Genomic DNA, 101,103 nt, shown 5'->3' on the forward strand with positions numbered 1-101,103 from the left:
AGTTGAACTTCACATGGTCAATCAGTTGGGTGTAACTCCGCACCAGCTGCATCAGGCCTGACAAACCGCCTACTGCCGCAAGCTGGTAAGCGGTTTGTTTCCATTTGGAGGCATGTAACGGATAATAAAGGTTCGCCAGCATAGAGATCACAGGATAAAACAAATAGTTGAACGTAAAATTGGACCGGGTGGCAACCGGGAATTCCCGGACCGGATGCGTCATGAAGTCCAGCTCCACCAGAAGCAGGCCGGCAGGCCAGGTAATCACCTGTGCAGACAGAAACAGGATGCAGGCTTCCTTCACTCTGTTCCGGGGAACCAGAAGGATGAAGATGGCGAAGCTGATCAGCCAGGCGGCAGTAAGAACTCCTCTTTCCAGCGTCATCTGCTGGTTATCCCCCCTCCTGCAGGCATGCCATGCTTTCTTAGTGTGCATTATTTGGTACAGGTTATAACCGGAAATTTGTAATTTTTTAGGTTTACATCGGCTTCGGGATGTTGCCCGTCAGGGCATACTGCTTCGGCGTTGTGCCATACGTGCGCTTGAACATCCGGATAAAGTGGCTGGTGTCCATGCCGAGCATCTCCGCGACCCCGTCCACTGTAATGCCGGGATAGTCCTTAAATAGCTGCAAGGAGCGGCTCATGCGCAGCTGCAGCATGTATTGCTGGGGCGTCATGCCGTATGCCGCGACGAACAGGCGGTGGAAATGCTGAACCGAATATCCGGCCGCCTTGGCTGCGCCCGACACCAGCAGCCGCTCGGTGGAATGGTCATGTATCCATTGCACGGCTGCCTGCAAGGCGGAATGGGGCGTATCCGACGGCGGGGGCTTTGGGGACGGCTTTCCGGCCGAATATTGCCCCTCCATCCAGGCCAGCAGCAGATCGTACAACCGCCTTGAAGCGTCGTAAGCATGTCCTCCGCCCTGCCGGATCGTGTGCCAGATCCCTTCCAGCTTCAGCCATAGCTCTTCGAAGTTGGCCATGCGGATGGCCACCGGTTCCGGTTTGCACGGCAGCGGCATCGTCCCGCCGGCCGACATTTCACCGATGCCCAGCTGCGTGAGCAATCCGTCGGACACGCTGCCGCCAAAAGCGATAAACCCCACATCCCAGGTATTCTCCGACGTCTGCGGACGATAAGCATGCCGCATATGCGCGGGCATCAGCAGCGCCATACCCGCCGACAGCCCGTACTCGCGACCGTCGGCGATGCGGAAGCTCCCCTGGCCTCTGCGGGTCAGAAACAACTGATGTGCAGGGTAGCCGGCACTCAGCCTGTCGATCCCCGTCTGCTCATGGCTGCCAACGCAGCGGACGTACAAGGGCAGGCGCTGCTCCAAATTAGCGTTGTCGACGAACAAGAATGGCATCATCGGTTGGACACTCCTTTTTATGTTCAGATCGGACGATTTATTGATCGTTCTGTTCAGTGCTTATATGCGCGGGGTGCACTATGATCAAGGCAGAAGTTGAACTTACTAATTATGAGGTGGTTTTTCTATGAGAAATCTGGCAGCGCCGATAAGCCCGAAGCTTCCCGTGCTCATGCACGGAGCCGATTATAATCCCGACCAATGGCTGCATGATCCCGCCATCCTTGCGGAAGACATCCGGCTTATGAAGCTGGCCGGCTGCAACGTGATGGCCATCGGCATTTTTTCGTGGGCGGCACTGGAGCCCTCCGAAGGCCAATTCCAGTTCGAGTGGCTGGATCAGGTGCTGGAGAGCTTCCGCCAAAACGGCATTTACGCCTGGTTAGCAACGCCCAGCGGTGCCCGTCCCGCCTGGCTGGCCGGACGTTATCCGGAGGTGCTTCGCGTCGGCCCCAACCGGGTACGCAATTTGTACGCGGGCAGGCATAACCACTGCTTCACCTCCCCTGTTTACCGGGAGAAAACCGCCATCATCAACCGCAAGCTGGCGGAGCGATACGGGTCACATCCCGCAGTGGTCGGCTGGCATATCTCCAACGAATACGGGGGCGAGTGCCATTGCGAGCTATGCCAGGAGGCGTTCCGAAGCTGGCTGAAGCGCCAGTACGGCACGCTGGACGCATTGAATCTGGCCTGGTGGAGCACGTTCTGGGCCCACACGTATACGGATTGGCAGCAGATCGAATCCCCTGCTCCCCACGGGGAACGAAATCTTCACGGCATGAATCTGGACTGGCGGCGCTTCGTAACAGAACAGACGGTTGCCTTCTGCAAGCATGAAATCGACGCCGTGAAATGGGCCAATCCCGGGCTGCCGGTAACGACCAACATGTATACCCTTGAGACTCTGGACTACCGCAAGTTTGCCCCCATATTGGATGTCATCTCGTGGGATGCCTATCCGGATTGGCATATCGCGCAGGACAACGTCAAGGTAGCTTCGACCTTCGCCTTCCTCCACGATATGTTCCGCTCCATGCTGCACAAGCCGTTCGTCTTAATGGAGAGCACGCCCAGCATGACCAACTGGCAGGCGGTATGCAAGCTGAAGAAGCCCGGTATGCACCGGTTGTCTTCTCTGCAGGCTGTTGCTCACGGCGCCGATTCGGTGCAATATTTCCAGTGGCGGAAAAGTAGAGGCTCCACCGAAAAATTCCACGGCGCGGTTGTCGACCATGCCGGTCATGAACATACCCGCGTATTCCGCGACGTCGCGGAGCTGGGCGGCACCTTGGCCAGCCTCTCGGAGGTGACGGGATCGGCAACCCATGCGGAGACAGCGATTCTGTTCGACTGGGAGAACCGTTGGGCAGTGAAGGACGCCAAGGGCCCACGCAATGCCGGACTGCATTACGAGGAGACGGTGCAGGACCATCACCGCGCCTTCTGGCAGCAGGGCATTCCCGTAGACGTAATCGGCAGCGAGGATAACTTCGCCCCTTACAAGCTGATCGTGGCGCCGATGCTCTACCTGTGCCGGGAAGAAACCGGACGTAAGCTGGAAGCATTTGTGGAGCGCGGCGGAACGCTGGTTGTGACGTATTGGTCGGGCATCGTGGACGAGCATGACCTGTGCCATCTGGGCGGTTTCCCCGGCCCGCTGCGCAAGACGCTTGGCATCTGGGCGGAGGAGATCGATGCCCTGCATGATTATGACCTCAACGGCGTATTCCTGTTAGACGGCAACCCGCTGGGATTGTCCGGCCGTTATGAATCGCGCCAGCTCTGCGAGCTGATTCATCTGGAGGGAGCGCAAGCATTAGGCCAATACACAGACGATTTCTATGCAGAGCGGCCCGCCCTTACGGTGAATAGCCTGGGACAAGGCAAGGCGTATTATATCGCCACCCGGCTTGGAGACGATTTTCTCCTTCCGTTTTACCGGGCGGTAGCAGCACAAGCGGGTGTCGCACGGGTGCTGGATTCGGAGCTGCCGGCGGGAGTGACGGCGCAGCTGCGGACGGACGGCAGCTCGGACTTTATCTTCCTGATGAACTTCAGTGACAAGGCCGCAGAGGTAGTTCTGGACGGACGGTCCTACATCGATCTCGAAACCAACGAAACCCTGGAGACGGTCATCCCCTTGCCTGTTGACGGCATCCGCGTGTTGAAGCGGGACGCGGCTCCCCTTCGGTCATAGCTGCAAAAAACCCCGGGTAAGCGAGCAAGTCGCGAGCCTGGGGCTTTTTTGTTTGTTTCATGAAAGGGAATGGACGAGTACATCGCCGACACCGCGACGTCCTCCGTATTCGATCTCTCGTTCCTCCGGCTTCGGCAGCAGACCTTCCGTCACCGGATTACCCGTATGGTCCAAGTAGCCGGCAACCTGCAGTCCACGGTGATCCAGGCAAATCTCATCCGTCCAGCCGTCCCCCGAGATACGAAGGGCAGTGGCGTCCAGGCGGTCCAGCTCCACGCCTTCCGAGACGGCACCCATCCGCGCCAGCTCCAGCAGCGGCGCTTTGGAGCCGTACGGCAGCACAACCGTTTCCATCACTGCTCTTCCTGTGGCCTTCAGCGTACGTTTGACCACCGGCTTGTGATGGTATTGCCCGTGGAGGAAATATAGACCGGACTCCAGCGAAAGCTGGGACGCGTCCAGCTCCGGGTAAGCCAGCAGCACGCTGCCGCCATCCTCCCGATCCGTCCGGACATGTCCGTGGCCGTAGTCGATGGTTGCCGTTCCCGGTGACAGATGGAAATATTGCTCATAGACATGCTGATCCTGCGCCTCGAGAAGATCCACGATCAGCCAATACCGGTGTTTGACGTACAGCACCTTGCGGGAATGGATCACGGGATCGTCATACCGCGTATAGCCGTAATGGCTGGCAAGCCAATAATCGTAACCCTCCGTGCTCCGGAAATCCCAGATGCGGCAAGGGGCCGTCTGCGGCGTGTTCCAATGGGCGCTGCGGACATGCTGATCCCCGCCGTCGACAACGACCGTATTATGGGCCCGCGTGGAAAGGACGTATTTGCGCTCCTTGTTCCACTCGAACAAGCCAATACCGGAGTCGACGAGCAGCTCCCGGCCGCCGGCTGACGCAATAACGCTCAGCGTGTCGGCATGGGCATGCCCGGCGACACCGACTCCGGCACGCGCCGCCATGTACAGTGCCTCGCTGCTCCAATTCTGGCGGGATATGAGATAACCGCCGACAGGAAACCGCGCCGCCGTCGCTTGCGGCGCCCGGGCCTCCAGCTTCCCGTAGCGCTCGGGGGCATCGGGACCCACTCTCCACAGCAGCGAAAAAGGCAGCTCCTTGCAGCCCAGATACTTGAAATCCGGCCGGTTAAAAATATATGCGCCCAGACTCATAACTGCACGGAGATCCTGCGGCGACAGGACGTCCGTATCGCCGAAGCGCGGGAGCTGCCCCTCCGGCGTCATCAGATGCATCAGCACCTCGAACATCTTCTCCAGGGTCCGGCTATATTCCACGGCCGGGATATCCAGCTTCTTCAGGAGCGCCACCAGCTCGTACAAGTCCCGCATGACGACTTGGTGGTAATTGGGGCTCGCTTCGAATTGCACACCGTCCTCATATACGTTCTGCCGGATATAACCGGGGAGCTCCTTCATGCCGTACGCCAGCCAATCCCGGGAAGCTTTCAATTCAGGCAGCAGAAGTGAAAGGGTAATTAAACCCCGAAGCTGCATACAAACGTGGTTTCCGTGGGTTGCGTGGTAATTGCGGGTATACACGCCATGTTGATGGAATGACTTGATCAGCATCATCTTGACCTCCGGCTCGAAGGCAGACGAAGCGAACAGCGCCATAAACGGCTCGGGCAGGACAAAAAGCCGGACACCCACGGACAGCGGATCCCATGTGCAATGCTCAACACGGAAGGTGCCATCCTTCGGCATGGGATTATCCAGTATGAAGTCCTTCATCATGTCATTGAAGCAGCGGGGATAGGCTTCGTTGCCGGTCAGCGCATATGCCCGGACCAGATGCTTCAAATAGCTGAAGCGGGTCAGATGCAGCTGGTATTGGGAGCTATCGAACAACCACCCGTTCCAGTCGTATGTCCCTTCCGGGAACGTGATCCGTCTCCCCTTGAAGAGGGGGAAGTCGCTTTTGGTCAGCAGCTCCGCCTCTTCGAGGGCAAGCACAGCCTCCGGGTCATCCATGAACCGCTTGCGGGAGTAGTCCGCCAATTGTGGCATATCGGATACCTCGAAATAATACCGTTTTGTCACTCCGGATGCGATCAGCGCCAGGTAGGCATCCCTGGCCCCGTTGACGTCGCCGGCTTCTAATCTCCCGCGGACGCCTTCCAAACCCGGACGGTCCAGATCCAGTTCATCCCGCAGGAATGCCTCATCTGAGGGAAGGGGCATCGTATACTGCGGATTATGCCGCAGTTCCTTGTATCCCATGGTTACCTCCCGTATATCTATTCTTTGATGGAGCCCAGCATCGCCCCGTGGGCAAAATGCTTTTGCAGGAACGGATACATCACCACGATGGGCAGCATGGCCAGCAGAATCGCCGCGTTCTGCACGTTGGGACCCAAATTGGCCGCAACGGAGGCATCCAGTGCAGCGTCACTGGAAATTTTCGAGGAGCCGATGGCCACCATTTGGCGCAGGAGCGGCTGGATGGGCCACCGGTTGGTATCGTTAATATAGATAACTGCTGAGAAAAACTCATTCCAGTATTGCACCAGGAAAAACAGGGTGAAGGTGGCGATAATCGGCTTGGACAGCGGCAGGACAACGGAGAACAGAATCCGGAATTCCCCTGCCCCGTCAATCCGGGCCGCTTCATCCAGGCTCTCCGGCAGACTCTGGAAGAAGGAGCGGATGACCATAATATTGAAGGCGCTGGAGGCCGCCGGCAGTACAATCGCCCAGTAGGTATTGATGAGGCCCAAATTTTTGACCACCAGATAGCTGGGGATCAGGCCCCCTTGGAAAATCATCGTGAAGAAAATGAACAGCAGAACTACTCTGCGCCCGGGCATCCCTCTTTTAGACAAGGCATACGCCAGCGACAGGGATACTACCAGATTCACGCAGGTACCTAAGGCCGTGATCAGCACCGAATTTTTCAGGGAACCCAGGAATTCTCTTGCATTCAGCAGATAGGTGTAGGCCGCCAGCGTCCAATTTTTGGGCCAGATGAAGAAGTTTCCTGCCATGGAATCCGTCGGCAAGCTGAAGCTGACGGCGATAATATACAGAAACGGCAGGACGACAGTCAGGCAGATCAGCGTGATGATACATCCAATCATGAAGTCAAACCAGGTTACGCGTGCTTGCATCGTGTTTTCCCCCCGTTCTAGAAAATGCCGTCTTCGCCGAGAAGCCGGGCCGCATAGTTGGCGGACACCACCAGAATCAGGCTGACGATGGATTTGAACATACCCACAGTAACGGCAAAGCTGTAGTTAAACTGCTCCAGCCCTACATGATACACATACAGGTCAAAGACATTGGATACATCGATATTCAGACTGTTGGTCATTAGGAATATCTGCATAAAGTTGGAGTCCAAGGAGGAGCCCAGACGGAGCAGCAGCAGAATGACGATGGTGCTTTTGATGCCGGGCAGCGTGATATGCCAGATGTTCTGGAACCGGTTGGCCCCATCCACCTTGGCTGCTTCATACAGCTCCGGGTTAATGCCGGCCAGGGCGGCCAGGAAGATAATCGTCCCCCAGCCCGCGTCCTTCCAGATGGCCTGGAAGATAATCAGCGGACGGAACCAGTCGTTGCCGGTCAGGAAGGCTGCGCTGCTGCCGAACCATAGGTCCAGGTAGTGGTTAATCACGCCGGAGGGACCAAAGAAGGAGATGGTCATGCCGTATATAACAACCCACGACAGGAAGTGGGGCAAATAGACGATGGTTTGGGAAATGCGCTTGAAGGCGGAAAACCGGATTTCATTGAGCATAATGGAGAGCAGGATGGTGAAAGGAAAATAGATGGTCAAGCTCAGTACGCTGATCAGCAAGGTATTCTTCAACAGTAAAAAAAAGTCCGGTGTGCTGAAAAACTGGCGGAAATTCTCCAACCCGATCCACGGGCTTTGCCATAATCCCTGAAAGGGGCTGTATTCCTTAAAGGCCAGAATCAAACCCCACATGGGTGCGTAATGAAACACAATAAAATAAAGGATGCCCGGCAGCGCCAGCACATAGAATGGCCAATATTGCTTCAGCCATCGAAAGCGGATTGTTTTTTGTCTGTTTAGGATTAGTGCTCTCTCCATATCCAGGGCCTCCTATCGGTCCCAGCGGCACAGGGCTTGGAGCTCCCTGTGCCGGTTCCCGGTATGTTCTGTAAGAATATGTTTAGGGGGATACTTTACTTATGGTCCTCGTTGTACTGATCCAGCAGCTCCTTGGTGATCTGTACGCCCAAGCCGTTGGTCCAATCATCAATGGTCTTCTGGACCTCCGTCCATTGGGTTTCGCCAAGTACATATTTGGTCATGGCCGCACCCATTTTTTTGTAGCTGTCCGGATTTTTGGCCGCCGTCGGCGAGCTGTAGCTCAGGAACGGATTGACCACACCGGCTTTGCTGATCACATCAAGCGTCGCCTTTTGTTTTTTGAGAATATCCTCATTTTTGGAGGTGGCGTACACATACGGGTCTACCTTGTTTTGAAGCACAAAGGCGCTGGGTTTATCCAAATCCGAACGTTTCTTCTGCTCCTCGTTCATAACGGCGATGCCATTCTTGAATTCGCTGGAATGGACGCCGATGATGCCGGTTTTGGAGAACACATAGTTTTCCTCGGAGGCGCTAAAGTTCAGGAAGTCCACAATCTTCTGCACCTTGTCCTTCGGAACGGAGCTGGGAATGGTCCAGAGGCCATAATAGCCGCTGATCACGGCTGCGCCGCTTTTTCCGGTAGGACCTGCAAGTAAATCCACCACAGCGATATCGGCATTGGGATCAGCCTGCCTCATCTTGGCCAAATTGTCCTCGGTGTAGTCGCTGACATTGCCTACGAAGGCGCCTGCCACACCGGCTTGGAACTTATTGCGCATTTGCGCCTGGCCCTTGAGCACGGGAGCATCCTTATCGATTAGCCCCTTGCTCCAGGCGTCCTTCAGCCAATCCATGTAGTTCTTGTACTCCGGAGTCTGGAAGTCTCTAATGGCTTTGCCGTTTTCCAGCTTCCAGTTTTGCGGAACCTCGTAGGCAAAGGACATGGGCATGGTACCGCCGAAGGGGTTCGGACCACCAATCAAATCTGTTGCGTACAGGGTGAGCGGTACAGTTCTGCCTCCCCCTGCCGGGTCATTCTTCTTGAATACCTCCAGCGCCTTGGTGAATTCCTCCATCGTCTTCGGAACGGCCAAGCCGTATTTATCCAGCCAATCCTTGCGGATAATAACATTGGCCTCACCGCCGCCGTACAGGCCCCGCGGCCGCGGAATGCCGTAAATTTTACCTTGGACCTTCACATTGTTCCACACATTCTGGTCCAGCTTGTTGATGTTGTCGGCATTTTTCAGATAGGGGGTCAGATCATGGAACGCTCCCATTTTCACCAAGCTGGTGAATTTATCATCCTTGCCGCCGGCCATGAGCATTAGATCATAGGAGTCCCCCGAGGAGATGGCCACCGACAGCTTATCCATGTAGGCTTCCGAAGGCACAAAGGTAATGTCCAGCTTCACATTGCCCCGTTTCTCCATATCCTCCTTGGCTTTGTTGTTGTCGGTTACAGGCGGATCGCCGAAGAGAATGGTCATTGCCTTGATGCTGGTAGGTGCTGCGCTGGCTGCAGGCGATTGCCCGGATGCTCCCGGCTGCTGCGTGGCGGCATTGTCCGCCGCATTGTCCTTGCCGCAGCCTGCCAGCACTGTGCCCATGGAAAGCGTCGCTGCCAGAACAGGCAGCCATATTTGCTTTGCTTTCATTTTCATCCCCCGTTTCGATGTAGTCACCTTTTGATGCGATTACGCCTTACACTTTGGATTATAGAGGATCAGTAGAAGCGTTTACATGTCTGGATCAAGGGAAAGTGTCACCTTTTTTCAGATTTTTCGAAAAACGGATGTTGTCCATGTAAGCGTTGTACTATAATATAGCCATATCCCTCCGGAGGCAATGAAACGGCCGGAAGACAAGGAGACAGCAGGTGAAATCCAACTTTTTCAGCTTTCTCAAGAAAAGCTTCTATATACGCATGATCCTGATTATGCTGGGTGTTTCGGTCATTCCGTTAGTCCTGCTGTCCTGGATTTCCATCCGCGTGTCCACCGGCACCGTAGAAAATCAGGTGAACCGCTTGAACGAGCAGCTGGTCAACCAGGTGGTGGACCGGGTGGAGCTGACCATGTCCCGTTTCCGGGAGCTCAGTGACCAATATTCCCGCATCGGCTCCATTCAGACTGCGCTGGTGCCGCCGGAGGCTCTGTACTTCGAAGAGGTGACCCGCAAGAAGGAGCTGATTGCGCTCTTAAGCACGGCCTCGGCCGTAATCGGCAACGTGCAGGGGCTTCAGGTGTATTCCGCCGTTACAGGAGAAGTCCTGTCCTCCTATGAGGTGCCTGCCCGGCTGCAGGATTCCCCGTACCGCCCTCTGATCCAGCGTTTTCTTGATGTGAAGGGGTCAAGCCTGTTTCTGGACAAGGAGGCATTGGCCCAGGAGGAATCCCTGACCCTGCTGCGGAACGCGGTTTATTATATCAGCCGGATTCCCTCCGACCGTTTCGAGGAGATGACCGGCGCCCTCCTGATCTCCATGAACACCAACCAGTTCCAGCAGCAAATTGAGAATATCCAGCTGGGCGGCAAAGGCTCGGTTTCGCTGGTAACCCGGAATGGTCTCACCGTGGCTACCACCAGCCGGCTTCCCGCCGCGGAGGATCAGGAACGTCTGGCACAGATTCTCGCCCATTGGCATGAGCAGAAGATGCCCAACCAGTTTCAGATGGATTCCTCCATTATCTCCGTGAAGCAAACCTCTACCTATGACGGCTGGATCGTGATTTCGGAGATTCCTTCCCGGGAGCTGACCCAAAGCACGGACATTATCCGCAAAACCGTCGGTTATTTCCTGCTGTTCCTGATCGGCTTGGGTGTCATCGCCATCATCGCCTTCGGCTATCAGCTGTACCGCCCTCTCCAGGCGGTGAAGAAGCAGGTGGACGCCATCAAAAAAGGCCGCTTCGATGCCCGGGTCACCCATTTTGCCAACAACGAAATCGGCGAACTGGGGCGGATGCTCAACTCCATGGCGGTGCGCATCGAGGACCTGCTGGGGGATCTGCAGGAGTCGGAGGAGCTGAAGCGCCGTTTGGAAATCCGGGCGTTGCAGTCCCAGATCAATCCCCACTTTATGTACAACACGCTGAACACCATCCGGATGTTCGCCATGCTGAAGGATTATGAGAAGATCAATACCCTGATGGGACGGCTGGTTTCCCTTCTGCGGTATTCCATGGAAAACTACGAGCAAACCGTCCGGTTTAAGCAGGAGTTTGCCTATCTGGAGGATTATGCGGAGCTGCTGAATATGCGCTACAAATGCCGGATTGTCCTGCACGCGGAGGTGGAGGAGCCGCTTGAGGGACTTCTGATCCCCAAGCTCAGCCTGCAGCCGCTGATTGAAAATGCGGTGTTCCACGGCATTCTGCCGAAGAAGGTGGAGGACGGACATATCTGGGTGCGGCTGTATTCTCTTCCTGCCCCCGACCATCTGGTGGTGCTGGAGGTGCAGGACAACGGCGTGGGGCTGGAGGAGCGGGAGCTGGAGTTTCTGCGGATGCATCTGCTGCGGGAGGAGTCCAATGAGAATATCGGCCTGAAGAATGTATGGATGCGCCTGCGGCTCATGTTCGGCAAAACCGCTGAGGTCCAGTTGGACAGCCGCCCCGGCGAAGGCATGACCATCCGGTTTTTGTTCCCCGCCGATACGGTGCAGGTGAGAGAGGAGGAGGATTCCGGTGAGCAAATATAAGGTGATTCTGGTGGAGGATGAGATTCCTGCCCGGATGGTGTTCCGGCAGATGATTGAAGCCCGCGCTGATCTGTTCGAATTGGCCGGAGAGGCGGAGGATGGGCTGGATGGACTGGCACTGGCGGAGGCCCACCGTCCCCATCTCATCGTGACGGATATTACCATGCCGCGGATGACCGGCCTGGAGATGCTCCATGAGCTGGAGCGCAAGGGTATGGCTGTCCCCCAAACAGTGATTCTCACCTGCCACCAGGATTTTCACTATGCCCAGCAGGCGATTCAGCTGAAGGCGGCCTCTTATCTGATTAAGGACGATTGCCTCTCCGACCCGGAGCTCTTGGTCCGCACCATGGAGGGGCTGGCCGAGAAGGTGGATCTGCATGACCAGAACCGGGAGAAGCAGCGGCAGCTGGAGCAGAAGGTCCGCTCCAACGAGGTAGAGATTGAGCAAAATTTGTTCCTGGACATGCTGCGCAATCCGGCTGCTGAGGGACGGTGGCTGGAGAGTCTTGAGGCGGCAGGCATTCCGGCGGAAGGGGTGCCCTTCCGGTTTCTGCTGCTGGAGCTGGACCGCGGCTCCCTGCGGTTCTCCATGGACCAGCTGGAGGAGCTGAAGCTGTGGCAGTTCGCCGGAGTCAATGTGCTGAAGGAGCTTTTGGAGGGGATGGGTCCGAACAAGGTGGTCGCGCTGGACAAGGGGCGGTTTATCGCTTTATATGTGTCCGAGCGGGACGGTAGGCTGATGCCGGAGAAGGTGGCGGACAGCTTCAATTCCTTTCTCAAAATGAACTGCATCGTACTCCAAGGCTTATTCGAGCCGGGTTTGGCCAAGCAGCTGCCGCTGGTGAAGAAGATGGCAGGTGCCTCTTATCCATTCTTCTACCGCAGCGGCGAAACGGTGAAGGCCCGGGAGTGGGAGGAGGCCAACCGCTTCGCTCCCGTGGATGAGCAGCACGGCCGCTTCTGGATGCGGGTGGTGCGCCAGGCGCTGCTGGAGCCCCACGCGGGGGAGGCCGCTCTCGAGGGTGAGCGGGACTCCTTCCTGCGGCAGGCGGCGGAGCACCGCTGGGACCCGGAGCAGATCAAGTCCTTGTATCTGCGGGCGTTCCTGGACATCAGCCACTTCAAGCCGGAGGCCGGGGCCGGGGTTGATCTGGGGGCGGAGCTGCGCAGCCGTCTGGCCCACTGCCAGACGTTCCTGGCGGTGCACAACGCCACCTTCCTGCAATTTCACAAGCTGCAGCAGCTGCACAGCGATACGAAGAAGATCGACGCCTCCATCGCCCGGATTGTGCAGCGGATGCATGAGGATGTGGGGTATCCCTTCCGCCAGGAGGAGCTGGCGGCGTCCATCAACTACAGCATCCCTTACTTCAGCAGCATGTTCAAAAAAACCACCGGCGAAAGCTTCATCCAATACCTGACCCGCCTGCGCATCGAAAAGGCCAAGCTGCTGCTCCTGACCACGGACCAGAAAACCTTCGAAATCGCCGACGCGGTGGGCATGGAAAATTACCGTTCCTTCAACCGCTTGTTCAAGCGGGAGACGGGCATGACCCCGTCCGATTTCCGCAAGCGGATGGAGTAGAGAGCGGGCTCTAACGGAACTCTGTGATACCCGCTCGCCTCCGCCGCTGCTCTATCGGAACTCTGTGAGCCTATCATTGTTTCACCGCAACTATAACGGACATCCGCCAGGCTCTTGCACCTCCACCGCAACTCTAACGGAACTCAGCGACCGTTAGCGCCCAATTTCGCCACGTTTGGATCTGTAACGGAACTCAGAAGCCCTTAGCTACTCAAAACCATGCCTCCTCTCCCACTTTCCCCTGCTAAGAGTCGCTGAGTTCCGTTAGCGCGGCAAACAAACCAATTTTGCCTTTTAAGCGTCGCTGAGTTCCATTACAGCTCTTGCCTATCGCTCCCCTCAGATTCCCGTTGCCGCATTAGGCGCCGCGGGTTATAATGACGGTATAACTGGTTGTGAAGCACACACCGCTTGGGTCCCTGTTGGGATCTGGCGGTGTTTTTGCGTTCACAGGCACTAATGGAGGTGTAGCAAACATGACGGTTTTTGAGCAGCAGTATACCGTTTGGCTGGAGGGACAAATGGCGGCGGAGAAGAATCCGCGCAGGCGTGAGCTGCTGGAGAAGGGGTTGGGGCATGGGACTGTGGAGTTTTTGCGGACCATCTGGCATCCCACGGTGAAAAACTTCGACTTCCTCTACCCGGAATGGGAGGTCCGGGATTTTCACAACGGGTACCGGTACGTGGACTTGGCTTATATGCCCGGAGGTATGAAGGGCGGCATCGAAATTCAGGGCTATGGTCCCCATGCCCGCGATCTGGATGTGCGCCGGTTCAAGGATTTGTGCTGGCGGCATTGCCTGCTGGCTCTGGATGGCTGGACGTTCCTGCCCATTGCATTCCCCTCTATCCAGGAAGAGCCGGAACGCTGCCGGCAGCTGGTACTGGCGTTCATCGGGCGGTTTATCTCACCGGATACGCCCGCCCAGTTGGCGGCACTGGAGGTGGAAACCCTGCGCTATGCCAGGCGTGTGATGCGTCCCTTCCCTGCACGGGAGCTGGCGTCCCATCTGCAGGTTACAGAGCGGTACGCCCGGCAGCTGCTGCAGCAATTGATGGCCAAGGGGCTGGTGGAGATAACCAACCACCAGCAGCGATACCGGCTGTACGGGTTAACGGAACTCAGCGACCCTTACAGCCGGAATCTGAGTGTTTTAAAAAAATAACGGAACTGAGACGCCGTTAGCGGTCGAAAATGAGACCAAAGCGGTCCTCATCTCCAGCTAACGGCTTCAAAGTTCCGCTACAATGCCATAAACGCCAAATTTGTCCGCTAACGGTCGCTGAGTTCCGTTAGCGCGCCGGGGGGCTACGGAAGGACCGCGGGGCCCGGTTAAGTTCCGTTAGCCGCATCTGGAGGTTTGTGGGAGGACCGCGGAGCCTGACAGGGCTCCATCAGCGCTCCGCGACGACCGCGAAGAACCCGTTTGAGTTCCGTTAGCCGCGTCGGGAGGTCTGCGGAAGAACCGCGGGGCCCTGCCGTGTTCCGTTAGCACGTCGGGAGGTCTGCGGAAGAACCGCGGGCCCCGGCTGTGTTCCTTCCCCCGCCCGCCTCCAGGGTTGCCTGACTAACCCTCACTCCTTATACTTGCCCGGTGTCACACCCTCGTACTTCTTAAAGCTGCGGATCAGCGCATTGCTGTTTAAGTACCCCACCCGGACAGCCGCGTCGGAAATGCTGAGCTTGTCGTCCCGCAGCAGCACCTTGGCTTGTTCCAGCCGCACCTTGTTGATATAATCCGGCAGGGTTTCCCCGGTTTGCTCCTTGAAGAGCTTGGACATATAGCTGGGCGTAATCCCCAGATGCTCCGCAACCATCGCCACATTCAGATTAACATCCCCATAATGGCTGTTCACAAACTCCGTAATGCTCCGGCTCAATTCATAAGAGCGGTTGCCCGTCTTGTATTGTATGCGTTTACAAACAACGGACAGAGTTTGGGTAATCTCCTCCTGCAGCTCTGCCACCGTTTCACAGCCGAACAGCCTCTCCACCGGCTCCTCCGCCGACATTTCCTTGACTGTCTTCACGACGGTGCTGGCCAGGTCAAACATAAAATACCGGGTCATCTCCGCAGTGGGGGTGCCGTCCATAAAGTTGGAGCGGATAATGTCGTCCAGCAATTGCTTCCCTTTTTCAAACTCGCCGGATTTGATGCAGTTGACTAGCTTTTGCTCCTTTTCGAGGGGGTAAAAATACTCCCGCACATTATGCTTTAAGCTTTGGAAGCTGATAATCGTGCCGGCGCCGGCAATCATTTTGTATTCCAGCGCTTCTGCGGCCTCCTGGTAAGCCTCCTGCATCCCATGGATACCCGTATGGGCATCGCTCACCGAAACGGTAAGAACCATGCCGTAATATTTTTCAAAAAAACGCTGCAGCTCATCTGTGATGTTAATCAGTTCCTGCACAGGCTCCGCCGCCTCAGGATCCTGCAGGTTCACGATGAATACGATCTTCTCGTCCATCTCCGTCACAAAATTCTTATACCTCTGCCCCAGCAGTTCCTCGAATACATTGGTAATGACAAAGCTGGGGAGCTTCGACTTGGCTTCCACATCATCGCCGGTCCCCAAGGAAAGCAGCTTGCCCTTATCCTCAATCGCCAACAGCATCACCACAAAACCATCGGAGGTAAACTCCATGTCCATGGCCGAAAACGCATTATGGCGGACCGAGATATTGCCGAACTTCCCTTTGAGAAGCTTATGGAGAAAATCCGCCTTCACCACACTGCTTTGCTGCTTCAGCTTCAGGTTGATCTTTTCCTTCTCCCGGAGCGTCTCCTGGATCGCCTCATAAATAAACTGGTATTCATTGCCGGAACGTTCATCCGGATGCCTGCTTTTGCCATTCTGGATGATGCGGATGAGATTGCGGACCGGATTATAGTTGCGCCAGGCAAGCAATACCGATAAGGCTCCCCCCAGAATCAGGCAAAGGATGATGCTGGCGATCATTAATTTTTCCGTAAACTCGCTTTTTTCCATTACAATTTCCCGTCGCACAATGGACACATACTTCAGCTTCGATACATCGGATTTGGTGTAGGAGATGATGTAAGAATCCCCGCCCTGCCCTTTCACCAGCATATTCTCATCTTCGCCCAGCTCCTCCACCCGGAGAATATCCGTTATGGGAAAGGACGCCGTGGACGCAAGAATGCTGTTATCCGTATCCAGAATAAAAGTACTTCCGTATTGCGCCGATTGGATGTTTTGAATCATCTCCGTAAACCGTTCCTTGTTAAACTGGATTACAATTGTAGCCTCGGATTTCTCCGAATTGGAAAGCGGAATGGAACGCATATACGCCAGCGCACCGGAGCCCTCTTCCGAGGCGGGTTGGCCTCCTATGGAGATGTATCTGCCGCTGTACACCTTCTGGTGCACGTCGATCCATTCCTCAAAACTGATATCCGGATTGGCGAGAATCGGGTACATATAATGACTTCGCGAAGCGGCCGTAGAGGAAATCACCCCATCCAAGCTCCGCAGATACACATAAAAATCGTGGATGTAGCCGTTGGTGATGTTCATCCGTTTGAAGTCCTTGACGATCTGGGACACCTCGTACTGCTTGTTATTCCAGTTGGTTTCCTGGGACGTGGCCAGCAGCTGGATATCGGGGTTGAAGGCAATATCAAAGCTCAAGCGCTCGGCATCCTTCAAGATGTTGTCCATATTCAGCTGGACCTGCTTCAGCATGGCAAGATTCGCCCGGTTGGTTTCCTGCTCAATGGTCCCCACCGTAACAAAATAAACGACCCCCGTGAAAATAATCGGGATAAGCAGAATCAAAATGTACGATAAAATCTGCGGAACGATGATGCTGTTTCTAGTCTTTAAGACTCCCTTTACATTCATGAAATCACCCTCGGTACGTTAGCTTCCCATATTATACTACACTTTTTATGGATAAAAAGAGGCGGGGAAGAACCGCTTTTTGCATTTTTGATGATGCTTTTGCCATATTTGATATTCGTCATTTGGAAATTTGAATACGGTTTCCGGCCGATGGAGATTGATTTAGGGTAACAGAAATCCTATACTGGCGCTAGGTCAGATCAAGAAGCATAAAACAAGCAAAAAAGGGGAGGAAAAAATGATTACAAGTAAAAAGACGTTTTCCAAGGTCACGGCATGTTCCATTATGATAGCGCTTTTATCTTCTGCGGCTTTAACAGGGTGCGGAACCGATGAGGCCGAACCCGCTCCTTCCGCTTCATCCAGCACCGCCATTAAGGTTCCTTTTGAAAAACCGGTTAAATTCCGTGTCTGGGACCCTCTGATGAGCACCGCCCTTCCTATTATGCAGAACTACGCCGAATCCGAGTTCAATAAAGAGCTGCAGAAACGGCTGAATGTGACCATTGAATATATCCATCCTACCGAAGGTTCGGCGAAGGAGCAATTTAATCTGATGCTGACCTCCGGGGACATTCCGGACTTTATTGTGGGTACCTTCGGAGATTATCCGGGAGGCAGACAGAAGGCCTTCGATGACGGCATTCTGTTGGACATCAAGAATGAAATCCCCAAGTATGCGCCGGACCTGGCCAAAATTTATCAGACCTATCCCGATCTGCTGATGGATGTGGAAACCGAGGAAGGCCGGCAGTTCGGTGTCCCGTTCCTCAAGGGTGACCAGAGCATCTACACCTTCTTTGGCGGCTTTATGCGCAAGGATTGGTTGAATGATCTTGGCCTGCAGGTGCCCGAAACCATCGATGAGATGTATACCGTTCTGAAAGCCTTCAAGGAAAAGAAGGGTGCAACTGCACCATTGACGGGAAGCGTCAGCAATATCAAAAACAACTACTTCACCGGGGCATGGGGCATCAATCAGGATCACTTCATCGAGAATGGCAAGGTGGTATACGGGGCCATTGACCCGAGGTTTAAGGAATATACCAAAACCATGGTGAAATGGTATAGGGACGGCATTCTGGATCCCGAAATAGCAACGAATAACGCCAAAACCATCGACGCCAAATTTACCGGCAACCAATCCGGCGCAACCCTGGGCAACACCGGCTCGGGCCTGGGAAAATATTTGCCGCTGATGGCCAAGAAGGATCCGAAGTTCGACCTTGTGGCTGCCCCGTATATGGTGCAAAAGAAGGGTGACTTCAATCCGTTTATGCCCAAGGACGGACCTGTTGTAAACAATGGCGCCTGGAATATTACCAGCTCCTGCAAGAATGTTCCCGCAGCCTTGGCATTCCTGAATTACGGCTACACCAAGGAAGGCTCCATGCTCTATAACTTCGGCATTGAGGGCGTAAGCTACAAGATGGAGAACGGTTATCCGAAATATACGGATCTGGTGACCAACAACCCCAACGGGCAGCCGATTGCAACCATGGGACAAATGTATACCCGTGCCTTTAAGGACGGCCCCTTCGTACAGGACAAGAGATATTTTGAGCAGTACATGGCCCTGCCGCAGCAGCAGGAATCGTTGAAGGTCTGGACCAAATATGCGGAGCAGGCCACCAAGGCCAACAAGACGTTCAGAGGAAACCTGACGCCGGAGGAGGTCTCCCAGATCACCTCCAAGCAGAATGAAATCAATACCTATAAGGATGAAATGTTCCTTAAGTGGCTGATGGGCAAAGAGGATGTGGATGCTACCTGGGACAAATACGTTGAACAGATCAAGAAGCTGGGCATCGAGGATATCAACAAAATCAGACAGAATGCCTATGACCGCTTCATCAAAAAATTCCCGCAGGCATTAAACCCGCAATCCTTCAATATCAGCGACATCTACAAATAGTACGGCTGGGATGGGGGAAGAAATTCCCCCATTTCACCATACCAAGGAGGTTCCCGCCTTGCCGGAGATCACAACGCAGCCACAGCATGCGGTATACAAAAAGCCTGGTTTGTTGAAGACCATCATCAAGGATTACAAGAAAAATAAATGGTTGATCTTAATGGCTCTGCCCGTTGTAGCCTGGTATATTCTGTTCCACTATGTGCCCATGTACGGGGTTATTATCGGCTTTAAGCAATTCAGCCCTGTTAAGGGCATCTGGGGCAGCCCATGGGTAGGACTCCAGCACTTCCACGATTTCTTCAACAGCATCTCTGCATGGAGAGTGATCCGCAATACTTTATTGATCAATTTCTACCAGCTGATCTTCGGATTCCCGGCGCCGATTATTCTGGCGTTATTGCTGAATGAAATTAAGAACAAGGCCTTCAAAAAGACGATCCAAACCGTAACCTACCTGCCCCACTTCGTGTCCACCGTGGTCATCTGCGGGATGATTATCGACTTTTTTGCCAAAAGCGGGTTGATTAATGACATTATTGCCTTCTTCGGCGGCTCCCGCACCATGTTCCTGGTGGAATCGGGATGGTTCCGCACCATCTATGTAGGCACCGGCATCTGGCAGGGAATCGGCTGGGGATCGATTATCTATCTGGCTGCCCTCACGGCTATCGACACAGAGCTGTATGAGGCGGTCACCATCGACGGGGCCGGGAGATGGAAGCAATTTGTCCATATTACCCTGCCGGGGATTGCCCCTACCATCGTGATCCTGCTGATCATGAACATCGGACGTATGATGAGTGAGGGTTATGAAAAGATCATCCTGCTCTATAACCCCAGCACCTATGAAACAGCGGATATTATATCGTCCTATGTATACCGGCGCGGGCTGGTTGAAGCCAACTACAGCTTCAGTGCGGCGGTGGGGCTGTTCAACTCCATCGTGAATCTGATCCTGATCGTGACAGCAAACTACACTAGCCGCAAGGTGAATGAAACCAGCCTGTGGTAAGGAGCGGAAGTTATGGTAATCAAGAAGACATTCGGCGATTATGTGTTTGATACATTCAACGTGCTTTTATTGGCTGGGCTGGCACTGATCACCGCCTATCCCTTTGTGTATGTGGTATTTGCTTCCTTAAGCAGCGCAGACCATCTTACCGCACACAGCGGCTTGCTGCTTAGGCCCTTGGATTTCAGCCTGGATGCGTATAAGGCCGTGCTGAAAAACCCGATTATTTATACAGGTTATAAGAATACCCTGTTTATTGTCGTCGTGGGTACGGCTTATAACATAGTCATGACAGCCATGGGCGCCTTCGTTCTTTCCCGAAAGGATTTCTTCTGGAGAAAACCGATTACCATCATGATTGTATTCACCATGTTTTTCGGCGGCGGCCTGATTCCCAGCTTCCTGCTGGTGAAGGATCTGGGGTTAATGAATTCCTTATGGGCGCTGATTGTTCCCGGAGCCATCGGAACCTGGAATCTGATCATTATGCGGACGTCGTTTCAAGCGATTCCCGACAGTCTGATTGAATCTGCCCACCTGGATGGCGCGCATGACTTTATCATTCTGTTCAAAATCATTATCCCGCTGGCCTTGCCGACCATTGCCGTAATGGTGCTGTATTATGGGGTTGGCCACTGGAACTCCTGGTTCAGCGCCATGATTTATTTGCGGAAGCGGGAATTATGGCCCTTGCAGCTGGCTCTGCGGGAAATCCTGATTTCCAACAGCACCGACGAAATGATGACCGGCACCGCTGCCCAGGACCGGGCATCCATTGGGGAAACCATCAAATACGCCACGATTATGGTAGCGACTCTCCCCATCCTGGCGGCGTATCCGTTCCTGCAGAAATATTTTGTGAAGGGCGTTATGGTTGGAGCACTCAAAGGTTAGTGGGATAAGAAAAAACCCTTTTCGCGAAAGCTGCGGGAAGGGCTTTTTGCTGCCGGGCACTAGGGGCTGTCTTCGAAGACAGGCCCTACATACCGGTATATTTGGTCGGGGAGATCCCCTCTATTTTCTTGAAGTATCTGCTGAAATAAAACATGTCGCCAAAACCGACCAACCCTGCCGTATCGGTTACGGAATACCCCATCTCCAGAAACTCCTTCGCCCGGGCGATCCGGTATTTGATAATAAACTCGAAGGGGGTTTCCCCTGTGGTTTCCTTGAAGATATGGCCCAGATGGGAAGGGCTGATATCGATACTATTGGCCAGCTCATCCAGCGTCAGCTTCCGGGTATAGTTGGCGGCAATATAGTTGATGACCTTCTCCACCTTATGAATGGCGCTGTAATTGACGGTGTCCTTTTCCAGGTAATTCGAAATCAGCAGGATGATCTCCATAAAATCGGCGCGGCACCGGAAGATCCGGTTCTCATGCCCCGAGGACCAATGCCGCATAAATTCCTCGAATAATTCCTTCAAACGGCGGAACAGATACCGGTCCTGAATGTGGGTATGAGACGGGAACGGAAGAGCAGCATCCAGTTGGACCCAGCTGCCATTCTCCATAATCGGACAGGCATATTGAAAATCAACTGTATAGCATTTCACAAGGGCATCCGGATTGGTGTCCCCCCTTCTTATGTCGCCGGGTTTGAAATATACGATATCTCCGCTGACGGCTGTAAACTCCGCATCATTACACAAGAGATTGGCTTCGCCATCCATGACCAGCATCAGATTGTGGTGGGGAAAAACGCCATGGGGAATCTTCCAGGAAGGAGTCGCGTAGCGTTTGATAGCCAGGATAAAATGGGGAACCATGGCGTTTAGAACCTCAGTTGTCCTCAAGGCATTACACCACCAAATAATCGGGATATATTACAAATCGAATCATATCATTCATCCATTAAAAACTCAACGTATGCTAACATAAATCGTAGAATACTTCATAAAGGAGCTGCCATAATGAAGCCCTATTTTGATGAGCAGGAAAGTATTTACACGAAGCTTTACGACCGTACGGATGACGTTCTCGAGACCATAGCCAATGCTTATATCGGGAGGAATCCTGCGCTGCCGTTTGAGTTCCGTGGATTTTCCCGGGAAGGCTTTATGAAGAAGAATAACGGCAGATATGACATGAATTTGGAGGAAAAGCTGCCGGAGGCCAAGCCGGGCCAGTATGCGTATGCTTTTGGCCTGCTGTGGAGCAACCATGACGGGTGGACGGACTTTGGACTGAGCTGTTATGGTCCTGCTTCGGTTTATTTGAACCGGGAGTTTCTGTACAGAGCCGATATCGGCGAAGAAGTGAATCCCAAGATGGTGAAGGGTATCCGGGCCAAGCTGCAAAAGGGCTGGAATGCGGTCTGCATCAAATTTGTGAAGGCGCCTACAGGCTTCGGCGGGGTTTTCGGCACTCTGAACACCAAGTGGAATCCCATGGAGTTTATGTCCCCCTTCCAGGAACGAAAAGGCCAGGCCGGCTGGGTCTACTCGGACGCCATGGATGCGGACAACTTCAGTGAAACGGAGCTTCCGGACTATACAGGCCTGGAAACGTTGTCAGGCATGGGCTGGTACCCGGAGCTTTCCTGGGATGCGGAGCAATCGGCGCAGAATCCGTGTACCCGGATTTTCGGCCGGACTCCCGGCAAGGTGGCTTATCTGTGGTCGGAGCTCCGGCATTCCGGCGCCGGCACACAGGTCTGCAGACTGGAGGGCCATTCTGCAGGAAACCTGAGATTGTGGCTGGATGGTCAGGTGGTATTTGCTGGAGCTTTGAAAACAGGGGACAAAGTAGAATTCAAGCTGAACCCGGGGAAACATGTGCTGTTAGTGGAGCTGTCTGCCTCCGGCAATGGCTGGGAGTACAGCCTTGACTTTACCGTGGATGGGAAAAATGCAGCACTGTCCATTCCCAGGGGTGTGAAGGGAAGCAGTGGACCTTGGCTGTATCTGGGGCCTCTGGATCAACCGTTGGAGGAGTCTGCCGACAGCATCTGCTCCCTGTACCGTCTGTTCGAGCAGGAAGGCAGCTCATTCTTCTGGCGGCTGGACCTGCCCAACACTTGGGTGCGGCCTTATCTGGACAATGGGCTGTTCGCCAAGTGGAATTATCCTCTGGGGGTTACGCTGTACGGGCTGATGCAAACGGGCAGACTGTTGGAAAAACGGGGAATTCTCGATTATGCCATCAGCCATATTACGGAATGCACCCGGATTTACCGGTATGCCAAGTGGGATGCGGAGCAGTACGGCTACCCCTCCGTCGACAATCAGCTGGTCGAAATGGATATGCTGGACGACTGCGGCTCCTTCGGCTCCGCCGTTCTGGAAGCGTACCGGGACTCGCAGGACCCCCATACTCCTTATGTAGTGGAGCAGATCGCCAACCATATGGAGCATAATCAGGAACGGCGTGAAGACGGGGCTTTCTTCCGCCTCAGCAGCAATCCTGTCCGTGGACATACCATGTGGGCGGACGATCTGTATATGAGCACCCCGTTTTTGGTCCGTTATTATAAGCTGACGGGAAATACAAGCTATCTGGATGACGCAGCAAGACAATTTATCCAATTTAAGAAATATCTGTTTATTCCTGAATACAAGATTATGTCCCATGTGTACGACTTTCAGCATAACAAACCGACCAATGTTCCCTGGGGCCGGGGCAATGGCTGGGTGTTCTTCTCCTTGTCGGAGCTGCTGGAGGTGATGCCGGAAACCCACGCGGAGCGGGCGAATCTGCTGGCCTTCTACAATGAGCTGGCCGAAGGGTATATGGCCCTGCAGGGAGAAACCGGGCTGTGGCATCAGGTGTTGACCCATCCCGATTCCTATGCCGAAACCTCCTGCACCAGTATGTTTGTATACGGCTTGTCCCGGGGGGTACGGCTGGGCTGGGTCCGGGAGGACCTGGAGCAAAAGGCGGTAACGGCGGTGAACCGGGGCTGGTTGGCCCTAACCCAATACGGCATCGACCGTTTCGGAAACGTGCATGGCGTGTGCCGCGGCTCCTCCTATTCCTTCACACCGGACTATTACAAGCATGAGCTGAACGCGGTAACCAACGATACCCACGGGATCGGGATTGTGCTGCTGGCGGGTATTGAAACCGGCAAGCTGTCGGAGTGGCTAAAGCAGCGCAGTTAGTTAATTGAAATTCCATATTTAACATTGAACAATGTAATAAACACACCGTTTGTCTCCCTTTTGGAGTCAGGCGGTGTGTTTATGTGTGCTGCAGCCTCGGAGCGAATTCGGCGCGCGGGCTAACGGAACTCAGACACGCTTAGAGCCGGGATTTACGCGTTTGCAGAACGTAACGGAACTGAGAAACCGTTAGCCGCGGAATAATAGGCAGTTGCCGCCTTTTTTCCCGGCTAAGTGCGTCTCAGTTCCGTTACAGAATCAAATGTTCCGATTCGCCCTCTAAGGGTCGCTCAGTTCCGTTACCGCCTCCGGTACCCTTTCATGCGCATGTAAAGGTCGCACAAAAAACCCGCATGACGGCCTCCTTACCGAAGGCGCCACGCGGGCTTACAAAACGTTGGCTCTTATTATCTTACCCCACTTCCACCTCGCCGCCGGCACCGGCGGTGGTGAACTGGCTGTTGTACAAGTCGGCATAGAAGCCTCCCGCGGCCAAGAGCTCCTGGTGGGTTCCCTTCTCGATGACCTTACCGTGGTTCATCACCAGAATCAAGTCCGCATCCCGGATGGTAGACAGCCGGTGGGCGATGACGAAGCTGGTCCGGCCCTGCATCAGGCGGGTCATCGCCTTCTGGATGTATACCTCGGTGCGCGTATCCACGCTGCTTGTGGCTTCATCCAGGATCAGAATCGACGGATCGGCGAGAATGGCCCGGGCAATGGTTAACAGCTGCCGCTGCCCCTGCGAAATATTGGAGGCATCCTCATTTAATATGGTATTGTACCCTTCCGGCAATGTCCGGACGAAGCGGTCCGCGTGAGCCGCCTTGGCCGCCGCGATAATCTCTTCCTCCGTAGCATTCTTACGTCCGTATGCAATATTGTCGCGGATGGTGCCGTTAAACAGCCACGTATCCTGAAGCACCATGCCGAACAGACTGCGCAGGCTGCCCCGCTTCCAGTCGCGGATATTGCGGCCGTCGATGGTAATGCTGCCGTCGCCTACCTCATAGAAGCGCATCAGCAGGTTAACCAGCGTGGTTTTGCCGGCGCCGGTAGGACCGACAATGGCCACCGTCTGGCCGGGTTTAACCTCTATATTCATATCCTCAATCAACGGCGCATCGGCCTTGTAGCCGAAGTTCACATGCTCGAAGCGCACCGTGCCCTGCACGGAATCCGTAGCGGTAATGGCTTTGGCCTCATCCGGCTCCTCTTCCTTCTCATCGAGAATTTCGAAGACCCGCTCCGCGGAAGCGATCGTGGCCTGCAGCACGTTGGCAATGTTGGCTGTTTGTACAATGGGCTGGGTAAACTGCCGCATGTAGGAGATAAACGCCTGCACATCACCGATGTTCATCCGCTCACGGGCCACGAACAGACCGCCCACTACGCAGATCAGCACATAACCCACATTGTTGACGAAGTTCAGCACCGGCATAATAATACCGGAGACAAAGTTGGCCTTGTAGCCGGCATCATACAGCTTTTCATTGATCTCTTCGAACTTCTGGGCCGAGGACTCCTCGCGGCCGAAGGCCTTGACGATTTTATGCCCCGTATACATTTCCTCAATGTGACCGTTCAGCTCACCCAAGGACCGGGCCTGGGCAATAAAATGGCCCTGAGACCGTTTGGCGATAACTTGGGTAATGACGGCGCTGAGGGGCAGCGTCACCAATGCAATCAGGGTCATCACCGGACTGATGGTCAGCATCATGACCAGAATCCCGATGATGGTAACCACAGAGGTAATCAGCTGGGTCAAGCTTTGCTGGAGCGTCGTGCTGATGGTATCGATATCGTTGGTCACACGGCTCAGAATTTCGCCGTGCTTCCGGGCATCGTAATAGCTCAGCGGCAGCCGGGTAAGCTTATCCTTTACCTTCTGGCGGAGATCATACATGGCCTTCTGGGCCACATCCGCCATAATGAATTGGGTAATATACGTGAAAAAGGCGCTTAGCACATACAGACCGATCAATATCAAGCAAATCCGGGCGATATAATCGAAATCAATGGCCGCACCGGGCACCTTGGCCACAAACTTGGCCATGACACCCTCGAACAGCTTAGTGGTGGCTTTCCCCATAATCTTCGGGCTGACAATGGAGAATACCGTGGACAGAATGGCCACCAGGAAAATCGCCAGCAGCTTGCCCCGGTACGGGGACATATACTGAACCAAACGCTTGAAGGTACCCTTGGCGTCCTTGGCCTTCTCTACCGGACGGCCGAAGCCGCCGGGGCCGCCTGGACCGCCTCCCGGACCGTGGCCGCGTTTTGGCTGGTTCTTATCACGTTCACTCATGCAATCTCCTCCTCGGAAAGCTGGGACGCCACTATTTCGCGGTAAACGCCGCAGGTGGTAAGCAGTTCCTTATGCGTACCCATACCTGCTATACGTCCGTCCTCCAGCACAATAATCCGGTCCGCATCCACTACGGTGCTGACCCGTTGGGCCACGATCAGGACAGTGGCTTCCCCGGTTTCATTCCGCAGCGCGGCCCGCAGACGGGCGTCCGTCTTATAATCCAAGGCGGAGAAGCTGTCGTCGAAGATATAGATTTCCGGCTTCCGGACAAGAGCGCGGGCAATGGACAGACGCTGCTTCTGGCCGCCTGACAGATTGCTACCCCCTTGGGAAATCGGAGAATCGAAGCCCTGCTCCATCTCCTGGATGAAATCCAGGGCTTGAGCGGTGGCCGCGGCATTGCGGATTTCCTCGTCGGTGGCATCCTCCTTGCCGAAGCGGATATTGTCCGCAGCTGTGCCGGTGAACAGCACTGCCTTCTGGGGGACAAAGCCGATTTTCTGCCGCAGGGTTTCCTGGGTCATCTCCCGGACATCCACCCCGTCCACCAGCACCCGCCCGTTCTCCACATCGTAGAAACGCGGGATCAGCTGAATGAGGGTGGATTTTCCTGAGCCGGTGCCCCCGATAATCGCCGTTACCTCGCCGGGCTCCGCTTTGAAGGAGATGCCGGAGAGTACAGCCTGCTCGGCTCCCGGATAACGGAAGGACACATCCGTAAACTCCACATAGCCTTTTTGGCCCTTGGCGGTTTTGGGGGAGGCAGGATCGTCGAACTCCGGCTCCATGGCCAGCACTTCATTAATACGCACGGCAGATGCCTGTGCCCGCGGGATCATAACGAACATGAAGGAAGCCATAAGGAAGGAGAACATAATTTGGAACACGTATTGGACGAAGGCCATCATGTCGCCTACCAGCATTTCGCCGATATCAATCCGCTTAGCAGCGAACCAGGTAACGGCAATCACGGTAAACTGCATGATCAGCATCATCGCCGGCATAAAAAACGCCATCAGCTTGTTGACCCGGATGCCGGTATCCGTCAGCTCCCAGTTGGCGCTGGTGAAGCGTTCGGTTTCATGCTCGTCGCGGTTAAAGGCGCGGACTACCCGAATGCCTACAAGGAACTCCCGCAGCACCAGATTCAGCTTGTCGATGCGCTTCTGCATAATTTTGAAATAAGGCATACCCTTGGAAGCGATAAACCAGATGGTCAAGCCCATCACCGGCAGCGAAATGGCCAGGATCCAAGTCAGAACATGGTCCCGGTTGTAGGCCATAATCAGACCGCCGATCCCCATGATAGGAGCGGAAATCATCATCCGCAGCATCATGATCAGCACCTGCTGCATCTGCTGAACGTCGTTGGTGGTGCGTGTAATCAACGATGCGGTTCCGACGGAGTCGAATTCCCGCAGGGTGAATTTACCCACGTGATGGAACACCTTGCCCCGCAGGTCCCGGCCATAGCCGATGGCGATCCGCGAGGAGAGATACATGGCGATCACGGAGCAGATGGTGCCCCCGAAGGCAATCAGGAGCATCCAGCCGCCGGTGGACCAGATATAGCCGGTATCTTTTTGAACAATGCCCTTGTCCACAATGTCCGACATCAGTGTCGGCAGATACAAATCGGACAGGGACTGGAGGAACAGAAGCGCTACAGTGGCTACAAGCAGCCAGCTGTACGGCTTCAAATAACGGAACAGCTTCAGCACAGTCTCATCATCTCCAATTATCCTGTAATCACATCTATCTATGCATAATCATGCAGCTTACTCACAATCGAATGGTTTGCCGCCAACCTCTTCTCCGCCATCCTTCAGCAGACGGTCGCGTACAAGGGTTAATCCCTCCCTCATTTTCTCCTTGTCCTCCGGTGTCAATGCACCGAAATACTCCTGCTCCATATTGGCAAAGGCTTTCCTTACCTGAAGGCAAAGCTCCTTTCCCTCTTCGGTCAGAAAGACCCGCGACACCCGCAGGTCCATCGGATCGGGACGGCGGGTGATATAGCCGCTGGCTTCCATCCGTTTCAGCATAACCGTCAGTGTTGCCGGCTGGATGTGCAAATGGTCGGCAAGCTCCCGCTGCTTCAGTCCGCCCTTATGGGCCAGCACGAACAAAACCGGAGGTTGGCCAGGATACAGCCCAAGGGGCTCCAAGGTGGAGTGAACCCGTTGGAAATGAAGCCGGATCACTTGGTTGAACAACTGATACAAGGAATTTGTCTCTATATGAAACAAGCTTCCATCCCACCTCCCTGGCAATGGCATTATGCCTAAAATACGCTCTTCTCATCCGTACTGCAACATTAGTTAGCCGTCAAACAATTAGCTACCTAACTATATTACACGATTTTAAAGTGAAAATAAACGGAACAAATTCTTATAAATTTATGATCCTTTTTTCATAAAGAGAAGAATCCGTCTCCAGCAGGAGCGGCGTCCATTCCCCCGTGGAATAAAGCATCAGCCGGTGCATGGCCCGGGTACAAGCCGTATAAAAAAGCTTGCGCTGGGCCTCCTGCCCGTATACGTCTGCCGAAGCATCATATAGAAGAACGGCGTCGAACTCCACCCCCTTGGCCAGATAAGCGGGGATAACCAGGATACCCTTGCCGAACTCGGCAGATGTTTTCGTCACCAGCTTCATATCAGTAAGACCCTGTTCCGTTAACAGCTTGTAAGCCTCCACACTTTCGGCTGCAGTTTTCGTAATCACGGCTGCAGATGCATAACCCTGGTCAAGCAGGTCCATCACATCCCGGCGGATCACTGCTGCCAGCTGCTCCTTGCTCTCCACTCGGATTAATACCGGCTTTTCCCCGCTTCTATGGAAGGTTTCGATTTCCTTGCCTCCGGGCAAAAGCGACTTGGTGAACTCGGCAATCTCCCGGGTGGAGCGGTAGCTCTTTGCCAGACGGAACAGCCTGGTGTCGGCTTCACCAAAGAGCTTAATAAGTGGCGAGCTTGTGCCGCGCAGCTCAGATGCTTGCGTGAAGATCGCCTGGCTGGAGTCACCCAGCACCGTCATCCTCGCTCTGGGAAACAGCTTCGCAAGAAACTCATACTGGAACACCGAATAGTCCTGGCCTTCATCCACGAACACATGCCGGACCTCCGTATTGATCCCGACTCCCTCCACCAGCTCCTTCACATACAGATACGGTGTGGCATCCTCATAAAACAGCCGCTGCGAGTCGAGCTGCTCCCGGGTCAACACGCAGATTTCCTCCCAACAGGCAGGCAATTCAGCTGCTCCCGTCATGCCGGTGAACGTCTCTCGCCCCTGGAATAACTGGGCATAAAGTGCGCGGGTATTGATGAACGAAATCCGCTTGACACTTTTGCGCAGCGGCTTGAAATTCTCTTTCACCACCACCTGCCGGAGAATATCCTCCTCCCGCTCGGCGAAGTCGAAATCATCCTCCTTGCCCCAGGTGATGTTCTGCTGCTTCTCATGGACAGCCTCATACCGTTCGGCAAACTCGAATACTCCCTGAGCCCGGTGCAGCTTCCCGAAGGCTCCGGCATACTCCTCCTTGTCCAGATAGTTTATTTCCTCCCCTACCCAGGCCTCTCCCCGTTCATCCCGCTCCAGTTCGGTTAACCGGCGCAGCAGCCATTCCTGAAGCAGCTCCACCCTGTTGGGCAAGCGGACTACTGGATCATAGCTGTAAAACTGCACCCGCATCTCCTCCTCCGTAATCAGCTCACGGCCGCGGAAGCAGATGCTGTTGAATTGCATACCCTGCCGGTTCAGCCACTGCCCGTAGTGATGGAGCGCCTGCAGGAATTCCGCCGAGGCTTTGTAAGCCATACCTGCTATCCGGGCCTCGTAGCCTGCCGTATCCGACCTCGTCAAGACATATTCGATCTGGTCAAAGGGGTCCTCCAAGGACCATTCCGCCCGTAAAGCCTGCTCCAGATATTCCTGGAAAGTCGCCTGCTGCATGTTTTCCTCGCCCAGCTCGGGCAGAACCGCCGATACATAGCTGTTGAAAACGGGATTCGGGGAAAACAGGACGATCTGGTCGGCCTTCAGCCGCTCCCGGTGTTTGTAGAGCAGATACGCCACCCGCTGCAGGGCGGCTGAGGTTTTGCCGCTGCCGGCTACACCGTCCACCAGCACCATGCGGCTGGTATCGTCGCGGATGATGGCATTTTGCTCCTTCTGGATGGTTGCCACAATGCTCCTCATCTGGGAATCTGCCCCTTTGCCCAACACTTGCTGCAGGAGCTCATCGCCGATGGTCAAGCTGGTATCGAACACATTCTCCAGTTGTCCGCCCGCAATCTGGTACTGCCGCTTCAGCTGGATGGTTCCGGTAATCTCCCCGCCGGGTGCATGGAAGGAGGCTTTGCCGAGGGGATAATCGTAATACATCCCGGCAATAGGCGTGCGCCAGTCATAGACCAGGAAGGTCATCCCGTCCTCGTCGGCAAAGGAAGAAACCCCGATGTAGATCCGTTCGGCGGAGCTTTCGCTATCCTCGCGGAAATCGATCCGGCCGAAATACGGGGAAGCCAAAAGCCGGTTCATGTTTTTCCATTGACGCAAACGGACCCGGTAGCTGCGCTCACGTTCGGACAATAGCGCTTCCTGCTGGCGGATGCTGTGGAACGTTTCTTCGAAGTCCTCGTCCGAAGCCGTGTTCACCGTCACTTCCTCCCAGAACCGCTTGCGGATCTCCGTAGCCTGCCCCCCCAGCCTTTCCACTTCGGGCTCCAATTGGCGGATGCCCTCCTGCAGCATCCCCTTCACCTGCTCCAGATACGCTTGCTCCTGTTTCCAATCCTCCGGTTTCATCATCAATGCGGCACGCTCCCTTCAGAAGGTAGAGATCAAAACCCTTGACAATCCGAAATCAACTTGATACAATAAGAGTATAAAAACAATGCATAATTGGCCTTACTATGCAAAAATACAAAAATGACAGATCGTTATTGATTATAGCACTGTGTATTTTGTGATGCAACCTCTTTTTTTGTTCATGTTACCCGGCGGGCGGTTGCCGGGTTTTTTGATGTCTCCCCGAGGTTCCTCCCGGATGCCGACGGGGCTTTTGGCTACTTGGGCGGGCCGGCACGGGTGGCTGGAGTCCCGTCTACGCACCTTTCGCCTCGTTCCTCTGATGGATACCTGCCGGTTTCCGGTCTGCGGTATCCGGCTTCCAGTCTCCTGCCTCCGGTCTCCGGCTCCGTTTCCTGTCACCTACACCCCTTCCCTTTTTTCACAACCTCTCTTTATGCCGCACCTTCCTCTCGCCATCCTTACGGACTCAGGATTCATTATTTGGCTCAAAATAGGACCTTTTGCTGTCTTGCGGACTGAGCGGCCCTTATTTGATGCTAAACCCTCAGTTTTGGCCCCGAAAATGGGAAATAACGAATCGTGAGCCCGCAAGAAGTAAAAACGGCTGTCCAATCGCAAAATAGCGGATTCTCAGTCCGTAAAAAACCCCGAGCCGCGCAGAAACCCAAGGTCCGACAGCACGTAATGACAGGCAGCTGCAGACTCCTGACCATTAACACCCCCGAGACATGCGGATGTTAGCTAACCTTCGCCATCGTTTTGTGGGCGGTTCGCCCTCTACACTATGTATGCGGTTTGTCACTTTCATTTATTTGAAGGGTATAAACAATTATAGGATAATAAAGGATAGCTGCTTATTACACGACTGAAAGTTGCAGATTCCTTAAAGAGGTTTTATAATTAGACTTATTCTAATTAATAAATGCCAGGGGGTCTGTGCCGTGAAACCAAAGGGTCTCTTAACGCCACAGCGGAAAGCCATTCTGGATGTCATATGCGACTCATCAGACCATCCTACCGCGGCGGAGATTATGGACCGTCTGCGGGAGAGAGGCTGCCAATTCGCTTACGGAACGGTATACAATACACTGAAATATTTGACTGAAACCGGCCAGATCCAGGAACTGCGTGTAGGGGAAGCCTGCCGCTACGATGCCCGGACGGAGCACCATCACCACATCCAATGTACAGTTTGCGGAAAGGTGGACGAGGTGTTCGCTCCCATTCCCAAGGAATGGGCCGAGGAGGTAGCCAGGGAAACCGGATATCTTCTGGATCAGGACCAGTTATTGCTGAAAGGAGTGTGCGCCTCATGCAGGGCACAAACAAGCTGACAGCGGAGGAAAAGGACGAAATCAGACGGTTTCTCCCGCCGGGCGTGGACCCGGAGGAGGCCTATTGCAGCGTAACCAACCGGATTGTGATTGTCAGCCCGGTACCGGGGACGCTTCATGAGCTGGTACGGGAGCTGGCGGCGGCCTGTTACGATGTGATGGTATTCCACCATGCCGACTATTCCCTGCTTGTCCAGCTGAAGCCGGATCTTCTGATCCTGGATTTCACCCGGCAGGACCATGCTCCGGCCCTTGAAGGAATTACTAACCTGGAGCTGTACGGCACCAGATTGCTGCAGTTGGTTCCCCCTGTTTCCGGGGCATCACTCAGACTGGTTTCGGCTGCTTCCTTGGCATGGCCCTCTTCGTTAGGTGGAGCCTTGTCCGCAATCAAAGCCCAAATGGCGCAGGCGCCGAAAGTTTCTAAGACAGCCCTGCCCCTTCAACAGGAGGGGGTCCTTCTATTAAAGGATCTGCTGCTGGACTTAAACCGGTATATCGTACAGCGCGGCACACACCGGGTAGAGCTGACCCGGACGGAATTTGATCTGCTCCGGGTGATTCTGGAGGGCTGCGGCAAGGTGCTGTCCCGCCAGGAGCTGTTGGACCGGGTATGGGGAGAGGGATATTTTGGCGGAAGCAATATTGTGGATGTTCATGTCCGTTCCCTGCGTCAGAAGCTGGGCGATGATCCCAAGAATCCCTCCTATGTTGGTACCGTCCGCGGCATCGGCTACCGGGCTGTGGAAGAAATCCTTTAGTTTACGTCATCATTTGTTCACTTTTTCTTCATCAAACCTTCATGCAGATTCTGGATAGGCTTGTTAAAATGTATCCATAAGTTATATTTAGTCTAATTATTAATTAGAAATAAATGTTACCTAATGGATTCTACAAGGAGGCTTGAACCCTATGTATGACGTAATTATTATCGGCGGCGGTCCTGCCGGAGCAACAGCGGCCATCTATACCGCCCGCGCCAATCTTTCCACCCTGGTGCTGGATAAGGCTCCCGGAGCAGGCGCCCTGGCGCTGACCCACAAAATTGCCAACTATCCCGGTGTAACGGGCGAAATAAGCGGCAAGGAGCTTTTGGATACCATACGGGATCAGGCCAAAAGCTTCGGTGCCACCTTCGAAACCACCTCCATTACTGCCGTAGACCTGGAGGGTGAAACCAAAACCGTCTTTACAGCCGAGGGCATGTACCAGTCCAAGGCCGTTATTGTAGCCACCGGCTCCAAAGGCCGCAACCGGATGCTTCCCGGCGAGGAAAAGCTTCTGGGACGCGGTGTGAGCACATGCGCTACCTGTGACGGAGCCTTTTTCCGGGGCAAGGAGGTAGCGGTAATCGGGGATTCCGAGGAAGCGGTGGAGGAAGCGATGGCTTTGACCAAATTTGCCTCCAAAATCCACTTCATCGTGCCACGGCCGGACCTTCAGGGTGTGGACGGGTTCCCGGAGCTGGAGAATACCGTGTATATGCCCAAAACCCGCCCCATGGAAATCCTCGGCGACAGCAAGGTCAGCGGCGTAAAGCTCAAAACCGCCTCCGGGGAAGAGCAGCTGCTTGAGGTGGACGGCGTGTTCGTCTTCCTGTCCGGCAGCAAACCCGGCACCGACTTCCTGTTAGGCCAGGTGCCTCTGGATGAAGGGGGCTTCATGGAGCTGGACGCCTCGATGCAATCTCCTGTTCCCGGCGTATTCGGAGCCGGCGAGGTTCGCCGCACTCCCGTGAAGCAAGCCGTAGTGGCCGCCGCCGACGGCGCCATTGCCGCCATGGCCGTTGATAAGTTCATCAACCGCCGTGCCAGTCTGATTCCCCAATACAAATAACCCTATAAGGAGAGATTTCATATGTCCGCAAAAGCCGTTGTTTATTCCAGCACCCACTGCACCTTCTGCAAGCAGCTCAAGGCCTACCTGAATGAGCAAAATGTGGAGTTCGAAGAACGCAATATCGATGAAAGCGAAGTTTACGCCAAGGAGCTGCAGGATCTGGGCATGAGCTCCGTGCCCGTAACCGTGATCGGAGAAACCACCATTCTGGGCCTCAACCCGACCCGGATCAAAAAAGCCCTTGCCGCTTTGGCCTAAACAGTCCCTATTTATAATAGAAAAACCAACATTCGAGGAGGAAATCATTCATGAGTCAAGTTGTCGAAACCGCCGTTGTCAAAGTGGGCAAACCCGCCCCTTCCTTTAACCTGTTGTCCACCAAAAACCTGGAAACCCTGGAGGAGCGCGTAGCTCTGGAGGATTATAAAGGCAAATGGCTGGTTGTGTTCTTCTGGCCCTTCGACTTCACCTTCGTATGCCCGACTGAAATTATCTCGCTCAGCGACGCTTACGAGCAATTCCTGGATCTGGACTGCGACATCGTCGGCATCTCCACCGACAGCGTCCACACCCACCGCGCCTGGATCAATACTCCCCGGGATGCCAAGGGCATCGGCGACATCAAGTATCCGCTGGCTGCGGACTTCACCAAGGTGACTGCCCGCGCTTACGGCGTATTGGATGAGGAGCTGGGCGCCGCCAACCGCGGTCTGTTCATCATCGATCCGGAGGGCATCCTGCGTTACCAAGTGGTCACTGACCTGAACGTGGGCCGCAGCGTGGACGAAACCCTGCGTGTGCTCCAGGCTCTGCAAGCCGGCGGACTGTGCCCGGCCAACTGGAAGCCCGGCGACAAAACCCTGGCTTAATTATTGCCGGAAGGCATTACCTCTTCCCTGTCTGAGAACGCACATTCGGGATATGCCCCTCTTCCACCCGTCCGTGTAAAGCTTGGGCATATCCCTTCTTCCACCCGTCCGAGAAAACTCGGGCGGGTGTTTGGTTTGCGGGTAAAGAATAGAGGTATCTCCCCGCTGTTGCCGGGAGATAGTGGTAATAGGATCAAACCTTGAAGGAGGAGAATGCTATGCAGGACCGAAAGAGAAACCGTCCGCTCCCATGGGCGCTGGCCATCTGTTTCTTGCTGACTGTGCTGGCCGCAGGCTGCAGCAGGGATAAGGCTGCCCCCTCCCCTGCCGCACCGCCTCCTATGGCTGCCGCCTCCGTGTCCGCCGTAACGCCTGCTCCCTCGGCTTCGTCTGTTATACGGGCCACTGCATCACCAGTCAAACCGGGGAATCCGGCTGCCGCCACCGGCAGCTCAACAAGCACCTCCCTTCAGGACAGGCTGAAGAATATGACCCCCGAGGAGAAGCTGGGACAGCTCTTGATCGCCGGACTGGACGGGACGGAAGCCGGGGGGGAGGCCCGTCGTTTAGTTACGGAAACCCATGTGGGCGGCTTCATTCTGTATAAACCCAACATGACGGATGCCGGGCAAACTGTCACCCTGTTGAACCTGCTGAAGGAATTCAACCGTCCCTCCGGTATTCCGCTGCTGCTCAGCGTAGACCAGGAGGGCGGCAAGGTAAGCCGGCTGCCCGTCGATATTGAGCTGCCTGCCAACCGGGACCTTGCCGCCGGAGGCACACCGGAGCGGGCTAGGGCGTTGGGCAAGGCCGTGGGGCAGGAGCTTAAGGCCTTCGGCTTTAATCTGGACTATGCGCCGGTGCTGGATATCAACAGCAATCCCGCCAATCCCGTGATCGGCCCCCGTTCCTACGGCTCTGATGCCAAAACCGTTAAGCTCTACGGGTTAGCGGCCATGCAGGGCCTGCGGGAGAGCGGCGTGATCCCCGTGGTCAAGCATTTCCCTGGGCATGGGGACACCTCCACCGATTCCCACCTGGAGCTGCCTGTGGTGAACAAATCCCTGGCGGAGCTGGAGAAGCTGGAGCTTCAGCCCTTCCGGGCCGCCACAGAAGCCGGAGCGGAAGCCGTCATGGCGGCGCATATTCTGCTGCCCCGGCTGGACCCGGATTATCCGGCTACCCTATCACCGGCCATTATCACCGGGCTGCTCCGGGAGAAAATCGGCTACAGCGGCGTTGTTATCACCGATGATATGACCATGGGCGCCATTGCCAAGCATTACCCGCTGAAGGACGCTGCCGTCCGGGCTGTCTTGGCGGGCTGCGACCTGGTGCTGGTCGCCCATGGCTACAGCCAGGTGCAGGAGGCGGCGCAGGGATTGAAGGAGGCGTTGGCCGACGGCAGGCTGACCTGGGCTCGGGTAGACGAAAGCGTCGCGCGGGTGCTGGCCCTGAAGGCCTCGCGGCAGCTGGCGGACACGCCTGTTGCGGCGTCCCCGGACATCGGGGCGCTGAGGGCGGCGGTGAAGCAGGCGCTGGCCGTGCCATAAGCCTGCGTACCTGCCGCGCTGGCGTACCTTTGTGCCGCTGCGGGCTCTCGCCGTGCTCCACCTTGCCGTTCCGCTCCGTGCCGCGCCCTACCGAGTCGCCCGTCTAAGGAATATGAGAAGGCTTATTTTAGCAAAAGTAGCCGGATGCAATTTGTAACGAATATGAGCCACCTTATTTCCTGCTCAGGAGCGGATTTCAGCTGATTGTGACCGAATAAGCTTCCTCAGATTCGTTAAAACGGGAAATGAAGCCAAATTGGCAAAATAACGCCGCTGAGATTCGTTAGGCTCGTGGCCCGTGTTGGCAAAACACGGCCCAGGAAGCTGCCGCAAGTGCTGAGCATGGCGGGGCTTTTGCAGGGAGTCCCTGCCTTGGATGCGCGATCCAACAAAAAAACCGCCGGAGCCATGGTGGTCCGGCGGTTTGCTTTTGTTTTAGGGGGGATGCATAGTTATTGCAGCAAAAACGGGTCAGCCTGCACCTCAAAGCCATGCTGCTCCAGCAGATAACCAAGGTAGCGATTTTCCTTCTTGAAGTTCCAGTCCGCCGTAAACAGCACCTTGCTGGCAAAGGTGTATCTGGCGATCAGCGCACCGGATACGTACAGCTCAAAGCTCTCCGGATGATGACTCAAGGCGTATTCCCCCTGAATATAATCCGTGTCCGGCTCCCGCTTCTCCAATGCGGTGAGCAGAATGCTCCTGATCTCGTTCTTCAAAGGAATCACACCCTCCGGGATAATCCGGTCCAAGCCTGTCTTCAGACCCGCTTGACAACCGGTTATCAGAATTGTTCGACAACAGAGGGGCAATCCCTTCATCATTTCATGTCTATTCCTTGACGGAAGCGGCTTGGGCAGCCAGCTCTTCCCCCAGCCAGGCGCCTTGGGCCACCAGCTTGTGCTGGAGCTCACCCACGTTCACCTGACGGGAGCTGACACCTCCGGCCTGTACCGCCAGCGCGGCGGCGGTTCCTGATGCTTCGCCCATGGCGAAGCAGTTGGGCATCACCCGCAGCGAGCCCTGAACCACCCGGTCCGAGGAAGCGGCCCGGCCCGGCACCCATAGATTGTCCAGCCCCTTGGGCAGCAGGCAGCGGTAAGGCACACCATGGGATTCTCCGGGGTTCAGGCGGTGAATCTGGGTTTTCCCCTTGCTGTTGGCCATATGAACATCAATAAAGTATGAATTGCGGGCGATATCATCCGGGAAGCTGCGCAGCTGCATAAAGTCCTCGGTGACCAGCACGTAATCCCCTTCAATCCGGCGGGTTTCCCGGATACCCAGCTGCTCACCGGTAGCCACCACATGGACCTGCTCGAAGCCCGGCACATACTTGCGCAGGAAGTTCACCTGCACCTGCACCAGCTTGCGGCCCTCCATCGCCCCGCGGGTGAGATCTTCTGGTTTGGTGCCGTCGATTCCGAACACATGCCCGAAGTTAACGCTGACCAGATCGTCAGCCAACCAGGCAAATCCGGATACCTTCTTCCGGCCCTCGGGAAGATCGCCGTTGTCCATGGCTTTCTGAACAGCCTGAGGAATTTGGCCGCCGTCCCCGCTTTCCTCGAGATATTGCATAAAGCGCTTCTGGTCCGCACGGGCCAGCACATAGCACATGGTGCCCGGCTGGAGCTCGCCATCTTCCCCGCCCTTCTGGAAGGGTGCACCCGCACGTGCCGCAAGGTCGCCGTCTCCGGTGGCGTCGATGAAATATCTGCTTTTTACCACAGAAAGTCCGGCTTTGTTGGCCAAAATGACTCCCTCCAGCCGGCTGCCATCCTCCGCCATCAGCACATCCGCCACGAAGGTGTGGAACAGCACCTGGACCCCTGCTTCCGTCACCGCAGCATCATAAACCAGCTTCAGCACCTCGGCGTCAATGGGCACCCAGTCCAGCTCTTCCCCGTAACGCTCCCGGAACACCGCCGGGCTGGCTGCCTTCATGCTCTCCAGAAGCTCCAGCCCGATCCCCCGGATAACCGGCTTTTCCTTATCTGTGTACGGGCAAAATGCCGGAACCAGCGCCAATGTCCCCATACCGCCGAGAAATCCGCGCTGCTCCAACAGCAGCACCCTTGCACCGTTCCGAGCCGCCGCCAATGCCGCCGCCACCCCGGCGGGGCCGCCTCCTACTACCAACACATCCGTTTCTGCCGCAACCGGCAGCACTTTTGCCGCCACCCGATATCCTTCGCTCATCCTCCGAACCTCCTGTAGGAATGTTTTGAAGCGTATTGGGTACGCCTCTAATTACTTTCAGTGTATAATAAAGATAAGCTTCCGTTTAGTTATCATTTGGTTTACATAAAGGAGAATTATGCCATGTCCCGCAAAAAAATAACGATGGACGATCTGGCCCGCGAGCTGGGGGTGAGCCGCCTGACCGTGTCCAAAGCGCTGCGCGGCTTACCGGGTATGTCTCTGGAGACCCGCCGGGAGATTCTCCGTCTGGCCGAGGAGAAGGGCTATATGACCCGGGAGCAAAAGGAGAGCTCTCTGTTTGAGCATACCTCTCTGCAGGCGCTCCAGCCGAGGCGGTTCTATATGGTGCTCCAGGAGAGCGCCACCACCCCTTCCCAAATTCATCTGGAGCTGCTGAAGGGGCTGAACCAGCGTTTTCACGGCTCCCATTCCTCCGTGGCGCCGCTGTTCGCCCCTTCTGTTGCTTCCCATTCCGATGTGGCGTGGCAGGAATGGTCGGAGGGCTGCGGACTGGCGTATGCAGATGGAGTTTTCATCCCGCCCATGACTCCCCCGGAGCTGGAAAAACGTCTCTTGGACCTGCCCCTTCCGCGGATTCTGCTGAACTTCCCGCCTACGGGAGCGACGGTGGACAGTGTGGTCTGGGATGTGTATGAATCCGTCCGGCAAGCTGTCCAGCTTCTGGCGGACCATGGCCACCGCCGGATTCTGTATATCGGCGATACCCATTCCTCCCGGGGCTACAGGCTCCGGTGGTCGGCCTTCGCCGAGGCCATGGCTGAGGTGGGGCTGGAGGCCGACAGGGCCCGGCATCTGACCTTGTCCCTGGCAGAAGGAGCCGCTTGGCAAAAAGAGTTTCTGCGGTTAATGGCTGCAGAGAAACCGACCGCCTTGCTCAATGCTGTAGAGGGGCATCTGCCGTGGATCTATTATTTATGCAGCCAGTCCGGCCTCTCCATTCCGGCAGACTGCTCTCTGGTCAGTCTGGATGTGACGGCGGAGCCGCCTGCTCCGGGCCTCTGCTACTTCTACCTGCCCGTGCGGGAAACCGGGGCCCGCGCCGCCGACCGGATGATCTGGCGGATCGCCAATCCGGGGGAGCCGCTGGAGCATCTGCGCCTGCAGGGTCGGCTGGTTCCGGGGGACAGCCTGCGTGAGGCACCGACGGAATAACTGCAACTGAAATGCTTCCTCCTTTTTATCTATGGAAAAATATTCTTGATTCCTACAATGTGGAAGGATACTATAAAAATTGTATGAACACTTAGGAGTGATAGAGGAGGAACAAGCATGGCCGAAATCAAATGGCGGATGACGGAAGGCCCTTTAGAGGTTTCCATCATTGAATCCGTGGAGGAACGTTTCGGAGTCATTTTTCCCGAAGACTACAAAGCATGTGTGAAGCTCCATAACGGCGGTTACCCCCATCCGGATTCCTTTGGCGGAGAAGACGGAGATTCTATGGTGTTCAACAACCTGATCAGCTTTACCAGCTCTTATTTAAACATGGGGATGTTTGTGAGCGAGTTCAAGGAAAACCGGGTTCTTCCTTTTGCAAAAGACCCCTTCGGCAATCATATTTGCTTTGATTACCGCTATACGGATCAAAACCCAACCGTTGTATTTTGGGATCACGAGGAAGGGGAGGACTTTTTTGAACCTGTCTGCGAATCCTTCACCACTCTATTAGAGCAACTGGCGGCCAATGAGGATACTGGTGATTTTGATGGTGGTACTGAAGATAATTCGGATGAATCATTGGAGGCGTCAGATGCGGGAGAAGCCAGTGAGTTAGAAAGCCCACTGGATCCTGCTGTCCCGAAGCACAACGCTGACTTCTGCAGCAAAGCCTCCAGTATGCCGTTAGAACCATGGTCAAAAGGGGCTGTCACGGATGATAGCTTTGAAGTGACGTTTGATCCCACTAGCGAGGAAGAAATCCAAGTTTTTGAAACCCGTCACGGTTTTACCCTTCCGGAGGAATATAAGGCCTTTTTGCTGGTCCACAACGGTGGTAAAAGGGGCCTGCGGCGATTTGAAACCAAGGACAAAAAAATCGAAACCTCCGTAATAATGTTTCTGCCGCTTTTAAATGGGAGCGATTGGAAAAACCTGGAGGATTCTTACCGAAAATTCATCACCGGACGCATTGTCCCGGATCACTTTCTGCCGATCGGCACAGACCCTCGGAACAGTCTGATCTGTATCGTTGTTCATGGTCCGGAGCGGGGACAGATTTTCTTTTGTGACCTGGAGTATCTGGAGGAGGATCACAGGCTGCTTCCCTCGTGTATTATGCCTGTGTCCAATAGCTTTAATGAATTTTATAACAGCTTGTTCACAAGCGAGTGATCTGCTCACGCTAATTCTTTATATAGAAAAAAAAGGACAGCCAACGGGTGTCCTTTTCTATGCAGGCGCATCCGGACTAACCCGGGCGCCAAGCCTTCTCCAGCTACAGCTGAACTCCAACCGGCGCCGCATACACCACAAACTCTTCCTCGCCGTCCACCTGAAGCAGGCGGTCCGCCACCTCCTGCTCAAACGCAGCTATGGCGCAGGTTCCGCAGCCGATGGCATGAGCGGACAGGTACAGATTCTGCATCACATGGCCCACATCCATCAGCATCACCCGGTGGGATGCGATGGAGTATCTCCATTCACTGCGGTACGCCACCGCTGTATAAAAGAAGGTGACTGCTCCTTTGGCCGCCCAGCCTTGCCCGCACAGACTCACCGACACCTCATCCTCCAGATTGTCCACCGCCCCAACAAACTCCAAGGCATGCTCCATGGGCAGATAATGATAGATGCCCTTCTCCAAACCCTCCACCTGAAACACAGCCAGATAAGTTTCGAAGGGATGCCGGGCTCCTGCCGAAGGCACAGGACGCAGCGCCGCATAACCGCTGCCGCGGATGCCTGTCACCCCTTGAGTGGACCACAACAGAAATGCCAGCTGCTCCAGGGTGATAGGCTCCTGCTTGTACACTCTGACGCTTTTGCGGGCATGGAGCAAAGCCAGGTAGTCCGCTTCTTTCACCACTCCGGCAAAGTCCTTGGTCAGCGGAATAACCGTTGCTCCTTTAGCGGGATGGGATAAGGGCGGTTGGGGCAGCTTTTTGCTTTGATCGGATTCATACTGGTCCTTCCCGAAGATGCTCTTCATAAACCTGCGGTTGTCCTGAATCTGGCGGCGCACTTCATCCTCTGACAGCATGTTTCTTCCCTCCATATGGTTCTAATTCGTTGTGAAATATATCCAATTGTACCCCAATCCCGCATTGACGGATAGACCCGTTCCTTGCTACAATAATTATAATTAATCCAATGAATTTAGTATGATTTAAAATGGAGGCGAATCCTCATGAAGGAAATCCCCATCGAATATGTCAAAGCCAACCAATCTGGTATTGTTCTGTCGGTTATTGCTTTTCTCGTGTCGGGCCAGCCGTGGATCATTGCCGCCCTGTGGCTGATTCAAGTGATCGGGCTCTTCATCGGCGGGCGCTGGAATCTGTTCGCCGCTTTGGGCCGGCTATTCCTCACCCCTAAAGGCAAGGAAACCCAAGCCGCCGAGCTGCTGCGGTTCAATAACTCCCTGGCTGTGGCTTTCCTCAGCCTTTCCCTGGTGAGCCTGCTGCTGGGCTGGACCACGGCGGGTTATGTATTCGCTGCGATGCTGCTGGGTGCGGCAGGGGCTGCTCTGTTGGGCTATTGTGTGGGATGCACCCTCTACTTCTGGGTGAAGCAAATCAGAGCCGGGCGTTAGGCCGGATCTCCACTTCCGAAGAGTCTGCTGTAAAACCGTGCAGGCTCTTTTTGTTTTTGGGTAAGCATTCTCGGTTCAATCCTCTCTGAGGCTCGCTCTTTACTCCCCCTGCCCCGTCCCCGCATTCACTTACCTTTTCGCCCCGGATGTGGCACAATAAGAGAACAGATTACAGCTGGAAATTTTATGCGAAATGAGGAATGACGGTGCTGCCTCAGGAATGGGATTGGGTCAAAAGCAGGGACCCGGTTTGGGAGACACCTGCGCAGGAATGTTACTACTATGTATGGAGATGGAAGGAGCTGGGCCTCCGCCGATTTGTGGATTTGGGCTGTGGTTTGGGACGCCATGCGCTGCAGTTTGCCCAGGAGGGGTATGAGGTTACGGCCTTTGACCTGTCCCAATCCGGGCTGGATGCGCTGGCCGCAACCGCAGCCGACCGGGAGCTGACCATGGAGCTGGTGAGAGGGGATGTACAGGCGCTGCCTTTTGCCGACAATACCTTCGACTGCCTTCTCTCCTACCATTGTATCTATCACACGGATCTGAAGGGGCTGGAGCAGGCCGTCCGGGAAATTGCCAGAGTCACCCGCCCAGGCGGTGAGGTGTTCCTGACTCTGAATTCCACACTAAGCCCCAACTATACCAAGGCCGGGCCGGAATACCGGCGGCTGGATGTCCGGACGCTTCAATATGTGAAGGACGGGGAGGTAGGGACGCCCCACTGCTACGTGAACGCCCATGAGGCGGCCGAGCTGTTCTCCGGCTTCGAGATGCTGCAATTCCGGCATGTGGAGGACTATTCCTTCCTGGGCAAAAAAGGCTGCCACTTCCATATCCACGCCCGGGTTTTGTAGCGGGCGTTAGCCGATTGTTCAAGGCTGGTGCAGACAGCATCACCCCTATGATTATTAAAGAGCGGTGCAGACAGACACCGGCCCTATACATGCAAAAGACGGGAGAGATTTCCCATGGACAATACAGGTAAATTTACTGGCAAAGCCGAGGTGTACGCCAAGGCCAGGCCGGGTTATCCGCAAGCTATGCTGGACCGCATCGCACAAGCTGCGGGAATTGGGACAGGGGCGGAGGTGGCCGATATCGGGGCGGGCACGGGGATTTTCTCCAAGCCGCTGCTCAGCTGCGGCTGCCGGGTTTACGGCGTGGAGCCTAACGCCGATATGCGGGGGGTGGCGGAGCGGAGCCTTGCTGCGGAGGACCGTTTTTTCCCGGTGGCGGGTACGGCGGAGGACACCACCCTCCCGGGAGGGAGCGTGGACGCGGTGACGGTAGCCCAGGCCTTCCACTGGTTTGATGCGCAAGCCTTCGGCCGGGAATGCCGGCGGATTCTGCGGTCCGGGGGCCAGGTGGTGCTGGTATGGAACTCCCGGATCCATGACCGTGATTCAGTCCGGGAGAACGAAGCCATTATGCGGGAGTTTTGTCCCGCATTTACCGGCTTCAGCGGCGGGATCGCGTACCTGGATGACAGGATCGGGAGCTTCTTCCACGGGGACTTTTCGGTGGAAACCTTCCCTAATGATCTGGCCTTCGACAAAGCCGGCTTTATCGCGCGCAACCTGTCCGGCTCCTATTCCCTGCAAGCCGGTGATCCCCGGTATGCGGAGTATGTGGCGGCGCTGGAGGAGCTGTTCGACCGGTACGCTCTGGACGGCATCTACATGCAGCCTAATGAAACAGTGGCTTATTGGGGCCGGCCGTAGGTCGCGGGGGCTGCTGCGGAGGGGCTGCTGTGGGGGGCTGCTGTGGGGGCTGCTACGGGGGGCTGCTGTGGGAGCTGGCCGAGAGAGCGCAACTGTAGAGGCGAAACCATAAGCGGCAGGCTTTGGTGATCGACCATTGGCAGCCTACCATTGGTAACCGACCATTGGTGACACGCTAACGGAACTCAGCGACTCTTACAGGCAAAAATTGATGTTTTGCCAGCGCTAACGGAACTCAGACGCTCTTAGCCAGCTATAAAGCACCCAACACACAACAAATCCATCGCTAACGGTTGCTGAGTTCCGTTAAACTTTGGAAACACGCAAAATTATCTTCTAAGCGTCCGATAGTTCCGTTACGTTCCCTAACCATCAGCCACGGGAAATCCCCCCTGCATGAAACAAATAAACCGCCATGGCTTAATGCCTGGCGGTTTTTGGTAGTGCTGGTTTGTTTGTGCGGCGGATCTGGACTCCATTGGCCATGGAGTACCGGCTATCCGGTTATGTGGACTCAGGAGCCGTTATTTGCACAAAATAGGCACCTTTGCCGATTTCGCGGACACACGGTACGTTAATGCCTCTGCAAACTAACCAAAACGGTTGTTTTCGGACATTTAACGGATCGTGTGTCCGTTCAAATTGAAAAACACCAATTTTGTCCTAAATAGCGCTTCCTGAGTCCGTTTGGGACAACCGCAGCAAAAAAACCGGCCAGGTTGCCCTGTGCCGGTTTTCCGCCCCATGAGGGTTGTATGCTGTTGGGGTGCTGCTTGAACTGCACTTCTACTGATCTAGGCTTTATCTGCGGGACATGGTCACGCCGAGCTTGTTCTTGTACTTCTCGGTTGCTTCCTTGATAACATCCTTGCCGCCCTTGGAGAGCCATTCGTCCACTGCCTTCGGCCAATCGCTGATAGGCTCCTTGCCGTATACCATTTTCACCATATGGGTCAAAAGAACAGGCGGTGCGGTATCGGAGTTGGGAGCCACGTCCGGATTCTTCACCAGCGCGTCCAGACGGGGATCGAACTGGATGCCGTCGCGGCCTTCTTTTGCCAGAATCGTGTCGTATACCTTGATCAGGTTCTTGCCTTCCTCTGTCAGGCTGAGGGAACCCTTGTTGTAGGTGGTATCCTGCACCAGCCACAGGAAGGACTGGCGGTAGCGCTCTTCGTCAATGCCGTTGGCTTCGGTAGGAGAGGTGTAGGAAATCTTGCCGTTCTCTTCCTTGTAGGTTTCGCCCTTGATGCCGAAGGTGAAGAAGGTTTCCGCCTCTTCGCTGAGCATCCAGTCGAAGAACTTGATAATGTCGGCGGCGTTTTTGGTGCCGGTCTTCACGAAGTAAGCTCGGGTCACGGAGCCGTACAGGTAGGAGCCGCCCTTGCCGTCAGGACCAACGGGGGAAGGAATGATCTCCAGCTTGGCGCCGGGTACAGTGGATTTCAGCTGCTGCTCCCATTGGAGAAGCTCGTTGGCATTCATGGTCCACATGCCTGCTTTGCCGGCCAGAATAGCGTTTTTGTAGTTGGTGGCGTTGATGGTGGCGAATTCCTTGTTGATGAGGCCTTCATCGTACATGGTTTTGTAGGTTTGCAGTGCTTTCATCATATTCTCGTTGTCCATAAACTTGGGCTGAACCTGGCCGTTGACTTCCTCAAACATGGACAGGTACGGGTAAACGTCGTACGGGCCAAAGAAGGTATCCGCATACTTGAAATCCTGGCGGCCCATGTAGGGATTTTCCAGGCCCAGCTTCTTGAAGGCCCGCAGCACGTTCAAATACTCGTCCACGGTTTTCGGTACAGGCAGCCCGGTTTGGTCCAGCAGGTCCTTGCGGATCCAGGTGGCACGGCGGGACGGGTTGGACAGGTACTCGGGGATGGCATAAATTTTACCTTGGTAGGTTACGTTATCCCAGGCATCCTTGGGGATTTTCTTCAACAGGTTGGGGCCGTACTGCTTGAGCAGATCGTCCAGGGGCATAAATACACCCGCCGCGACGGAGCCGGCCATTTCCTTGCCGTTGACGCCGCCTGCGCCTTGGACTACGTCGGGAATATCATTGGTGGCGAACATCTGCACCATCTTCTGCTCATATTCCTTGTGGGGGACCAGAACGATGTCCAGATCGGAGTTGGTCATTTCCTCCAGCTTTTTCACCCATTTATCGTTGTTGATATCGGGCGATTTTTCCACGTAGTTAAATGCCAACGTCCGAAGCGAGATGGAGAATTTGGTTTTTTCGGGGGCTTTGGAAGCACCGGGGGAGCTGCTTGCCCCTTCTTTGCTATCGTTGCCGCAACCGGCTGCTACACCGGCGGCCAACGCGGCGGTGAGACATACGCCAAGCCATTTTTTCATTGCGAACCTCTCCCTTTTTATCCATATAGGCGGATGACTGAGTGGGTAAAGCGCTTTTGTAAACGCTTTATCTTTCATGGCTATATCTTATCGCCGGAGCGGGTTTGCCACAATGGAATGATTCCATGTGGGATTGTCATTTTTTTAGATTGGGGTTGGGTAGACTGTCGGGCCGCGGGCCTGTTACGGAACTCACAGACCCTTAGCGCCGAAAAATGCACCAGTCGGAGCGGTAACGGAACTGGCAGGCCCTTAGCGCCAAAAAACCGCTGATTAGTCCACCGTTATCCCCTGTAAGAGCGCCTGAGTTCCGTTAGAGTTTAAACTAACCCAATTTTCCTCTGTAAGCGTCGCTGAGTTCCGTTACCCCACAGCTGTTGCTACTAGCGGGCATAGGCTGGGCATAACCGCAGCAGCGATAACGGAGGCCGGCGAATCCACCGCCGTTTAATACGGCTTGGCAACCTCCACCCGGCGGCTCACGCCTTGGTACGTAAAGTATAAGTGGACCCCATGTCCCTGGTCATCCATAAAATACGACACATAATCCTGCATCCCCGCCTTCCGCGGCGTCAGCAGGGTCACCATCCGGTGGCTGGCCGCTTCCCGGGTGGACGCCGCCAGATGCCAGTGGGGCGGCTGCCCCTCCCACTCCGCCGGATCAACACCGCCAAACCCGCTCTCCTGGGACAGCACCAGGTCGCCGGAGGAGCTGTACACAAAACGCCCTTCCATTTGGGCCTTGACCCCATTCACCAGAAACGTCTGCCCCTTCAGCGTCATGGGATACAGCGTATGGAACAGCCAATCCACCTGGCCCGGCTGCGCCAGATCCACCGCATCCACAATCACCACGTAGGCGCTGTCCATCAGATAATATTCCCGTGTATACCGCCGAATATAGGGTACATGCTCCCGGTAGGCTTCCGTAGCATCCATAGAGGTGAAGCTGACGCCGTCCCGGTGCCATGCCTCCAGCACTGTTCCCGTAGCGGCCATATTCTTGGTTTTGTCCGTACCGGCATACTGCCCTTGGCCGTCGATGAGAATCACATTCTTGGAGCGGGTGGCCTTGCGCCATTGCATATGCATGGTGCTGTTGAACGCCACATAATACCCGCTTTCAATCGCCAGCGGTTCCCCGTAGGCATGGAGCAGAAACGCATTCTGGTCCCCGTGGCTGTGGCTGACGGAGCCGTAGCGGCTGCTTTTGGCCAGGAGCATGATATGCTCTGTCGGATCGTCCATCCGGTGGTGCATCGCCACCCAGCCCACGTCCTGGAACCACTTCACAGGCTCCGCCGCAAGCGGCGCTACCGCCTCCACCTGCGGGTAATCCCAGCGGTAGACCATTTCGTCGAAGCGGAAATCCCACCAGCCGTAATTGTAAAAGATCATTTGGCTGTCAGGGTTCAGCTCCCGCGTCTGCTCATAGTACCACTGGTACAGGCCATTGCCCGTCACCCCGGCGAACTGCCGGATATTGAAGCCCGTCTTCAGGTTCACCGGGTCCCCCAGGGAGGACTGGTCGCAGAAGCTGGCCCGCAGCGTGTCGGGACTGAGCGTATATAAGGGGAAATCCCCGGTTTTGCGGAAAAAAGGACGGTCATAGAAGTTGATGCCGGTGTACTTGCGGACCAGATTCAGTGCTTCGGTGACAAAGGCCATCTGAGTAGTCCAGTACATGGCCCCCTCCGCCCAGCCGCCGTCCTTGCCGCCCCAGGGGGTATACATCGCCGAAAAATATTCCAGTGCATAGTCAAGCCAATCCCGGGCTTCCTCTTCTTCACCAAGCATGGCCGTGCAGCAGGGGATCAGCACAGAGGACAAGGACCGGACCGCATGGCTGTCATAAGGCACATGGTGAATCCGCGAGCGTTCGATCACATGGAAGGCCACCTGGCGGGTGCGTTCAAGAAGCACCCGGCGCACAAACACACGCTCCTCCCCGGTCAGCTCCCCGTACAGCCAGTCATACCCCCAGGCCAAGGCCCCCGCCATACGGAACGCAGCTTCGTCGTTGTAATCCCGGTGGGTTGGGCCGTCTGGATTCCATGAAGCAGCATGGAGCAGCCACGCCTTGGCCTTCGCGATCAGCTCCGCATCCTCCAGAACCACCCCTGCCACAGCCAGATGCCGGATGGCATAAAGCATCTCCTGGCAGTCGATGTACATCTGCCGCCACAAGGAAGCCACCCGTTTGTTGCCAGGGTAAGGCTGCGGCTCGGCAATCAGCGGCCGCTCCGCCCAAGGCAGAACGGCTTCGGCCAGAAACCCGGCCCAGCCGGTGCTCTCGGGATCCCGCTTCACCGCATCGCGGAAGCGGGGCAGCTCCTCCGCCTGCAGCCACAGGCGGGGATGGGCAGCTGCGGCAGCCGTATACCGGCTGTCGCGGGCGGGCAAGGGTGTCTCCGGCACGCCGGGAGCCACCGTGAAGGCTCTGATCTTGCTCCACTCGGAGAAGCTGCCGTCCTCGGCAACCAAGGCGTACCGCCAGTAGTAGCCGCCCGGTGCCAGAACCTCGTCCGGTGTAAACAGGTTATAAGGGATACCCGCATACTCCCGTGTGGTTTCCGGGGCAAAGCCAGGGTCCGCCGATAATTGCAGCCGGTAGGCGCCCCCCTCCAAAACCGCAGGCATCCAGGTAAAGCGGGGCGGATTTTCGGCAATTTCCGTATGCTCCTCCGGGGCGTAAGCCACATCGAGCACACCGTTATGAGGTTGAAATAATGGTGTAGCCATAGGACATCCTCCATTAAGTCAAGGGCGGCACGCGGCCGCCCCGACACCATCTTTATGATAAAGCTTCAGACTTGCAGGTTAAGCACTAATCCAACCGTACCAACCCCTGCACCGGATCAATAGCGAAGCTTCGGCTGAAGCTGGAGGCCCCAGGGACTCCCGCCTCCACTTGCACAACCAGCCCTGCTCCGTCCCGTACCATTGTGGAGAGCCGAAGTGGCTCCCCTCCGGCCCGGTACACAGCCACAAACTCTGCAGCCGTTCCCTTCTGCCGCATCAGTAGTCCGCCAATGCTCTGGCTGGGGTCCTCGGCAATACCGGGTGTACGGATGTGGAACAGCTCCGCTTCCGGCGGTTGCAGCAGCGCAGCTTGAACCCTAAAGCTGCCGCCCGTTACACCCGCACCGTTCATGAGCCACGCCGCCGACTGGGCCGCAGACGAGGTGTTGCTCCGGCAGGCCAACAGCTCCACATGGGCATACCCGTCCTCCGTACCGGCCGCCCGGGGCTCAATCGCAGTCCAGCTCTCCTCCTGAGGCAAAACAAGATCGGCGGACGGATGCATCCACCAGTCTACCGCCTCCACACCCTCCGTCTCCACGCGAAACCAGTCCACCAGGACCTCCCCGTCCAAAAGAAGATGGCGTTCCAGCACAGCGCCCGGATACGCGCCTTCCGAACGGAGCCGGATGCAGGTTCCGCGCTCATCGTCCCGGAACAGGGTGCATGCAGACGTATGGGGGGCCTGTGAGCGGCCGCCAATGCTCACCGTGTTGTGGCTGGCGGTAGTCGCATACCAGCCGAGGCGCAGAGCGGAGCCGTAGGGCACGGTGCCCAGCTCCGGCGCCACTTCCCCCAGCCGGTGCGTGATGGACACATGCAGCTTGTCAAAATGCCCATGTGAGCCTCCATGCTCGCCGAAGTCCGTTTGAACGGACAAGGGGTTTCCTTTGTGCCGCAGGACGGCAAAGCCGGATTCCTCCAGCAGCAGGGACCGACGCTCTTGACCGGCAGAGGCTGCAAACAGCTCTGCCTCGGACACCTCTCCTGCCTCGTTTTGCCGCGCCATCTCCGGCACCGCTTCAACCTCGCTCTGCCGCTCTCTCCCCGGCACCGTAGCCTCCTGGCTCTTCAGCAGGTCTGCTTCTGTAACCAGGCCGTTGCCGTACAGCAACGCCTCCAGACCGCCCCGCTTTTCCGCCCCAAACATATAGCAGTAGCTGTGGGCCAATACCGGCAACAGATCCCGGTTCCCGTATACGGATAAACCGGCCTCGAACACTTCAACGATTTCCCGCGCAAAAGGAACGCGGTTATATGGGCCATCATGCAGCGCAGGCAGCTGCCCCGAATCACTTGCCAGCTCCGCCAGCACCTGCAGCATACCCTGGAGCGACTGGCCCGCCTCTCCCTTGGCGCCATACAGATCCACGCCGAAGCGCAAACACATCTCGGCGGCTATCAGATAAGCCCGCAGCACGAACACATGGTAATAGGTGCTGCCCTCGAATTCGAAACCGTCGGGCTTTACGCCGATGGACAAATGGTGATAAAAGCCGCCCGGCCCGTCCAGCAGGCTCTGGAGCTTGGACCGCTCCGCCCCTTTGGCGGCGTATACGCAGGCCAGGCTGGCATTGAGCCAGGCCGTATAATTGTTTTCCGCATTCTTCTTCTCATGGATGAGAATGTGGCGGTACTGCTCCATGCTGCTCTCCAGCATGGTGAAGAAGGTCTGCAGCGCCGCTTCATCCGCGGGATCAAATTCCACTCCGCAGTCCTTCAGCAGCAAATATGCCCGGATCAGGGTAGTGGACCAGATGGCCTCCGTCAAAGCTTGATGGAAGGCTCTGCCCTTCAGCATCCAGGGCTGGGCCTCGGGATGGACGGGATAATGCGGGAACTGGCGGGCATACCCGGCCAGGATTTCCCGGGCTGTCTCTGCGCACCATTCCTCACCGTCGGCCGCGTATACCGCTGCCGCCTGCAGGGCGTAACGGGCCATGATCTGGTGCCGGAACACCAGCCAAGCTCCCCTGTACGGCTCTCCCTCCAGCACACAGCCGTGGGGGCAGCGGAATTGGACGGCGTCCTCCTCCATGGGGTCAAACAGCAGCTCCGCATGATGCTCGGGGCACACATACTGGTGCCACCAGCCGCCGGGCTCCAGAGGCAGCCGGATCTCCCGGGGGAGCGGCTGTCCGCCCCCTTCCGGTTGTCCCTCCGTTCTGCCCCGCCACTGCGCCAGCTCCGCCTTCAGCTCATCGGCTGCTTGACGGGCCCAGCCCCATGCTGCGGTTTTGTCTCGGATGGTTTTCATCGCATGAACAACCCTCCGTTGATCTCAATGGTTTCCCCGGTCAGGTAATCCGCCAGCTCCGACGCCAGGAACAGGGTAACCCGTCCCACATCCTGCGGTGCGCCTTCCCGGCCCAGAGGAATCTTGGCAATGGTCGCCTGCCGTGCTGCATCTGCAGTAAAGGTGGCGTGGAAGGCGGTTTGGCCGATGAAGCCAGGGGAAATGGCGTTGACATTAATGCCGTGAGGGGCCAGCTCCTTGGCCAGACCCTTGGAATAGGACCATACGGCTGCTTTGCTGGCTGCATAGATGGATGCGCCGGGGCCGCCGCCGTCATGGGCTGCCAGGGATGCCACGTTGATGATTTTGCCGGCCTTCTTGGCGATCATACCCGCGGCCACGGCCTTGCAGGCAAACACGCAGGACTTGAAGTTGACGTCCATCACCTTGTTATAATGCTCTTCATCCATCTCTGCATTGGGCACCCGTTTGATCATACCCCCTGCGTTGTTCACCAGAATATCCACGGTTCCGCCAAAATGGGCCTCGATTTCCTTCACCATTTGGTCCAGCTCTGCAGGACTGGTGGCATCCGCCTTGAAGGCATGGGCCTCGCCGCCTGCCTGGCGGATGGCTTCAACAGCCTCAACCGGGTCACCGTACAAGTAGTTAATGGCCACCTTGGCGCCGGAAGCAGCCAGAGTTTCGGCAATTTGGCGTCCCAAACCTGCGTTGGAACCGGTTACGAGTGCGATTTTACCTGTCAGATCGATATGCATATGGATGAATCCTCCTAATAGTAGTTTGGTTGTTTTTTCTAACGGCGGTCACAGCCGCTATTCCCCCTCAAACGGGGGACTGCCATTTCTAACGGCGGCCAGAGCCGCTATTTCCGCTGCAGGAGCTCATTTTGGAGCGTTTTGTGCGAAATAAGAGCGCTCACTTCCGTTACAATTTCAAAAAGCCGGTTTTGAGCCAAATAGCGGCGCTCACTTCCGTTAGAGCTGGGGGAGCTTAGATGGCTTACACGGGGAAGCATCCCCTCAGCCCCTCCCCGCTCCCTACTTCCGCTCCGCCAGCTGGCTGTTGCGCCGCTCCGCGGGCATGGACAGGGTCATCCGTGTCCCTTCCCCTTGGCGGCTTTGCACGCTGAGCCCATACTCCTCGCCGAACACCATCTGGATCCGGCGGTGTACGTTCATGAGCCCGATGCCGCCCCGGTGGTACAGGGAGTCGTCCTCCACTCCGGCCAACTGGTTCAGCTTCAGCTTCTCCCGGAGCCGGTCCAGCCGCTCCGGGGTGATGCCCACGCCGTTGTCCTCTACCATCACCAGGAACCGGCCGTCCTCAATCCGGGCATCGATGCGAATGGCATGATGGGCCTCGATTCCCCCGGGGAAGGCATGCTGGAAGATATTCTCGATTAGGGGCTGCAGCGTAAGCCGCACCGTTTTCTCCAGCAATAGCCCCGGCGGGATTACCACATCGATTTCGAACTCCCGGTCGATGCGGTGCTTGAGAATGGTCATGTAGCTCAGGACATGGCGAAGCTCATTGGCGATGGTGATTTCCTCCAGATTGGTCTGGATGGAATAACGGAGCATAAAGGCCATAGCCTCCACCATTTCGGTAATTTCATCAGAATCCTGGATCACCGCGTAGCTCTTGATGGTTTCCAGCGTGTTATACAGAAAATGCGGGTTAATCTGCAGCTGCAAGGCCTGAAATTCCGCCTGCTGCCGCTCCAGCCGGGTTTCCTGAAGCTCCAGCGCCGCTTTTTGGGTGGTGAGCTCCGCTTCATACACCCGCTCAATCATCTGCGACAGCCGGCTGACCATAAGGTTATAGCTGCGCATCAGCCCGCCCAGCTCATCCTGGCGGTCGTCGATGTCCAGACGCTGCCAATTTCCTTTTTCCGTCTCCCGCATCCCTTCCTTCAACACCCGGATGGGCCGGGTAATGGATTGGCCGAAGCGGGTAGCCAAAAGCAGGGTTCCTGCCAGAGTCAGCACTCCAACAAGGATAGTGGTGGTGCGGATGGTGGCGATGGGCTCCCGGAGCTCACTGACCGGCATAGTCACAACCAGCTGCCAGTTGGAGTAGTCGGACTTCCGGGAGACGAACAGGTAATCCTTGCCCTCCACCCCCTCAATGTAGGAGGTATTGGGATGGGCCGCCACATTGGCCAAGAGCTCGGCCGGCAGCGTTTTGCCCGCAGCGGTGGGCTGGTACAAGGGTTTGCCGAATTCGTCCAGGATAAAGAAGAAGCCTCCCTGCCCCAAATCCAGCGGCTCCCAGATCCGGGCCAGCTCCTGGGCCTTGAACTCAATGGCCAATATCCCGTTGGGGCGGTACGAGGATACGCCGCGGATCTGCCGCACCATACTGATGATGCCGGCGTTGGGGACATTTTGCACATTGGTGTTGAGAATGGCGATTCTCCCGCTCTCCGGGGTCTGGGACGCCAGGGTCCGGTACCGCTCCTCCGCATTGAACTGGGTGCTGTACGCCTGATTGGCGTTGTCGTCGCTGACCGCCTTGCCGCTTTCATTAATGATGTACATCAAGCTGATCTGCGGGTACAGAATAAACAACGAGCGGAAAAGGTACTTCTGAATGTCATTGGTGTATTGGTAATAGGAATAGCTGTCCTCCGGGTCCATGTCCAGAAACTGCTTCACCTGGTAATAGGACAGGATGGAATCGCTGGCCTTTTCATAATTTTGCAGGTACAAATCCGTCTGGTAGGAGGCACTGCGAATCACCTGGGCAATGGTCCGTTCCGTGGACCGGTCCAAGGCGCTGGAGGCCTGGAAGTACGAGATGAAACCCACCATGGACAAGGACAGGACGATCACCGTCAGAAAAGAGACGAACAGCTTGGTGGAAAGGCTTTTGCGCAGCATTATTCAATCCCCAGCTGACTGCGGTATTCTGACGGGGACAGGCCGGTATATTTCTTGAAGGTTTTGGTGAAATGGGGATGATCCGCATAGCCCACCTCAAAGGAAATATCCGTAATCCTGTAATGGGACTGCCCCAGCAGCTTCTTGGCCCGCTCCATCCTGCGGCTGATCCGGTAGTGGACGAAGGTTTCCCCTGTCACCTGCTTGAACAGCTGGCTGAAATATGACGGATTCAGACCCAGCAGCTCGGCAACCTCCTCCAGAGAAATTTCCCGGGCCAGATTCTCCTCCATAAACGCCTTGGCTTCCTCCACCGGGTCCTTGGCCTTGCCCTTGCGCTTCACCCGCAGCTCCTGGAGAATGTCCCGCACCGCCTGGGCGAACCTGGCGAATAATTCCGCAGGGGAAGCCGTATCCGGCAGCCCAAGCACACTTTGGGCAGGGTTGACGGAGCTGGCGAGGAGCCGCCGGATCAACAGCGTATAACCCTCCTCCAGCAGCTCTTTGTGCTGGCTGCGGCTCATTTTGCGCCGGAGCACCTCCTGCTCCCATTCCTGGAGCACCGACTGCAGCTTCTCCTGCTCCAGGTTCCACACCGCATCATGCAGCCGCTCCACCCAGCCGTCCAGCTTGGCAACGGCTACGAAGCCGGCGGGCTCATTGGCCGCCTCCTCCAGCTTGGCAATGGTTTTCTGCAGCTCCGCCCGGCCTACCGGCTTCAGAAGGTACTCCTTCACCCCATAGGAAACGCATTGGCGGGCGTACTCGAAATCCCCGTAGCCGGAAACCACAACCACTTGAGTCTCACAGTCCATGCCGGAAAGCCGACGGCACAGCTCCAGACCGTCCATCCGGGGCATCCGGATATCGGTGAACAAATAATCGGGCTGATCCTCCATCATGAGAGCCAGCGCTTCCTCTCCGTCCGCGGCCAGGCGGATATCCGCCGTTGGCCCGATAATCTGCCGGACCATAACGGAAAGACCTTTTCGGATTACTGGCTCGTCATCCACAATGACGATTTTTCTCATGCTGGAAGCCCCCTTTTGCTGTGTCCGGTCTAGTCTGCTGAAACGCCTGTCCAAGAAGAAATTCCCAATAGCGGCGCGGCTTTCGGCCAAACAGACCGGCTCATGCTCCGAACGTGCACATGTGTTTTATTGTACCACAATCGGGCAATCAGGATTTTACGGAGCCTACCATCATCCCCTGTACAAAATGCCGCTGCAGGAAAGGATACACCATGATAATGGGAAGCGTGGCGATAATGATGACCGCCATTTTGATCCCCTCCGGAGAGGTGTGGGCCAGGGCGCTGAAGGCCGAGGAAGCGGGGTCGATGCTGATGTCATCGCTCTCAAACAGCTTCTTCAGCTTCACCTGCAGGGGCCATAAGGACGGCTTATTGATGTAATACAGGGCATTCATGTATGCATTCCAGTGTCCGACCGCGTAGAAAATTCCCAGGGAAGCCATAACCGGCTTGGACAAAGGCAGCACGATGCTGTAGATAATCCGCAGCTCGCCGCAGCCGTCGATCCGGGATGCATCGATAAGCTCGGACGGGATCTGCATGAAAAAGCTGCGCATCACGAAGAAGTTAAAGGCACTGATGGCGCCGGGAATCATCAACGCCCACAGGGTGTTCATCAGACCCACATTTTTGATCAGGATAAAGTTAGGAATCAGGGGTGCGGTGAATACCATGGTGAACAGCACCATCAGCACAATGTACTTGCGGCCCACAAATTCGGGGCGGGATACCGGATAGGCCAAGGAAGAAGTGGCCGCCAGGTTGATTAATGTGCCCATCAGAGTAATGTAGACCGACACGCCGAAGGCCCGCCAGATGGATTGATCGCTGAACACGTATTCATAGTTGATCATGGTGAATTCCTTGGGCCACAGGCCTACCCGGCCGTTAATAATGGCGTCGGAGGTGCTGAAGGACTGGGCGATAACGTTCAGGAACGGCAGGAACATCGCCATGGCAATCAGCGTCAGCAGCACCAGGTTGAAGATATTGAAGATATTTTGTCCGCGGGTATAACGCGCTCTCATTGTTCACACCTCCTAAGGGCTTTCCGCCAGGAAAGCCGGCATCGTAAGCATAGACTAATACAGGGATTCGCCGGTGGTTTTTTTGCTCAGGAAGTTCCCGATGAACACCAGCATCAGCCCCACCACGGACTTGAACAGCCCGACGGCAGTGGTATAGCTGTATTGCTGGGACAAGAGGCCTGCCTTGTAGATGTAGGTGTCGAGGATTTCACCGTTGCCTGTATTCAGCGCATTCAGGAATACCCATACCCGCTCAAAGCCCAAATCCAGGAACTTGCCGATATGCAGCAGGAACAGGATCATGATGGTGGGGATCAAGGATGGCAGCGTAATGGCCATGGTTTGCTTCCAGCGTCCCGCTCCGTCCACCTCGGCGGCTTCGTACAAATCGGGGTTGATGCCCGCCAGCGCCGCCAGATAAATAATGGTGCCGTAGCCCGAGTCCCGCCAGATGCCGGAGCCGATGAGCACGGTGCGGATGTAGGAATTTTCACCAAGGAAGTAGATCGGCTCGAAGCCCATCCATTCAAGCACATGGTTCACGATGCCTGTAGACGGAGACAGAATGCCCAAAGCGATACCGCTGATAATAACCCAGGACAGGAAGTGGGGCATGTAAACCACGGTTTGCAGCACCCGTTTGTACACCACCAGCCGGATTTCGTTCAAGAGCAGGGCCAGAATAATCGGCGCCGGGAAGGCAAATACCAGGTCGTACAATCCCAGCAGAATCGTATTGGTCAGGATCCGCAGGAAGTCCTGGTACTGGAACATTGTCTTGAAATGCTCCAGCCCGACCCATTCACTGCCGGTAAAACCCTTGAAGATGTTGTAGTTCTGAAACGCAATGACCGACCCGGCCAGCGGCACATATTTGAAGATGATGAAATAGATGATCCCGGGCAAGGCAATCAGGTACAAGGTTCTGTATTTCCACATGTATGTGAAAAGAGAATGTTTGGTCGCCGTCTTGTAGCTTACCCGATCCGCGGCTGTTACTTTAGCAGCCATATTCCGTTTCCTCCCTAGAGTTTTGCGTTAGGGCGTGTATGAAAACTCACCCTAGCAAAACCAGCATCGTAAGTGTAACCTACGTTTTTCGCAAATTCGCCGGGGCGTTATCGTCCAGCGGAATTTCGTTGAATTCGATGGTAATGTATTGCTCCTCCCGTTGGATAATCCGGGACAGCTCCTTGGTAAAAACGGTTACGATTTCCTCCTTTTGCTCGGGGGTGCGCCCTTCATACATCTTGATGGTAATATGAGGCATCCCATTCCCTCCTTCCCTTTAGTTAAGTCACTGAATCTGCCTTTATCGTACCGTGATTCCGCCAATCCCAAAATGGAGTCCCTGTGAGTCGGTTTGTGTTTTTTTTAGGTGCGGACAAGCTGAAGGCCGTCGTATTTCCAGAACCCGATAGAACGCTATAAAAAAACTGTCGTTTGTATTTACATAGACATTATGATAAATTGTTTATGTAAATATAGACGAAATGAGGTTTTGTTTATGGATAAATCCTTGTACGAGGCCTCGGTAGAGGAACTGAAGCTTGGCTACCGGCAGGAGGGACGGCAGAGGACTTGCCTGTGCTGCGGCTTTGAGACTGAAACCGGCGTAGTTTATCCCGGTGACGGCCGTTTTTATGATGCGGAGCGTTATATGGAGCTGCATATAGAAGAAAAGCACGGCGGTATGCTCTCTTATCTGCTGGCCCTGGACAAAAGCGCCACCGGCCTGACGGGCACCCATAAGCGGCTTTTGGAGCTGGCCGCCCAAGGAATGGGTGACGACCGGATTCAGAAGGAAATGGGCATCGGCAGTCCATCGACCATCCGCAACCACCGTTTTGCCTTACGGGAGAAGGAACGCCAGGCCCGGCTGTTTCTGGCTGTGATGGAGCTGTTGTCCGGCCAAGGGTCCAAAGCCTCAGGCACCCTGTCCGGCACAACCCCTGCCCCACATGGCTCGAAAGCAAAACGGACCAATCAGGATGAATTGGCCGCCTTTTTTCCTCTGGGTACAGACGGTCCCCTGGCCCGTTATCCCTCACGAAGCAAGCCGCTTCAGCTGGTGCTGGGTGTGATTGCCGAGCATTTCGCCTATGGGAAGCTCTATACCGAGCAAGAGGTTAATGATGTCCTGGAGCCCGTATATGCGGATTATGCCCTGCTGCGGCGGAGTCTGGTGGATTATGGATATATGGAGCGAAAAAAAGATGGAAGTGAGTATTGGCGCTTAGCGCGCAGAAAGGAAGATGACGCTGTGGATCGGCGGAAGGAATTGCAGGAGCAGGCGAAGGAGATCAAGATTGAAGCGGGGGTTTATGGCATCCGCAATCTCAAAAGCGGCAGAATTCTGGTGGAAAGCACCCCGAACCTTAAGAAACTTAACGGACTTAAGCTTTCTCTTGATTTGGGCAGCCATATGAACCGCCAGCTCCAGAAGGATTGGACGGCATTGGGGGAGGACTCCTTTGCTTTTGAGGTGCTGGAAAAACTAAAGAGACCGGAAACCGGCCCCTTCGACGAAAAACGCGAGCTGAAAAAACTGAAGGAAAAATGGCTGCGGGAGTTAATGCCCTTCGGCGAGCAGGGCTACAACTCGGATAAGGAGCGTCCGGAGGAGTAAGGAGCTGCGGGGAAACCGGTTCCTTTTCTTCCGTTATACATCCGCCTCATATACCAGCAGCTTCACTAATGAGCCGGAGCGGTTCTCCAGGCCATGGCTCCAGCCCGGTTTATTGAGAATCACATCTCCCGGCTTCACCTCACGCTCCTCCCCGTTCACGGTCATGAGGCCATGTCCTTCCACTATGACATATACCTCCTCATTGGTGTCCTTATGGGTATGATAGCCGATGGAGGTGCCCGGGGGCAGCTCCATGTAATAGAAGAACCGGAGCTTGCTGTCATAATCTTCTTCACTGAACAGCTTCACGGAACGGACCTCACCCTTGCCCTTGTGGCTGCTGGCGGTTTTGAGCGGGGCATCCAAATAATTGCGTACGATCATCGGGCAGTCTCCTTCCTTTACATGCGGTTTCTCGCGGGGAAATTCACCTCTTGATTATAATTCATTTCACATAGGTATTCTATTTATGAAGAGGTGATTGATATGTCCCCGCCACGGGAGCAAACGATCCGTTTATTCGCTGCGCTGCCCCTGCCCCTGCCATTAAAGGATATCCTAAAAACAGATATGGAGCAGCTGCAAAAACAATATCCTTTCCAAAAATGGGTCCATCCCCAGGACCTGCATCTGACGCTGGTATTCCTCGGTGACATGGCCTCCTCTGCCGTTGATGCGGTGGCGGAGCGTCTGCGGGAGGCTGCCGCAGGCCTTCATCCATTCCCTCTGCGGCTGGAGGAGGCCGGAGTATTCGGACCGCCACGCACACCCCGGGTGTTATGGGCGGGCCTTCAGGGCGAGGTCGCCAGGCTCAGGGAGCTGCAGGCCCGTGTGTCAGATTGCCAGACGTCCTTGGGGTATACACCGGAGGAGCGGGCTTATTCGCCCCACCTGACCCTGGCCCGCCAATATACAGGAAGCTCTCCCGTGTCCAAGGAGGCGTTGGCTGCTGTCTTCCCCAAGGGGGCTGCGGCGTATGCGTGGACGGCTGACCGGCTGGTACTGTACCGGAGCCATCTGGGGAAGCTGCCCATGTATGAGGAGCTTGTGTCTGTGCCCTTTTCCGGTTAGAGCGGCCCTCCGGAGGGCCGCGGCGCAGCTTTCACCTTTTACTGTGATAACGCATTGCCGGAAATAAACGACAAACAACCCAAAAACCGCCGCCCCTGTTTATAACAGGAGCAGCGGTTTTTTCATACCTGAGCTGTTGCTACGGCTTACGGGTTTACCTTTGCTTTGAACACTTGTTTGCCGTCCTTGTACTCCAGCACAACTGCGGACTTAACCGGGTCGTGGGTTTCATTCAGAGTCAGGGAGCCGGTAGCCAGCTTCAGATCCTTGGTTTTGGCCAGGGCATCGGTGATCTTCTGGGGCTCTACGGAGTTGGCGCGTTTGATGGCGTCAACCAGCATGTTTACAGCGTCATAGCCCAGGGCAGCCAGAGAGTCGGGAGTTTCGTTGTTGTTATCCTTCTTGAAGGCTTCAACGAATTTCTTGATCTCGGCAGAGCTGTCATCAGCTGCATAGTGGTTGGACAGATAGGTGTTGTTCAGAGCGTCCTTACCGGCAATCTCCAGCAGCTGCGGGGAATCCCAGCCGTCGCCGCCCATGATAGGAGCCTTGATACCCAGCTCACGGGCTTGCTTCACGATCTTGCCAACTTCTTCATAGTATCCGGGAACGTAGATGAATTCCGGGTTCTTTTCCTTGATACGGGTCAAGACGGCTTTGAAGTCAGTATCCTTTTGTTGGTAGGATTCTTCAGCTACAATAGTGCCGCCGTTTTTGGTGAAGGTTTCCTTAAAGAACTTTTGGAGACCCTTGGAATAGTCAGAGGAGGAGTCCAGATAGATGGCTGCATTCTTCACCTTCAGCTCCTTGGAGGCGAAGTCCGCTGCCACTTTACCTTGGAAGGGGTCAATGAAGCAAACACGGAATACATAATCATTCACCTTACCGGTACGCTCGTCCACGGTCACCTTAGGGTTGGTGGCGGAGGTGGTGATCAACGGTACTTTCTTCTCTTGTGCAACCGGCACGGCGCCCAAGGTGTTGGTGGAGGTTACGGGCCCGATCAGCGCCACAACCTTGTCGTTGGAGATCAGCTTCTGTGCTGCCCGTGTTGCTTCCTCGGACTTGGAGGCATTATCGGCTTGAACCAGCTCAAGCTGCTTGCCCAGCACGCCGCCGGCAGCATTGATTTCCTTCACCGCCAGCTTCAATCCCTTCATCGAAGAGTTGCCGAAGGAAGCTTGCCCGCCGGTCATCTCGAAGTTGGCTCCAATCTTGATGGTACCCCCTGCACCTGCATCCCCGCCGCTTGCGGTGGTCTCTTTTTTCTCCCCGCAGCCTGCCAGGGGGGCGACTGTCAGCACAAGTGCCGTAGCCGCAGCGATCCATGTTTTCTTCATGTTTGATTCCCTTCCTTCTCCTATTAATGATGGATTGTATATTCTGAACGTGTCTGGGGCACGTTTCATTCGTGAAGGGGGCTCCCCCAAAAGTAATCGGAATAAGCTACAGAGCTTTACTTCACTTTTGGGGGAATCGTTGCTTAGTGGCCGCCGAGATAGGCTGCCTTGATCTCCTCGGATTGCGACAGCTCTGCAGCATTGCCGGACAATACGATATTGCCGGTTTCGAGTACATAGGCACGATGGGCGATCTTCAAGGCCTGGTTGGCGTTTTGCTCTACAAGCAGAACCGTGGTGCCTTGTTTGTTGATTTCCTCGACGGTGCGGAAGATGTCTTGAACAAGGAGCGGTGCAAGCCCCATGGAGGGCTCATCCAGCAGCAGCAGCTTGGGACGGGACATCAGCGCCCGGCCGATAGCCAGCATTTGCTGCTCCCCGCCTGACAGGGTGCCGGACTGCTGCTTTTTGCGTTCAAGCAGCCGGGGGAAACGTTCGTACACACCTTCCATATCCTTCTTGATCTCCTGATGATCCTTGCGCAGGTAAGCACCCAGCTCCAGGTTTTCCTCCACGGTCATATTGGCGAATACCCGGCGGCCTTCAGGACAATGGATCAATCCCTGCATCACGATGGAGGTAGCCGACTGCCCGGCGATGGATTTGCCCAGGAACTTGATGTCTCCGGTTTTCGGCTTCAATAAGCCGGACAGGGTTTTCAGCAGGGTGGACTTGCCTGCTCCGTTAGCGCCAATCAGGGTGACGATTTCCCCCTCCAGCACCTCCAGACTAACTCCCTGAAGCGCATGGATGGCTCCGTAATACACATTGATGTCTTCAACCTTCAGCATGAAATTAAGCCTCCTGTCCCAAGTATGCCTCGATTACCTTCGGATTCGAGCGGATCATCTCCGGCGTGCCGTTGGCAATCAGCATACCCCGGTCCAGTACATAAATACGGTCACACACACCCATAACCAGACCCATGTCATGCTCGATCAGAAGGATGGTCAGATTGAATTCCTCCCGGATCCAGCGGATCAGATGCATCAGCTCTTCGGTTTCATTGGGGTTCATGCCGGCGGCCGGCTCATCCAGCAGGAGCAGCTTGGGCCGGGAGGCCAGGGCACGGGCAATTTCCAGGCGGCGCTGATTGCCGTAGCTTAGGTTTTTGGCCAGCTCATCCTTCATATGGTCCAGCTTAAAAATTTTGAGCAGATTCAATGCCTCGTTGGTGATTTCCTGCTCGCCCTTGAAAAACGCCGGAAGCCTCAGGAAGGTGGTCCACACGCTGTGCTTGGCATGCTGGTGGAAAGCAATCTTTACGTTCTCCTCTACGGTCATGTTTCCGAACAACCGGATATTTTGGAAGGTGCGTGCTGCACCTTTCCAGTTGATTCTATAAGGCTTCATACCACCGATGGACTCGCCGGAGAGCAGCACCTGTCCTTCGGAAGGCTCGTATACGCCGGTCAACAGATTGAACAGGGTTGTTTTGCCGGCACCGTTGGGGCCGATGAGTCCGATGAGCTCACCCTCATTCAGATACAGGGAAACATCGGTCAAGGCCTTCAGACCACCGAAGGTACGGCTGGCCTGTTTGACATTAAGAAGCGCTAGTGATGTCGCCGTCATGGACATTCGCTCCTTTCTTCCGGAACCATTTGGTTATGAATTTATAATTGAACTCCTTGTTGCCCATCATGCCGCCCGGACGGAAGATCATCATAATAATCAGCGCCAGGGAGTAAATGATCATACGCAATTCGGGATAATCCTGCAGCAGAGTGAAGATCATGGTAAGTGCAACAGCTCCGACAATGGCTCCCGTGGTGCTGCCTAGGCCGCCTAATACGACCATAACCAGAATTTCGAAGGATTTCAGGAAGTTAAAGCTGGTGGGATTAATAACATAGAACTTGTGGGCATAAAGCGCTCCGCCGACACCGGCGAAGAAGGACCCGATCACAAAGGCGATGACCTTGTAGATGGTGGTATTGATTCCCATGGATTCGGCAGCAATCTCATTCTCGCGAATGGCAATGCAGGCCCGGCCGTGGGTGGAGCGTACGAAGTTCTGGATGACGATTATCGTGATGACGGTGAAGAGGAATACCCATCCCCAGGTGGTTTTGGCGGGAATACCGCTGAGTCCTGATGCGCCGCCTACATATTCCGTATTCAGCAGGGCAATCCGGATGATTTCCCCAAGACCCAGGGTGGCAATAGCCAGATAGTCGCCCTTCAGACGAAGGGTAGGCAAGCCTATGAGCAAGCCGAACAGGGCTGCTACAGTTCCCCCGGCTACAATCGCCAGCGGAAATGCCCAGTCGAAATCCAATGTGAGAATGGCTGACGTATAGGCACCGATGGACATAAACCCGGCATGGCCCAGGGAGAATTGTCCGGTAAAACCGTTAATGAGGTTTAGCGATACGGTGAGGATGATATTGATACAAATGAGGATCAGGGTGGTTTCGGCCACATCATTCAATGTTCCGCCGGACACCAGCACCTGGAAGATAAAGAAGACGACGAGACAGCCAACCAGCATGGAGGCAAAGGGTTTTGCTGCTTTCAGCATGGCCGGCACCTACACTTTCTCCCGGATGTTCTTGCCGAACAGGCCGGAGGGTTTGAAGATCAGGATGAGGATCAGCACAGCGAAGGCAACGCCGTCGCGCCACATGGAGTAACCCACGGAGGAAACGCCGGTTTCTACGGTTCCCAGAAGCAAGCCGCCTACAAGAGCACCGGGAATACTGCCGATTCCGCCCAAAACGGCGGCAACGAAGGCCTTCAAGCCGGGAAGCATACCCATCAGCGGGTCAACGGAATTGTATGTCATGCCGAAGATAACGCCGGCTGCAGCTGCAAGTGCGGAGCCGATGGCAAAGGTGGAGGAGATGGTCCGGTCCACATTAATGCCCATCAAGCGGGCTGCTTCCATATCGAAGGATACGGCACGCATGGCCTTGCCTGTTTTGGTCTTTTGGACAATGTATTGCAGGACAACCATCAGCAGAACCGTAATCAGCAGAATCATAATTTGGTTGGAATCAATCTGCAGGCCCAGAATTTCAAATTGCTTCTTGGCGATGATCTCAGGGAAGCCCTTGGGCTGCGGACCGACAATAAAGATGCCGCCATTCTCCAGCAGGAACGAAACGCCCACTGCCGTAATCAGAATGGAAATCCGCGATGCATTCCGCAGCGGACGGTACGCGATCCGTTCGATGACCATGCCGAGAATCGCACTGAAGGCCATGGAGAATATCAAGGCAACAAGAAACACAACAACCGGGGGAAGATTGTATTGATCCAAACCCTTGGCAATATAGAGGCCTGCGAAGGCGCCTACCATAAACACGTCGCCGTGTGCGAAGTTGATCAGCTTAATAATGCCGTAAACCATGGTATAGCCCAAAGCGATGAGTGCGTAAATGCTTCCCACCGACAGACCATTGATGATCTGTTGAATGTAATATTCCATTAGTACACCTCTCGTATGTTAGGAATGTGTGAGTAATTATAACATCATATGTCGCGGGTTGTAAATAATAATTTAATCCCCCTTTTGTTCCGTCATTCAAAAACAAACGTCTCCCCAGCGAGGACAAAAATGATTTATTGCTTCATAGATTAACACAAAAGCGGGGACTTGTGATATAAGTTTACACACAAAATGTGTACAGTTTTTTAACAATGGTTATTAAGGTGGTCAATTCCTAAAAGGTTCCCTGCTTTCCGGTTTTTTCCCGGCTTAACGAAATAAAAAAAAGGCGGCCGGACTTGGTCCGCCGCCTGCATGTATGGTTGGATCTCATTATCTGCCCTTCATCTCCGGGTTATTGTTATGGATCGGAGGAAGCTGTCTTGTGCCGCTTGTCATTGGAGATTGGCATTTCCAGCACGTGGGGATGGACTCAAAGGAAAAGTTATTCCTCATCCAGCACGTACATTCCTCGTTCGAGCATACCCAAACAGCCGTTGCCTCGCAGGGAATCTCTTCCCTCCATTTATTCCGTGAATACATGAATATCCCTCCTGGCTTTCCGGATAATCTTTTTCGGACTAAATCGAGGTTAGCGGACTAGAGGCGCCGCCGCTTACGCTCACGGGTCAGTGTATCATACAGCACAAAAAAAATAAAAAGCCGCCCCCAACCATTAAGGCTAAGGAGCAGCTATGATCGTCAGATCTTACAGCTTAACAACGTTTTCGGCTTGCGGGCCGCGGTTGCCTTGAACTACGTTGAACTCAACGCGTTGGCCTTCGTCCAAAGTCTTGAAGCCTTCGCCAACGATAGCGCTGAAGTGAACGAATACATCGTTGCCGCCTTCAACTTCGATGAAACCGAAGCCCTTTTCTGCGTTGAACCATTTAACTGTACCTGTTTGCATGGTATTACCTCCAAAAAGTTTGTTCAATATGGCCTACTTATTCCTAAAAATAAAAAATCCGCATAATAGGAAAAGGTTTTGAGTTGAGATAGATAACCTTTGCCATTATGTGAATTCAGGTTTCCATATCGTTGAAATCATCATACCACATTGCGGACAGCATTACAAATTTTCGGGAGAATATTTTTTAGTTATAAAAAAATCCTCCGGAGGGCAGCCCCCCGAAGGATTTTCTCTTCCTAATTAAATAGGTCCGTCCGCAATCCTGCGGGAGATCCTGCCCTTACTTGTCTTTCTTGGCGTGAGAGCCGTCGCAGTTCCCAGAGCCGTTCTTCGTGTTGCCGCATGCACATTTACCCATCAGGAGCACCTCCGTCTTGTTTATAATTATTTTTTTATAATAGTAACACCAGAACTTACTTTTGTAAAGTCGTACATTTTAAGTAAGAATGATTCTCAATTGCAACTGCAAATATTAATGTACCATTAAGCTTGTCTTCAGGCCTCATTCAGCTTGCCCCGCCATAATAAACTCTGCGGGCGTATTCGCCGCCTGACGGCCAATTTATTTAAATAAAGAAGGGATGTTACGTAATTGAAAAACACATCAGGAATAAGCCGCATTTGGATGGTTTCCTCCTTTGTTCTGCTGGCAGCGCTTGTTATTTATATCATTATTTATCCCCCCGGAAAAACGGAGGATGAAACTGTAGCCAAGGTGAACGGAAGCCCCATCGTGAAATCACAGCTGTACAGCGCCTTGGTGAAGGCTGGCGGTCCACAGACACTTGAAACCATGATCAGCGAGGAATTGGTGAAGCAGGAAAGTGATAAGGCCAATATTCAAGTTACCGATGCCGATCTGGAAAAGGAAATGGATCAGATTAAGAAGTCTTTTGGTTCAGACGAGGAGTTCGCACAAGCTCTTGCTACCTATAATATGACCCTGGACTCCCTGAAGAAGGACATGCATGTCCAGGTACAGCTGCGCAAGCTGCTGGAGCCTCAGGTGAAGATTACGGATGAGGAGATCAAAACCTACTACGACAGCAATCTGGATTCCCTGAAAACCCCCGAACAGGTCCGTGCTTCTCACATCCTGGTAGCTACCAAGGAAGAAGCCGATGCTGTGTTGGCCAGCCTGCAGGGCGGAGCCGACTTCGCCGCTCTCGCCAAGGAAAAATCCACCGATACTGCTTCCAAGGAAGCCGGAGGGGACCTGGACTTTTTCCCCAAGGGACTGATGGAGGAGCCTTTTGAAACGGCAGCCTTCGCCCTTAAGACCGGAGAGCTGAGCAGCGTGGTGGAAACCAGCCACGGGTTCCATGTGATTAAGGCCACCGACCACAAGGATGCGGCAACACCTACACTGGATGAAAAGAAAGAGGAGATCCGCCAAACTCTTTCGGAGCAGCAAATTTCTACCCTGTCCCAAAGCTGGCTTCAGGAAAAACGTGCCGCGGCCAGTGTGGAAACCTTCTTGGAATAGCCACTCATGCTGCACCCAAGACCGATGAAATGTCAGTGAAGGCCCTTAAACCGGCCTTGCCGATTTCGAGGCTTCCATAACAGATCTCTGACCTGCCTTCCCTGAATGCCCGGTTTATTATGCTTTTCTTCCGGGGTTTGTTACAATATAAAGGAACTTAATTGTAAACCTGACTGGGGAAAGGACGGAAATATTCATGTATGATGTAGCGATTATCGGAGCAGGACCCACCGGCGCAAGCGCCGCGCTGTTTGCAGCCAAGGCGGGCAAAAAAACATTGGTGATCGACGCCAACCAAAGCATTACCAAACGCGCATGGATCGAAAATCATTACGGCGTAAATGAAATTACCGGTCCGGATCTGGTGGAGAACGGCAAAAAGCAGGCCGCCAAATTCGGTGCGGAGATCATTACCGCCAAGGCTGTGAAGATTACGGCTGACGGCGAGACGCTGACTGTTGAAACGGATTCCGAGTCCTATCAAGCGGCCAAGGTAATTGTTGCCACCGGTCTGGCTACCGATCTGGCGGAAGCCTCCGGCATCGGCACCAAGCCGGGCACTGAGCCGCGGGTGAAAACCGTCGTGGCTACCGACGCCACCGGCCAAACCAATGTGCCGGGCGTGTACGCCGCAGGCGCTGCTGCAGGAACCAGCCTGCACACCATCGTTACCGCAGGAGACGGAGCGCGGGTAGCCATTGAGGTGCTGAGTGTCCTGAACGGCGAGCGTTATGTGGACCATGACGTGCTGAAGGCATAAAAGGCGATTAGCGAAAAGAAAGCCGGTTCCCCGGATGGCGGGGCCGGCTTTTTTGGTGTGCGCGGGGTGGCGGGGTGGCGGAATATCAAACGGCGGCGTGGCTAATGGCGGTGAGGAGCATGTCTATTCATTGCCGACAACATTGTAATGTACTTCTCAACTCCGTGTTATATAAAGTCCAAGCCATTTCTGAACAGACTCATCCTGCAAAAGTGCAGCTATTTTGCTGGAATTCCGCCTCCCCTTGTCCCCAAATGCAAAAGTGCAGCTATTTTCCGCCGCAAGGTACATCTTGCTCCCATCAGACGAAAATAACTGCACTTTTGCAGGATAGACCGTTAAAACCAAGGTTTGTTTACTAAATAAATGCACTTTTGCATTTCGGATAAGGGTGGGAGTAACGTGCCCACGTGCGCGGTCCTAGTGGAACACGGAGTATGAAAAGGCAATCAGCATCTGGAGGGGGAGCACTGTTCAACCCATCCATAGCAAGGACTAGCCTTCGCCGCGGGACAACGCTGTCCGCCCCAGCCGGTCCGCCTCCCGCAGCGCCGCCAGCACGTTGCCGGGCGTTATGGGGAACGGCATGTTCCCCATGGGATTCTGCGGCAAGCAGGCAGCTTGGGCGGCAGGCCATAACCGGCTGTCCTCCACTTCACCCAGCCCGATTTGCGCCAGGGTGACAGGCAGCCCCAGGCCGGTGGAAAATCCCAATACCTCCTCCACCTCATTGGCCGGCGCCTGCTCCAGCACCAGCTGCACCAGGGTGCAGAAGGCCACGATCTCCCCATGAAGATAAGAGCGTGTCTCCGGCAGAAGAGTCAGGCCGTTGTTCACCGCATGGGCAGCGGCAAGCCCGCCATTCTCAAAGCCAAGTCCGCTTAGCAGCAGCACCGCCTCCACCACCCGCTCCAGCGCCTCGCCGGCGCGGTCTGCGGCGCAAGCGGCCTTGGCCGCAGCGGCGTCCGCCAGCAGCACCTCGTAGCAGCGCCGGGCGATGGCTTCGCCTGCTTGGCTTACACCGGAGCCGCCCGCTGCCCGGCTGTTGGCTCTGGCCTCGAACCAGGTGGACAGGCCGTCTCCCATGCCCGCTACCAGGAAACGGACGGGCGCCCGGGCGATGATGCCCGTGTCCACCAGCACCACCTCCGGCGGCTTGGCCAAGGTGATGTACCGGGAAAGCTCACCCGTGTCCCGGTACACCACAGAAACCGCGCTGCACGGTGCATCCGTAGAGGCAATGGTGGGCACGATGATAACAGGCAGGTTCAGCTCATGGGCCACCGCCTTGGCCGTATCCAAAGCGCTGCCGCCGCCTAAGCCCACCACCGCCGTACAGGCCTCCTGGGCACATAGCTCGGCCAGCCAGCTGATTTCCCCTTCCGTGCATCGCCCGGAGAAGTCTCCATAGATAAGCGGAAACGGCTCCGCCCGCAAAGCCTCCTCCAGCATGTGGCTGACCCGCTGGCGGTCGTCCTTGCCGGCCACCAGAAATACCTTGCCTTCTCCAGCTACCCGGCGGACATATCCGCCCAGCTCCAGCAGCCGGTTGTCCCCTTGGGTATAGATCGACGGGGAAATAAAGCTGCGTTTCATCCTAAACACTCCTTTGCCATAAACCAGCCTGTCCGTCCCTTCCAGGAACGGCACTTACTCGGCCGGCCCCCGGTTAAGCAGATCAGTCTGCTGCGGAACCGTCGAACCGGATGCTTTTCAGCACCTGGCTGCCGTCCAATGTCTTTACTTCAAATAACGAACCCTCCAGCACCCCATAGGAAGCAGGGAAATTTTCCTTGGGCAGGGTAATGGAGCCCGGATTCAGCAGATAGAGGCCGCCGCGCTCCTCTGCAACAGGAACATGGGTATGGCCCTGGATGAACACATCACCCGGAGACAGCGCCGGCAGCTCGTCCATATTGTAATGATGGCCGTGTGTAACAAAAATCCGTCTGCCCTCGTGGAACAAAATCACATACTCCGCCAGAATGGGGAATTCCACCAGCATCTGGTCCACCTCGCTGTCGCAATTGCCGCGGACCGTCACGATTTTGTCCTTTACACTATTCAGCCGTGCCGCCACTTCCTTGGGATTATAATCCTCCGGCAGCGGATTGCGGGGGCCATGATACATCAGATCCCCCAGGCTGACCAGATAATCCGCCCCCTCCCGCTCAAACGCCGCAAGCGCCCGGTCCAGGCAGGAGATGGAGCCATGAATATCCGACAGAAAAAACAGCTTCATGCTTGTTCGCCTCGCTTTCTCAATCATACATATGGATAACTATACCAGATTTTCACACCAAAAATCAGCCGCCCTATCTAAAAATCAAATTGACACATCCCTAGCCCACAGCTATAATGATTGTATACAATTTAATTTTACATCAACTAGATACAAACAAGAAGGAGGACCCGCACCACCATGGAATCGCAGTCGTATATGGATTTGGATAAACAGCTTTGCTTCGCATTGTACGCTTGCTCCAAGGAAATCACCAAGATGTACCGCCCCCTTCTGGCGCCGCTGGGACTCACCTATACCCAGTACATCACCCTGTTGGCCATCTGGAAGGAAGGTCGGATGAAGGTCAAGGATTTGGGCGAGGTGCTTTACCTGGATTCGGGCACGCTGACCCCCCTTCTGAAGAAGCTGGAGGCCAGTGGGTTCGTGAAACGGACCCGGGACGCCCAGGACGAGCGCAATGTCTGGATCGAAGTCACAGAGGAAGGGCGCAAGCTTCGGGAGCAAGCTGCGCATATCCCGCAAACCGCCTTTTGCCGCAGCGGCATGACTCCGGAGGAGGCCATTTCCCTTCACCGTCAATTAAAGGAGCTGCTTGCCCGGCTGGACGGCTTCGTTCCATTTCAACTTCCGCATACCGAGCTTGAAACTTGAATAATCCACTATACCAAGGAGGCCATATCATGTCCGTTCATGATTTTTCCGTCAAAAATATCCGCGGCGAAGAGGTATCTCTCTCCCAATACGCCGGCAAGCTGCTGCTGATTGTCAATACGGCCAGCAAGTGCGGGCTCACTCCCCAATATGACGGCTTGCAAAAGCTCTACGAGCAGTACGGGCCGGAAAAGCTGATGATCCTGGGTTTCCCCTGCAACCAGTTCAACCATCAGGAGCCGGGCAGTGAGGATGAAATCGCCTCCTTCTGCAAGCTCAATCACGGCGTCACCTTCCCGCTGTTTGCCAAAATCGATGTGAACGGCTACAATGCCGATCCTCTCTACAAATATTTGACCAAGGAAGCTCCGGGACTGTTGGGCATCAAAGCGATCAAGTGGAACTTCACCAAGTTCCTCGTGGACGGAAACGGCAAGGTGCTGAAGCGTTTCGCCCCCACCGATGCCCCGGAGGAAATCGGCAAGTTTATCGAGAAGCTGCTGGCCTCCGGCGCACACGCCTAAACGCATACAAACAAGACCCTCCACCTGCCTTGCGGCGGGCGGGGGGTCTTTGTATGTTGGGATCAGCCCAGTGTGCCCGGGGCCCAATTGCCATTGCGGAACACAGCTTCAACGGTGCCGTCATAACGTTCGCCGTCAATATCCATATCCGCCGAACCCAGCATAAAGTCGGTGTGGACCAGACTCACGTTGGCGCCGCGGGCAATCAGCTCCTCCTTGGAATAGGTAGTGCCGTTCTCTATGTTGGTGGGATAGGCGCTGCCCAGAGCCAAGTGGCAGGAGGCATTCTCGTCGATGCCGGTGTTATAGAAAATCCGGCGCAGGTCCGAAATTGGGGAATGGTACGGCACCAAGGCCACCTCACCCAGATAGCGGGCATTTTCATCCGTATCCAAAAGCGCTGCCAAATGCTCCTCTCCCACCTCAGCCTGGAAGCCAACTACCTTGCCGTCCTTGAAGGTCAGGGAGAATCCGTCTACGAGACGGCCGTTCAGGTTCAAGGGCATGGTGCTCTTCACAGTGCCGTTTACGCCGGTGCGCTTCGGCATGGTGTATACCTCTTCGGTAGGCATGTTGGCCACAAAATAAACGCCGAAGCCGTTGTTTTTGCCGCCGCCCAGCCAACGGTGATTCTCAGCCAGCTCCACCACCAGATCGGTGCCCGGGGCTTTGAAGTGGAGGGACTTGTAGTTCTTGGCGTTCAATGCATTGCGCTTGGCCAGAAGCACATCCAGATGCTCCTTCCAGGCAGCTACCGGATCGGGCGTATCCACCCGGTTCATCTTGAAAAGGGTCTGCCACATGGCATCCACCCGCTCGTTCTCAGGCAGGTCGGCGAATACCTTGGAGGCCCACGCATGGGTAGGAGCCTTCACCAGACACCAGCTGAAGTCGCTGTTGCGGACATAACGCTGGAAGGTTTGCCGGGCCAAGGAAGCGGCCTTGTTGGCACGGGACACCTTTTTGCCGTCGATGCCGTTGTACAGATCCGGGTCTGGCACCTTGATGTTCAACAGAGCACCGCCGCCTTCTGCCAGCTGCTCCATCATCTTGGCCGTCCATTGGGGATAAAAATCGAAGCTTTCATCCGGCGCATGCTCGAAACGGGCACGGGTGACCTGCTCGTCATCCCATTGAACCTGCACATACTTGGCACCCGCCTGGTAAGCCCGGCGGACAATCTTGCGGGTCAGCTCCACTGTTTCCAACGGGGATTCGATAAACAGCACCTGCCCGGGTTGGATGTTCACCCCGATCCGGAGCACCAGCTCCGCATATTTTTCCAGCATGTGATCGAATTCCTGATGATTCATACCGCTCATAGCAAAAACCTCCTGTTGATTGTTTGTTAGAAATGCGTGTGTTTACGCGCCCGCTCCTGCCTGCGGTTCCGCATCACGGATAGAGATTCTTCTGGCGGAAATGGCCAAGGCTACCAGACATACACCTGCAGCCGTCCAGAAAACGGCATGCAGAGCGCCCAGCATCGCCTCCGCCTCCGGCCTGACGCCAGACAACTGATTCAACCGGGTGGAATACAAGGAAACGGACAGGGCAATACCCGTCACCATCCCCACGTTGCGCACCAGAGCGTTCAGCCCGCCCGCCGTCCCCAGCTTGGACTTGGGTACGGCCCCCATGATGCTGGAGTTGTTGGGGGACTGGAACAAACCGCCGCCGATGCCGAACAAGGCCAGGTGCAGAGCGACGGTCCAGGCGGATTCCTGTGTGCCCAGGGTGTTCAGCAGCATAAAGGCCAGTGCGTTAATGCCCAGCCCGGCCGTCGTCAGAAGCTTGTACCCGATGCGGTCGGAAAGCCAGCCGGAGAATGGGGCCACCACGGCCATAAACACCGGGTTCACCATCATGACGTAGCCGGTCTTCTCGGGGGAGAAGCCCAGCACCCCCTGCATGTAGAAGGGCATCATCACATTAATGAAGAAGAGGGCGATGAAGGAAAACAACGCTGCGATGTTGCCTACGGCAAAGGTGCGGTTCCGGTACAGGGTGAAGTCCAGCATCGGATAACGCGTCCGCCGCTCCCAATAATAGAAGAGAGCAAGAACTACCAGCGAAGCGAGGCCGCCTGCGATTACCGCTCCCGTCATCCAGCCCCATTCCTGGGCATTGGAGAGAATGTAGAGCAGCGCCGATATCCCCACCATAAACAGCACAGACCCGGTGTAATCGAAGGGCTCCTGGGGCTTCTTATCCCCGCTTCGGGGCAGGATCACCAATCCGGCGGCAAAGCCGATAATCCCGATGGGCACGTTGATCCAGAAGATCGACGGCCAGCCCAGATGGTCCACCAGAATTCCGCCGATGCCCGGCCCGGTCAGAGACCCCAGGGACACCATGGTGCCGACGATGCCAATGGCCTTGCCCCGGTCGCCGGCGGTGAAGGTCTCCGCCACAATGGCCTGGCTGTTGGTCATCAGACACGATGCCCCTAGCGCCTGGAGAATCCGGGAGAGGATCAGAGCCGTCAGTGTGCCCGACCAGGCGCACAGGGCTGAACCCAAGGCAAACAGCAAAAAGCCGCCGTTGTACACCCGGCTGCGTCCGAACAAATCGGAGAGTTTGCCCATAATCGGCAGCGTGGCGCAAATGGTCAGCAGGTATGCGGTCAGCACCCACTGGACGTCATGGAGGGGAACCGCAAGCTCATGTGAAATGGTGGGCAGAGCCACATTGGCTATGCTGCCGTCCAGCGTGGCCATAAAGGTACCCACTGAAACATTGGCCAGAACCGCCCACCGGCTGAAGCTGCGTCCTGCTCCGGAGGGAGACGCTGAAGGATTCATGCGGATGACACTCCTATCTCTCGTTGAAATTTGCTTTCCTCGCGCACATTCTATTGATTATACACCCGCACTTGGGCTCTTGTGAAATCCTTTATCCCCGGGTAGCCGCATAGGCATCCGCCCGCACCCTCCCTATCCGCCTGCATAGGCTGGAGTACAAGAAGCATACGAGCTTTTTGCATACGGGAGGTGGCGTACAGATGGATATTACACTGGTTTCGGTCCATTGGCTGTATCTGCTGTTTATTGTGCTCATTATCGGCTTCATGATCCGGCGTCTGGATACGACGGTGCTGTGCATCTCCGGGATTTTTCTGCTGGGGCTATTGGCCACCGGCGATCTTCCCCGATCCGTCAGCGGGGTCTTCGGCAGCTTCATCTATGCCATCAAAGAGCTGCTGGGCACCATTCTGATCATCTCCATCATCGTGGGACTCAGCCGGGTGCTGACCCGGTCCGGCATCAATGAAACCATGATCTCCCCCTTCGCCCGGCTGATCCGGAGTCCCGGATTGGCGTATTGGGTGACCGGTATCCTGATGATGGTGATCTCCTGGTTCTTCTGGCCGTCTCCCGCCGTGGCGCTGATCGGCGCGGTGCTGCTTCCAGTCGCTGTCCGGGCCGGGCTGCCTGCTCTGGGTGTAGCGATGGCGATGAACTTGTTCGGACACGGCATCGCCCTCTCCAGCGATTACATTATCCAAGGCGCACCCAAGCTGACTGCGGATGCTGCCGGTATCCCTGTAGGCGATGTGGTCGCTGCAAGTGTTCCGTTGGTGCTGGTGATGGGCGCCGTGACCACCGCCGTAAGCTTCTGGTATATGCGCCGGGATATGAAAAGCGGAGCCCTGACCATGAGCACCGGGCTGAAGGCGGACGTAGCCGCAGCAGGCTCTCCATCCGGCAGCGCTTCGGCTCCCCTCTCCCCCAGGATGCGGTTGTTCTTCGCCATCTTGGTGCCAGTTCTGTTTGCACTGGATGTGGTGCTGATGTTTACGATGAATCTGCAAGGCGGGGATGCCACCGCTCTGATAGGCGGCACTGCGCTTCTCCTGATGCTGTTCATTTCCATGGCTGTCCACCGCAAAAAAGGGCTGGAGGAAGCGACCACCTATATGACTGACGGCTTTTTATTCGGCTTCCGGATTTTCGGCCCCGTCATCCCCATCGCCGCCTTCTTCTACCTGGGGGACTCCGCCTTCTTCGAGCTGTTCGGCAAGGTGCTGCCGGAGGGCTCCCACGGCATCGTCAATGACCTGGGCAGCGCCCTGGCCTCCGCCGTGCCCCTGAATCCCGCCGTCGGCGCGGTGACGCTGACTGCTGTCGGCGCCATTACCGGGCTGGACGGCTCGGGTTTCTCCGGCATATCGCTGGCGGGCTCCATCGCCAATCTGTTCGCCGCCTCAATCGGCCACGGCATCGCCACGCTGACGGCCATGGGCCAGATCGCCGCCATCTGGGTAGGAGGCGGCACGCTGATCCCGTGGGCGCTGATTCCGGCAGCCGCCATCTGCGGCGTGGACCCCTTCGAGCTGGCCCGCCGGAACGTGAAGCCCGTGGTGATCGGGCTGGCTGTCACAACGGTTTTCGCCATGTTCCTTCTGTGACGGGTCCGGGATGGGCGAGACCCCTTTACAAAACCAACCTACTACCCGCTGTCTCGGTTGAACGGACCGTGGTTCCTTTACAAAAACCAACCTACTACCCCCCGTCCCGGGCTATCGGACCGTGGTTCCGTTATTTTGCCAAAAAACCCGTTTTTGGTGGTTTCGCGGACACACGGTACGTTATTTCTCTCTGCAGGCCTCCAAACCGGCTGATTCCCTGCAAATAGCGGCTCCTCAGTCCGCATAAGTGGAAAAACAACTCGTTTTCGCCAAATAGGGGCTCCTCAGTCCTTTACGCAAGGGGATGCAGTTGGGTGGGCGCTCCAGCGTCTGCTCCAGGCGGTACAGGCGGGTGCGGTCGGTGACAGAAGGTCGGTAAGCCGCTGCAGTCAGTCCTTCAACTAAACAAAGAGCCGCCAGCGGAAGGTTGGTGCTTCCGTTAGCGGCCTTTTGAGCAGGTGGGGCTGGCGGGATTAGTGGTGCTGATGGGGCTCGTGGAGCTGGTGGGGCTGGTGAGGTGAATAAAGCTAGTAGAACAGGTGTGGTAGTGAGGCTGGTGCAACTGGTTGGACTGGTGGGGCTAGGGGCTAGTGGAGCTGGTGGAGCTAGTGAGGCAACCGCTAGGGCTGCTGGGATTACTGGGGTTGCTGGGTTGCAGCATCCTGCCCCCGGGGCTGGAACAGCAGCTCTGCCGCTTCCCGCTCATACAGGCCCAGCCGCTTGGCCTCAGCCAGCAGACGGGAGGTGTTGCGCCGGCACAGCACTTCGATGTCCTGCAGCACCTCCGCCGCTCCCGAGCGGACGTGGCCGAAGATGGCGGCGTCATAAAACCGGATGGCCCCCAAATTGGCCACAAAGTCGTTGACCACATGGATGCCCCGTTCCTTCAGCACCGCATCCCCCTCGGGGGAAACCGGAATGTTGGCTCCCTCCACCACAAGCGCCGCCCTCACCTGATGGGCATTGCCTGCATGAATCACATCCTCCAGCGCCGCCGGAACCAGAATCTCGCAGTCGATGTCCAGCCATTCCCCATTGGGCCGCACCCGGTCCTCCGGGCGAAAGCTGGCCGAAGCGAGCTCCCCGTGCTTCATCCGGCCCTGCACCAAGGCGGGCACATCCAGTCCGGCGGGGTTTTCCACCAGCAGATTGGCATCCGCTATGCCGACCACCCGGTATCCCATCCGGTGAAGCAAAAACGCGCAGCTCGCCCCCACGCAGCCAAAACCCTGAACCACTACCCGGGCTCCTGCACCTCGCGCCTGGTCTTCAGGGACAGATCCGACAGGATGATCCTCAACGCCGGTTCCAGCGCCAGTGCCACCCCTGCTGTCCGTCTCCCCTTTGCGGTCACCGGCCTGCCGCAGAGCCCTCCAAGCCTCATCGGCACAATAGGCCGCGCCATAGCCGGTTACCGCATCGTTCAGCAGAAATGTTCCGTCCACCGTTTCCTCCAGCAGCCTCCGGTAGGCCTGCAGCCCTTCCATCACATGGGGATCGCGCTTCATCGCAGGCGTAATCAGCTCCACCTGAAGCTCCTCCATCACCGCCAGCACATCCGCAAAGGCTACGCCCAAATCCCCGCCCAACGACACACCCGCCTGCAAATAGGGTTTCATGGCTCTCAGGAAACGGCCCAGCACCGCTTTGGCGTCCGGAGCCTTATAATCATAGGCGATACCCGCCTTGCAGCCGCCGGTGGTGACGCTGCCCCCGGCTTCATATTTATAGGCCATGACCTTGGCCAGACGCTCCACCTCCCGGCGGGTAACGGCCGGATGCATGCGGGTGCCGCCGCTGGCATACCCCTGCACAAAACGGTGAACGACCACCCAACCGGCAGCATCGGTCAAATGGTCGTTCCACTCCAGCACCAGGTACGGCTTTTCATTTCCCATACGCTTCCCCTCCCACAAGTGTCTCAAGGAATGGTGCCTGCATGCCATGCAAGCCTGCCTGATGTTCCTTTTTATACACTATGCATAGGAGGGAGCGTGTGTCCCCCTGCCTACCTGCCGAACACCTCCGCCGGAAGAGTGACTCTTTCCCAATTTTCTCCGCCGTCCCGTGTCCTCAAAAGCGCGTGGCTCTCCCGGTTGGCTTCCGCCAGCAGCCAGCCCAGCCGCTCATCCGCAAAGCAGATCCGGCTGACGCCTACAATGTCCGCCATGGGCGCCGTCTCCCATTTTTTGCCGCCGTCTCCGGTCACCATCAGCCCGCCCTCAATAGGGCCTGCTCCGGGAGTCAGCGCCACAAAGCCTCTGTCCGCGGAGAGGAAATGCATATCTCTGGCATACGGCCGCCCGCCGCGGAATTGGCTGATCTTCCGCCAATTGCCGGGTAATTCGGCAGCGCTGCTGTAGTAGGAAGCCTCCAGGTTGGCGGGATTGAACAATAACACGGAGGCTGTATGCCCACCCGGCGCAGAAACGCCGATCACCGTCTGCCCCCGCTCCGCCTCCGGCAGCTCATCCAGCCGCCAGCCGCTGCCGCCATTGTCCGTGTAGGCCACAGCGGGTATCCGGCAGCCGTCATCCACCTCAGCGGGCTTCGCGCTCCCGGCACAGCCCGGCGCCACCACGTAGCCTGCCGCCCAACCCTGCAGTTGGCCGGTAAACACCGCCTTCTCCGGGACAAAACCCTCCAGCTTGCCATTGAAGGCCGCGGCTTCCCAAGAGGCGCCGCCGTCACGGGTGAGCAGAAGCTGATGAGCCGCAACCGCATATCCCCACCCTTTTGGACTGAGAGACAGAACCTCTGCCGTATACGGATTCCCCTCCTGTTGGGAAGTTTGCGTTTCCCACCGTGGAGTCCAATGAGCCCCGCCGTCCGTTGTTTCATAGATGCCCTTGGACGAACATCCGAGAATCCCCTTCTGCTCCTGGCAGTCCGAGTTCCCCACCACAAACCCGCGGTCCCGCTCCACAGCTGCAAGTGCGGTTATATACATGCCGTCCGTCCCCACCTTGGTCCAATCCGTACCCCCGGTGGAGGTCCGACCTACAAAGGGGCCCGACGTATTTTCCCCGGCTACCCAGCCGACCTTGTCGTTGACAAAATCCATCTGGTCAATCCGGAACCATAAATCCGTGTCATCCTCCTCCGGTGAAGCCCCCACTTCCGGAGTACCTGAACTTGCCTGCGCCACCGAAGGTGCGGAAGACGGCGGCAACGAACCTGCTTGAGGGGTCGCAGCATGAAGCTCCGGACTGCCGGAAGTCCCCGGCAACGCCTCCCCATTTGGACCACAGCCGGTTAACAAAACACCAGTAAGGGTGCAGAGCAGCGCCCAACGCAAAAAAGACCTTGCACGTTCCCTCGTATTCATTCACACCACTCCTTTTCACCGTACCCTTAAAGCCATACGGATCTGCTGGATATGAATTAGACGCGGAACCGCAAGGCCCGGTTTAATAGCACGGGGCATTATGCCCGGCTGAAGGTTTTTTGGATCGCTTCGGATACTCTTTCCTTTTGGATCGGCTTCACCACAAAATCGCTGGCGCCGCTGCGGATGGCATCCAGCACCATTTCCCGCTGGCCCATGGCCGAGCACATGACAACTTTAGCGGAAGCATCCATCGTCTTAATCTTCCGGAGAGCACTGACTCCATCCATCTCAGGCATGGTAATATCCATGGTGATCAAATCGGGTCTTACGAAATGGTACATATTGACCGCTTCCGCGCCGTTCTGCGCTTCCGCCACCACCTCATGGCCCAATTCCTCCATAATGGTCCGCATGACCATCCGCATAAATGCCGTATCGTCCACAACCATTATTTTTTTCTTCTCCATTAATTCCACTCCTTTGGCTGGTGGTTTTGTCGTCTGTTACAATCAATGATACTACGTGGCTATGAACAAATACTGAACATGTGATGAAAGGCCCAAACATTTTCCCATATGCGACAAAAAAGACAAAAAAAGCCGTTCAGATTACTCTGAAAGCGGCTTATTTTGCTATAGTTTGTCATGTCTGCAATTACCGTCCGTCAGCCAGCTTGTAACCGGCCGCATAACGCTCGTTCAGCCTGTAGTACCTGCTGACAATTTCCTTGTGCAGGGGATGGCGCACCGGAATGCCGGTCAGTTCCCCCAGAGCCGATTGGATGCCCTTCTGGCGGATCACCCTTTGTACCCGGACCGCATCTTCATCGCTGTTACTGTCAAAATGAAGCGCAGCTGCGATGGCATCGGCCAGATTGGAAACCGGCAGTCCCAGCCGTGAAGCCAGCATAGCCGGCCGCACCAGGCGGTTGTTGTAGGAGAGCTTGGACAAGGGCGAACGGGCCACCCGCTCGATCCGGTCCGTCAAACCCGGATTGGCAAAACGCTCCAGGGTTTTCTCGATATAGGCCACATGGGCTTTTTCATCGAGCCCGTATTTTTCCACCAGCATCCGCCCGGTTTCCTGCATCACCCTCCGTACCTTGATTTTGACCAATGGCTTTCTCATGGCCTCCTGGATGGTCAGGCAGCCGGCCAGGTATCCGAAGTAGGCGGCGACGCAATGGCCGGTGTTCACCGTGAACAGCTTCCGCTCCATGTAAGCCTCCAGCTCATCAGTAAGAATAATTCCCTGAATGGCCGGGAAGTCCTCCGCCGTGCCGCGTTTGTCCACCACCCACTCGAAGAAGGGCTCCACCTTAACGGCAAGCGGATCCTCCTGCTGCTGCACAGGCACAATCCGGTCCACGATGGAATCCGGAAAATAAACCAGCCTCTCCGCCTGTCCGTGCAGCGCGGGATCAAGCTGGGCGTATACCCATTTTTTGAGCTGGGAGCTGCCACGGATGGTATTCTCACAGGCAATGACGTGAAGCACGCGGGGATTCTCCCGCAGGCGCAGCTCGATTCCACGGGCTATTGAGCCTGCAATATGCTTCAATGAGCCGGCGCCTACCGCCGTTGTCACCAGATCCGCCTCCGCCACCTGGCGCGCCACCGCTTCCCCGTCAGAGATGCGCAACGCTGTCACGTTCCGGACCACGGACACATCCTCGCCTCCCAGACCGCCTGCCAGCATGACTGTATATTGCCCCCGTTTTTGAAGCAGGGCAATCTGCCGCTCATTCCGGGCCACAAAACAAACCTCATAGCCTGACCCGGAGAGCTGCATGCCGATGAACCCTCTGCCGATGTTCCCGGCGCCAAATTGCACTGCTTTCATGTTCTTCCACTCCTTTATTTTTTTGAATTTTCTGTCTTTTCATGCGGTAAAGGCTTCTAGAGCGTGTTGGCTAACACATCCCGGCCCCCGGACCGGAAATGCTCACAGCCCGGAGACAGGTCAGTTGTAAGCTCAGCTGCCCTGGGGGTTGGTTACCAAGTGGCGGAAGTCCAGGTCACAAAGAGAATCCAGCCTGTAATTGCAGGGCTCGAATTCCAGCAGGGAGGTAATCCGGTTGGGGATCACCACACTGTACATTCCTGCGGCAGCCGCCGCCCGTGCTCCGTTGGGAGAATCCTCAATGGCCACCGCCTCGTGGGGCGCCACTCCCAGACAGGCCAGCGTCTGCAGGTACAGCTCCGGATCGGGCTTTACCTTTTCCACATCATCCGCCGTCCGGATACACTCGAAATAGTCTGCGATACCCAGCCTGCTCAAATAACGGTCGATCCACTCCCGGGAGGAGCTGGAGGCCAGACCGATGCGCAGGCCCGCTTCCTTGGCCGCCTTCAGGTAATCCAGCACCCCGGGGCGCAGGAGCTCCTTCTCCATCAAAGCGGTATGCTGGGCGCGGACAGAGGTACGCAGAATGTCCAGATTCACCGGCAGCTTCAGCTCCGTCACAAGGTACTCGTAGGGATTAAAGGTATGGAGGCTGGTTCCGATACACCCAGAGTACAGCTCCACTGTCAAATCCACATTATGCTCCCGGTACGCGTCCCGGAAAGCCTCGTACCAAGCCGTCTCCGTATCAATAATTGTCCCGTCAAAATCAAAAATAATCGCTTTAAGCATGTGTTCCGTCTCCCTTCCGGATTGTGTTTTTTCTCTCTTGCTCCACGGCGGAAGCGGAGGAAACAGACGCACGGACACCAGCAGGGGTCATGGAATGGGCCGGAGTAGATATTGTAGGACAGCACAAAAAGAGCCCTGAAGAACAGGGCCCGACTCTACTTTGTCAAAAGCAAAGAAATGACCCATCTCCTGCTGACGAGGTTAGCTGACGGGCTCGGGTAGATGGTACCCTACATCTTAAGATGACTCGCCCCAATTGCGTGGTTCCCCCGCTTTCCGGCCGCAGCCGAAAACTAAGCGTATTTTTATAATAATCAGAACTATTGGAAATGTCAATTTATTTTCATGACTTATTTTCAAAAACAGGCGGCGGGGGTATATCCCCGAAACAAAAGGACAGCAAACAGTAAGGCCTGTCTGCTGTCCGGTTATATTCTTACTTCACGATGCTTTTGAGGACATCGTCAATGATCATGGAGTTGGCTACCGCCCCGCTGTAGAGCCAGCTTTTGGCCTTGTTGAACTGGAAAACCTGGTTGTTCTTAACAGCCGGAATGGTGCCCCACACCGGATCCTTCAGGGCCTCGGAGCCGGTGGCCGTATCGCTGTTCACGAGGAAGATATAGTCAGCATCCAAGGTCGCCAGCTTCTCCATGGAAATCGAATTCCAGTTGGCCTTGCCGGCAGCGGAAATTTCCTTCACGGCGGCAGGCACGGTAAAGCCCAGGTCCTTATAAAGCACGGTTCCGCTGGAACGGGCTTCGCTGACCACGAAGAATTTATTGCCTACCAGCCAGATGGCGGCGGCGGACTTGGCTCCGGAGGCTTTTTGCAGCTTGTCCTTGGCATCCTTGGCTTTTTGGTCATACGTATCCAAAGCCTTCTGAGCTTCCGCCTTCTTGTCCAGAACCTCGCCGACCTTAAGCAGCGCCTGGCGCCAGTCGCCGTTGATTTCGTCGCCCAGGACGAAGGTAGGCGCAATCTTGGAATATTGGCTGTACTTGTCCCCGGCTACGGTACTGGTATCCCCGATGATCAAGAGGTCCGGATTAAAGCCCGCTACCGCCTCAAACGGCAGATCGCTGGGAACAGGCGGGATTGCGGACAGATGGTCGTTCAGGTAATCCTGCTTCGAGCCCTTGGAGGTCCCCCATTGGGCGATGGGCATCACGCCGATGGCAACAAGATGATCCTCCAGATAGGAAGCGATGATGCGTTTGGGATTGGCGGGAATTTTCACGTCATGGCCCAGACCGTCCTTCAGGGTGCGCTCCGCGGGCGCTGTGGAGGCGGCGGAGGCTGGTGCGGAAGCGGCTGAAGATGCGGCCGGAGACGAGGAGGCACCGCCCGTGTCATTGCTGTTGCTGCCGCAAGCGGCCAGGGTCAAGGATAAGGCCGTCGCACCGGCCAGGATGGCAAACCATTTCTTCGTATAGCGATTATTCACAATATGCTCCCCCTATGATATCGAATGTGATGGTAAGTTGAGACGGATGGGGCTGGATTTTGACAAGATCAAACTAGGAGCCACACCAGGATGTAATGGTAGAAATAGGTTTTAGACCGATATTGATGATAACAATTATCATTATCAATGTCAAGAGGGATTGTTCCGGCTTTGAGTATTCAGTCTTTGAGTATTCCGGCTTTTGAGGGGGAAGCGGATCCAGGCAAATCCCTGTATCTAAAAGCCTACCCGGTGAGTTACGAGTATGCCAAATGCAAAAGTGCAGTTATTCTATGGACCCGCCGCTGAGATAGGGGGTCCGAAATGCAAAAGTGCATCTATTTCCCGCGATTACCACCCAACTGGAGGTTTCAGCGAAAAATAGATGCACTTTTGCAGGATAACATGTACAAATGGGGATTATAGTCAAAAATAACTGCACTTTTGCAGGATAGCACAAGTAGAATAGTCACGCGCGAGGTGGCTATGTGCAGGATAGCACACACGGAATAGTGACGTGCAAAATCGTATCATGCAGAACCTGAACACCACGATCTTGTGCTTCACGACCTTGCAAATTACGACCATGCAAGCTTCAATCGAGCACAACACGATCGTGATGTAATGGATTGTGACGTACAGGATTGCAACTGATTACATGCAGACTGGCCGGCTCGCCGTTGGAGCTATTCCGACGGTCGGATGTGGGAATCCGTCACAACGTTAACCCCTTGTTTCCTGCCATACGGCCTCTGCCTGCTGCAGCCGGAACAGCCGCCAGTATTCGCCCTGCATATGGAGCAGTTCTTCATGGGTGCCGCGTTCCACAATTTGTCCGTTCTTGAGCACAAGGATATGGTCCATCCGCTCCAGCCCCGTGAGCTTGTGGGTGATCCACAGCACGGACTTTCCCGGGAAGGCCACCTCCTCCGCCTGGCGCAGGAACGCTTCCTCCGTGACACTGTCCAGCCCCGCCGTGGGCTCATCGAACAGGAGCACCGGAGCGTTGCGGAGCAGCGCCCGGGCCAGCCCCAGCCGCTGGCGTTCGCCCCCGGACAGCCGGGAGCCCCATTCCCCGATTAGCGTGTCGTAGCCTTCCGGCAGGTTCATGATGGTGTCGTGGATCTGCGCCGCCTTGGCGGCTTGCTCTATCTCTTCGTCCGTTGCTTCCGGACTGGCCAGCAGGAGATTGTCCCGGACGGATTCGTTGAACAGCTGCACATGCTGGGACACCACGGCAAATCGGTCCCGCACCGCCTCCTCCGGCAGCGCAGCCAGCTCCTGCCCGGCCAACTGCACGCTCCCGGCCTCGTAGGGCCGGAGCTTCAATAGGACCTGGAGCAGCGAGCTTTTGCCGGCGCCGCTCTCTCCTACCACGGCCACCCGCCGTCCCATCGGGAGGCCGAAGCTGATGCCATCCAAGGCCGCCGGCTCGGATGGCCCGTACCGAAACGCCATCCGCTCCACGTGGATGGCGAAGCCTGCTTCCGGCAGCGGCTGCGCGGCTGCCGAAGCTGCACTGGCGGATGGCGCCTCCGGGCCGCCGGCATCCGCCAGCTTGAACAGCCGTTCGGCGGCCGCCATAATGCCGCCGAACTGCTGGAAGGTCTGCGGCAGCGGCGCCACTGCCTCGAAGCTGGCCAAGGCCACCATGGCTAGCACCGGCAGGGCAATGCCGCTGAGCGCCTGCGCGGCCACCAGCGGGATGGCCGCCAAGAGCATCAGCCACATGGCCGCCTGGGTGCAGGCCACCATCAAACCGGACGCCACGGCGGCTGTCCGGTTCTGACCCTTCTGCAGCGCCGACAACCGGCGCTGGTCCGCCTCCACCCGGGCGGCTGCCTCCTCCGCCCGGCCGTACACCAGGAGCTCCGGCAAGCCCATGATCAGGTCATTGGCATTGGCATAGAGCTCCCCGCGGCAGGCGGCGGTTTCTTGCCCTCTCCGCCGTCCAGCCAGATGAGACAGGGCGGGAACCGCCACGCCTCCCAGCACCAGCATCACGGCCAGGATCAGGCCGAAGCGGATATCCCACCAGGCTACGATCCCGATGCCGAGAAGCGCTGCCAGCACGGCTACCAGCGGAGGTGATAAAACCCGCAGATAAAAGTTCTGCAGCTCGTTCACATCGCTGACCACCGAACCCAGCACATCCCCGCTGCGCCGGTCCTCCAGAAGCACTGTGCCTCTGGGTTCAATGCGGGTATATATCCACGTGCGCAAATCCGCCAGCACCCGGAAGGTGACGTCATGGGAGGCCAGCCGCTCCAGATAACGGAAGACACCCCGGGAGAGTCCGAAGAAACGTACTCCCACAATGGGCACCCAAACCAGCAGCACCGTCTCCGGCCGCAAGGCGGCTTTGGCGATGAGATAGCCGGAGGCCCCCATCAGTCCGATATTGGCGCCGATGGTCAGGAAGCCAAGCAACACCGCCAGGAAAGACCGGCCCTTGTAACGGCCGACAAAAGCCAATGTTCTGCGGAAGGTGCTGTTCATGCCGTCTCACCTCCCTCCGCATTGGTTACCGTCAAACCAGCCGCATCAGCCTGCTGCTGGTTATCCGCTTCCCCTTTAGCCCCCGCCGCTTCCACGGATTTTGCTTTTGCTTCTACTTCTACTTTTGCTTCTACTTTCGCTTCTACTTTCGCTTCTGCTTTCGCTTCTGCCTCTGCTTTAGCTTCTGCTTCTGCTTCACCCCGCATCAATGCCGCTGCGGCTTCCAAACCTTCTCCGCCCTGCGCCCGCACCATCCGCGCATAGACGCTGCCGCTAACCGCCAGCAGCTCCTCCGGCCGGCCCGCCTCTACGATGCGGCCCTGCTCCAGCACCACCAGCCAGTCCGCATGGCGGACCGTATCCAGCCGGTGGGCGGCCATCAGAACGGTGCGTCCGCGCACCAGCTCCGTCCACGCCTCCTGCACCAGCGCCTCATTCTGCGCATCCAATTGCGCCGTCGGTTCATCCAACAGCAGCACCGGCGCATCCCGGAGCAGCGCCCGGGCAATAGACAGCCTCTGCATCTGGCCGCGGCTTAAGCGGACAGCCTCGCCGATAGGCGTGTCGTAACCCTGGGGCAGCCGGGCGATGAATTCATCCGCCCGAGCCAGCCTTGCCGCGGCCAGTACCTCGTCCCGTGAAGCGCCGGGACTACCCAGCCGGATATTGTCCAACACAGTGCCCTGAAACAGATGGGTCGTCTGGGCCACCACCGCCAGCTTGCTGCGCCACCAGAACATGGACAGCTCCGCCATATCGGTGCCGTTCACGCGGATGTTCCCCTCCGTAGGCCGCAGGAAACCCTGCAGCAGCTCCAAGAGGGTGCTTTTGCCCGCGCCGGTATGTCCGATCACAGCCACCCGCTGGCCCGGCTCCACCGTGAGGCTGATGCCGGACAAAGCCAAGGGAAGCTCGGCCGAAGCCGCCGTTCCCCCGTCTTCAGGCAGCTTGTCCGCCGTCCTCCCCACATTGGCACCGCCACCGGCTTCCTGCTCTTCCTGCTGCGCAGCTTGCTCTTCGTCAGCCGCCGCTTTCTCCACCCGGGGATAACGAAAACCCACCTCCGCCAGCTCGATCCGGTAGCCGCCTCCAGCCACTGCAGGCTCCGGCTTCTGCCCGTCGGGCCGCTCCGTCCAGCCCGGCGCCTCCGCGTCCAGCAGCTCGAAAATCCGCTCCGCGGCAATACGTCCGTTCATCCCCGTATGGAACTGGGTGCCTAACGCCCGCACCGGGCCGTAATATTCCGGCGCCAGCAGAAGCACAGCGTAGGCGTTGTAAAAATCAATACTGCCATCAATAAGCCGCAGCCCCAGGAACACGGCCACCACTGCGGTGCACAGGGTGGCAAACAGCTCCATCACAAAGGCGGACATAAAGGCCAGCCGCAGCGTGCCCATAGTGGCCTTACGGTGTTCCTCGCCGATGCGGGCAATAATCCGGATCTGCTCCCGGCTGCGGTTGAAGATCCGAAGTGTCGGCAGACCTCTTACCACATCGTGGAAGTGGCCGCTCAAATAACCCAGGAGCCGGTACTGCTTGGCCGTTTTGGCCTTGGTGGTCATCCCGATAATAATCATGAAGAAAATCAAAAGCGGCATGGTTACCGCTAGAATTAACGTAGAGGTCAGATCCATACGCAGCGTGGCACATAACACGGCAATCGGAATCAGCGTGGACAAGGCCACCTGGGGAATATACCGGGCCAGGAAGCTCTCCAGCTGCTCCACACCCTCATACAGCGTGGAGAGCAGCTCGCCGCTGCGCTCCTTTTTAATCGCCTGCGGTCCAAGCTCCGCCAGCTTGCGGACCATCCGCACCCGCAGGTCCTCCTTGATCCGCGCAGCCATGTCCGTAGACACCCACTCACTGGCAATATGAACCAGTACCCTTAGGCCAATCCATCCCAATAGAACAAAAAGAGCGGGGAGAAGCTCCTCCAGCCCTTCCCCGCCCAAAAATACCCGATCTGTAATTCTGGCGATCCACACGGCCTCCAGAATAATCAGAATGCCGCCGGCCAAGCCCAGGCATACGCTCGCTGCAAATAACACACGGGCGGCCGGCGCGCTTTTCATAAGACGCTTCATCATATTAGTAGTCCAGGTGATCCTTGATGCTGACCCGCTTGCGGAACGCCCAGTAGGTCCAGCCCTGGTAAGCCAGCACCAGCGGTATGGTGCACAGAGCGATAACAGTCATTACCTTCAGGGAATATTCATTGGAAGCGGCGTTATGGATGGTCAGGCTCCAGTCCGGGTTAAGCGAGCTGATCATCACCCGGGGATACAGACACATGAATACTGTTACAGTGGACAAAACAATGGTCAAGCCGGTCATGATGAAGGCCCAGCCTTCTTTTTTGGCCTTCAGGAAATAACGGACCGACACCAGACAGATGCCTGCCAGAATCGGAACGGCGCCAGGGTTGACCCCGGAGAACATATCCGTTTCGAAGTAGCTCAGAATAACGAAGACAAAAACGGAGATGGTGGCCAGCGCCCCTACCTTCAGGGCAAATTGGTGAGCCCGCTCACGCAGATGCTCGTCGGTTTTGAGAGCCAGGAACAGCGCGCCGTGAAGCAGGAACAGCAGAACCACGCTCACACCCGCCACAACGGAATAGATGCTGATCAGGTCCCAGAAGGAGCCGACATAGTTCATGTCCTTGTCGATGGGCACACCGCGCATCAGGTTGGCCAGGGCTACGCCCCACAGAAGCGGAGGCAGCAGGCTGCCGAAGAAGATGGTCCAGTCCCAGAGGCTTCTCCACTTGGGATTCTGGAGCTTGCTGCGGAACTCGAAGGATACGCCGCGTCCGATGAGAGCCAGCAGCATCAGGAACAAAGCCATATAAAATCCGCTGAACAGCGTCGCATACCAATGGGGGAATGCAGCGAACATGGCGCCGCCTGCCGTAATCAGCCAGACCTCATTGCCGTCCCAGACCGGGCCGATGGTGTTGATCAGCACCCGGCGCTCCACATCCTCCTTGCCCAGGAAAGGCACCAGCATACCCACGCCGAAGTCGAAGCCCTCCAGGAAGAAAAAGCCGACAAACAGCACTGTGATCAGAATAAACCATAGGGTTTCATACATGACGTTGCCGCCTCGCTTTCATCTTATAATTTGGTGGGATGGGCAATGTGGCCGTGCAAATCGCCTCCGGCCTCCACACCCTTCTTCACGAAGTGCACGAACAGATACACCAAAGCAGCTGCGATCAGCCCATACACCACAGTGAAGCCGATGAGCGAGGTTAATACCATGCCGGCGGATACCGTAGGCGACACGCCGTCCGTTGTCTTTTGCAGACCGAACACAACCCATGGCTGGCGGCCTACCTCGGTCATAATCCATCCGGTGGAATTGGCGATAAAGGGAAGCGCGATGGTCCAGACCATCAGCTTCAGGTAAAGCTTGTTATTCATCAACCGGTTCCGCACCATAGCCACTACACCGTACAAAGCGGCAAGGATCATCAGCGTGCCGGAGCCGACCATAAGCCGGAAGCTCCAGAAGGTGGTGCGGACAGGCGGTATATAATTTCCGGGGCCGTAGAGCGCCTGGTATTCCTCATTAATCTGGTTCATACCCTTGACGCTGCCATGCAGCTTGTTATAGGCAAGAATACTGAGTACACTAGGCACCTGCACCTCTGCCATGTTCTCTTTGCTGGCAGGATCAATAATGGCGAACAGTGTAAACGGCGCCGAATCTCCCGTTGTGTTCCACAGCGCCTCCGCAGCGGCCATTTTCATAGGCTGGGACACCATCAGATGCTGCGCCTGGCTGTGGCCGACTACAGCGGTCAGCACGCTGGATACCAGCGCTACCACAATACCCAATTGGAAGGTAGGCTTGAACATCTCTACCTCATGCTTGCGCACCAGCTTGTAGGCGCTGATGCCGGCCATGAAGAAGGAGCCTGTCGCCAGTGCACCAAAGACAACGTGGGGGAATTCCACCCACAGCTGGGGATTAGCCAGCAGGGCGAAGAAGTCGATCATTTCCGCCCGTCCGTTCTCGATGGCATACCCCACCGGCTCCTGCATAAAGGAGTTAGCGGTGAGAATCCACAATGCGGACAAGGTCGTGCCGATGGCCACCAGCCAGATTGCAGCCAAGTGAACCTTCTTGTTCAGACGGTCCCAACCGAAAATCCAGACGCCCAGGAAGGTGGATTCCAGGAAGAAGGAGACCAGTGCTTCCACAGCCAGCGGGCCGCCGAACACTGCTCCCACGTACCGGGAGTAATCGGACCAGTTCATACCGAACTGGAACTCCTGCATAATCCCTGTTACCACACCCACGGCGAAGTTCAGCAGGAACAGCTTGCCCCAGAACTGAGACATTTTCTTGTAGTTGTCATCCTTCTTCACTACATAAAGCGTGTTGAGGATGGCGATCAGAAACACTAAACCAATCGTAAGCGGAACAAACAAAAAGTGATAGACCGTGGTAATACCAAACTGCCATCGAGCCAGAATCACCGAATCCAAAGCTCCTCATCTCCCTTTCTAGAGTACAGCGCAGCCCAATATGGCCGCACCAAACAGCCGAATCTCGTGCCGGCCTGCAGGGTACTTTGTGAACTAAAATGATTATAAGATAGTTCTATCTTTTAAAATAGTACGGATCAATATAAAAATCCCTGTTCCATCTAGAATTCGATTTTTAGACACAATTTATACCTGGAACTTCGCTTGATTTTCTTCAAAATGTTCCCAAATTGATATGGAATAAAAAGAGGAGTTGGTTATAACCGATTTTCCACTTGTAGCCAAGTCCCCCAACAGAGTAAGGTTAGAGTGGAAAGCATTGACACTAAGAGCCGGAGGGAAAGAAGCCATGGAAAGCATCCCGACAATGACAGCCGGAACGGTCCGCATTGTGGAGTACAACCACTCCTACGCCGCTGCCGTAGCGGACATGTGGAACAGAAGCACGGAGAGCTGGGGCGGCGGCCACAGCAGACGGACACCCGAAAGCGTCATTCAGGATATGGACAGTACGATCAATCTTCACGTATTTTTGGCTATGGACGGGGAGGAAGTGGTGGGCTTCTGCAGCTTCTCCCACTACCAGTTGGACGAGGGGGCGCTTTATGTGCCCTTGCTCAATGTCCGGCCTGATTACCATAACCGGAAGGTGGGCAAAGCTCTGATTCTGCATGCCGTATCCAAAACGGTGGAGCTGGGCTGGCCCCGTCTGGACCTGTTCACCTGGGCCGGCAATACGAAAGCAGTACCGATGTACAAGAAGTGCGGGTTTTTCTGGGAAAAGAAGGACGACGGCGTTCATCTGATGAATTACATTCCCACCGTGCTGCAAACGGAGGCCCTGGAGCCCTATTTGAAGAACCTGGATTGGTACTCGGACAGCACCCGCCCCATCCAGATCCAGCCCGACGGGGAAACCCTCAGCGGGAAGTTCGATATTTTCCGGTATTCCTGGCAGAAGGACGGGCAGGAGCTCCAGGTGGATTTCGAAAAAACCGGGCGGGGGATCTGGGCTATCGATACACCCGACTATGAGATCCGCACGGAAATTGCCGGGCATGATCTGGTGTTTGGAAGAACCTACCCTGTTCGTTACCATATCCGCAGCAAAACCGGCGAGCCGGTGATTTGTGAGATTTCAGGCCAAGATTCCAGGAACATCCGGCTGGAGCTCAACCGTACGGTAACGGTTACCGACACGGAAATCGTCGAAGGCCAGTTCCGGGTTGATCCGGTGGAGGAGGAGCAAAGCAGCTGGAAAACCCATCCTGTTGTCCTCTCCCAGTGGACCATCAATGGACGTAAGGCTGAGCTGCGGGCGGGCATCGCACCGTTGTTTCCGGCCAAGTTGGTTATGGCGGGTCAGGAGCTGGAGCATTATGCCGGCACACGAGAAATCCTGTTCCTGAATATTGAGAACCAGCTAGCCGAAGAGACCGAATACCGGTTTTCCCTGCCCGAAGCGGAATTTATCCGGTTTGAGAATCCTTACATCACCGTCCAGGTTGCAGGCCTTGGCAAAGCCTCGGTAGCGGTGGCTTATGAGCTGTATACGTTTGGCGTTTATTCCGCCTCTCTGGCTGTAGAAGCCGCAAACTCTACATCCGGAGAAACCATCGCTTTCGAGCATGCCGTAAGTCTGGTTTTCCGCGGGCATACGGGGCGGTTTAAGGGCCAGGACCGGAAATACGCCTATGCGGCCTGCGGACCCAACATGCTGGCGCTCAACAAGGAAAACAATGAGCTTCGGGTTCGCCGCACACATATGGGCGGAGCCCTGTTCTGGGGTTATCCCAAGCTGGGCAAACCTTATTCTTCGGAATTCAGCAAAAAGAAGCCCGCGCAAATCCGCCTGGAACGAGACGGTGACTCCCAGCTGCTGGAGGCGGCTTATTCATCCGCCGACCACCCGGGTGCGGTGATCAAATCCGTGGCACGGGTATGGGAAACCGGCTTTATCGAGCATTATTATACGGTGGAGAATCATTCGGACATCCCATTGGCTGACGATCTGAAGCTGCTGGATTGCTTCCGTTATGAGCTGAAGGATGCTGTGCTGCCGTACGATGGGCTTTATCTTACCTTAAACGACGCCCCGGCCCAGCATCTGGACCAATGGGAGCCGCGGAGGGTCAGCGAAAATTGGATATACTCCCGCAATGAAAAAATCAGCTACGGTATATTTTGGGCCGAAGGCCAGCAGCTGGTAAAATCCGATTGGCTGTTTGGTCTGGAGCATCCTGTAGGCGGCATACCGGCCGGAGGCTCAGTCCGCACCGCATCTACCTGGGTGGCGATCGGAGTGTTCCCCGACTGGCAGGACTTCCGGGCTTACGTGCGACGGGCCCGTGAGGAAAATCCCCCCCATTTGACCGGTTATCTGGAGCTGAAGGCCAACGGAGGCAATCCTTTCATCCATGGAAGCTACCAAGTGGAGGCTGTGGATCATAAGCTGTCGCCCCTGTCCGGCACAATAACCTTGCAATCCGCAGACGGAATTGCTCTGGAGAGCCGCGAGATAGATGCGGAGGAAAATCTTCACGCTGTTACCCTGGAACGTTCCCAGCCTGCTGGCTTGGGCCAGGCAGACCGGCTGCGGCTGGTATACGAAGGCCAAGACGCCCGTATGGAGCGCTGCACTGCCGTGTTCCCCGTATCGCGGGACACTGTGACTGTCGATACCCTCGACGGGGAAGCGGGAGAGCTTCTGCGTTGCTCCAACGGCATCATAACACTGGACGTTTCACCTGGGTTCGGCGCCTCCGCCCATTCCCTTGTTTACCAGGGCAGAGAATGGCTGCACAGCTCTTACCCGGCTCCCGGTCCGCGCTCCTGGTGGAATCCGTGGCTGGGCGGTTTGGGCATCGAGGTGGAGGGTATGTCCCCCTTAAGCCTGCATCAGGAGACACGCAGCGCCGAGGCAGTACAACTGGAGGATACCAGCGGCAACAACTGGTCCGGCATCCGGCTCCGCCTCCAGGTGGAGCAGCATGAGCGGAACCGCGGCTTGACGGTAGACCAGTATTATCTGATGCTGCCGGGAGCCCCAGTGCTGGCCAAGGTTAACCGGGTCATCAACCGGACCGGGCTTGGCCATCCGAAGCTGCAGATTATGGACCGGAACTTCTTCCGGCCCGCCGCCGCTCATGACACCGGCTGGACCCAAAAGGAAGAGCGGATTCTTTTTAAGCTCGGTACCAGTGAAGATGAATGGAAGATGAATGGTTATTTGGCTCTTGGCTCCACGGAGCATGAGGATCTGCTTCAAGCAGCCTTCAACCCGGACAACACAAACGGGTTTGTCTATTTCAACAATCTTCTCTTCACTCAGGGAACGGCTCATAATCTGCTTCTTCCCGACGGGGAAGAAAAATGGACCAAGCCGGTTTTCTATATTCTTGGCCGGGAACGGTTTATTCCGGAGGAGCTTGCTGCGCTTACCCGGCTTCGTTTTAGCTTAAAGGAGGAGTAACACGCGATGCCTATTATCGACATCCACATCCACCTGTCGAATATTGAAAGCTTCCGGCAAACGGCTGAACAGCTTTCCTTCGTCGATTATTCGGCGGAGGGTTTGCAGCGGGAATTTGAACAGAATGACGTTGTTCTTGGGGTTGGCATGGGGGTAACAGAGCAGACAGCTGGTGCTTTTCCCGACAGTTCTTCTCCCAATCCCATGCTGCTGGACCTGGAGCCCGAGGTGCCCGCCTTCCTGATGGAATGCGTCGGCATCAACCCCTCCCGGTTAAGTGGCCCGGATGCCACGGCGGAGCTGGACCGGATCGAGGCCCGCCTGAAGCGGAAGGAAACCGCCGGCATCAAGCTTTATGCGGGTTACTACCACTATTACGTCTACGACCGGATATACGGGCCGGTATACGAGCTGGCTAAGCATTATGATCTTCCCGTCGTGATCCACACCGGGGACACCTACTCCATGAACGGTCTGCTCAAATATGCCCATCCCCTGACCGTGGATGAGCTGGCCCTGCAGCAGCGGGGGGTCACCTTTATGCTTTGCCACTTGGGGGACCCGTGGGTGATGGACGCCGCCGAGGTCATCGCTAAAAATCCTAATGTATACGCCGATTTATCCGGGTTGGTGGTCGGAGACAGGGAAAAGTTCGACCGTTTTATGAATGAGCAGCTGTTTATGGACCACTTCCGCAGGGCGCTGGTATATGCCGACCGGTATGACAAAATGCTCTTCGGCACCGATTGGCCCCTGGCCTCCGTGGAGCTGTACAGTGAATTTATCCGGCGGCTCGTCCCAGAGAAATTCCATGAGGATGTGTTCTACAACAACGCATTGCACACATTCCCAAGGATCCGCCAAAAACTGCTGGGCACATAACCGGATAAAAGAAAAGAAGGGCTGGGATGATCCCCGCCCTTCTTTCATTTTTATACAACCTTTTTAAACTGGCTGGTATACAGCCGGAAGTAAAATCCCTCTGCCGCCAGCAGCTCATCATGGGTTCCCCGTTCAATAATCCGCCCGCCGTCGATGACCAAGATCTGATCGGCGTCCCGGATGGTGGACAACCGGTGGGCAATGACAAAGCTGGTTCTTCCCTTCATCAAGGTGCGCATGGCGGACTGGATGTGCATCTCCGTCCGGGTATCGATGCTGCTGGTTGCCTCGTCCAGAATCAGAATGGCCGGGTCAGCCAGAATGGCCCGGGCAATGGTGAGAAGCTGGCGCTGCCCGTGGCTCAGGTTGCTGCCCTCAGCCGCCAGCACCGTATTATATCCGTTGGGCAGCTTGCGGATGAAGCTGTCGGCGTTGGCCAGCTTGGCCGCCGCGATGACTTCCTCGTCGGTGGCATCCAGCTTGCCGTAGCGGATATTCTCCCGGATGCTGTCGGAGAACAGCGCCGCATCCTGCAGCACAATCCCGAGCCCAGTGCGCAGGCTATTTTTGTCGATGGTAGAGAGCTCCGCTCCATCCACCGTAACCGATCCGCTTTCCAGCTCGTAGAAGCGGGTTAACAGATTAACAACCGTGGTTTTGCCGGCACCGGTTGGCCCTACCAGAGCAATCATATCTCCGGGGCGGGCATGGAGGCTAACCCCCTTCAACACAGGCACACCCTCCTTATAGCCAAAAGAGACATCCCGGAAGATCACCTCACCCTTAGGCGTCTGCCACAGCTTTCCTTCCGTCTCATCTTCATATTCGTCAGGGGTGTCCATTACCTCAAAAACCCGCTCCGCCCCTGCAATAGCCGCTTGTATCATATTGAACTGGTTAGCCAGATCATTAATGGGCCGGCTGAATTGGCGGGAGTAGTTCAGGAAGCTGACCACCGTGCCGATGCTAACCATGGAATTAAGAGCCATCCAGCCCCCGGCAGACGCGATCAAAGCAAATCCCAGGTTGTTAATCACGTTCATAACCGGGCCCATCATACCCGACAGAACCTGCGCCTTAATGGACGTATTGGTCAGTTCCTTGTTAATCGCGGCAAACCGTGCGATAGAGGTTTCCTCCCGGCAGAAGGTCGCCACCACCTTTTGACCCGAAACCGTTTCTTCAATAAAACCGTTCATTTCCCCCAGACTCTTCTGTTGTCCGCTGAAATACTTCCGGGTAAAGCTGGCGATTTTCCGGGTGACCAAAAGCGTAACCGGCACTGTTACCAGATTGAGCAGGGTCAGCCATACATTCAGGGAGAGCATAATCCCCAGCGCACCGGCGAGGGTCAGTACGCCTGTAATCAGTTGGGTGACGCTCTGGTTTAGCGTATTGGAGACATTGTCTATGTCATTGGTGGTCCGGCTCATCAGTTCTCCGTGGGTTTTGCTGTCAAAAAAACGGAGCGGCAGCTTCTGCAGCCTGCCGACCAGATCGTTCCTAAGCTCCCAAATCGCACGTTGGGAAACCCGGTTCATCATATACAGCTGGAGCCAGTTCATCACCGCCCCTGCCGCATACACAATAATAAGCACGATGCACAGCCGCAGCAGACCGTTTACGTCCCCCGGAAGAATGTACTTGTCAATGGCAGTACCGATGAGATAAGGACCAATCAGGCCAAGTCCGGCTCCGAAGGCAGTCAGCACAAACACCAGGATTAATCCGGTACGCTGTCTCCGCAGATAATCCCATAAACGGCGGATTGTGCCTTTGGCATCCTTGGGACGCACCTTGGGCAGCATTCCCCGCATAGCCGCCGGTCCGGGACCCCCGGGACCTCCCGGCCCTCCTGGCATACCCGGCACGGGAGCCGGGCCGCCGCGGCCGACCGTACGGTTAACGTTCGCTTCCGGCATATAGAACCTCCTCCTCTCCCAGTTGGGACCTGTAGATATCCCGGTAAACGGGGCTATGGGCCATCAGCTCCCGGTGATTGCCCGAAGCGGCAACCGTGCCGTCCTCCAACACCAAAATCCGGTCCGCTTCCATAACCGAGGAGATACGTTGGGCAATAATCAGGCTGGTGGTTTCCTTCATCCGCTCCCGCAGCGCCTTCTGAATGCGGGACTCCGTTCCCAGATCGACAGCACTTGTGCTGTCGTCAAAAATCAGCACCGCAGGCTTCATCAGCAGCGCCCGGGAAATAGATATCCGCTGCTTTTGCCCGCCGGACAAATTGACTCCCCGTTGACCCAGCACGGTCTCATAACCCTGAGGCAGCCCTGTGATAAATTCATGCGCCTGAGCGGCTTGAGCCGCCGCCTCTACCTCCTCCAAGGTGGCGTCCGGCATGCCGAAGGCAATGTTCTCCCGAATCGTCCCGGAGAACAGAACGGCTTCCTGAAGCACCATGCCGATGCTGCCTCTTAACCCCTCCAAGGGATAATCCCGGACATCGGTGCCGTCGATAAGAACCCGTCCCTCCCCAGCCTCATATAAGCGGGGAATCAGGCTGACCAGAGTGGATTTGCCGGACCCGGTTGCGCCAAGGATCGCCAACGTTTCCCCCGGCTGCACCGTAAAATTAATATCCCGGAGCACCCTTTCGCCCCCGTCATACGCAAAGCCGACTCCCTCGAACTCGATTCGCCCCTTGCGGATGCGCTCCGCCAATACACGGTCCGGGTTCTTAATTTCCGGCTCCGTTTCCAGAACCTCCACAATACGCTCCGATGAAGCCGTAGCCCGTGAAATATTAGCCAGCATCATCCCGACCATCAATAACGAGGAAAGCAGCTGTGTCACATAGTTGATGAACGCTGCCAAGTCCCCAATGGGCAATGTGTTATCCCAAAATAAATTGCCGCCCAGCCACAGCACGGTAACAATCGTGCCGTTCAGAAGCAGGAACATCACCGGTGACAGTGTAGCCATCATCACATTGGCCCGGAGCGCAACAGCCATATAGTCATCATTGGCCTCGGTAAACCGCTTGGTTTCGTAATCCGACCGCACAAAGGCCTTCACTACCCGGATGCCTGCCAGGTTTTCCTGAAGGACCGTATTCATCCGGTCCAGCCTTTTCTGGACCTTGGCAAACAAGGGGAAGCCTTTGCGGGTAATCACGGCCACTACAGTGAACAGCACCGGAACCACCACCACCAGAATCATGGCCAACTTCCAGCTAATCGTGAATGCCAGAATCAGGCTGCCCACCGCAAGAAAGGGAGAACGGACCATCATCCGCAGAAGCATCTGCACAAACAGCTGCACCTGCGAAACGTCATTGGTAAGCCTTGTAATCAGAGATGCAGTGTGCATCTTCTCCAGATTCCGGAAGGAAAAGCGCTGCACCTTGTTAAATACTGCCTCACGCAAGTCCGCCCCAAACCGCATAGCCGCGATGGTGGAAAAAATCCCGCAGCCTACGCCTCCAATCATTCCGATCAGGGAGGTTACCAGCATCATGAGCCCCGTTCTCCGGATTTCATCCAGACTTCCGGCCAGCACCCCCTGGTCCACAATCTGCGCCATCAATTTGGGCTGCAGAAGGTCCATGGATACCTCCAGCACCATGAGGAGCGGACCCAGCAGGGCTGCCTTCCAGTATGGCTTTATATATTTCACAAGCTTCCGCATTGTTGCTAGTTCACCCCGTTTATCCTTTGATTCATTCATCGAATTTAATTAGTCAGCTAATCCTTATGCCCCGACGTTCCGTCAATACCTCCGTTCCGTTCGGCATCCTTGAGATTCTCATACATCTGCAAAAGCAACCGGCGAAAAATCATCTTCTCCTCCGGTGTAAAGTTTTGAAATGAGGTTTTCTCCATCAGGTCGATCATATTCCGTACCTCCTGATGGGCAAGCCGGCCCCGCTCCGTCAGGTAAACACGGGATATCCGCTGATCCGCTTCATCCGCCCTGCGCTCCAAAAGCCCGGTTTTTTCCATCCGGGCAATCATCACATTCAGGGTGGCAGGAGTAATCCCCATCTGCTCCGCCAGCTCCTTCTGGCTCTGCCCGTCCCGCTCCGTAAGCGCCCGCAAAAGCGGAGGCTGCCCCGGATAAACCTCCCGCCCCGAGAGGTAGGATGACACCGTTTGATGATGCAGCTTGGATACCCTGCGGAACACCGTGTCCACATGCTCCACCTTGTAAATATCCACTCATAGCCCCTCCTTTGATCCGCCTGTAGATTTATTTAGTCGACTAATCGTTATTGTAAAACACATCCCCACCTTCGTCAATCCCACCAGCATTCCACTCTCCCTGCAGTTCTCAGCTCCCTCGCCTATAACGGGATTATATTAGCACGCTGATTTCCAACTTTGAAACTGACGTTTTCATCCTTACCATAGCAATCCAGCCCCGGATATATTGCTTTGCACTCCCTTTTCGGGTATTATCCCCTTCGCTCAGGACTCAGCCCACCAGCTGTTCTCTTAACCCGCAGTCAAAAATTCTGAATGTCACAAACTCCTTCAAACAAACTCTTTCAAACAAACTCTTCAAAACAACATCCTTCAAAACAAAGAAACCACCGTCCCCACCCGCTGGTCATCGAAACAATTGAACGTAAACACCTGTCCGGTTGAGAGAAGAAAAGGTGTGGGCAACATGGACTTAAATCAAATATATCTGGATAGTAGATGACATTAACGAGATGCACTGGGTCGGAGAGTTAAGCGAGCATGTCCAAATTGGGGAATATTAGTTTAAAATGATCTTAGGAAAGGCACAAGTGACTTCGGTTCCCAGTGATGAAAGGGAAGAATGGGCTTCCTAAATTTTTCTAGCACTTTGCTTTGGATATAGGAAGCTGGGAAACATCCACGAGTCAGCCCCCGGTTCAAAAGGAAGAGTTAGAAATTAGAGATAGAAGAAGATGCAGGACAAGCGCACATGCGGCTTATTTCCCGGAAAAGAGGCAGACCCTGCAACAATAAATTCATGCGGCAGCAAAACTCATCCAAATACCGTTGGCGGTATTTGGAGCCAATGCCGCAAAAGGTGCTATGCAGCCATTCTCCGGCAAGTCTTGTCAAAGGCAGTCCTTTTTTGCGTTTGCGCGAAACAAAACGGCTTACTTTCGTAAGCCCAGGCTGCTTCACTGACCCCATATATTGATTACAAAACTCCTCAACGATATCCCTAGAGAGCTGACCTCCCTCATAGTCTTCCGTCTGTACCGCCTGCATGTGCACACGGCATGCTTCGTCCTGCTCAGTTAATGAAACGCAGACGATTACGGATGGATTCGTGGGAGGGTCCGCGAGGGAAGACGTCGGATGGGAATAGGTTAAGGTTTCGCTATGAAGGCACATTCTTCCTGTTGGAGGAAGCAATTGCTTCCCTTCGGACAGGGCACCGCGGATGGCGTGCAGCATGCTCCAGGCGGTTTTGTATGTTACATGGATTAATCCTGCAAGGGCAGTAGCGCTCATCCCCTCCTTCGGATTGGCCAAATGATAGATGGCAGTGAACCACTTGATCAAGGAAGTCCGGGTACACTTCATAATTGTGCCGGCAGTCAGCGAGGTTTGATGCTTACAGCAGGTGCATTCATAGAGCGGCTGCTTACGGGTGTGAATGGTATACGCTTGCCCATGCCCACAATACGGGCACACAAAGCCATTGGGCCACTTCAGGTGGAATAGATATTCCTCACAGGCTTTTTTGGAGGACTGTAGCCGAAGGAATAGCCCCGCCTCTTCCTGCTCGGATATATTGAGGCTGGAGATTTGATCTTTCATTACATTACCTCTCATCCTATCTCCTCCGCTTCATCCACACCATAATTTTTTCAAAAACAAGAACGTATATTCCTATTATATCGAACGTTAGTTCTCATTTCAAGGGTTTTCCTTCCAATACACTGAAATTTTTCTCAACTTTTTGTCCTGACTGAAGGGGATAATACACGGAAAGGGACGTAAAAGGCATTATATAACCCCAGCGAAATAATGGTAAATCATGTTAATTAACTTGGGAGGATGAAGTCTAAACTTTAGGATTGGAGGGGAAATTGGGCGGAAAAGGTTAAGGGTTGGGTTGGGTTAGGTTGGGTTGGGTTGGGTTGGGTTGGGTTGGGTTGGGTTGGGTTGGGTTGGGTTGGGTTGGGTTGGGTTGGGTTGGGTTG

Annotated in this window: 78 protein-coding genes, 1 pseudogene and 1 riboswitch (1 of these 80 cut by a window edge); of the genes and pseudogenes, 28 read left to right on the forward strand and 51 right to left on the reverse strand. The window is 55.6% G+C overall.

The window, feature by feature from the left end; all coding sequences use genetic code 11:
- Both ACI1P1_RS11245 and ACI1P1_RS11250 read right to left on the reverse strand, forming a co-directional pair.
- A protein-coding gene (locus ACI1P1_RS11245; RefSeq protein WP_416216479.1) for a CBO0543 family protein crosses the window boundary here: on the reverse strand, positions 1-385 show its 5' portion. Its footprint begins 107 nt before the window's first position; the window shows 385 of its 492 coding nt (coding positions 1-385); its start codon is at positions 383-385; its stop codon lies off the left edge, out of view.
- Between the two features lie 94 nt (positions 386-479).
- Complete coding sequence (locus tag ACI1P1_RS11250) at positions 480-1,379, reverse strand: helix-turn-helix transcriptional regulator (RefSeq protein ID WP_416216480.1); 900 nt, start codon at positions 1,377-1,379, stop codon at positions 480-482.
- A 127-nt stretch (positions 1,380-1,506) separates the two neighbouring features.
- On the opposite strand from ACI1P1_RS11250, the gene ACI1P1_RS11255 reads away from it, so the two are divergent.
- Positions 1,507-3,579, forward strand: a complete 2,073-nt coding sequence (locus ACI1P1_RS11255) for a beta-galactosidase (RefSeq protein ID WP_416216481.1) — start codon at positions 1,507-1,509, stop codon at positions 3,577-3,579.
- A gap of 57 nt (positions 3,580-3,636) precedes the next feature.
- Here ACI1P1_RS11255 and ACI1P1_RS11260 read toward each other — a convergent pair whose 3' ends face one another.
- From ACI1P1_RS11260 to ACI1P1_RS11275, 4 genes are all read right to left on the reverse strand, one after another.
- Positions 3,637-5,829, reverse strand: a complete 2,193-nt coding sequence (locus tag ACI1P1_RS11260; protein WP_416216482.1) for an alginate lyase family protein — start codon at positions 5,827-5,829, stop codon at positions 3,637-3,639.
- 17 nt (positions 5,830-5,846) lie between these two features.
- Positions 5,847-6,716 (reverse strand): carbohydrate ABC transporter permease, encoded by an 870-nt coding sequence (locus tag ACI1P1_RS11265; protein ID WP_416216483.1) that lies wholly within the window; start codon positions 6,714-6,716, stop codon positions 5,847-5,849.
- Positions 6,717-6,733: 17 nt separating this feature from the next.
- Positions 6,734-7,666 carry an ABC transporter permease gene (locus ACI1P1_RS11270; RefSeq protein ID WP_416216484.1) on the reverse strand — a complete coding sequence of 311 codons (933 nt, stop codon included), beginning with the start codon at positions 7,664-7,666 and terminating at the stop codon, positions 6,734-6,736.
- Between the two features lie 95 nt (positions 7,667-7,761).
- A complete protein-coding gene (locus ACI1P1_RS11275; RefSeq protein WP_416216485.1) occupies positions 7,762-9,330 on the reverse strand; it encodes an extracellular solute-binding protein in 1,569 nt (522 codons plus the stop codon).
- 221 nt (positions 9,331-9,551) lie between these two features.
- Between ACI1P1_RS11275 and ACI1P1_RS11280 the strand changes: the two genes are divergently transcribed.
- The 3 genes from ACI1P1_RS11280 (at position 9,552) to ACI1P1_RS11290 (ending at position 14,129) form a co-directional block, all read left to right on the forward strand.
- Entirely contained in the window at positions 9,552-11,375 is a 1,824-nt protein-coding gene (locus ACI1P1_RS11280; protein WP_416216486.1) for a cache domain-containing sensor histidine kinase, read from the forward strand.
- Complete coding sequence (locus tag ACI1P1_RS11285; protein ID WP_416216487.1) at positions 11,362-12,963, forward strand: response regulator transcription factor; 1,602 nt, start codon at positions 11,362-11,364, stop codon at positions 12,961-12,963. Before ACI1P1_RS11280 ends, ACI1P1_RS11285 begins: the two co-directional genes overlap by 14 nt.
- Before the next feature lie 476 nt (positions 12,964-13,439).
- Positions 13,440-14,129 (forward strand): transcriptional regulator, encoded by a 690-nt coding sequence (locus tag ACI1P1_RS11290; RefSeq protein WP_416216488.1) that lies wholly within the window; start codon positions 13,440-13,442, stop codon positions 14,127-14,129.
- A gap of 409 nt (positions 14,130-14,538) precedes the next feature.
- Here the strand turns inward: ACI1P1_RS11290 and ACI1P1_RS11295 are convergent, their stop codons facing one another.
- Positions 14,539-16,830 (reverse strand): helix-turn-helix domain-containing protein, encoded by a 2,292-nt coding sequence (locus ACI1P1_RS11295; protein WP_416216489.1) that lies wholly within the window; start codon positions 16,828-16,830, stop codon positions 14,539-14,541.
- 238 nt (positions 16,831-17,068) lie between these two features.
- Between ACI1P1_RS11295 and ACI1P1_RS11300 the strand changes: the two genes are divergently transcribed.
- The 3 genes from ACI1P1_RS11300 to ACI1P1_RS11310 all read left to right on the forward strand — a co-directional run bounded on the left by ACI1P1_RS11300 (position 17,069) and on the right by ACI1P1_RS11310 (position 20,654).
- Positions 17,069-18,745 (forward strand): type 2 periplasmic-binding domain-containing protein, encoded by a 1,677-nt coding sequence (locus tag ACI1P1_RS11300; protein WP_416216490.1) that lies wholly within the window; start codon positions 17,069-17,071, stop codon positions 18,743-18,745.
- A 67-nt stretch (positions 18,746-18,812) separates the two neighbouring features.
- Positions 18,813-19,760 carry an ABC transporter permease gene (locus ACI1P1_RS11305; protein ID WP_416216563.1) on the forward strand — a complete coding sequence of 316 codons (948 nt, stop codon included), beginning with the start codon at positions 18,813-18,815 and terminating at the stop codon, positions 19,758-19,760.
- A gap of 12 nt (positions 19,761-19,772) precedes the next feature.
- A complete protein-coding gene (locus ACI1P1_RS11310; RefSeq protein WP_416216491.1) occupies positions 19,773-20,654 on the forward strand; it encodes a carbohydrate ABC transporter permease in 882 nt (293 codons plus the stop codon).
- Between the two features lie 85 nt (positions 20,655-20,739).
- Here ACI1P1_RS11310 and ACI1P1_RS11315 read toward each other — a convergent pair whose 3' ends face one another.
- Positions 20,740-21,558 carry a helix-turn-helix transcriptional regulator gene (locus ACI1P1_RS11315; RefSeq protein WP_416216492.1) on the reverse strand — a complete coding sequence of 273 codons (819 nt, stop codon included), beginning with the start codon at positions 21,556-21,558 and terminating at the stop codon, positions 20,740-20,742.
- A gap of 117 nt (positions 21,559-21,675) precedes the next feature.
- Between ACI1P1_RS11315 and ACI1P1_RS11320 the strand changes: the two genes are divergently transcribed.
- Positions 21,676-23,865, forward strand: a complete 2,190-nt coding sequence (locus ACI1P1_RS11320) for a glycoside hydrolase family 88/105 protein (RefSeq protein ID WP_416216493.1) — start codon at positions 21,676-21,678, stop codon at positions 23,863-23,865.
- 412 nt (positions 23,866-24,277) lie between these two features.
- Here the strand turns inward: ACI1P1_RS11320 and ACI1P1_RS11325 are convergent, their stop codons facing one another.
- The 4 genes from ACI1P1_RS11325 to helD form a co-directional block, all read right to left on the reverse strand.
- A complete protein-coding gene (locus ACI1P1_RS11325; RefSeq protein WP_416216494.1) occupies positions 24,278-26,176 on the reverse strand; it encodes an ABC transporter ATP-binding protein in 1,899 nt (632 codons plus the stop codon).
- Positions 26,173-27,900, reverse strand: coding sequence for an ABC transporter ATP-binding protein (locus tag ACI1P1_RS11330; protein WP_416216495.1), 1,728 nt, complete (start codon positions 27,898-27,900; stop codon positions 26,173-26,175). The genes ACI1P1_RS11325 and ACI1P1_RS11330 overlap by 4 nt, the downstream gene beginning before the upstream one ends.
- 57 nt (positions 27,901-27,957) lie before the next feature.
- A complete protein-coding gene (locus ACI1P1_RS11335) occupies positions 27,958-28,428 on the reverse strand; it encodes a MarR family winged helix-turn-helix transcriptional regulator (RefSeq protein ID WP_416216496.1) in 471 nt (156 codons plus the stop codon).
- A 142-nt stretch (positions 28,429-28,570) separates the two neighbouring features.
- Positions 28,571-30,997, reverse strand: a complete 2,427-nt coding sequence (helD, locus tag ACI1P1_RS11340; protein WP_416216497.1) for an RNA polymerase recycling motor HelD — start codon at positions 30,995-30,997, stop codon at positions 28,571-28,573.
- Between the two features lie 944 nt (positions 30,998-31,941).
- On the opposite strand from helD, the gene ACI1P1_RS11345 reads away from it, so the two are divergent.
- The 6 genes from ACI1P1_RS11345 to nagZ all read left to right on the forward strand — a co-directional run bounded on the left by ACI1P1_RS11345 (position 31,942) and on the right by nagZ (position 36,595).
- Entirely contained in the window at positions 31,942-32,334 is a 393-nt protein-coding gene (locus ACI1P1_RS11345; protein WP_416216498.1) for a Fur family transcriptional regulator, read from the forward strand.
- A complete protein-coding gene (locus ACI1P1_RS11350) occupies positions 32,313-33,095 on the forward strand; it encodes a winged helix-turn-helix domain-containing protein (RefSeq protein WP_416216499.1) in 783 nt (260 codons plus the stop codon). Before ACI1P1_RS11345 ends, ACI1P1_RS11350 begins: the two co-directional genes overlap by 22 nt.
- 151 nt (positions 33,096-33,246) lie before the next feature.
- Positions 33,247-34,170, forward strand: a complete 924-nt coding sequence (locus ACI1P1_RS11355; RefSeq protein WP_416216500.1) for an NAD(P)/FAD-dependent oxidoreductase — start codon at positions 33,247-33,249, stop codon at positions 34,168-34,170.
- A gap of 21 nt (positions 34,171-34,191) precedes the next feature.
- The gene (locus tag ACI1P1_RS11360) at positions 34,192-34,431 is read left to right on the forward strand and encodes a glutaredoxin family protein (RefSeq protein ID WP_416216501.1); all 240 of its coding nucleotides are present in this window, start codon (positions 34,192-34,194) and stop codon (positions 34,429-34,431) included.
- A 50-nt stretch (positions 34,432-34,481) separates the two neighbouring features.
- Positions 34,482-35,042, forward strand: coding sequence for a peroxiredoxin (locus ACI1P1_RS11365; protein ID WP_416216502.1), 561 nt, complete (start codon positions 34,482-34,484; stop codon positions 35,040-35,042).
- Positions 35,043-35,260: 218 nt separating this feature from the next.
- On the forward strand, positions 35,261-36,595 hold the full coding sequence (gene nagZ, locus ACI1P1_RS11370) for a beta-N-acetylhexosaminidase (protein ID WP_416216503.1): 1,335 nt from the start codon (positions 35,261-35,263) through the stop codon (positions 36,593-36,595).
- A gap of 452 nt (positions 36,596-37,047) precedes the next feature.
- Here nagZ and ACI1P1_RS11375 read toward each other — a convergent pair whose 3' ends face one another.
- On the reverse strand, positions 37,048-37,419 hold the full coding sequence (locus ACI1P1_RS11375) for a hypothetical protein (RefSeq protein ID WP_416216504.1): 372 nt from the start codon (positions 37,417-37,419) through the stop codon (positions 37,048-37,050).
- A 7-nt stretch (positions 37,420-37,426) separates the two neighbouring features.
- The gene (locus ACI1P1_RS11380; protein WP_416216505.1) at positions 37,427-38,797 is read right to left on the reverse strand and encodes an FAD-dependent oxidoreductase; all 1,371 of its coding nucleotides are present in this window, start codon (positions 38,795-38,797) and stop codon (positions 37,427-37,429) included.
- A gap of 123 nt (positions 38,798-38,920) precedes the next feature.
- On the opposite strand from ACI1P1_RS11380, the gene ACI1P1_RS11385 reads away from it, so the two are divergent.
- Together ACI1P1_RS11385 and ACI1P1_RS11390 are read left to right on the forward strand one after the other, a co-directional pair.
- Positions 38,921-39,973 (forward strand): LacI family DNA-binding transcriptional regulator, encoded by a 1,053-nt coding sequence (locus tag ACI1P1_RS11385; RefSeq protein ID WP_416216506.1) that lies wholly within the window; start codon positions 38,921-38,923, stop codon positions 39,971-39,973.
- 117 nt (positions 39,974-40,090) lie between these two features.
- On the forward strand, positions 40,091-41,152 hold the full coding sequence (locus tag ACI1P1_RS11390; RefSeq protein WP_416216507.1) for an SMI1/KNR4 family protein: 1,062 nt from the start codon (positions 40,091-40,093) through the stop codon (positions 41,150-41,152).
- A gap of 103 nt (positions 41,153-41,255) precedes the next feature.
- On the opposite strand, the gene ACI1P1_RS11395 is transcribed toward ACI1P1_RS11390, so the two are convergent.
- Complete coding sequence (locus ACI1P1_RS11395) at positions 41,256-42,020, reverse strand: SagB/ThcOx family dehydrogenase (protein ID WP_416216508.1); 765 nt, start codon at positions 42,018-42,020, stop codon at positions 41,256-41,258.
- A 147-nt stretch (positions 42,021-42,167) separates the two neighbouring features.
- Between ACI1P1_RS11395 and ACI1P1_RS11400 the strand changes: the two genes are divergently transcribed.
- The 3 genes from ACI1P1_RS11400 (at position 42,168) to ACI1P1_RS11410 (ending at position 44,296) form a co-directional block, all read left to right on the forward strand.
- A complete protein-coding gene (locus ACI1P1_RS11400; protein ID WP_416216509.1) occupies positions 42,168-42,572 on the forward strand; it encodes a DUF4395 domain-containing protein in 405 nt (134 codons plus the stop codon).
- Positions 42,573-42,772: 200 nt separating this feature from the next.
- On the forward strand, positions 42,773-43,429 hold the full coding sequence (locus tag ACI1P1_RS11405; protein ID WP_416216510.1) for a class I SAM-dependent methyltransferase: 657 nt from the start codon (positions 42,773-42,775) through the stop codon (positions 43,427-43,429).
- A 114-nt stretch (positions 43,430-43,543) separates the two neighbouring features.
- On the forward strand, positions 43,544-44,296 hold the full coding sequence (locus ACI1P1_RS11410) for a class I SAM-dependent methyltransferase (RefSeq protein WP_416216511.1): 753 nt from the start codon (positions 43,544-43,546) through the stop codon (positions 44,294-44,296).
- An 801-nt stretch (positions 44,297-45,097) separates the two neighbouring features.
- Here ACI1P1_RS11410 and ACI1P1_RS11415 read toward each other — a convergent pair.
- The 9 genes from ACI1P1_RS11415 to ACI1P1_RS11455 form a co-directional block, all read right to left on the reverse strand.
- Entirely contained in the window at positions 45,098-46,660 is a 1,563-nt protein-coding gene (locus tag ACI1P1_RS11415) for an extracellular solute-binding protein (RefSeq protein ID WP_416216512.1), read from the reverse strand.
- A 447-nt stretch (positions 46,661-47,107) separates the two neighbouring features.
- Complete coding sequence (locus tag ACI1P1_RS11420; RefSeq protein WP_416216513.1) at positions 47,108-49,402, reverse strand: DUF4962 domain-containing protein; 2,295 nt, start codon at positions 49,400-49,402, stop codon at positions 47,108-47,110.
- An 85-nt stretch (positions 49,403-49,487) separates the two neighbouring features.
- The gene (locus ACI1P1_RS11425; protein ID WP_416216514.1) at positions 49,488-51,719 is read right to left on the reverse strand and encodes a heparinase II/III domain-containing protein; all 2,232 of its coding nucleotides are present in this window, start codon (positions 51,717-51,719) and stop codon (positions 49,488-49,490) included.
- A complete protein-coding gene (locus tag ACI1P1_RS11430; protein WP_416216515.1) occupies positions 51,716-52,477 on the reverse strand; it encodes an SDR family NAD(P)-dependent oxidoreductase in 762 nt (253 codons plus the stop codon). Before ACI1P1_RS11430 ends, ACI1P1_RS11425 begins: the two co-directional genes overlap by 4 nt.
- A 282-nt stretch (positions 52,478-52,759) precedes the next feature.
- Positions 52,760-54,604 (reverse strand): cache domain-containing sensor histidine kinase, encoded by a 1,845-nt coding sequence (locus ACI1P1_RS11435; protein ID WP_416216516.1) that lies wholly within the window; start codon positions 54,602-54,604, stop codon positions 52,760-52,762.
- Positions 54,604-55,635, reverse strand: a complete 1,032-nt coding sequence (locus ACI1P1_RS11440; protein WP_416216517.1) for a response regulator transcription factor — start codon at positions 55,633-55,635, stop codon at positions 54,604-54,606. The genes ACI1P1_RS11435 and ACI1P1_RS11440 overlap by 1 nt, the downstream gene beginning before the upstream one ends.
- Before the next feature lie 148 nt (positions 55,636-55,783).
- Positions 55,784-56,665 carry a carbohydrate ABC transporter permease gene (locus ACI1P1_RS11445; protein ID WP_416216518.1) on the reverse strand — a complete coding sequence of 294 codons (882 nt, stop codon included), beginning with the start codon at positions 56,663-56,665 and terminating at the stop codon, positions 55,784-55,786.
- 54 nt (positions 56,666-56,719) lie between these two features.
- On the reverse strand, positions 56,720-57,676 hold the full coding sequence (locus ACI1P1_RS11450) for an ABC transporter permease (protein WP_416216519.1): 957 nt from the start codon (positions 57,674-57,676) through the stop codon (positions 56,720-56,722).
- 79 nt (positions 57,677-57,755) lie between these two features.
- Positions 57,756-57,935 carry a tautomerase family protein gene (locus ACI1P1_RS11455; protein ID WP_416216520.1) on the reverse strand — a complete coding sequence of 60 codons (180 nt, stop codon included), beginning with the start codon at positions 57,933-57,935 and terminating at the stop codon, positions 57,756-57,758.
- A gap of 237 nt (positions 57,936-58,172) precedes the next feature.
- Between ACI1P1_RS11455 and ACI1P1_RS11460 the strand changes: the two genes are divergently transcribed.
- On the forward strand, positions 58,173-59,294 hold the full coding sequence (locus tag ACI1P1_RS11460; protein WP_416216521.1) for a DUF2087 domain-containing protein: 1,122 nt from the start codon (positions 58,173-58,175) through the stop codon (positions 59,292-59,294).
- 33 nt (positions 59,295-59,327) lie between these two features.
- Here the strand turns inward: ACI1P1_RS11460 and ACI1P1_RS11465 are convergent, their stop codons facing one another.
- The gene (locus ACI1P1_RS11465) at positions 59,328-59,678 is read right to left on the reverse strand and encodes a cupin domain-containing protein (protein WP_416216522.1); all 351 of its coding nucleotides are present in this window, start codon (positions 59,676-59,678) and stop codon (positions 59,328-59,330) included.
- Positions 59,679-59,780: 102 nt separating this feature from the next.
- On the opposite strand from ACI1P1_RS11465, the gene thpR reads away from it, so the two are divergent.
- Positions 59,781-60,365 carry an RNA 2',3'-cyclic phosphodiesterase gene (gene thpR / locus ACI1P1_RS11470; RefSeq protein WP_416216523.1) on the forward strand — a complete coding sequence of 195 codons (585 nt, stop codon included), beginning with the start codon at positions 59,781-59,783 and terminating at the stop codon, positions 60,363-60,365.
- A gap of 146 nt (positions 60,366-60,511) precedes the next feature.
- On the opposite strand, the gene ACI1P1_RS11475 is transcribed toward thpR, so the two are convergent.
- The 7 genes from ACI1P1_RS11475 to ACI1P1_RS11505 all read right to left on the reverse strand — a co-directional run bounded on the left by ACI1P1_RS11475 (position 60,512) and on the right by ACI1P1_RS11505 (position 66,108).
- Positions 60,512-61,705 carry an ABC transporter substrate-binding protein gene (locus ACI1P1_RS11475; RefSeq protein ID WP_416216524.1) on the reverse strand — a complete coding sequence of 398 codons (1,194 nt, stop codon included), beginning with the start codon at positions 61,703-61,705 and terminating at the stop codon, positions 60,512-60,514.
- 143 nt (positions 61,706-61,848) lie between these two features.
- Positions 61,849-62,556: an ABC transporter ATP-binding protein gene (locus ACI1P1_RS11480; RefSeq protein ID WP_416216525.1), complete on the reverse strand. Its 708-nt coding sequence runs from the start codon at positions 62,554-62,556 to the stop codon at positions 61,849-61,851.
- A 4-nt stretch (positions 62,557-62,560) separates the two neighbouring features.
- A complete protein-coding gene (locus ACI1P1_RS11485; protein WP_416216526.1) occupies positions 62,561-63,340 on the reverse strand; it encodes an ABC transporter ATP-binding protein in 780 nt (259 codons plus the stop codon).
- Positions 63,312-64,289: a branched-chain amino acid ABC transporter permease gene (locus ACI1P1_RS11490; protein ID WP_416216527.1), complete on the reverse strand. Its 978-nt coding sequence runs from the start codon at positions 64,287-64,289 to the stop codon at positions 63,312-63,314. The genes ACI1P1_RS11485 and ACI1P1_RS11490 overlap by 29 nt, the downstream gene beginning before the upstream one ends.
- A 9-nt stretch (positions 64,290-64,298) precedes the next feature.
- On the reverse strand, positions 64,299-65,198 hold the full coding sequence (locus ACI1P1_RS11495; RefSeq protein ID WP_416216528.1) for a branched-chain amino acid ABC transporter permease: 900 nt from the start codon (positions 65,196-65,198) through the stop codon (positions 64,299-64,301).
- A 333-nt stretch (positions 65,199-65,531) separates the two neighbouring features.
- A complete protein-coding gene (locus ACI1P1_RS11500; protein WP_416216529.1) occupies positions 65,532-65,741 on the reverse strand; it encodes a cold-inducible protein YdjO-related protein in 210 nt (69 codons plus the stop codon).
- Positions 65,742-65,907: 166 nt separating this feature from the next.
- Positions 65,908-66,108 (reverse strand): cold-shock protein, encoded by a 201-nt coding sequence (locus ACI1P1_RS11505; RefSeq protein ID WP_112884929.1) that lies wholly within the window; start codon positions 66,106-66,108, stop codon positions 65,908-65,910.
- Positions 66,109-66,703: 595 nt separating this feature from the next.
- Between ACI1P1_RS11505 and ACI1P1_RS11510 the strand changes: the two genes are divergently transcribed.
- A complete protein-coding gene (locus ACI1P1_RS11510) occupies positions 66,704-67,597 on the forward strand; it encodes a peptidylprolyl isomerase (protein ID WP_416216530.1) in 894 nt (297 codons plus the stop codon).
- A gap of 196 nt (positions 67,598-67,793) precedes the next feature.
- Positions 67,794-68,357, forward strand: a complete 564-nt coding sequence (locus tag ACI1P1_RS11515; protein WP_416216531.1) for an NAD(P)/FAD-dependent oxidoreductase — start codon at positions 67,794-67,796, stop codon at positions 68,355-68,357.
- A 495-nt stretch (positions 68,358-68,852) separates the two neighbouring features.
- On the opposite strand, the gene ACI1P1_RS11520 is transcribed toward ACI1P1_RS11515, so the two are convergent.
- Together ACI1P1_RS11520 and yfcE are read right to left on the reverse strand one after the other, a co-directional pair.
- The gene (locus ACI1P1_RS11520) at positions 68,853-69,953 is read right to left on the reverse strand and encodes a glycerol dehydrogenase (protein WP_416216532.1); all 1,101 of its coding nucleotides are present in this window, start codon (positions 69,951-69,953) and stop codon (positions 68,853-68,855) included.
- Between the two features lie 82 nt (positions 69,954-70,035).
- Positions 70,036-70,599, reverse strand: coding sequence for a phosphodiesterase (gene yfcE / locus ACI1P1_RS11525; protein WP_416216533.1), 564 nt, complete (start codon positions 70,597-70,599; stop codon positions 70,036-70,038).
- Between the two features lie 180 nt (positions 70,600-70,779).
- Here yfcE and ACI1P1_RS11530 point away from each other — a divergent pair, with 180 nt between their 5' ends.
- Positions 70,780-71,253 carry a MarR family winged helix-turn-helix transcriptional regulator gene (locus ACI1P1_RS11530; RefSeq protein ID WP_416216534.1) on the forward strand — a complete coding sequence of 158 codons (474 nt, stop codon included), beginning with the start codon at positions 70,780-70,782 and terminating at the stop codon, positions 71,251-71,253.
- Positions 71,254-71,282: 29 nt separating this feature from the next.
- Positions 71,283-71,777: a glutathione peroxidase gene (locus tag ACI1P1_RS11535; RefSeq protein WP_416216535.1), complete on the forward strand. Its 495-nt coding sequence runs from the start codon at positions 71,283-71,285 to the stop codon at positions 71,775-71,777.
- Positions 71,778-71,839: 62 nt separating this feature from the next.
- Here the strand turns inward: ACI1P1_RS11535 and ACI1P1_RS11540 are convergent, their stop codons facing one another.
- On the reverse strand, positions 71,840-73,099 hold the full coding sequence (locus ACI1P1_RS11540; protein WP_416216536.1) for an aminopeptidase: 1,260 nt from the start codon (positions 73,097-73,099) through the stop codon (positions 71,840-71,842).
- A gap of 42 nt (positions 73,100-73,141) precedes the next feature.
- Positions 73,142-74,581 (reverse strand): MFS transporter, encoded by a 1,440-nt coding sequence (locus tag ACI1P1_RS11545; protein ID WP_416216537.1) that lies wholly within the window; start codon positions 74,579-74,581, stop codon positions 73,142-73,144.
- A gap of 200 nt (positions 74,582-74,781) precedes the next feature.
- Here ACI1P1_RS11545 and ACI1P1_RS11550 point away from each other — a divergent pair, with 200 nt between their 5' ends.
- Entirely contained in the window at positions 74,782-76,188 is a 1,407-nt protein-coding gene (locus ACI1P1_RS11550; protein ID WP_416216538.1) for a hypothetical protein, read from the forward strand.
- Between the two features lie 635 nt (positions 76,189-76,823).
- Here the strand turns inward: ACI1P1_RS11550 and ACI1P1_RS11555 are convergent.
- The 10 genes from ACI1P1_RS11555 to ACI1P1_RS11600 form a co-directional block, all read right to left on the reverse strand.
- Complete coding sequence (locus tag ACI1P1_RS11555; RefSeq protein WP_416216539.1) at positions 76,824-78,086, reverse strand: Glu/Leu/Phe/Val dehydrogenase dimerization domain-containing protein; 1,263 nt, start codon at positions 78,084-78,086, stop codon at positions 76,824-76,826.
- Between the two features lie 110 nt (positions 78,087-78,196).
- Complete coding sequence (locus tag ACI1P1_RS11560; RefSeq protein ID WP_416216540.1) at positions 78,197-79,516, reverse strand: WD40/YVTN/BNR-like repeat-containing protein; 1,320 nt, start codon at positions 79,514-79,516, stop codon at positions 78,197-78,199.
- A gap of 98 nt (positions 79,517-79,614) precedes the next feature.
- The gene (locus tag ACI1P1_RS11565; protein ID WP_416216541.1) at positions 79,615-79,986 is read right to left on the reverse strand and encodes a response regulator; all 372 of its coding nucleotides are present in this window, start codon (positions 79,984-79,986) and stop codon (positions 79,615-79,617) included.
- 187 nt (positions 79,987-80,173) lie between these two features.
- Positions 80,174-81,361 carry a mannitol-1-phosphate 5-dehydrogenase gene (locus ACI1P1_RS11570; RefSeq protein ID WP_416216542.1) on the reverse strand — a complete coding sequence of 396 codons (1,188 nt, stop codon included), beginning with the start codon at positions 81,359-81,361 and terminating at the stop codon, positions 80,174-80,176.
- Positions 81,362-81,493: 132 nt separating this feature from the next.
- Positions 81,494-82,156 (reverse strand): HAD family hydrolase, encoded by a 663-nt coding sequence (locus ACI1P1_RS11575; RefSeq protein ID WP_416216543.1) that lies wholly within the window; start codon positions 82,154-82,156, stop codon positions 81,494-81,496.
- Between the two features lie 175 nt (positions 82,157-82,331).
- Positions 82,332-82,466, reverse strand: a riboswitch (cyclic di-AMP (ydaO/yuaA leader).
- A gap of 126 nt (positions 82,467-82,592) precedes the next feature.
- On the reverse strand, positions 82,593-83,603 hold the full coding sequence (locus ACI1P1_RS11580; RefSeq protein WP_416216544.1) for an ABC transporter substrate-binding protein: 1,011 nt from the start codon (positions 83,601-83,603) through the stop codon (positions 82,593-82,595).
- Between the two features lie 723 nt (positions 83,604-84,326).
- Complete coding sequence (cydC, locus tag ACI1P1_RS11585; protein ID WP_416216545.1) at positions 84,327-86,102, reverse strand: thiol reductant ABC exporter subunit CydC; 1,776 nt, start codon at positions 86,100-86,102, stop codon at positions 84,327-84,329.
- Positions 86,099-88,177: an ABC transporter ATP-binding protein/permease gene (locus ACI1P1_RS11590; RefSeq protein ID WP_416216546.1), complete on the reverse strand. Its 2,079-nt coding sequence runs from the start codon at positions 88,175-88,177 to the stop codon at positions 86,099-86,101. The genes cydC and ACI1P1_RS11590 overlap by 4 nt, the downstream gene beginning before the upstream one ends.
- Before the next feature lie 16 nt (positions 88,178-88,193).
- Entirely contained in the window at positions 88,194-89,198 is a 1,005-nt protein-coding gene (cydB, locus tag ACI1P1_RS11595) for a cytochrome d ubiquinol oxidase subunit II (RefSeq protein WP_416216547.1), read from the reverse strand.
- Between the two features lie 23 nt (positions 89,199-89,221).
- Positions 89,222-90,601: a cytochrome ubiquinol oxidase subunit I gene (locus ACI1P1_RS11600; protein ID WP_416216548.1), complete on the reverse strand. Its 1,380-nt coding sequence runs from the start codon at positions 90,599-90,601 to the stop codon at positions 89,222-89,224.
- 349 nt (positions 90,602-90,950) lie between these two features.
- On the opposite strand from ACI1P1_RS11600, the gene ACI1P1_RS11605 reads away from it, so the two are divergent.
- Positions 90,951-94,073, forward strand: coding sequence for a GNAT family N-acetyltransferase (locus tag ACI1P1_RS11605; RefSeq protein ID WP_416216549.1), 3,123 nt, complete (start codon positions 90,951-90,953; stop codon positions 94,071-94,073).
- Between the two features lie 6 nt (positions 94,074-94,079).
- A complete protein-coding gene (locus ACI1P1_RS11610; protein ID WP_416216550.1) occupies positions 94,080-94,955 on the forward strand; it encodes an amidohydrolase family protein in 876 nt (291 codons plus the stop codon).
- Positions 94,956-95,005: 50 nt separating this feature from the next.
- On the opposite strand, the gene ACI1P1_RS11615 is transcribed toward ACI1P1_RS11610, so the two are convergent.
- The 5 genes and pseudogenes from ACI1P1_RS11615 to ACI1P1_RS11635 all read right to left on the reverse strand — a co-directional run.
- A complete protein-coding gene (locus ACI1P1_RS11615) occupies positions 95,006-96,817 on the reverse strand; it encodes an ABC transporter ATP-binding protein (protein ID WP_416216564.1) in 1,812 nt (603 codons plus the stop codon).
- 40 nt (positions 96,818-96,857) lie between these two features.
- A complete protein-coding gene (locus ACI1P1_RS11620) occupies positions 96,858-98,600 on the reverse strand; it encodes an ABC transporter ATP-binding protein (protein WP_416216551.1) in 1,743 nt (580 codons plus the stop codon).
- A 56-nt stretch (positions 98,601-98,656) separates the two neighbouring features.
- Positions 98,657-99,130 carry a MarR family winged helix-turn-helix transcriptional regulator gene (locus ACI1P1_RS11625; RefSeq protein ID WP_416216552.1) on the reverse strand — a complete coding sequence of 158 codons (474 nt, stop codon included), beginning with the start codon at positions 99,128-99,130 and terminating at the stop codon, positions 98,657-98,659.
- 696 nt (positions 99,131-99,826) lie between these two features.
- Positions 99,827-100,408: a hypothetical protein gene (locus ACI1P1_RS11630; protein WP_416216565.1), complete on the reverse strand. Its 582-nt coding sequence runs from the start codon at positions 100,406-100,408 to the stop codon at positions 99,827-99,829.
- A gap of 108 nt (positions 100,409-100,516) precedes the next feature.
- Positions 100,517-100,732: pseudogene (locus tag ACI1P1_RS11635) on the reverse strand (transposase); the annotation flags it as partial.
- Between the last annotated feature and the right edge of the window lie 371 nt (positions 100,733-101,103).

Origin of the sequence: Paenibacillus mesotrionivorans (assembly GCF_046098205.1) — a bacterium.
GTDB classification, from domain to species: Bacteria; Bacillota; Bacilli; order Paenibacillales; family NBRC-103111; genus Paenibacillus_AR; species Paenibacillus_AR mesotrionivorans.

Excerpts from the sequence above, each read along its gene's own strand:
- ACI1P1_RS11250 (WP_416216480.1), bottom strand. The coding sequence starts at position 1,379 with ATGATGCCATTCTTGTTCGTCGACAACGCTAATTTGGAGCAGCGCCTG.
- ACI1P1_RS11255 (WP_416216481.1), top strand. The coding sequence starts at position 1,507 with ATGAGAAATCTGGCAGCGCCGATAAGCCCGAAGCTTCCCGTGCTCATG.
- ACI1P1_RS11260 (WP_416216482.1), bottom strand. The coding sequence starts at position 5,829 with ATGGGATACAAGGAACTGCGGCATAATCCGCAGTATACGATGCCCCTT.
- ACI1P1_RS11265 (WP_416216483.1), bottom strand. The coding sequence starts at position 6,716 with ATGCAAGCACGCGTAACCTGGTTTGACTTCATGATTGGATGTATCATC.
- ACI1P1_RS11270 (WP_416216484.1), bottom strand. The coding sequence starts at position 7,666 with ATGGAGAGAGCACTAATCCTAAACAGACAAAAAACAATCCGCTTTCGA.
- ACI1P1_RS11275 (WP_416216485.1), bottom strand. The coding sequence starts at position 9,330 with ATGAAAGCAAAGCAAATATGGCTGCCTGTTCTGGCAGCGACGCTTTCC.
- ACI1P1_RS11290 (WP_416216488.1), top strand. The coding sequence starts at position 13,440 with ATGACGGTTTTTGAGCAGCAGTATACCGTTTGGCTGGAGGGACAAATG.
- ACI1P1_RS11295 (WP_416216489.1), bottom strand. The coding sequence starts at position 16,830 with ATGAATGTAAAGGGAGTCTTAAAGACTAGAAACAGCATCATCGTTCCG.
- ACI1P1_RS11300 (WP_416216490.1), top strand. The coding sequence starts at position 17,069 with ATGATTACAAGTAAAAAGACGTTTTCCAAGGTCACGGCATGTTCCATT.
- ACI1P1_RS11310 (WP_416216491.1), top strand. The coding sequence starts at position 19,773 with ATGGTAATCAAGAAGACATTCGGCGATTATGTGTTTGATACATTCAAC.
- ACI1P1_RS11320 (WP_416216493.1), top strand. The coding sequence starts at position 21,676 with ATGAAGCCCTATTTTGATGAGCAGGAAAGTATTTACACGAAGCTTTAC.
- ACI1P1_RS11325 (WP_416216494.1), bottom strand. The coding sequence starts at position 26,176 with ATGAGTGAACGTGATAAGAACCAGCCAAAACGCGGCCACGGTCCGGGA.
- helD (WP_416216497.1), bottom strand. The coding sequence starts at position 30,997 with ATGATGAAACCGGAGGATTGGAAACAGGAGCAAGCGTATCTGGAGCAG.
- ACI1P1_RS11350 (WP_416216499.1), top strand. The coding sequence starts at position 32,313 with ATGCAGGGCACAAACAAGCTGACAGCGGAGGAAAAGGACGAAATCAGA.
- ACI1P1_RS11355 (WP_416216500.1), top strand. The coding sequence starts at position 33,247 with ATGTATGACGTAATTATTATCGGCGGCGGTCCTGCCGGAGCAACAGCG.
- ACI1P1_RS11360 (WP_416216501.1), top strand. The coding sequence starts at position 34,192 with ATGTCCGCAAAAGCCGTTGTTTATTCCAGCACCCACTGCACCTTCTGC.
- ACI1P1_RS11365 (WP_416216502.1), top strand. The coding sequence starts at position 34,482 with ATGAGTCAAGTTGTCGAAACCGCCGTTGTCAAAGTGGGCAAACCCGCC.
- nagZ (WP_416216503.1), top strand. The coding sequence starts at position 35,261 with ATGCAGGACCGAAAGAGAAACCGTCCGCTCCCATGGGCGCTGGCCATC.
- ACI1P1_RS11375 (WP_416216504.1), bottom strand. The coding sequence starts at position 37,419 with ATGATGAAGGGATTGCCCCTCTGTTGTCGAACAATTCTGATAACCGGT.
- ACI1P1_RS11380 (WP_416216505.1), bottom strand. The coding sequence starts at position 38,797 with ATGAGCGAAGGATATCGGGTGGCGGCAAAAGTGCTGCCGGTTGCGGCA.
- ACI1P1_RS11385 (WP_416216506.1), top strand. The coding sequence starts at position 38,921 with ATGTCCCGCAAAAAAATAACGATGGACGATCTGGCCCGCGAGCTGGGG.
- ACI1P1_RS11390 (WP_416216507.1), top strand. The coding sequence starts at position 40,091 with ATGGCCGAAATCAAATGGCGGATGACGGAAGGCCCTTTAGAGGTTTCC.
- ACI1P1_RS11395 (WP_416216508.1), bottom strand. The coding sequence starts at position 42,020 with ATGCTGTCAGAGGATGAAGTGCGCCGCCAGATTCAGGACAACCGCAGG.
- ACI1P1_RS11400 (WP_416216509.1), top strand. The coding sequence starts at position 42,168 with ATGAAGGAAATCCCCATCGAATATGTCAAAGCCAACCAATCTGGTATT.
- ACI1P1_RS11405 (WP_416216510.1), top strand. The coding sequence starts at position 42,773 with ATGACGGTGCTGCCTCAGGAATGGGATTGGGTCAAAAGCAGGGACCCG.
- ACI1P1_RS11410 (WP_416216511.1), top strand. The coding sequence starts at position 43,544 with ATGGACAATACAGGTAAATTTACTGGCAAAGCCGAGGTGTACGCCAAG.
- ACI1P1_RS11415 (WP_416216512.1), bottom strand. The coding sequence starts at position 46,660 with ATGAAAAAATGGCTTGGCGTATGTCTCACCGCCGCGTTGGCCGCCGGT.
- ACI1P1_RS11420 (WP_416216513.1), bottom strand. The coding sequence starts at position 49,402 with ATGGCTACACCATTATTTCAACCTCATAACGGTGTGCTCGATGTGGCT.
- ACI1P1_RS11425 (WP_416216514.1), bottom strand. The coding sequence starts at position 51,719 with ATGAAAACCATCCGAGACAAAACCGCAGCATGGGGCTGGGCCCGTCAA.
- ACI1P1_RS11430 (WP_416216515.1), bottom strand. The coding sequence starts at position 52,477 with ATGCATATCGATCTGACAGGTAAAATCGCACTCGTAACCGGTTCCAAC.
- ACI1P1_RS11435 (WP_416216516.1), bottom strand. The coding sequence starts at position 54,604 with ATGCTGCGCAAAAGCCTTTCCACCAAGCTGTTCGTCTCTTTTCTGACG.
- ACI1P1_RS11440 (WP_416216517.1), bottom strand. The coding sequence starts at position 55,635 with ATGAGAAAAATCGTCATTGTGGATGACGAGCCAGTAATCCGAAAAGGT.
- ACI1P1_RS11445 (WP_416216518.1), bottom strand. The coding sequence starts at position 56,665 with ATGAGAGCGCGTTATACCCGCGGACAAAATATCTTCAATATCTTCAAC.
- ACI1P1_RS11450 (WP_416216519.1), bottom strand. The coding sequence starts at position 57,676 with ATGGCTGCTAAAGTAACAGCCGCGGATCGGGTAAGCTACAAGACGGCG.
- ACI1P1_RS11455 (WP_416216520.1), bottom strand. The coding sequence starts at position 57,935 with ATGCCTCATATTACCATCAAGATGTATGAAGGGCGCACCCCCGAGCAA.
- ACI1P1_RS11460 (WP_416216521.1), top strand. The coding sequence starts at position 58,173 with ATGGATAAATCCTTGTACGAGGCCTCGGTAGAGGAACTGAAGCTTGGC.
- ACI1P1_RS11465 (WP_416216522.1), bottom strand. The coding sequence starts at position 59,678 with ATGATCGTACGCAATTATTTGGATGCCCCGCTCAAAACCGCCAGCAGC.
- thpR (WP_416216523.1), top strand. The coding sequence starts at position 59,781 with ATGTCCCCGCCACGGGAGCAAACGATCCGTTTATTCGCTGCGCTGCCC.
- ACI1P1_RS11475 (WP_416216524.1), bottom strand. The coding sequence starts at position 61,705 with ATGAAGAAAACATGGATCGCTGCGGCTACGGCACTTGTGCTGACAGTC.
- ACI1P1_RS11480 (WP_416216525.1), bottom strand. The coding sequence starts at position 62,556 with ATGCTGAAGGTTGAAGACATCAATGTGTATTACGGAGCCATCCATGCG.
- ACI1P1_RS11485 (WP_416216526.1), bottom strand. The coding sequence starts at position 63,340 with ATGACGGCGACATCACTAGCGCTTCTTAATGTCAAACAGGCCAGCCGT.
- ACI1P1_RS11490 (WP_416216527.1), bottom strand. The coding sequence starts at position 64,289 with ATGCTGAAAGCAGCAAAACCCTTTGCCTCCATGCTGGTTGGCTGTCTC.
- ACI1P1_RS11495 (WP_416216528.1), bottom strand. The coding sequence starts at position 65,198 with ATGGAATATTACATTCAACAGATCATCAATGGTCTGTCGGTGGGAAGC.
- ACI1P1_RS11500 (WP_416216529.1), bottom strand. The coding sequence starts at position 65,741 with ATGTATTCACGGAATAAATGGAGGGAAGAGATTCCCTGCGAGGCAACG.
- ACI1P1_RS11505 (WP_112884929.1), bottom strand. The coding sequence starts at position 66,108 with ATGCAAACAGGTACAGTTAAATGGTTCAACGCAGAAAAGGGCTTCGGT.
- ACI1P1_RS11515 (WP_416216531.1), top strand. The coding sequence starts at position 67,794 with ATGTATGATGTAGCGATTATCGGAGCAGGACCCACCGGCGCAAGCGCC.
- ACI1P1_RS11520 (WP_416216532.1), bottom strand. The coding sequence starts at position 69,953 with ATGAAACGCAGCTTTATTTCCCCGTCGATCTATACCCAAGGGGACAAC.
- yfcE (WP_416216533.1), bottom strand. The coding sequence starts at position 70,599 with ATGAAGCTGTTTTTTCTGTCGGATATTCATGGCTCCATCTCCTGCCTG.
- ACI1P1_RS11530 (WP_416216534.1), top strand. The coding sequence starts at position 70,780 with ATGGAATCGCAGTCGTATATGGATTTGGATAAACAGCTTTGCTTCGCA.
- ACI1P1_RS11535 (WP_416216535.1), top strand. The coding sequence starts at position 71,283 with ATGTCCGTTCATGATTTTTCCGTCAAAAATATCCGCGGCGAAGAGGTA.
- ACI1P1_RS11540 (WP_416216536.1), bottom strand. The coding sequence starts at position 73,099 with ATGAGCGGTATGAATCATCAGGAATTCGATCACATGCTGGAAAAATAT.
- ACI1P1_RS11545 (WP_416216537.1), bottom strand. The coding sequence starts at position 74,581 with ATGAATCCTTCAGCGTCTCCCTCCGGAGCAGGACGCAGCTTCAGCCGG.
- ACI1P1_RS11550 (WP_416216538.1), top strand. The coding sequence starts at position 74,782 with ATGGATATTACACTGGTTTCGGTCCATTGGCTGTATCTGCTGTTTATT.
- ACI1P1_RS11555 (WP_416216539.1), bottom strand. The coding sequence starts at position 78,086 with ATGGGAAATGAAAAGCCGTACCTGGTGCTGGAGTGGAACGACCATTTG.
- ACI1P1_RS11560 (WP_416216540.1), bottom strand. The coding sequence starts at position 79,516 with ATGAATACGAGGGAACGTGCAAGGTCTTTTTTGCGTTGGGCGCTGCTC.
- ACI1P1_RS11565 (WP_416216541.1), bottom strand. The coding sequence starts at position 79,986 with ATGGAGAAGAAAAAAATAATGGTTGTGGACGATACGGCATTTATGCGG.
- ACI1P1_RS11570 (WP_416216542.1), bottom strand. The coding sequence starts at position 81,361 with ATGAAAGCAGTGCAATTTGGCGCCGGGAACATCGGCAGAGGGTTCATC.
- ACI1P1_RS11575 (WP_416216543.1), bottom strand. The coding sequence starts at position 82,156 with ATGCTTAAAGCGATTATTTTTGATTTTGACGGGACAATTATTGATACG.
- cydC (WP_416216545.1), bottom strand. The coding sequence starts at position 86,102 with ATGAACAGCACCTTCCGCAGAACATTGGCTTTTGTCGGCCGTTACAAG.
- ACI1P1_RS11590 (WP_416216546.1), bottom strand. The coding sequence starts at position 88,177 with ATGAAAAGCGCGCCGGCCGCCCGTGTGTTATTTGCAGCGAGCGTATGC.
- cydB (WP_416216547.1), bottom strand. The coding sequence starts at position 89,198 with ATGTATGAAACCCTATGGTTTATTCTGATCACAGTGCTGTTTGTCGGC.
- ACI1P1_RS11605 (WP_416216549.1), top strand. The coding sequence starts at position 90,951 with ATGGAAAGCATCCCGACAATGACAGCCGGAACGGTCCGCATTGTGGAG.
- ACI1P1_RS11610 (WP_416216550.1), top strand. The coding sequence starts at position 94,080 with ATGCCTATTATCGACATCCACATCCACCTGTCGAATATTGAAAGCTTC.
- ACI1P1_RS11615 (WP_416216564.1), bottom strand. The coding sequence starts at position 96,817 with ATGCCAGGAGGGCCGGGAGGTCCCGGGGGTCCCGGACCGGCGGCTATG.
- ACI1P1_RS11620 (WP_416216551.1), bottom strand. The coding sequence starts at position 98,600 with ATGCGGAAGCTTGTGAAATATATAAAGCCATACTGGAAGGCAGCCCTG.
- ACI1P1_RS11630 (WP_416216565.1), bottom strand. The coding sequence starts at position 100,408 with ATGAGCGCTACTGCCCTTGCAGGATTAATCCATGTAACATACAAAACC.